The organism is Thioalbus denitrificans, from assembly GCF_003337735.1.
Taxonomy (GTDB): Bacteria; Pseudomonadota; Gammaproteobacteria; order DSM-26407; family DSM-26407; genus Thioalbus; species Thioalbus denitrificans.
On record NZ_QPJY01000008.1, the window covers coordinates 53,721 to 167,110 of the forward strand.

The window sequence follows — 113,390 nt, forward strand, 5'->3', positions numbered from 1 at the left end:
CCAGCGTTGCGGGTAACAGGCTCATGGAATGCCTCCGTTGTTCACTCCTCCGCGGGCACCGGACCGGTCACTTGGCCATCCGGCAATCCGTGGCCACACCTGTGGCCACCTTGGTTCTCCATCCGTTCCCTCTTGTCCATCAGCATTTCCTGAAGTGGCCACAGCTGTGGCCACTTGGCTGCTCCGCTCATGGGCGCGCCCCCCGCCGGGATTCCGCCTCCTGGAGCTGGGCCCGTAGCCGGCCGAGCTGGGTCTCCAGGCCCTTGCGTGCATTCGGGGTCCTTGAAGCCTCAATCAGCCGCTCCAGCGCCTGGATGTCGCCGCGCAGGTGGCTCAGCTCGAGGTCGCGTCCAGTGTTGGAAGCGCGCTCCGGGGCTCGGTTATGGGGGGGACTCCAGCTGGCGAGCGGGGGCCCGACGGGCACGAAGACGCCAGCCCTGACCCGCTCGCAGAGCTCGGCGGCGTACCGCCCGGGACTGCGGAGAGGATCGCTGGTGTCCAGCGCCTTGTGGGCGAGGGCGTCGAGGATGTCCTGGTGGTGTTCGGCGGGCAGCCTGGCCCGGAGGACGCGACCGACGACCCGGCGGGTGTTGTCGTCGAACTGCTCGGGCCACCTGAGATCATCGGGCGTCGAGGGGGGTGCAGATTTTGAACGGCCCCCCGCTGTAGTAGTTGTAGTTTTATTACTACCACTACTACTACAGGAACCAGGTCCAAAATTTGTACTTTCTTTGTTTTCAGTGAGTTGTATGCCGGGTCTAAAATTTGTACCTGGCTGTGCCTCACCGGGTTCAAATTTTGGACCTGGTAAAATTTGCACCGCCCTGTGGCCGTTCTGCCCGTTTACGGGGGGTGCGCTGTCAAAATTTGTACCCGGTTCCGTCACCGGGTCTAGATTTTGAACACCCCCTCTGCTGGCCACACTGTGAACGGAACGCCGGGGTGCCCCGCCTTCGCCTGAGCCCCTGGTGTCATTCCGCCCCTTACGGTCGCCGCGGGCGGCCGAGCCCCCCAGCGCCAGTCCGAAAAACCCGCCCGAGCGACGCTCCACCGTGGCCGCCGCCTCCATGCGCCGGGCCATGGCATCGGGTTGCTCGAGGGGGTCGCGCCCCTCGGCCACGTCCCGGTCGATCCCCTCCAGGGCCGACAGGGCGGCCCGCCGGACATGGGGATTCTGGTGTCCATGGGCGGACTCCTCGAGGAGCCTGATGTAGCCGTCGTCGAGGTAGGCGGCGTCGGCAAGGGGCGCCGGTTCGCTGTGGATGGCGTAGAGGTTGCCGCGGAAGCGACCGGAGGCATCACGGACCCGCTGGCACAGGCTGATCCAGCGGGTGATCCGCAGCAGCAGGAGATTGCGGATCACCGTCCCCCGGGAGTGGCCGAGCACCCGGCAGGTTTCCCGGACCGAGGGCATGGCGATGGCGCCGTTGGGTTTGCACCGCGCCTCCTGCATCAGGTAGAGGAAGTGCACCTTCGCCCCGTCGGTCAGGAAGGGGTCCCGGACCAGGATGGTGGGGTAGGCGTCATGCCAGGTGCCCAGGAAGAGCATCCCCTCCTGCTCGGCGCCGCCCGCGCTCGATGTGGACAGGGCCTCGGCCTGGGCCCGGATCAGGGCTTCCAGCGCCCGCGTGTGGGGTGAGACGACGACAGGCTGGCCGTTCATGCGAAGAGCCTCCCCTGGTCGCCGTCCCGCGCCGCGATGCAGACCGGGTTCAGCCACAGGCACTCGGTCCGGGGAACAGTGCCGCGGCGGCCGTTTGCGTGGGCCTGGGTTTCGTGCCGCTCCCAGCCATAGGGCAGCAGCAGGTCGTCGTAGAGCTCGCTGCGGTAACCGGAAAGGACCACCGCAGACCGTGTCTTGCGCAGCCGGGCCAGCAGCGTCACGTGCTCCGGCTCGGACATCTCGTGGCGGTAGTAGGAGCCGCCGTCGATGACCCGGGTCTCGTGCAGGTAGGGGGGATCGGCGTAGATGAGCGTCCCGGGGTTGCGCTGCTCGGTAATGAGGTCGATCGCCGGGCGCCGTTCTATCAACACCCCCTGCAGGCGCTTCGCCAGCGCCTGGATGCGCCCGGGGAAGTTCGCCCAGTCGCCCGCCGTGGTCTGGGAGCGCCCCGAACCGGTGTAGGCCCGGAACCCGGTCCGGCCCTTGGTCGCGCCGGCCGAGCCATAACCCGCCTGGGCCCGGAACACGGTGCGCCGGGCCCGCTCCAGGGCATCCAGCTCCGCACCGCCCGTTTCCAGGCACACCTCGAACTCGGCCCGGGCGTAGGGAGTCAACGCGCAGAGCTCGGCCAGCCGGCTGGCCTGCTCCGGGTCGCGGAGGACCCGGAACAGGTTCACCACCTCCCCGTCGAGATCGTTGTAGATCTCCGCCCGGCTCCGCGGCTTGCGCAGCAGGACCCCGGCCGAACCCCCATAGGGCTCGAGGTAGGTGTCATGGTCCGGGAAGAAGGAGACGATCCAGGGCGCCAGGCGCCACTTGGCGCCGTGGTAGCGCATGACCGGTGCATGAACGTCCGTGTCCATGGCTACGCCTCCAGCCGCGCGGGGCCGGCAGACTTCCGCCCGGTGCCGGTTGCAGCGGGAGGAAACTCCTCCAGCCAGCGCTGGGCGAGCCGCCAGATAATGCGCAGACTCGCCCCGGTCTCGTCCGCGATCTCGGTCCACTGGTCCGGCCGCGGCCACCCGGTCTCGCCGGCAACTCGCTTCCAGACCATCCAGATCCGGCTGGTCGTCTCTTCGTCCGGCTCCGGCGGGCGCCCCACGCCCCGTGGCGCCCGGATCGAGCGCCGGCAGGCCACGTACTCCTTCTGCCCCATCCCGAAGAGGGACTCCATCATCTCCGCCGGCGCGTTCCGGCGCACCAGCTCCAGCTTGGCCGCCTGGAGCTGCGACTCGCGGCGCACCTGGTCGAGCACCATCCAGAACGCCGCCCGGTCGAGCTGCACCCGCAGAATGTGCCCGTCGAGCTTGCGCTCCAGCAGCGTCAGCTCGCCGAGGGTGAGGTTGCGGAGCGCCTCCGCCTCGCGGTCGCCGATGTTCATGTCCCGCAACGCGGACCAGTCACCCTCGCGGGTGCAGGAGGTGGCGTAGCGCAGGACGGCGTTGGTCAGTTCGTATTCCTTGCGAGCCATGGCGCCTACCTCCACGGATTGCCGCTGGTGAGCCGGTGGACCGCCCGGTAGGTCTCCACCAGGTCGGTCCACAACGACCATTCCCGGTCGCCCCAGGCCTGGTACATGGCCGGTCCGATGTCGGGCCCGTCGAGCGGGGGCACGTCGGTGGCCAGCTGCTCGTCGAATCGGCCCCAGTACCACTGGCTCCACAGCGAGGGTCCCGAATCACCCCCCGCCGCCTGGATCGCCTCGCCGATGGGGCGCTCGCACCATTCCTCCGGCATGTGGGAGATCGCCCCGCCATGGGCGGCGAACTGCTCCGCCAGGGCGGCCAGGTGCCACCAGACCACCGCGGCGGTCCGCACCGCCTCGGGTGCCATGGGCTCCAGGACCTCTTGGGGAACCGGGCTCACCAGGTAGCCCAGGCCCGCGGGAATCGGGATCACCACATCCCCCATGCGGGTCAGGTGCGCCAGGCGGGTGGCGAGGGTCCAGCAGCGCGCCCGCAGGGATTTGAGGTCGGTGGGCAGATCCGGCGTGGACCGTCCCAGCGGGGTCTCGCTCTCCCGGGTCTGCGCCGCCCCGGCCGACTCGGCGGGCGGCACCACGGCGAGCCGCGGCGTCCGCTGGGCCGGCTCCCGCTCGGGGGCGTGCCCGCCCGCCGGCGCTGGATTCGGCGCCTCCGGTTCTGCGCGCGGGGAAGCGGTCGTCACCGGAGTCGACGCCGGTGCCGATGCCGGGGCAGCGCTCCCGGGGTCCTGGGCAAGGCTCCCCTGTTCAGGCTCCTCCGCACCCGCGGGCTCCGCCCCTTCCTCATCGGCCTGGCCATTGCCCGGCTGCTCCTCAAGCAGCTGCGCCACGGTGCGGCCGCTCAGCGCCGCGCCGAGCACCAGGCTCGCGCGCTGCACGTCGCAGTCCGCCGAGACGGAGAGCTCCGTCTCCAGGTCACGCCTAACCGGGTCCAGGTCGAGGGTCTCGCCGTCGTGGCGGGAGAGGACATCGATGAAAAGGGATTGCGCGGATTCGGCCTCGCCCAGTCCGAGAACGGCCCAGGCGGCGCAGAAGGCCCTGTCGAGGTTCCGGATCCGCTCGATCTGCGGCCGCCCCATGCCGGTCCGCAGGGCGGTGGGAATGGCCGGGTGCAGCGTGTCCACCGCATAGTCGAACCACATGAGGATGGTGCGGCCGACGCTGTAGCCGTACCGCTTCAGCCGCTCGGCGAGCTGGCGCGGTGTGAGGCGCTCACCCCCGCCCTCTTCTTCCAGCAGCTGACGCAGCTCACGGATCGCCAGGGCCCTGTCGATGAAGGTGAGATCCCCGCGGAGATCGTTCTCCTTCAGGTGCGCCACCAGGGTCTCCGTGTCGCCCGCCCAGGGCTGGAACAGGCAGTGGACCCGGAGGAAACGCTCATCCCCCGTCTCCTGCCACAGCTCCTGGACCGCCTTCAGGCGGGTGTTACCGCCCTCGGCCACCATGTAGTGCTCGGCGTCCGGCCGCCGGGTGATGTTCAGTGTCTGGGTCATGCCCGAGGCGCGGATGGAGTCCTTGATTGCCTCGAACATGCTGTTCGGGACCCGCCGCGGGTTTCGGTCATAGGTCCGGATCCGGTCCACCTCCAGGATCATCGGGGTGGGATTGATGGGGTCGGTGGACGGCATGACCTCTCCCTGGTCACGGCGGAAATGGGGCTGCTGCAACAGGTCGATGAGCTCCGCATCGCTCGGTCGTTGTTTCTTCATGTCAGGCCTCCTGCCTCGAGCGCTCGGTCACGGCATCCAGAGTGATGTCGAGATGGGGAAACAGCTCCTGGACCAGGATCACCATCGTCTCCAGCGCGCAGGCCGTGGCGCCGCGGCGCTGAGGCTCCCAGCGATGGACCGGCACCCGGGCCGTGGCGGCCTCCCGGTAGGCGACGGTGGTGGGAACGACGGTGTCCAGAATGGAGATGCCGCCGCGCGACTCGGCGAAGGTGGCCTTGCGCAGGCCATCCGCGACCCGGCGCGCGTCGATGGTCCGATCCATGCGGTAGACCAAACCATAGAGGTGCCCGACCGGAGCCCCGAGGTACTGCATGGGTCGCAGGCGCTCGAGCATGCCGAGGGTGCCTCGGGCAAACTCGCGGGCGGAGAGGATCTCCGGCGGGATGGGCGAGAGCAGGATGTCAGCCGCCAGCACGCCCGCGTCCTGGAGCGGACCCACCGCGCCCTGGGTGTCGATCAGGACAATGTCGTAGTCCTGCAGCTGCCGGAGCGCATGCCGCATCCGGACCCGGCCATCGGGCGTGTGGAGAATCCAGTTCTCCAGGCTGCCGTCGGGGTCATCCGACAGGACGATGTCCAGGTTCTGGATGCTGGTGCGGCTTATGGCGCCCGAGGCCGATCCGCAGGTCACGAGACGGTGCAGGCCCGCCTCGGCGCGGAACTCCAGTGGGTAATAAGAGCTCAGGGTTGGTTGGATATCCGCATCCACTATGAGGACGCGGATGCCGGAGTCGGCTAGGATACCGCCCAGATTGGCGGTTATGGTCGTCTTGCCTACACCACCCTTTGTGGAACAGATAGTTACTGCGATCATCACACCCTCCTCTTGTTGGAGGGTGTCTACTCTCGGTTACCTTGGATTTGGGCCCTGGAATTGGACTGTTAATCCGTGTGTCGTTGGTTCGAGTCCAACCGGGGGAGCCAGACAGAAAAGGGGTTGACGAGAAATCGCCAATCCCTTTTTTCTTTGCCGCCCGCGTGGCGGCACCCGCCCCGCCTGGTCCTCGCCTCCCCCCGCCGAGCCACCCCCTTCGCGCGCCATTGCGCCCCGCGCACGACCTGCCGGATCCGAAGCCCGCCCGCGGCGGTGCTGGCCATGAGAGACGGTGACGCACCCGCGGCGATTTCACGGGGACGCATTGCCCCACACGCCGGGCGACTGTCGGCACGGTTTCGTGACGGCATCGCCTCTTACCATCACTGACTATGTCGGCGATTTTCAACCTTTCCTTGCCTCCCGTTCCCGTACCGGGCGCAAATCCGGCATGCCGCGACCCCGCGACTGATTGAAATCCCGCAGCGGAATTCCTCGCTGCGCTCTTTTCCGGTGCCCGATGGTTATCGGCACCGCGCCGGTTTTACAAACCCCGTCCCGAGTTGTTAAGTTCGGAATCGAGGTGTTCGGAAGGACTCCGCACTCATGCATCTCCCGTCCTCTCCAGGCCAACGGCTCGATTCCAGGGAATTTCATGCATATCAACCAGCTCCAGAACCCCGCGCTCTTCCGCCAGCAGTGCTACATCGACGGCCGGTGGCGCGATGCCGACAACCGGGCCACCATCGAGGTGGTGAATCCGGCCGACCGGGCCGTACTCGGTTCCGTGCCCGACATGGGTGCCGCCGAGACGGATGCCGCCATCGCCGCGGCGAATTCGGCTTTCAGGAGCTGGAGAAACAGGACGGCCGCCGAGCGCGGCGCGATCCTGCATCGCTGGCATGAACTGATGCTGGAGAACCAGGACGACCTCGGCGCACTGATGACCCTGGAGCAGGGCAAGCCGCTCCCCGAGGCGAAGGGTGAGATCGCCTATGCCGCGGCCTTCCTGCAGTGGTTTTCCGAGGAGGCCAAGCGGGCCTACGGCGACACCATCCCGGCGGCCAGGCCCGGGCAGCACATTGTCGTCATCAAGCAGCCGGTGGGCGTGTCCGCGGCCATCACCCCCTGGAATTTCCCGGCCGCGATGATCACCCGCAAGGCCGGCGCGGCCCTGGCTGCGGGCTGCACCATGGTGGTGAAACCCGCCTCGGAGACCCCCTTCTCGGCCCTGGCGCTGGCAGAGCTGGGCGAGCGGGCCGGGCTTCCGGCCGGCGTGTTCAACGTCGTCACCGGCAACGCCCGGGAAATCGGCCAGGCCCTCAACAGCAGTTCCACGGTGCGCAAGATCAGTTTCACCGGTTCCACCGAGGTGGGCCGGATACTGATGCGTCAGAGCGCCGAGCACATCCAGAAGATCTCCCTCGAGCTCGGCGGCAATGCCCCCTTCATCGTCTTCGACGACGCCGACGTGGACCGGGCGGTGGAAGGCGCGATTGCCTCGAAATTCCGCAATACCGGCCAGACCTGCGTCTGCGTCAACCGGTTCATCGTCCAGGACGGCATCCACGATCGGTTCGTGGAGAAGCTGAAGGCGGAAATGGCGAAGCTGAAGGTCGGCGACGGGTTCGAGGAGGGAGTCAACCAGTCGGCCCTGATCAACGACGCCGCGGTCGGCAAGGTGCGGGAACACCTGGACAACGCCCTGGAGGGCGGGGCCACCGTCCTCGCCGGCGGCGTGCCCCACCCGCTCGGCCGCCAGTTCGTGACGCCCACGCTGGTGACCGGGGTGAAACCCGACATGAAGGTCTGCCGGGAGGAAACCTTCGGGCCCCTGGCGGCGATTATCCGGTTCGAGACCGAGGCGGAGGCGATCGAGATCGCCAACGACACGCCCTTCGGCCTGTCCGCCTATTTCTACAGCCGGGATATCCATCGCATCTGGCGCGTGGCGGAAGCGCTCGAGACGGGCATGGTCGGCATCAACGAGGGCATGATCTCCAACCCGGCCGCCCCCTTCGGCGGCGTCAAGGAGTCCGGCCTCGGCCGCGAGGGGTCCAAGTACGGCATGGACGAATACATGGAAGTGAAATACCTCTGCATGGGAAGCGAGTGAGGGACCGGATAACCATGCCTGGAAAAACCTGGAAAATCGCCGTCCTCCCCGGCGACGGCATCGGCGTGGAGGTCATCGATGCCACCCTGCCGCTGCTGGATGCCGTGGCGGAGCAGTCCGGCCTCCATCTCGTCCACGAGACCTTCCCGTGGCCAAGCTGCGCCTGGCACCGGGAGACCGGGCAGATGATGCCGGACGATGCGCTCGACCGGCTGCGTGGCTACGACGCGATGCTGCTGGGCGCGCTGGGGGATCCCGGCCCCCTGAGCGACCGCAGCCGCCATGTGTTGCCGGACGGGATCTCGCTCGCGCCGCTGCTGACCTTGCGCAAGGAGTTCGACCTCTGGGCCTGCGAACGCCCGGCGCGCTTCTATCCCGGCGCCCGCCGGTACCTGGCGGATCCACGCTCCCGGGATATGGACATGCTCGTCATCCGCGAAAACAGCGAAGGCGAATACGTCAACCAGGGCGGACGCCTGCACCGCGGAACCGCCCATGAAACCGCGACCCAGGTGGAGGTGTTCACCCGGGTTGCGACGGAGCGCCTGGTCCGGCACGCCTTCGAGTCGGCCGCCCGCCGCCTGGAGGAACGCCGCCGGGGACATCTCCCGGCCCGGTCGTTCAGCGATGATCGCGGCGGCGAGTCCGGGGCGCAGGTCTGCCTCGTCACCAAGCGCAATGCCCTGCCCCACTGGGGCGAGCTGTACACGGAAGTCTTCAATGAGATCGGACGCGACTATCCCGACATCGGCATGCATCACGAACTGGTGGATGCGGCCTGCATGAAATTCGTCCAGTCGCCCTGGCAGTTCGATGTCGTCGTTGCCAGCAACCTGCAGGGGGACATCCTCACCGACCTGGCGGCCGTGCTCTCCGGCGGCATGGGCGTGGCGCCCTCCTGCAACATCAAGCCCGACGACCGCGGCGTGCCGCCGTTGTTCGAACCGACCCACGGCAGCGCCCCGGACATCGCCGGCCAGGGCCGGGCCGATCCCCGCGCCATGTTCCTGACCGCGGCCATGATGCTGGAGTGGATGGGCGTTGAGGACGAAGCGGCGCAGGCCGCCGGCCTCGGCATCCGCCGGGCCGTGGAGAAGGATCTGTCAGAGCAGCACGAGGACCGCGGCACCGCGGAGATCACCGCCGCCGTGTTGGCCCGGCTTCAGCCTGAATAGTCCGGCTGTCACCGCCTGCCCCCCTGGTGCACGGCGGCAGGCCCGAGGGACCCGCATGCCGGAATGCGGCCACGGGCCGGCATCCGGTTCCCTGGCCGGCTCGACGTAACAGACACCCCAGACAACAGGATTTGCCCTATGAGTCATCTTTCACCCTTGTTGAAGCAGTCCAGCGGCATTCTCGCGGCACGCGGCGAGGGCGCCTGGCTGTATGATGCCGATGGTTCGAAATACCTGGACTTCACCGCCGGCATTGGCGTCACCAGCACCGGTCATTGCCACCCGAAGGTTGTCGCGGCGGCCCAGAAGCAGGTCGCAACCCTGATCCATGCCCAGTACACGACAGTGAGGCATCCGGGCATGCTGGCGTTGACCGATCGCCTCTACGAGCACCTGCCCGCTCCGCTCGACTCCATCGCATTCTCCAATTCCGGTTCCGAGGCGGTCGAAATGGCGGTGCGCCTCGCCCGGCACGCCACCGGGCGCAGCAACATCATCGCCTTCACCGGCGGCTTCCACGGCCGGACGATGGCGGCGGCCTCGCTGACCACCTCCATCAACAAGGTGCGGACCGGCTTTCACCCGATGATGGCGGGGGTGGTGCACTCCCCGTTTCCCCATGCCTACCGTTACGGCTGGGACGAGGAGGAGGCCACCCGCTTCTGCCTGAAGGAGCTGGACCACATCTTCCTGACCCAGTCCGCGCCGGAAGACACCGCCGCGATGATCATCGAGCCGGTGCAGGGCGAGTACGGCTACTACCCGGCCAACACAGCCTTCATGCAGGGCCTGCGCGAGCGCTGCGACCGGCACGGCATCCTGCTCATCACCGACGAGATCCAGGCCGGCTTCGGGCGCACGGGCCGGTTCTGGAGCCATGCCCACTTCGGCGTCACGCCGGACATCCTGATCACCGCCAAAGGACTGGCCAGCGGCTTCCCCCTCTCCGCCATCGCCGCGTCGACCGCGCTCATGTCCAAGGGCCTCCCGGGCTCCCAGGGCGGAACCTACGGCGCCAACGCCGTCGCCTGTGCCGCGGCGCTGGCCACCATCGACGTGATCGAAGGGGAGAATCTGGTCGAAAACGCGAAATCGACAGGCGCCCACCTGCGCCGGCGGCTGGAGGAGCTGAAGAGCGGGTTTGCGTTCATCGATGCGGTGCGCGGCATGGGCCTGATGCACGGCATGGAGATCGTGGACGCGGAGGGACAGCCGGACGGCGAGCTGGCCGGCAATCTGCTGAAGGCCGCCGAGCGGCACGGCCTGCTGTTGCTGCGCTGCGGCACCCACGGCCAGATCATCCGCTGGCTGCCGCCGCTCGTCATCACCGGCGGCGAGGTGGACGAGGCCATGACAAAGTTCTCCGCCGCGGCCGAATCACTGGCGTGAGCAGGCCGACCCGCATCGTCGTTCTGAACGCCCCGGGGGAAGGCGAGCTGCCCGGGCTCGAGGCGATCCGGGGCGAGGCGGATATCGTTCATGTCTCGGCCGAGGATGATTTGCGCGCCGCCCTCCCCCGGGCCGATATCGTGGTGGTCACGGATTTCCGCACGGCCGTGTTGCGGCGGGCCTGGCCCCGGAATCACCGCATCCAGTGGCTGCACGCCACCAGCGCCGGGGTCGACCGGCTGATGTTCCCCGAACTGGTGCGGAGTGACATCGTCGTCACCAATGCGCGCGGCGTGTTCGACCGCGGCATCGCCGAATACGTGCTGGGCGCCGTGCTGCTGTTCGCCAAGGACACGCTGACCAACATCCGCCTGCAGCGCGAGCATCTCTGGCGGCACCGGGAGACGGAGCTGCTCGACGGGCGCATGGCCCTGATTGTCGGCGCCGGCTCCATCGGCAGGGAGGTCGCGACGCTGCTGCGGGGGGTGGGCATGCGGGTAATCGCCACCGCATCCCGGGCCCGGGAGGATGCGGCTTTCGATGCGGTTCACGCCAGCAGGGATCTGCACCAACTGCTGCCCGATGCGGATTTCGTCGTCATCACCGCGCCGCTGACGGACCAGACCCGGGGGTTGTTCGATCACGCGGCGTTCGGGCACATGCACCCCGGGGCGCGCCTGATCAACGTCGGGCGCGGACCGATCGTCCGTACCGCCGACCTGGTGGAGGCCCTGCAGGGCGGCAAACTCGCCGGCGCCGCCCTCGATGTGTTCGAGGAGGAACCGCTGCCGGAGGACAGTCCGCTCTGGGACATGTCCAACGTGATGATTTCGGCGCACATGGCCGGCGATTTCAGCGGCTGGCAGAAGGCGCTGGGAGAGCAGTTCGTCGACAACTTCCGTCTCTGGCGGCAGCAGAAACCCTTGCGCAACATCGTCGACAAGACACGGGGCTATGCCTCGGCAAGCTAGTGTACTGCGTCACTCCAGGGCTGAACTGAACAGGGAACCGATATGAGCGAAGAAATTCTGCGCATGACAGCCATCGAGCTGCTGTCGCACTACAGGACCGGCGCGCTTTCCCCGGTGGATGCCGCCCGGGCGATGCTGGATCAGATCGAACGGCTGAACCCGGTCGTCAACGCCTACTGTCTCGTGGACCCGGAAACCACCCTGTCCCATGCCCGCGAGTCGGAGCAGCGCTACCTGAAGCATGAGCCCCTCGGCAAGGTGGACGGTGTGCCCGTGGCCGTCAAGGATGTCTTCCTCACTCCCATGTGGCCGACCTTGAAGGGATCGCGCATCGTCAGGCCCGAGAGCACCCTGAACAAGTCCTCGGCGGCCGTCTCCGCCCTGAGCCGCAACGGCTACGTCCCGCTCGGCAAGACCACCACGCCCGAGTTCGGCTGGAAGGGTGTCACGGACAGCCTCCTCTGCGGGCCGACCAACAACGCCTGGAACCCGGCCATGACCTCGGGCGGCTCCAGCGGCGGCAGCGCATCCGCCGTCGCCCTGGGCATGGGTCCGCTCGCACTGGGCACCGATGCCGGCGGCTCCATCAGAATCCCGGCCGGGTTCAGCGGCATTGTCGGATTCAAGCCCACCTTCGGCGAGGTGCCGCACTGGCCGGGCAGCCCCTTCGGCACCCTCGCCCACGCCGGGCCGATGACCTGGACCGTCGAGGACTGCGCCCTGATGATGGACGTGATGACCGAGCCCGATTCGAGGGACAGCTTCGCCGCGCCGCGGTCGAATTTCGGTTATCTCGCCGACCTCGACCGGGACATCAAGGGCCTGCGCATCGCCTTCAGCCCGGACCTGGGCTATGTCGACGTGGATGCCGAGATCCAGGAATCGGTCCGGAAGGCCGTTGCCGTGCTCGAGGCGCTCGGCGCCCATATCAGCCATGTGGACCCCGGTTTCAGCGATCCCCTCGCCGCCTTCGGGCACCTGTTCTACAGTGGCGCGGCCAACGCCCTGCGGGATCTCGGGCCCCGTCAGCGGGAGCAGATGGATCCCAGCCTGATCGAGGTCGCCGACAAGGCCGGCAAGCTCAAGATGCTCGATTACCTGGACGCCATGAACAAGCGCCTGGCGCTCAGCGAGCGCATGGCGGTCTTTCACGACAAGTACGATCTGCTCGTCACCCCGACCCTGCCCATCACCGCGTTCCAGACCAACCGGGAGGTCCCGCCCGACTGGCACAGCACCCGCTGGCCGAGCTGGACGCCCTTTACCTACCCCTTCAACATGACCGGTCAGCCGGCTCTCTCGGTTCCCTGCGGTTTCTCCAGCGCCGGCCTGCCCATCGGGCTGCAGATCATCGGCGGGCGTTTCGCCGACAAGCTCGTGCTGCAGGCGGGCCAGGCCTACCAGAAGGCGGCGCCGCTGACCGACCGGAGGCCGGCGCTGTTCGCGGCCGGGGGGGCCGCCGGATGACCGAGTCACTGGACCACGACTTCTACGAATCCGAGGATCCGATCTGGAATCCCGCCCTGCTGGCCATCCCCGTGCCGGGCATTCGCCGCATGGTGAACATGGCGGCGGAGATGGATGACGTGATCCACCTCTCCATCGGCCAGCCGGACATGCCGGCGCCGGACAATATCATCGAGGCCACGGTGGACGCGCTGCGGGCGGGCCAGACCGGCTACACCATGGACGCCGGCCTGCCCGAGCTGCTGGATGCGCTGGCCGATTACTACGGAAAGCGCTACAAGCGCTCACTCAGCCCGGAAAACGTCATCGTCACCACGGGCGCCACCGAGGCGATCTACCTGGCGCTGACAGCCACCTCCGCGCCCGGGCGTGAATTCATCGTCCCCGATCCGGCGTTCATGCTCTACGCGCCCCTGATTCGCATGAATGGCGGCGTGGTGCGGGCGATACCCACCCGGCCCGAGAACAATCACCAGCTGGATCCCCAGGAGGTGATCGACGCCATCCGGATGGACACCTACGCCATCGTCCTCAATTCGCCGAGCAATCCCACCGGTACGGTCTATCCGCGGGAGACCATCGAGGCGATTGTCGAGGAGGCGGCCTACCGGGGTGTCTATGTCATCAGCGACGAGGTCTATGACCACCTGCTCTATGACGGCAAGACCTATCCCAGCGTCTTGAACTGCTGCAGCGATCTCGACCACGTGATGGTGATCAGCAGCTTCTCCAAGACCTACAGCATGCCGGGCATGCGCATCGGCTGGCTGATTGCCAGCCAGGGCGCGATCAAGAAGCTGCGCCGCTACCACATGTTCACCACCACGGTCGCCAACACCCCATGTCAGTGGGCTGGCGTCGAGGCCCTGCGCGGCGATCACCGCTTCGTGGACGACATGGTGCAGGAATACACCCGCCGCAGAAATCGTCTGATCGAGCTGATCGATGAAACGCCCCACCTCACCGGCTACAAGCCGGATGGGGCCTTCTACGTGTTCCCGTCGCTGCCCGAAGGGGTCAATGGCGGCAATGTCGCCCTGCGCCTGTTGCGGGAGACCGGCGTGTGCACAATCCCCGGCGAGACCTTCGGAAACTCTTCAGCCAATGCATTGCGCATCAGCTATTCGACCTCGATGGACAACATCGAGCGCGCCTTCGAGCGTATGATTCCCTGGTTCAGCAAACAGGATTTCTCCTAGGCTGACGCGGAAACCGGCCACTCGGCCCGGCCCCCACGGGGAGCGGGTTTAACACCCTCGGCAGGGGGCCATAAGGCATGCCGACACGACCCGGGGCCCACAGCCCCTCCCCGCCCGGGTCTTCCGCGCCCGCCAAGGCGGCTCAACGGGACCAGTGCCACAGGCTGTCGAGCTTGGCCAGCGCCTCCCGCACACCCAGATTCCCCGCCGTCACCTGGTCCAGGATCTCCCGGACGTAGGGATCGCTCTGGGCGATGAAGCTGAGCATCCCCAGCGCCCGCTCGTAGACATCCTCGGTACGGCGCATCAGGGCGCGGGTGGCGTCGATGTAGGCCGGCGGCCTCTCTTCCAGGGTCGCCACCATGCAGGCCAGCATGCGGGCTGCGGAAGCCGCACTCGACTTCGGCTCGCCTTCAAAGTCGATTCCGTGCAGGAGCAGGTCCAGGACCGTACGCAGCACATCCGGCAGGTTCCGTCGCAGGGCATCCGGATCCTCCTTGTTGCTGTGTCGCAGATATGCGGCATCAATCAGTGTCTGCGCGTCCATCCCCACCTCCGATGATTCCCGATCATCCATGAAGCATAGCCTGCCCCCGGACAAGTGCCCCGGTTTGCGCACTTTCTATACATATTTGCTATGTTATTGAAAAGGCGACCGCCAGATCAGGCGGAGGATGCGTTATGAGAGTGGTGACATGTCACGAGTGTGGTTATCACTACCCCGACAACTCTCCCTGGGGCCCGTGTCCCCATTGCGGCTCCACGGTGAGGCGGGTCGAGGATGAAGCCTGGGCACGGGCGCCCGAACCGGATGTCCCGGCACCCGACCCGTCGGCGGTTACGCCCGTGCTGGACAAGCCCTCATGATTCAGTTCGACCAAACGCTGGATCTCAGCGGACTGAACTGTCCCATGCCATTGCTGCGCACCAAGGCGATGCTGGCGCAGATGGATTCCGGCCAGGTGCTGAATGTCATCGGCACCGATCCCGGCTCACCCCGGGAGTTCCTCATCTATGCCCGCCAGGCGGGACATGAAATCCTGGAACTGGTGGAGACGGACGGAAAGTTCCACTGCCTGATTCGCAAGGCATGAACATCCGGCCGCACGAGCCGGGGGGATGTTGGCGAGGGTCCGGGGCGATCACTCCTCGTCGCCCAACCGATCGCCATACTCGGCCCAGCGTTCGGGGACACCATCCTGAAAAGCCGCGAGCAGCATTCGACAATAGCGGATCCGGTAACGGTAGACGCTGCGCATTTCCGGACTGCACTCGGCCAGGCGTGCCTGCAGGCGCCGTAGCTCATCCAGCACATCCGCCTCGCTCTTGAGGTAGGTATGCATCCCTACACCGCCGCCCTGTGGCTCACTCGGCCGGGTATAGCGCCCAGTCACGGGGTTTCCCATCCTTCAGCGCCGCCAGCAGCTGGCGGCAGCAGGCCAGCAGGGGTCCGTAGACGCCCTCCATGTCGGGACTGTCCAGCAGGGCCTGGCTGAGGCGATCCATCTCGAGCCGGACCTCATGTTCCGAGGGAACACGGTCGAATCCCGGGAAATTGAAAAAACGCGAGGAGGTGTCCATAGGCGGCCTTGTTCTTATGTTTGAATTGTTGGATGACGGCTGCAGAACCAGACGACCACCCGGGCCGGGCTGGCAGTGGGCACTGCCAGCCCGGCCCGGGTGAGTCGCAGGCGCATCCTTGTGCCACCCCGGGCCTCCTGCCCGTGGGTCACCGCGATGAACCGCAGTGCTGTCCTTGATCGCAACAATAGCCAAGCCGCCCTATAACGTCATTAGGCGATCGAAGCTGTACCCTGTAGGAAATGGATTACACGCCGATGGCCGGCCAAGGGCGGCGCGCTCGCGTGAAAGGAGGCCTGCCATTCCTGCGCAAGCGCCCTTTGCACCTGACCGCCCGGTGATCCGCTCAAGGCGCCTCCCGGCGTGAGACACGGCACTGGTCTTTGCGTGGAGCCCATGAACTGGGATACTCGGCCCCTGGGCTGGATGAAATCTACCGAATCGGAAACCGTTCCGGGCAGCGGAGGATGGGCAGATGGGAAAGGAGTTGTTGGTCAAGGCGGTGCTTGCCTTTCTGGTGCTGATCTTCCTGGGCGACTGGATCGGCGACCTGGGCGAGAAGATCGCCGCCTCCATGGATGCCACCGCACGGACCGTCCCCATCTACCGGGACCTGGCCAAGGCGGTCGTGGCGGCGGTAATTCTCGCCTTCCCGGTGTGGCGCCGTGACCTGCGCCCGACCCTGCGCTCCCGGCTCAACCGTTCTCAGCCGTCGCCGAATGCAAAGCGCCGCTCGCGGAAGAGCGACAGGCAGGCGTCCCCCACCGACGAGTCGTAGCGCTCTCCCCGCCCGTCCGCAATCCCGCCCGGGACCACCCCACCCCGGGTGCCGCCCGGCGCGGCCGGCGGGAAGCCATCGCCACCACCGGTCAGGTCCCGGCCCGGTCGCGGTTGAACTTCCGCGCGGACAACCCCTGGCCCTGCAGCAGCACGTCGGTCATCTGCTGCGCGCTCAGGGGCCGGGCGAAGAAGTAACCCTGGGCGTAGTCGCAGCCGTAGCCGGCGAGCAGGTGAACCTGGTCCAGGTTCTCCACCCCCTCCGCCACCACCTTCAGGCCCAGGTTGTGTGCGAGGGTGACGATACCCTCCACGAGCGCCGCATCGTCATCGTCCAGGGCGATATCGTTGACGAAGCTCGCATCCACCTTCAGCAACTGGATCGGAAACCGCTTGAGGAAGCCCAGGGCGGAGTAGCCGGTGCCGAAATCGTCCAGCGCGATCTCCAGGCCCAGCTCATGGAGCCGGGTGAGAATCCCGGTGCTGCCCTCCACGTCGTCGATGAGGGTCCGCTCGGTCAGTTCCAGGCTGAGATCGGTCGGGGCGATGCCGCTGCTCGCGAGGATATCCTGGATGCGGTCCACCAGCTGCGGATCATAGAACTGGCGGGAGGAGATGTTCACCGCCAGGCGTTGCACGGTGATGCCCTCCCGGCGCCAGGCGGAGAGCTGGCGACAGGCCTCGGTCAGCACCCACTCGCCCAGCCGGCCGATGAGGCCACAGTCCTCGGCCACCGGGATGAAGCGTCCCGGCGGCACCTCGCCGAGCTGCGGATGGGTCCAGCGCACCAGCGCCTCCATGCCCACCGGTTCCCGGGTCTCCAGGTCCACGATGGGCTGGTAGGCGAGGCGGAACTCGTCGCGTTCCAGCGCCCGGCGCATGCCGTGCTCGAGCGCCATGTGCTCGAGGGCGCGGGCGTTCATGTCCGAGGTGAAGAACTGGTAGCTGTTCCGGCCCCGCTCCTTGGCCCGGTACATGGCGGTGTCCGCGTTGCGCAGCAGGCCCTCGCCATCCCGGGCATCGTCCGGGTAGACGCTGATGCCGATGCTGGCGCTGGTGAACAGGTCGTGGCCGGTCACCTGGAAGGGGCGGCCGAATATCTCCATCACCTTGGCGGCCACCTGGGCGACGTCCTCCGCCTGGGCGATGTTGTCGACGATGACCGCGAACTCGTCGCCGCCGAGCCGGGCGACGGTATCCTCCGCCCGCAGCGAGCGCGACAACCCCCGCGCCACCGCCGCAAGCAGCTGATCGCCCATGGCGTGGCCGAGCGTGTCGTTGACCGACTTGAAGCGGTCCAGGTCGAGGAACAGGACCGCCAGGCGGTGGCCCTCCCGGTTGGCATGGGCCAGGGCGTGCTCCAGCCGGTCCTGAAACAGCGTGCGGTTGGGAAGGCCGGTGATGGTGTCGAAATAGGCCAGGTGCCTGACCCGCTCCTCGGCGTCCCGCAGTTCGGTGAGATCCAGCAGGATGCAGGCGCACTGGCTCAGTGCGCCCGCATCATCGCGTACCGCGCTGACGGTCAGCCACTGGGGTGCGCGGGTACCGTCACCCCGCTGCACGCTGATTTCACCCTCCCATTGCCCCTTGCGCACGACCGCTTCGACGATCTCCCCGACGGGATCCTCTCTCCCGCCGATGGCGTCCACGAGGAACTCCCCGAACACCTTGTCGTTGAGCTGGGCGGGACTGCGGCCGACGAGCTGGGCGAAGGCGCCGTTCACCATCCGGATCACGCCCCGTTCGTCGATGATCACAATGCCCTCGCTGGTATTCGCGAAGACACTGGACGCCAGCCGCAACTGCTCCTCGGCCTGCTTGCGCTCGGTGATGTCCTGGGCCACCAGCACCAGCCCCCTCACCGTACCGTTCTCGTGCATCACCGAACCGGACAGGGAGACCGGAATCGGCCGTCCGCCGCGGCTCGTCAGCCAGGTCTCGAGGCCGTTGATGATCCCCTCGGAGAGCAGCCGCTGGGGGGGCACCTCCGGCGCCAGGTCGGTAACCTGCGAGCCGATGAGATCCTTCTCCGCCTGGCCGAGCAGCACGCACAGCGCCCGGTTCACCAGCGTCACCCGGCCCTCCGGCGTACTCACCAGCAGCGCGTTCTCCATGCTGCCGATGATGTTGTCCAGGTACTGCTTGGAGATGGTGGTGTGGGCCAGGTTCCGGCCCATCGCCTGGAAACTGCGCGCCAGGTCACCCAGCTCATCGTCCCGCCGGCTGTCCACCTCGATGTTGTAGTCGCCCTTGCCCACCCGGTCGGCCGATTGGGCCAGCTGCCGGATCGGACGCACGAGACGCCGCGTGACCCACAGGGCGAGCCCCCCGCCCACGGCCATGAGGACAAGGGAGATCAGCGCCGTCGCCACGATATCGCGATAGAAGCTCGCATCCGCGACCGCGTCGATGCGGGAACGGCTGGCGTCGATCCCGGCGCGGATTCCCTCCAGGGAGAGAACCAGCCGCACCGCGCCCAGCGGACGTTCGCCGAGGAGAATGGGGGCATCCACCTCCAGGGTTTCGGCCAGTCGGCGCAGACGCATCTCCCCGGCGCGGAGGTCGTCCAGGGGGGAGTCGACGGGCCTGGAAAAGCCGGGTATGCCCTGCCGGCCGTCATGGAGCATCTGCCCGTCGGTGTCGTAGATCAGGGCATGGGCCACGTCGGGCTGCCCGGTCACCGTGACGAGCGTCTCCTGGATGGTCGCCATGTCGTAGTTGTAGACGGAGTTGACCAGGTCATCGGCCAGGAAACCGGCCAGCAGCCGGCCACGCTGCTCGAGCTGGGCGTAGAGCGCCTTCTCCAGCGCTTCCGCGCTGGACTGGCTGGCACTGTGCATCGCCTGCCCGAGCAGCAGCAGGTGGGCGGTGGTGATCGCCGCCGCGACCCCGGCGATGAGGGCCAGGAACGGGATGGCGTAACGCCGGAACAGACCGCCCCTCATGGTTCACCCCCGCCGTCGTCATCGTCCAGCACGCCGTGATAGGCCCTGATCGCCCCGCGCATCTCCCCGTCGATGCGCTCGAAGCGGCTGGTGCGCTGGTAGGACCAGAGCACCGAACGGGCTTCGGGATCCTCCGCCGCCGCCAGCAGCAGTTCGATCAGCCGCGTCCGGACCCGCGGGTCCAGGCTGCTCCGGACCAGTTCGATGGCCCGGGGCAGCGGCTCGCTGACATGGAACACCCGCAGCTCCCGGCGCAACGCCTCCGGGGTGTGGTCGGGATTGTTCCAGTCCAGATCGTTGTAGGCGGCGGCATCCACGAGCCCCTTGTAGACCCAGGTGGCCAGGTTGATTTCACCTCCGGCCAGCGCATAGCCCACCTTGTCGGGCGGCGGCGCCACCCGCGGACCGGACAGGGGGACCGCCTCCAGGCCCTCGTCCCGGAGAATCATCAGGGGCTCGAAGAAGGCGGTGGTGGAGCCGGGGTCCTCGAGGCCGAGACGCCGTCCGCGCAGATCGGCAGGGGTACGGATGTCACTGTCCATGCGGGTGAAGAACAGGGTCCGGTACTCGGCAACGCCCTTTTTCCATTTTCTCAGAATCGACTCCGCCACCCCGGCCCGCTCGTAGAGCACCGCCGAGTAGAGGGTCTCCGTGACCCAGTCCACCCGCCCCTCGCGCAGGTACTGGATCATCTGCGCGTTGTCCCGCGCCATGAGGACTTCTCCACGGGTGATGCCGAGGTCCCCCATCCGCTCCGCCACGTAATCCACCATCGGTTTCAGGCGCAGGTAGTGCTTGCGGGGATTGCTGCTGACCTTGCCGATGACCAGGGTGTGTGTGCGCACCGCCGGCTCCGCGCCCGTGGGCGCGCCGGTGGCCGCCGCGGTGCCCCCGCAAAGGAGGGCGCCGGCGGCCAGGCAGAGCCCGGTAAGCAAGCCTCGCATCATCGCGGCGGGCGCCTCAGAAGTCGTACTGGGCGCGCAGCTGGAGAATCCGCGGGTCGTTGTCATTGCCGAAGGCGTCGGGCTCCGTGTCGACCCAGATATAGTTGGCCATCAGCCGCAACTGCGGATTGAGATACCAGTTCACGCCCAGGGTGAAGTTGCGGGCCACTCCCCCCTCGATATCCCCGTCCTCCAGGTCCAGCGCACTGTAGCGCAGACCGAACTCCCAGGCGCCGGGCCCGCCGCGGCCGAAGTTGCGCAGCGGCCGGATGCGGTCGAATTCGCCGTGGCGGGCGTCGTAGTTGCGCGACTCGCCGGTCAGGAACCAGCTGGCGTAGGCATAGTAGCCGTCGAAGAGCAGGTCCTGCTGGCCGTCGCCCCGGGTCACGCTGGCCTGCAGATACTCCCCCTGGAGGGAGAAGGCGCCGAGCACGGCCGCCGCCTCCAGCCCCAGGCGGGCGGCCGCGTCCACCGCCACCAGGTCGTCGTCGGTGTCCAGCAGCCAGGTGTCGGCCACGTGGGATTCCGGCCGGGAGCGCAGGCGCAGGCGGCTGTCCTCGTAATCGGGGTTGGCCCCGTAGGTCCGGTAGTTCGCCGCCAGACCCAGGTGCAGCGCGCGCCGGGCACCGGCGATGGGCGCATAGGTGGCCCGGAATCCGCCGCCCCAGCCCTCGTCGCCCACGTCGTTGTCGTCACCGTCGTCCAGCCCCTCGCCGAACAGGCCCAGGGCCAGGCTCCAGCTCTCTCCGTGGGTATCGTAGGCGACACCCACATTGCGCCCGGGCACCAGCGCGCCGGGCAGCGCCGGCTCCATGAAGGTGGTGTTCAGGGCGCTGGTCTGCTCCTCCAGGCCGAAGGGTTCCTTGATGGCGCCGACGCGGATCCGGCTCCGGTCGAAGCCGCTGTAGCCGAGCCAGGCATCACCCACATTCGTGTCGTCACCGGCGAAATCCACCTCCAGCTGGTACTCCCAGTCGCCGTAGAACCACCCCTCCAGGCCCAGTCGGACGCTGCGCAGCTCCGCCGCGCTGCCGAGCCGATCCTTCACCTCGCCCTTCTTCACGTTGGGCACCGCGTCCTGGACCAGGGCCGCGTCGGTCATCACCCGCCCCTTGAGCCGCATCCCGAACTGGCCGTCCATGGTCTGCACGCCCACCCCGCCTTCCGTGGTGAGCTGGATGTCGGGTGCCGTGGTGATGCCGGGTGAGGACGGAGCGGAAGGCGCGGCGGCCGGCTCCTCCTCATCCATCGCCAGCACCAGCTGCTGGTACTGTTCCTCGGTGAGGGTGCCGTTGTCGCGCAGGATGGTGAGGAGCTGGAGCATCTGCTGGTTGCCCGCCGTGGCGATACCCGGGAACAGCAGTGCCACCAGCAGGGCCAGTCCCGGCCATGGGCGGAGGGAGCGTCGTTTCATCACAGGCCTCGTCAATCAGGCGGGCGGCACGCCGTGATGGCTCTCCGGAGCGCACCGACCCGCGTTATAAATTCTTATTCCAGATACATTAGCGTTTCCCGCCATGAATTTCAGTGATCCAGATACCGTGTCTGGAACGAAATATCCAAGCATCCACAAGGGCTTCCCCCGCCCTGGCGCTGCGCGAGGCGGGCATGGCTGCTGCAGTGAGGAAGGGATTGAAGGTAGGCAGGAGGGGGGCATCAGCCCCATGGCCGGATCAGGCGGGAGAGTCCGGATGGGAGATTCGCCCTCCCTGCGCAGCCGCACCCGCCGCCGGGATACCGCCCGGGACGGCTGCAGCTGCGAGGAGATGTCTCAGTGGTGGGCGGGGATCCTCACCTCGCCATCGCGCAGCTTCTCCAACTGCCGGCGCGCCTCGAGCAGGCGCAGGCGGTAGATGGGACTCAGGCGCGTGGTATAGGCGAGGCGGTGTTCGAGATCGGCGATGAACGCCAGCAGCTCGTCCTCTCTGGGCAGGGTGGACTGCCCGGTTGCATATTCTTCCATGATAGTCCTCCATCGGGTTCAATCCGGCACTTCCCGGCCGGTCTTGTCGTCTGGTCGCGCATTGACAACCATAGCGCGCCAGCGTCGATATGGCGAGAATTATTTATTTATCATCATGAACTTATATGCTTTTTTTGTGACAAAACCATGACCGGGCCGATTGACCCTTTTCAATGCCGGGCACTTTCGGTGCTGTCATTCTCGGACAACGGCCAAGTACTGAAATGAAATCCATGAAACGTCTGAAAGACCTGCTCGACATCTGCCTGCCCCGGGTCAACGAGGTATTTCCCTGGGATCTCCTGGAGCTGCGGCAGCGCAACCCGCAACTGCTGCTGCTGGACGTGCGCGAGCCCTACGAATTCGCCGCCGCCCACATCCCCGGGTCGATCAATGTTCCGCGCGGCATCCTGGAAACCGCCTGCGAATACGGCTACGAGGACACCCACCCCGAGCTGGCCGCCTCCCGGGAGCGCGAGGTGGTGGTCATCTGCCGTTCGGGCAACCGCAGCGTGCTGGCCGCCTGGACCCTGCAGGTGCTCGGCTACCGCCGGGTGCATTCGCTGAAGACCGGGGTACGGGGCTGGAACGACTACGAACAGCCGCTGCAGGACGGCGGCGAAAGGGAACTGACCCAGGACGAGGCGGACGCGTTCTTCACCCCGCACCTGACCCCGGCGCAGCTGGGCCAGGGCTGGGTCACCCACCGCTGGCAGAGCTGAACGGGGGGCACCAGACCCCGCCGCGCAGACCCGCGGCCATTCACCCCCCCGCCGCCGACAGGATAGAATGAATTATTCCGTTCAGCTGCCAGGGGACACCCGCAACATGCCCTCCTTCGACGTGGTATCCGAAGTCAATCTCCACGAGCTCACCAACGCGGTGGACCAGACCAACCGCGAGGTGGGCAACCGCTTCGACTTCAAGGGCAGCAACGCCCGGGTGGAGCAGAGCGAGAACGTCCTCACCCTCACCGCCGAGTCGGAGTTCCAGGTGGACCAGATCCGCGACATCCTCATAACCCGCATGGCCAAGCGCGACATCGACACCGGCTGCCTCGACGTGGGCGAGACCAGCACCGTGGGCAGGGAGGCGCGGCAGGTGATCACCGCCCGCCAGGGCATCGACAAGGAGCTGGCCAAGAAGATCGTCAAGCGGGTCAAGGACAGCAAGCTCAAGGTCCAGGCCGCGGTCCAGGGCGAGCAGGTGCGCATCACCGGCAAGAAGCGCGACGACCTGCAGGCGGTCATGGCCGAAATCCGCCAGGCCGGCTACGACCTGCCCCTGCAGTTCACCAACTTCCGCGACTGAAGCCACCGACCCCGTGCAGGGCAGATGAAGGAAATTCAAACCGCAGATTGTCAGGATTGACGGGGTTAATGACCGGCGCACTTCGCCGGATGCGCTGCGCATACTTGGAAACACACCGCCTCCCATGTCCGACCTCCTCATCGAGCACGCCTTCACCTGCCCCCACTGCTGGGCCGCCATCTCCACCCTGGTGGATCTGAGCGTGCCGGAGCAGGAGTACGTGGAGGACTGCGAGGTGTGCTGCCGGCCCATTCGCATCCGCTGCAGCGCCGCCGGGGGCGAACTGCTCGGCTTCGAGGCCGAAGCGGACTGACTGGCGGCCGGCGGGGCTGGTAGAATCCGCCGCCATGATCAGCCTCAATGACCTGGCCCTGCAGCGGGGCCGCAAACTCCTGTTCGAAGGGGTCTCCCTGACCCTCCACCCCGGCTGGAAAGTGGGGGTGGTGGGCCGCAACGGCACCGGCAAGTCGAGCCTGTTCCAGCTCCTGCGCGGGGAGCTGCATCCCGACCAGGGCAGCGTGGCGGTTCCCGAGGAGACCCGTATCGCCTCGGTGGCGCAGGAGACCCCGGCGCTGGCGCGCAGCGCGCTGGACTACGCCATCGACGGCGACACCCGGCTGCGGGAGGTGGAGGCGGCGCTGGCGGCGGCCGAGACCGCCCATGACGGCGCCCGCATCGCCCACCTCCACGCCGAACTGGAGGCCCTGGACGGCTACACCGTGCGCGCCCGCGCCGGCCGGCTGCTCCACGGGCTCGGCTTCAGCGACGCCGACCTGGAGCGGCCGGTATCCGCCTTCTCCGGCGGCTGGCGCGTGCGCCTCAACCTGGCCCAGGCGCTCATGTGCCCCTCGGACCTGCTGCTGCTGGACGAGCCCACCAACCACCTGGACCTGGACGCGGTGCTGTGGCTCGAGCAGTGGCTGCGGGCCTATCCGGGCACCCTGCTGCTCATCTCCCACGACCGCGACTTCCTGGACAACGTGGTGGACCGGGTGGCCAACGTGGAGAACAACACCATCACCCTCTACCGCGGCGGCTACTCGGAGTTCGAGCGCCAGCGGGCCGAGCGCCTGGCCCAGCAGCAGGCCCTGCACGAGCGCCAGCAGCGGGAGGTGGCCCACATGCGCGCCTTCGTGGACCGCTTCCGCGCCAAGGCCACCAAGGCCCGCCAGGCCCAGAGTCGCCTCAAGGCGCTGGAGCGCATGGAGATCATCGAGGCGGCCCACGTGGACTCCCCGTTCCGCTTCGCCTTCCGCAAGCCCGAGCGGCTCCCCAACCCGCTGCTGGTGCTGGACCGGGCCGCCGCCGGCTACGCCGGCCACCGCGTTATCGACAATGTGCGCCTGACCCTGCTTCCGGGCCAGCGCCTGGGCCTGCTCGGCCACAACGGCGCCGGCAAGTCCACCCTGATCAAGCTGCTGGCCGGTGAAATTTCCACCCTGGGCGGCGAGCGCACCGGGAGCGACGGGCTCAAAATCGGCTACTTCGCCCAGCACCAGCTGGAGCAGCTCGACCCGGAGGCCTCCGCCCTGCTCCACCTGCAGCGCCTCGACGGCCGCGCCACCGAGCAGGATCTGCGCAATTTCCTCGGCGGATTCGCCTTCCAGAGCGACCAGGTGCTGGAGCCCTGCGGCCACTTCTCCGGCGGGGAGAAGGCACGCCTGGTCCTGGCGCTGCTGGTCTGGCAGAGTCCCAACCTGCTGCTGCTGGACGAGCCCACCAACCACCTGGACCTGGAGATGCGCGATGCGCTGAACCGGGCGCTGCAGGACTATGCCGGCGCGGTGGTGCTGGTTTCCCACGACCGCCACCTGCTGCGCACCACCACCGACGATCTCTACCTGGTGGCGGACGGCGCCGTGCGCCCCTTCGACGGCGACCTGGACGACTACCGCGACTGGCTGGCGCGGGAGGCGGGCGGCGCCGCGGAGGAGTCTGGGGCCCCGACCGGGGACCACACTGCGACCGCGCGCAAGGCCCAGCGCCGCGCCGCCGCCGAGCAGCGCGCCCGCCTCCAGCCGCTGACCCGGGAGCTGCAGAAGCTGGAGCAGGAGATGGAGCGCCGGCAGGCGGAACAGGCGCAGATCGAGGCGGCCCTGGCCGACCCGGCCCTGTACGACGCCGGGCGCAAGGAGGAGCTGAAGCAGTGGCTCCAGCGCCAGGCCGAAACCGCCACCCGCCTGGAACAGGCCGAGCACCGCTGGCTGGAGACCAGCGAACGGATCGAGGCCCTGCGGGCGGAGTTGGAGGGGTCCTGAAAGTCGTAATGGACAGGGTAAAAACAGAAAGGATTTATCCGCAGATTACGCAGATTACGCAGATTACGCAGATTACGCAGATTATTTTAAGAAACAGATCCGAAGAAAGCTTAGCCTTCGGCTGCGAAGGGGAAATGGGTTATTCACGCGAGTCGATTCATCAACTCAGCCTACCATCTCATTCACATTTTTCCGCTTTTTAAATAATCTGCGTAATCTGCGTAATCTGCGGATAAAACAGTTTCTTGTATCTGAATCCTGTAAATCCTGTCTATTAACAAACCTCAGACAATCTTCTGCAGGGCGTACTCCAGGATGCCCTCGGCGCCGGCGGCGGCCAGGCGGGGGACGAGGTCGCGGACCTGGTCCTTGTCGACGACGGTCTCCACCGCGGCCCAGTCGGGGTCGAACAGGGGATTGACGGTGGGGGCATGGAGGCTCGGCAGCAGGCCCATGAGCTCGTCGAGGCGCGCAGCGGGGACGTTCATCTTCAGCACCACCTTGTGGCGGGCCTTGAGGGCGGACTGCAGCAGCAGGGCGATCTGGTCGATCTTGGCCCGCTTCCAGGGGTCGGCCAGAGCCTCGCGATTAGCGATGAGGCGGGTGTGGGTATGGAGCAGATCGCAGACGATGCGCAGGCCGTGGGCGCGGATGGTGCTGCCGGTCTCGGTGATCTCCACCACCGCGTCCACCAGCCCCTCCACCGCCTTGGCCTCGGTGGCGCCCCAGGAGAACTCCACCTTCGCATCGATGCCGCGCTCGGCCAGGTAGCGGCGGGTGAAGCCCACCAGCTCGGTGGCGACGCGCCTGCCCTGCAGATCCGCCACCGAGCGGATGGGGGAGTCGTTGGGCACCACCAGCACCCAGCGGCAGGGCTGGTCCGAGCTCTTGGAGTATTCCAGCGAGCAGATCTCCTCCACCTCCGAACCGTGCTCCAGGATCCAGTCCAGCCCGGTGAGCCCGAGATCCAGGGTGCCGTTCTCCACGTAGGGCGCCATCTCCTGGGCCCGCACCAGGGCGCAGCGCAGTTCCGGGTCGTCCACCGTGGGGAAGTAGTTGCGCGAGCGCGGCGTGATATGCCAGCCCGCCTGCCGGAACAGCGCCAGCGTCGCCTCCTCCAGGCTGCCCTTCGGAATGCCGATCTTGAGCTGCTTCATTCCCCCTCCCCCGTTTTCCTTTTTATCCGCAGATTACGCAGATTACGCAGATTTCTGTTTGCAGGATAACGCTTTCGTTTTCCGGCCCGACCGCAGTGGCGACTCAGTATCCGACGACATGCCCAAACTCCATCCGGCCACGATCAGGACAAGGCCTGCATCCGAAATCCTGTGAATCCTGAAAAATCCTGTAAATCCTGTCTATCGAAAAATGCCGCCTACCCGGCCGTGCCCGCACCGGGGGTGTAGGCCTCGGTGTCCTCGCCGCCGAACAGCGCCAGCAGGGCGGGGATGAAGCGGCGCAGCTCCAGGGTCATGATGCTGAAGTCGGCGTCCATGCGGGCGGCCTCGTCCTCGGCCTCCACTTCGGCCGCGGTCTCCTGCACCAGGTCGAGGAAGCGCAGGCGCTTCACCGCCAGTTCCTCGGCCACCACGCAGCTGAGGCGATCCTCCCAGCTCACCGCCAGGCGCACGGCGCGCTTGCCGGCGCGCAGGTGGGCCTGGATCTCCTCGGCGGTCAGGTCCTGGCGCTTGCAGCGCACCACCCCGCCGTCGCTGTCCGGGTCGTGCAGCTCGCACTCGTCCTCCAGCTCGAAGCCGGCGGGGGCCGACTCGCCGGCCAGCCAGTGGGTCATCACCGCGTTGGGCGCATCCACCGTGGCGGGCAGCCGCGCCGGCAGGGTGCCCACCGACTCCCGCAGCAGGCTCACCAGCTCCTCGGCCCGCTTGGCGCTGCCGGCGTCCACCACCAGCCAGCCCGAGGGCGCGTCGAGGTAGGCGTAGTGGAGGGAGGAGCGCACGAAGGCCCGCGGCATCAGCTCCTGCACCACGTTGTCCTTGATGTCGAGGCGCTCCTTGCGGCGCACCTTGCGCCCTTCGCGCTCCTCGATCTCCAGGGCCCGCTCCTCCACCGCCTCGCGCACCACGGTGGAAGGCAGGAGGCGCTCCTCGCGCCGGGCGCAGAGCAGGATGCAGCCGTTGGCGGCGTGGACCAGGTCGCTGGCCTGGCGGCCCAGCGGCGGCACCCAGCCGAGGGTGGCCGGTTCCTGGCTGCCGCAGGGCCGGAAGGCCTGGCCGGCAAGTTTCTCGGAGAGCTGTTCGGGAGAGAGGGCGAAGGGGGTGGTAAGCCGGTAGAGCTGGAGATTCTTGAACCACATGGCGGGTGTGAAGGCTCCGTGCCTGGGGTGGATGGGAGGGCGGGATTATGGCCAATCCCGCCCCCTCTTGCCAGTGCACCGGCCCGCCCCGGGGAGCGATCCCGGCGTCATCCGCCTCAGGCGGGGCCGGGATCCCCGCACTCCCGCGCCACCAGCGCCCGGAACGCCTCCCGCAGGCGGCGGAAGACCGGCCCCGGGGCCGCCGGCAGGCGCCGGCCGTCCACTTCGGCCACGGGGATGAGCTCCGCGGCGGTACCGGTCAGGAAGCACTCCTCGGCGGTGTAGACGTCGTAGAGGGCCAGCGGCGCTTCGCGCACCCGCAGGCCCGCCTCCCGGCCCAGCGCCATGACCACGGCCCGGGTCACCCCCTCCAGGGCGCCGTCCTCCGGGCGCGGCGTCAGGAGCTGATCCCCGCGCACCAGGAACAGGTTGTCCGCCGAGCCTTCCGCCACCCGGCCGGCGGCATTCAGCAGCAGCGCCTCGTCGGCGCCGGCGTTGTTCGCCTCCAGCCGCGCCAGGATGTGGTTGAGGTAGTTGAGGGACTTGATGCGCGGATCGAGCCCGTCCAGGGGCAGTCGGCGGGTGGTGGCGGTGACCAGCCGCGCCCCGGTCTCCTGTACGCGCCCGTCCATCAGTGAAATCCGATCGGCCAGGATCAGCACGTTGGGCCTCTCGCAACGGGCGGGGTCCAGCCCCAGGGCACCCTCGCCGCGGGTCACCAGCAGGCGCAGGTAGCCGTCACCCAGCCCCGAGGCCGTCACCAGCTCCGCCACCGCGGCGGCGAGCTCTTCCCGGGTGTAGGGCAGCTCCAGGCACAGCGCCCGGGCCGAGGCCTCGAGCCGCTCCAGGTGCTCCGCGAGGCGGAATGGGCGCCCGTGGTAGAAGCGGATCCCCTCGAACACCCCGTCGCCATAGAGCAGGCCGTGGTCGTAGGCGGAGACGACCGCCGTCTCCGGGCCGCCCAGCGCCCCGTTGACCCAGCACAACCGTCTGCTTCCGGCGCTGCGGGATTCCGTCCGCAGCCACAGCTCCTGTTTCATCTCCGGCTTGCCTCGCTGTCACGATTTCCAGAAGGATTTGCGGCTCTCCTCCCAGGCGTCGGCCGGGTTGATGCCCACGTCCTTCAGGAGACGCTCATCGAGCCGGGCCAGGGCCCGGCGCTCCCGACTGCGCAACATCCACAGGGACACCAGTTCCACGCCCGCCCGGATCCAGGCCGCAAGCCGGCCCCACGGGGTGACGGCAGCGGCCGCACCGAATCCCGACTTCGTTCCGCCCTCCAGCAACCTGCTGACCAGTTCTCCGTTCATGTTCACCTCCGGTTTCCCCTGTCCGTTCCCGGCGTTTTCTTTACGGTGTCCAGCTTATGGGCGATACTGGAACCAGTACAGATTCAGTGAACAAGTTTATGAACCGTTACAGTTGAGCAACCCCCTGACTGTCATGGTCCGGGAACGTGGAAACTGTACCGGTCGGGAGACGGGCGATGTCCGAAACACTGTATGAGCAGGTGGCCACCTTCATCGAAAACCAGGTCCGTGACGGAGTCTACCGGCCCGGCGAGCGCCTGCCCTCGCTGCGCCGCCTGAGCCGCCAGCTCCGGGTGAGCATCGCCACGGCCCAGGAGGCCTATGCGCTGCTGGAGGACCGGGACCTGCTCGAGGCCCGCCCCCAGTCCGGCCACTACGTGCGCAGCGAACCGGCCCGGCCGCCGCAGCCGCCCGCCATCTCCGCTCCCCTTCCCCAGCCGACGGAGGTCCGGGTCAGCGACCTCGCCATGCAGGTCATCCAGGCCAATGATCGGCCCGGCATCGTCAACTTCGGCGCCGTGGTCCCAATGGTGGAGTTCCCCGCCATCGCCCAGCTGCACCGGACCATGGCGAGCATCGCCCGCCGCGGCGGCGCCAAGCTCTCGAGCTATGCCGCCCCGCCGGGGCTGCCGGAGCTGCGCCTGCAGATTGCCCGCCGCGCGGTCGACGCCGGCTGCCGGTTGAGCCCCGACGACATCGTCATCACCACCGGCTGCCAGGAGGCCCTGACCCTGAGCCTGCGCGCCGTGGCCGAGCGCGGGGATGTCATCGCCATCGAGTCGCCCACCTTCTACGCGACGCTGCAGACCATCGAGTCCCTGGGCATGCAGGCGCTGGAAATCCCCACCCACCCGGAGACGGGCATCAGCCTGGAGGCCCTCGAGCTGGCCCTGGAGTCCTGGCCGGTCAGGGCCGTCCTGCTCACCCCGAGCTTCAGCAACCCGCTCGGCTACCGGATGCCGGACCCGGCCCGCCAGCAGCTGATGGAGATGCTGCGCCGCCACGACCTGCCGCTCATCGAGGATGACATCTACGGCGACATCACCTTCGAGCCGCCCCGGCCACGGGCGGTGAAGTCCTGGGACCGGGATGGCCGCGTGCTGCTCTGCTCCTCCTTCTCCAAGACCCTGGAGCCGGGATTGCGGGTGGGGTGGGTGGCGCCCGGGCGCTACCTGGAGAAGCTCAAGCACCTCAAGCTGGTGGCGAGCATGGCCACCGCCAGCCTGCCGCAGATGGCCGTGGCCGAGTTTCTCGAGCACGGCGGCTTCGACCGCCACCTGCGCCTGGCCAATGCCGCCTACCGCCGTCGCCGCGACCGGGTGCTGACCCTCATCGGCCGGCACTTCCCGGCCGGCACCCGCGCCACCTGCCCGACCGGCGGCTTCGTGCTGTGGGTGGAGCTGCCCCGGCAGGTGGACGCCCTGCTGCTCTACCGCCAGGCGCTCGAGCACGGCATCAGCATCGCCCCCGGCCCGCTGTTCTCCGCCAAGCGCCGCTACCGGAACTTCATCCGCCTGAGCTACGCCAACGCCGAGGGCGACCGGGCGGAGGACGCCCTGCGCACCCTCGGCGAGCTGGCCTGCGCCCTGGCCGGGGAGGCCGGCCGTTGACCGATCCGGTTGGTCATGCCGGAGGGGGGTGTTAGACTGCCGCGCTCCCGGGTGCCCGGTTCGGCTCCGTCGACGCATTCCGCCGGCGGTCCGGGGCGCCCGCGACAATCCATTCAGCCAGATAGGTATTTTCGACATGAGCGACAGCTATCCGCAGGTGAAGCTGGAGACTTCCGAAGGCGAGATCGTGGTGGAGCTGTGGTCCGACGTCGCCCCGGGGCACGCCGAGAACTTCCTCAAGCTCAGCCGCGACGGCTTCTACGACGGCCTGACCTTCCACCGGATCCTGCCCGGCTTTGTGATCCAGGGCGGCTGCCCCATCGGCAACGGCACCGGCGGACCCGGCTGGAACGTGAAGGCCGAGTTCAACGACCGGCAGCATGAGAAGGGGGTGCTCTCCATGGCCCGTTCCATGGACCCCGACTCCGCCGGCTCCCAGTTCTTCGTCTGCCTCTCCCGCGACCACTGCCGGCACCTGGACGGGCAGTACACGGCCTTCGGCAAGGTGGTCTCCGGCATCGAGGCGGTCGACCGCATCGCCGCCACCGAGCTGGCCGACATGCGCAGCGGCCGCCCGGCCAACCCGCCGAAGATCCTCAAGGCCACCGTCCTCGGCGATTGATCCGGCGCTCCCGGCCGGGGCGCCGTCCCGGCCGGGAGCCGCTGTACCTGCCGCCGCCCCGCCACCGGCCTGATATGCCCGGTTCGCCAAAGCCGGCCCGCTACGGGTATAATTGGCGGTTTTACCGGGCTCCCCCTGCAGACCATGACACACCTCGCCGACGAGATTGCCAAACGGCGCACCTTCGCCATCATCTCCCACCCCGACGCGGGCAAGACCACCATCACCGAGAAGCTGCTCCTGTTCGGGGGCGCGCTGCAGATGGCCGGCACCGTCAAGGCCCGCAAGTCCGGCCGCCACGCGGCCTCGGACTGGATGGAGATGGAGAAGGAGCGCGGGATTTCCATCACCACCTCGGTGATGCAGTTCCCCTATGGCGGGCGCACGGTCAACCTGCTCGACACCCCGGGCCACGAGGATTTCTCCGAGGACACCTACCGCACCCTGACCGCGGTGGATGCGGCGCTCATGGTCATCGACGGCAGCAAGGGCGTGGAGCCGCGCACCATCAAGCTGATGGAGGTGTGCCGGCTGCGCACCACGCCCATCGTCAGCTTCATCAACAAGCTCGACCGCGACATCCGCGACCCCATCGAGCTGCTGGACGAGATCGAGGCGATCCTCAACATCAAGTGCGCCCCGGTGACCTGGCCCATCGGCATGGGCAAGCAGTTCAAGGGCATCTACCACCTGCACCAGGATCGCACCTATCTCTACCAGTCGGGCCAGGGCCACACCATCCAGGCCGTGCGCACCATCGACGGGCTCGACAACCCGGCGCTGGACGAGGCGGTGGGCAGCCTCGCCCAGGAACTGCGCGAGCAGCTGGAGCTGGTGCTGGGCGCTAGCCACGAATTCGACCTGGAGGCGTTCCGCGCCGGTGAGCTGACGCCGGTCTTCTGCGGCACCGCGCTCGGCAACTTCGGCGTGCGCGAGATGCTCGACGGCTTCGTGGAGTGGGCCCCCTCACCCCAGCCGCGGGAGACCACTTCGCGCACCATCGCACCGGCGGAGGAGACTTTCAGCGGCTTCGTGTTCAAGATCCAGGCGAACATGGATCCCAACCATCGGGATCGCATCGCCTTCCTGCGGGTCTGCTCGGGCCACTACGAGCGCGGCATGAAGATTCATCACGTGCGCATCGGCAAGGATGTGACCATCGCCAACGCGCTCACCTTCCTGGCGGGGGATCGCACCCACACCGAGGAGGCCTGGCCAGGCGACATCATCGGCCTGCACAACCACGGCACCATCCAGATCGGCGATACCTTCACCCAGGGCGAGTCCCTGCAGTTCACCGGCATCCCCAACTTCGCGCCGGAGCTGTTCCGGCTGGTGCGCCTGCGGGACCCGCTGAAGAGCAAGCAGCTGCAGAAGGGCCTGCAGCAGCTCTCCGAGGAGGGCGCCACCCAGCTGTTCATGCCGCTCAACAGCAACGACCTGATCCTGGGCGCGGTGGGCATCCTGCAGTTCGATGTGGTGGCCAGCCGGCTGAAGAGCGAATACAAGGTGGAGGCGGTGTACCAGAACGTGGAGGTCCACACCGCCCGCTGGATCCGCTGCACCGATGCGAAGATGCTCGAGGACTTCCGCAAGAAGGCCTACAACAACCTCGCCATGGACGGCGCCGGCAACCTCACCTACCTGGCGCCGACGCGGGTGAACCTGAGCCTCACCGAGGAGCGCTGGCCCGGGATCGAGTTCCTGGCCACCCGGGAACACTGATTCAGTAGCCGGTAGCCGGTAGCCGATTGCCGGTTGCCGGCTGCTGACAGCTGGAAACCGGCTACTGGCAACTCATAACGAGGGTTTCTTGGCCACGTTGTCGCGCAGGTAGACCGGCAACGCCCGCTCCGGCGCCACCGCGCGGCCGTTGCGCAGGCCGTGCACCCCCAGCCAGGCCACGTCGCGTGCGGCCGGGTAACGATCGGGCACCATGCCGTCCAGACGTTCGCGGCAGCAGTGGTGCAGAATGTCGCCGTAGGATCCCCAGCCGCTGCCCACGCCCAGCCAGACGCCGTCCCGCAGGGGCGGCACCGCCTCCGGTGCGCACACCCGCTCCTCTTCGGCCGTGACCATGATGCCGTCGCCCCGGGTCATGTAGGCGCCCCAGTAGACCTCGCCCATCCGGGCATCCAGGGCCACCGCCACGCGGGGGGCGCCCAGGTCCATCAGCGCGCCCTGGGCCAGGGCGGCGAGGGTCGAGACCGGCACCACCGGCAGGTCGGCCCCGAAGGCGATGCCCTGCGCCACCCCCGTGGCGATGCGCACCCCGGTGAAGCTGCCCGGTCCCCGGCCGAAGGCCAGGCCGTCCAGCTCCCCGACGGCAATGCCCGCATCGAGGAGGAGATCATCGACCATGGTGAGAATCAGCCGGGCGTGTTCCCGGGGGACGACCTGGAACCGCTCCTCCACCTCCCCGTCGACAAAGAGGGCGGCGGAACAGGCTTCGGTGGCGGTTTCGATGGCAAGCAGTTTCATTTGCGTGAGTGCGTGAGTGCGTGAGTGCGTGAGTGCGTGAGTGCGTGATCAGGATATATCGCCTTATCCCTTATCCATTTACCCTTGTCCCCTGTCCTCTCTTGTCACTCCACCGCGAAGAACCGCTCCACGTCCGCCACGTCGCGGGTGCGGGCCATGGGCGGGAGGCTGTCCAGGAAGGCGTGGCCGTAGCCGCGCCGCAGCAGCCGCGGGTCGCAGATCACCAGCACCCCGCGATCGCTCACATCGCGGATGAGCCGGCCGGTGCCCTGTTTGAGGGTGATCACCGCCGAGGGCACCTGGAACTCGATGAAGGGTTCGCGCCCCTCCTCGCGCAGGGTGTCGATGCGCGCCTTCACCACCGGGTCGTTGGGTGCGGCAAAGGGCAGCTTGTCGATGATGACGCAGGAGAGCGCCTCCCCGCGCACATCCACCCCCTCCCAGAAGCTGCTGGTGCCCAGGAGGACAGCGTTGCCCAGTTCCCGGAACCGGCGCAGCAGCTCACTGCGCGGGGCGGTGCCCTGCACCAGCAACGGGTAGTCCAGGCGTCCCTCGAGCAGATCCGCCGCCTCCCGCAGGGCGCGATGGCTGGTGAAGAGCAGGAACGCCCGGCCGCGGCTGGCCACGAGCACCGGCAGCGCGGCATCCACCACCGCCCGGGTATAGCCGGGGGTGTTGGGTTGGGGCAGACCCCGGGGGACGTACCAGAGCGCCTGGCTGGGGTAGTCGAAGGGGCTCGGCAGCTGGAGGGTCTCCGCATCCTCCAGCCCCAGGCGGGCGGAGAAATGCCGGAACGAATCGCCGACCGCCAGGGTGGCGGAGGTGAAGACCCAGGCGCATTTCTGCGCATCCATGTGGGCGCGCAGGGGGGCGGCCACGTTGAGGGGCGTCAGGTGCAGGGTGAAGCCCCGCCCGCGGGTCTCGAACCAGTGCACCTGCCCGGGCGGGGTGTCGCCGGTCAGCTGGTCGATGGCCTCGCCCAGCTCCCGGGTCCGGCGCTGGCAGCTCTCCAGCCCCTTGCCGCGCGCGGCGACGGGCTCCAGCACCGCGTTCAGTGCCGCCAGGCGGCTGCGCAGCTCGTCGAGGGCGGAACCGACCCCCGCGTCACGTTCCACCTCGCTCCAGGCCGCGCGCCGGTCTCCCGGCCCGAAGGCCAGGCGCAGATCCCGGGCCGCCTTCTCCAGCCCCTCCGCGGCCCGGGCGAGGGAAGCCATGTCCGGGGCCTCGCGCACCTGCTCGGTGAGGGCGTCCTGGGCCAGCTCCAGCAGCTGCCGGCCGCTCACCGCCAGGCCGAAGAAGGCCGAGGCCGCCTCGGGCAGCTGGTGGGCCTCGTCGAGGATGACGGCGTTGGCGCCGGGCAGCAGCTCGCCGAAGCCCTCGCCGCGCAGGGCCATGTCGGCGAAGAACAGGTGGTGGTTGATGACCAGCAGGTCCGCCTCCTGGGCCGACCGGCGCGCCCTGATCAGGAAGCAGTCCCCCACGTGGGCGCACTCCTGGCCGAGGCAGTTGTCGCCGGTGCTGGTCACGTAGGGCCAGACCGGGGAGTCCTCCGGGATGTCGCCGATCTCGGCGATGTCCCCGCTGCGGGTGGCGGCGGACCACTCCCGCACCCGCTGGAACCGGAACGCCATCTCGCGGCTGCGGAAGCGCCCGCTCTCGGCGTTGACCTCCAGGCGATGCCGGCACAGGTAGTTGGAGCGCCCTTTCAGCAGCGCGGTCCGGGCCGGTATCCCCAGGGTTTCCGCCACCAGCGGCAGGTCGCGGTGGTAGAGCTGATCCTGCAGGGCCTTGGTGCCGGTGGAGATGATGACCTTGCCCCCGGAACGCAGCGCCGGCACCAGGTAGGCGAAGGTCTTGCCGGTTCCGGTTCCCGCCTCCACGATGAGCCGGCCGCAATCGTCCAGGGTGCGCTCAACCGCCTCGGCCATGGCCAGCTGGGCGGAACGCGGGGCGTAGCCGTCGATCCGCTCGGCGAAGGGGCCGTCGGGACCGAGCAGTTCTGCGAGCGGGCGTCTCTCTTCCATGCAATCGTCGGCTGGTGAAACGGCATCGGTAGGCTCAGGAATGGCCGGGGGCACCGGCCGCGGGTCGCGCCGGACCTCGCTCAACCGCTCACGGCGCGTCCTGCTACGGAGGCCATTGTAGCGGCAATCCACCCGGCTGCCGAGAAACCCTCCCCCGCGGGGCTGTTTACCGGCCCGGTCTTTTCCGTATCCTGTGGCTTCAATGCCGTGCCGGTGCCTATGTCCCGCCCGGGACCGGAACCATGCCCTTCATACCCGGGGAACCCGATGGAGACCTTTCCGCTCGCCACCTCCACCCACAGCGACCCCCTCGCCGCCTGCCGGGAGTGCCTGGCGCAGCTGGGCCCGGAGCCGGGCAACCTCGGGTTCCTCTATGTCACCGACGCCCACGCCGCGCACCTCGAGGCGGTTCTGCACCGGGCGCGGCGCGACAGTCCGGTCACCCACTGGATCGGAACCGTGGGGCTCGGCATCTGCGCCAGCGGGCGGGAGTTCTACGAGGAGCCGGCCATGGTGATGATGGTGGCGCGGCTGCCGGAGGCCAGCTTCCGGGTGTTTCACGGCATCCGCAGCGGCTTCGACGAGTTCCTGGCCCGTGACGGCCGCTGGATGCATGACACCCCCGGCAGCTTCGCCCTGGTCCATGCCGACCCGGAGAACCCCGCCACGCCCCAGCTCATCACCCGGCTGGCCGACGAGCTGCCCGGCGGGTTCCTCGCCGGCGGCCTGAGCTCCTCCCGCGGCCCCCTCCCCCAGCTGGCCGACAACGTGGTGCAGGGCGGGCTCTCGGGAGTCATGTTCGGTCCGGAGGTGCAACTGCTCACCGCCCACACCCAGGGCTGCACCCCCATCGGGCCGAGGCGGGTGATCACCGAGGCGCAGCGCAACGTGGCCGTGACCATCGACGGCCGGCCGGCGCTGGAGGTGTTCCATGAGGATATCGGCGAGGTACTGGCCCGCGATCTCCGCCGCGCCGCCGGCTATATCTTCGCCGGGTTCCCGATCCACGGTTCCGACACCGGCGACTACCTGGTGCGCAACCTGGTGGGGGTGGACCCCGACCACCAGCTGCTGGCCATCGGCGACCTGCTCCACAGCGGCCAGGAGATCATGTTCTGCCGCCGGGACGGCAATACGGCCCGCGAGGACATGCTGCGCATGCTCGATGATCTGGAGCGGCGCCTCCCCCGCCCGCCGCGCGGCGCCGTCTACATCTCCTGCCTGGGGCGGGGGCGCCACCTGTTCGGCGAGGATTCCGCCGAGCTGAAGCTGGTCCGGGAGCGGCTGGGCGATTGTCCCCTGGCGGGCTTCTACGCCAACGGGGAGATTTTCCACAACCGGCTCTACGGCTACACGGGCGTGCTCACCCTGTTCCTGTAGGCCGGCCACGCCCCCGTTCCGGGACCGGCGGCCCCCGCGCCGGGCGGCCGTCATCCTTTGCCGCGCGTCTGATCCACGTCAAAGCCGAAGGCGGTGGCCGTCGAGTTATACTCCTGTCAGTTTCGGAGAATGATCCGGACCCTACTTGGGAGGGAACCATGCCCGGCTACACCACTGAAAACATCCGCAACATCGCCCTGCTGGGCCACAGCGGCAGCGGAAAAACCACCCTCGCCGAAGCCCTGCTGCACCGTTTCGGGGCCATTGAAGCCCCGGGGAACGTGAGCAAGGGCACCACCGTCTCCGACAGCTCGCCCCAGGAGAAGACGCTCGGCCACTCCATCGATTCGGCGGTCGCCAGCTTCGATTCCGGCGGCTACCACATCAACATCATCGACACGCCCGGCTTCCTCGACTTCCTCGGCCGGACCAAGAGCGTCCTGCCGGCCGTCGAGACCATCGCGGTGGTGGTGAACGCCCAGGTCGGCATCGAGCCCATGACCCGGCGGGTGATGAACTACGCCGCCGAGCGCAGGCTCTGCCGCATGATCATCGTGAACCAGATCGACGCCCCCGGCGTCGACCTGGCGGGCCTGATGGATCACCTGCGCGATTCATTCGGCGCCGAGTGCCTGCCCATCAACCTGCCCGCGCCCGGTCATGGCAGCGTGGTGGACTGTTTCTTCAATCCCGACGGCGAGAGCGCCTTCTCCTCCGTGGCCGAGGCCCACACCGCCATCATCGACCAGGTGGTGGAGGTGGACGAGGACCTCATGGCGCTCTACCTGGAACAGGGCCAGGATCTCTCCCCGGACCAGCTCCACGAGCCGTTCGAGAAGGCGCTACGGGAGGGGCACCTGGTTCCGGTCGCATTCGTATCGGCCACGACCGGCGCCGGGCTGGACGCCCTGCAGCAGCTGTTCGTGGAACTGATGCCCAACCCCCTGGAGGGCAATCCCCGTCCGTTCGTCAAGGGCTGGGACGAGGCGGCCGCGCCCTTCACCACCGTACCCGACCCCGACCGGCACGTGGTGGCCCACGTGTTCAAGGTCACCATGGACCCGTTCATGGGCAAGGTGGCGACCTTCCGCATCCACCAGGGCACCATCACCCCCAACAGCCAGATGTTCATCGGCGACGGGCGCAAGCCGTTCAAGGCGGGACACCTGTATCGCCCCTTCGGCAAGGAGCTGCGGGAGATGGAGCGCGGCATCCCCGGCGACATCTGCGCGGTGACGAAGGTGGACGACATCCACTTCGATGCGGTGCTGCATGACTCCCACGACGAGGATCTCATCCATCTCAAGCCGCTGGAGTTCCCGGAGCCCATGTACGGCCTGGCCATCGAGCCGACCCGGCGCGGCGACGAGCAGAAGCTCTCCGACGCCCTGCACAAGCTCTCGGAGGAGGATCCCTGCTTCCGGGTCGAGCACAACAGCGTCACCAACGAAACGGTGATCCGCGGCCTCGGCGAGCTGCACCTGCGCATCGCCCTGGAACGGATGCGGGATCGCTTCAACGTGGAGGTGGACACCCGCACGCCGCGCATCGCCTACCGCGAAACCATCACCGCCGCCTCCGAGGGCCACTACCGGCACAAGAAGCAGACCGGCGGCGCGGGACAGTTCGGCGAGGTCTTCCTGCGGGTCCGGCCGCTGGAGCGTGGCGAGGGTTTCCGCTTCGTCAATGCGGTGGTGGGCGGCGCCATCCCCACCAACCTGATCCCCGCCGTGGAAAAGGGCATCCGCCAGGCCCTGGAAACCGGCATCATCGCCGGCTACGCGCTGCACGACCTGGAAGTGACGGTCTACGACGGCAAGTACCACCCCGTCGACTCCAAGGAGGTGGCCTTCGTCACCGCCGGCAAGAAGGCCTTCCAGGAGGCGGTGAAGCAGGCCCGGCCGGTGGTGCTGGAGCCGATGGTGAACATCCACATCACCACGCCGGACTCGGCCATCGGCGCCATCGCCGGCGGGCTCTCCTCCAAGCGCGGGCGGGTCAACAGCACCGACACCATCAGCGACGGCCAGGCGGTCATCCACGGCATGGCCCCGCTGGCGGAGCTGGGCGATTACCAGACCGAGCTGAAATCGGTGACCGGTGGGCAGGGCAGCTACACCATGGAGCTGAGCCACTACGATCCCGTGCCCTTCGACATCCAGCAGCGGCTGATGGCCGAGTTCCAGCCGCAGGAGGATTGAACGGGACAGCCACGCGCCGCCGGGCACGAGCCCCGCGCCCGGCGGCCGAGGACGGGAAAAGCCGGGAAAGGCGGCGGGTTGAATGACCGCCAGGGCTTCCTATAATGGCCTGCGTCCCACACGCCGGCGGCTGACCTGCCGGCTCCCGCCAACCGGAGAGCGGAAGATCATGCCCTACTTCGTCTACAACGTGACCACCGACAAGAGATGCACCCTGGTGGAGACTTTCAGCGGCTACCGGGAGGCCCGGCAGCGGGCCCGCGATCTGCGCGCGCAGAAGCCCACCGATGCCGACTACGTGGTGAAGGTCATCTTCGCCAAGGACACCGAGGAGGCCGAGCGGCTGCTCACCACGGAGCGGGAGTACATCCCCATGGGCGACGACTGACGGCCGTGCCCCGGGGGAAAGCCGCGGTTTTCCCCGCAGCCAGCCGATCGCGTCCCGGCCGCACCGCGGGCGGGTGCGATCCCGCCCCACCGCACGCATCCTGCGGCGGGTCCGGCGCCACCGGCGCAGCCGTCCCAATTCCCTACCCTGATCGTGCCTATCCCGTCCGGTTCGTGCTAAGTTTCCCCGGCAGTGCGTCGTCTGCTGCCGGAGAACGCCACGCTTGCCCGTCACGACCGCCACAACCCCCCGTCGCGCGACAGCCCGAGGCTCCGGGCAAGGCTGGCTGGCACTGCTGTGGCTGCTGGCTCTCCTCCTGTCGGCGTGCTCCGACGAGGCGGACACCGGGCGTGCCATCGATCTCGTTCCCGGAGGCGATCTCGCCGCCATCCTGAAGCGCGGCGAACTGCGGGTCCTCCTGCCGCGCCACTACCTGGACCAGGTCCTGCCCGCGGACACGCCGCGCCCCGGACAGTCCTTCATCACCGAGTTCGCGATCGGGCTCGGGGTCGACATCCGCTGGGTCTACACCGAGACCCGCGACGACCTGATTCCGCAACTCCTGGCCGGGGCCGGCGATCTCATCGGCACCAGCCTGATCATCACCCCCGAGCGCAAGCGGAAGGTGGCGTTCACCGTGCCGCTGGGCGTGGTACGCGAACAGGTGGTGGTCCGGGGCGCTGATCGGGCGGACATCGCCGGCACCCCCGACCTGCACAACCGGACCGTCGCCCTGCACCCCGGCACCGCGGCCTGGCAGCGGCTTGAGCTGCTGCAGGAGGAGATACCCGGGCTCACCCTGGCCGCGCTTCCCGAAAGCCAGACCCTGGTGAAGACGCTCGACCAGGTGGCCGACGGCTTCTACGACGCCACCGTCATCCCCGCACGCCTGGGCCGGGAGGTGCTGCCCACCCGCCCGCAGCTCGCCGCCGCCTTTTTCCTCGGCGACGAGCGCCCCACGGCCTGGGCGGTACGTCCCGATGCCCCGGCGCTGCGCGAAGCCCTGGACCAGTTCATCTATGCCAACCGCCTGGCCGAACAGCCGGAGACCTACACCGAGGACCTGGACGGGCTGAAGAAGCGGGGGGTCCTGCGCGTACTGACGCGCAACAATCCCGCCACCTACTTCATCCTGCGCGGCGAACGTCTCGGGTTCGAATACGAGCTGGTCAGCGCATTCGCCAAGAGCCGCGGACTGCGGGTGGAAATGGTGATCCCACCCAGCCGCGAGGATCTCATCCCCTGGCTGCAGCAGGGCCGCGGCGATCTCATCGCCGCCTCGCTGACCATCACCGACGAGCGGCGGAACATCCCCGACATCGCCTTCTCCCGCCCCTACAACGAGGTGTCCGAAACCCTGGTGTCGCGGGCCGCGGAGCTGCCGCTGCGCTCTGTCGACGATCTCGCCGGCCGGGACGTGGTGGTGCGCCCCAGCAGCTCCTACTGGGAGACGATCAAGAGGATCCAGGAGCAGGGGGTGCCGGTGCGCCTGCGGCCCGCTCCGGAGGAGCAGGAGACGGAATGGATCATCGGCCAGGTGGCGGAGACGGTCTACGACCTGACCGTGGCCGACAGCGACATCCTCGACATCGAACTCACCTGGCGTGACGACGTGAAGGCCGACCTGGTCCTCGGCGAGCCGGTTCCCCACGGCTGGGTGGTGCACCGGCAGGCGCCGAAGCTCCTGGCCGCGGTCAACGACTTCATCGCCAGGACCTACCGCGGGCGGGACTACAACATCCTCTACCGGAAGTACTTCCGCGATCCCCACAAGGTGCGCCGCCACGTGGAGTTCCGCACGGCCCGCAGCGGGGTGCTGTCACCCTGGGACGATGTCATCCGCCAGCACGCCGAGGACTATGGCTTCGACTGGCGTCTCATCGTGGCGCAGATGTACCAGGAGAGCCGTTTCGACCCGGAAGCCGAGTCCTGGATGGGGGCGCAGGGATTGATGCAGCTGATGCCACGCACCGCGACCGAACTCGGCCACGACGAGCCCACCGATCCGGCCAGCTCCATTCGCGCCGGGGTCCGCTACCTGGCCCTGCTGCGCCAGCGCTTCGATCCGGGCATCCCCCTCGCCGAGCGGACCTGGCTGGCCCTGGCGGCCTACAACGCCGGCTACGGCCACGTGGCCGATGCCCGCCGCCTGGCCCGAAAGCTGGACCTGGACCCGGATCGCTGGAGCGGCAACGTGGAAAAGGCCATGGGCCTGCTCACCCTCGATCGCTACGCCCGCGAGGCCGAGCACGGCTACTGCCGCTGCAACCAGACGGTGCACTACGTGCGGGAGATCCGCAACCGCTACGACGCCTACGTGGAGGCCACCCGCAATCTGGCCGCGATCAGGGAGAGCAACGACGCCCGCGCCAACGGGAACGGGAACGGGAACGAGGATGATGGGCAGGACCGGCGCATGCTGCGCTCGGCCGCCGCGGCGGAGGATGGAGCGAAGGAGTCCGCGGCGGGACCCTAGGAGCCTGTCGGACTTGAGACTGATCTACTGCGCCGGCGGGACAGCGGCCCATATGGGGCCGATTTTTCGTTACATAGACCCACTATGCGCCTCAAAATCGGCCCCATCTGTCCTCGCTCTCCCACTCGGCTCGCTACGATCGCTCAAGTCCGACAGGCTCCTAGCAGCCCCGATATTTCATATGGCTCTCGCCAAGACGCGAAGAACGCCAGGAAAACAAGGGACTGACGGTTTCAGTACCGCAGCGGTCCTCGTCCAAGACGATGCTCGATGCTCCATTCATAAGGTCCTGATCATTTCGAACCTTGGCGCTCTTGGCGATCTTGGCGAGAAAAACCCGGGTCGGATCTCCGGCCTTCAGGCCGGGGTAGGGTCCGCATCAGGCCAGTTCGCGGTTGCTCGCCGCGCAGAAGGCGGCGCGCAGCCCGTCGTAGTCGGTGGTCACGGGGAACTGGGGAAACTCCTCGATGACGTTGGGGGGCGGGCAGAACAGGATTCCGGCCTCGGCGGCGCCCAGCATGGCGGTGTCGTTGTAGGAGTCGCCGGCCGCGATGACGCGGTAGTTCAACCCCTGGAAGGCCTCCACCGCCTGCCGTTTCTGGTCCGGCTGGCGCAGGACGTAGTCGCTCACCCGGCCCTCCCCGTCCACCTCCAGGCGGTGGCAGAGCAGTGTCGGCCAACCGAGCTGGCGCATCAGCGGCGCGGCGAACTCGTAGAAGGTGTCGGACAGTATCACCACCTGGAAATGCTCGCGCAGCCAGTCCAGGAACCCGCGCGCACCGGGCAGGGGACCCATCTCGTCGATCACCGCCTGGATGTCGGCCAGCTTCAGGCCGTGCTCATCGAGCAGGCGCAGCCGCTGGCGCATGAGCACATCGTAGTCGGGGATGTCCCGGGTGGTGGCGCGCAGGGCGTCGATACCGGTGCGCTCGGCGAAGTTGATCCAGATCTCGGGTACCAGGACCCCTTCCAGGTCGAGACATGCGATTTCCATGGGATTTCCTCGCCGGACACAGGGCGCCGGTTCTCGGTGTTTGACGGCCGGCAAACGTACCTTTTTTGCAGGGGCAAGGCAAGGGAGAGCAGCGGCACATTTTCCACCGCCGCGCAAGCTTCCCAGCCACCCCCGGAGACGGTTATGGTTGACCCCTTCCCAAACGCCCCCGGTCGCAGAACAGGAATCGAGAACCAGAGATGTCATCCCTGCCCAGCATCATCCGCAGACTGGCCGAGGAGCTCTCGGCCCGGGAAAACCAGGTCACCGCCGCCGTCGGTCTTCTGGACGAGGGCGCCACCGTGCCCTTCATCGCCCGCTACCGCAAGGAGGCCACCGGCGGGCTCGACGACATCCAGCTGCGCCTGCTGGAGGAACGGCTGGCCTACCTGCGCGAACTGGAGGACCGCCGTGCGGTCATCCTGAAAAGCGTGGAGGAGCAGGGCCACCTCACCGACGAGCTGCAGCGCTCGCTCCTGGAAGCCGACACCAAGACCCGCCTGGAGGACCTCTACCTCCCCTACCGGCCCAAGCGCCGCACCAAGGCCCAGATAGCCCGCGAGGCCGGCCTGGAGCCGCTGGCGCTGGCGCTGCTGGAGGACCCCTCGCTGGACCCGGAGCGCGCCGCGGCCGGCTACGTGGATGCGGAGAAGGGGGTCGCCGACACCAAGGCCGCCCTGGACGGGGCCCGCCAGATCCTGATGGAGCGCTTCGCCGAGAACGCCGACCTGCTGGGCACCCTGCGCGAATACCTGTGGGAGCGGGGCGAGGTGCGCTCCCGCGTGGCCGAGGGCAAGCGCGAGGAAGGCGCCAAGTTCGCCGATTACTTCGACGCCGCCGAACCGATCCGTACCCTGCCCTCCCACCGCGCCCTGGCGCTGTTCCGCGGCCGCAACGAGGGCGTGCTGCTGCTGGAGCTGGCGGTGGCGGAGAACCCCGACGGCACGCACCCCTGCGAGGCGCTGATCGCCTCCCACGCGGGGGTGAGCGATCGCGGCCGCCCCGCCGACGGCTGGCTGCGGGACACGGTGCGCTGGGCCTGGAAGGTGAAGATCTCCCTCAGCCTTGAGCTGGAGCTGATGGGACAGCTGCGCGAGCACGCCGAGGAAGAGGCCATCAAGGTCTTCGCCCGCAATCTCCACGACCTGCTGCTGGCCGCGCCGGCGGGCCCGCGCCCCACACTCGCCCTGGACCCGGGCCTGCGCACGGGGGTGAAGGTGGCGGTGGTGGACACCACCGGCAAGGTGGTGGCCACCGATACGGTCTACCCCCACGCGCCCAGGAACCAGTGGGACGCCACCATCAATACCCTGGCCCGCCACTGCGCGGCGCACGGGGTGGAACTGGTCTCCATCGGCAACGGTACCGCCTCGCGGGAAACCGACCGCCTGGTGCTCGACCTGATGCAACGCCACCCGGAGCTGCGCTTGCTGAAGCTGGTGGTGAGCGAGGCCGGCGCCTCGGTCTACTCCGCCTCGGAGCTGGCCTCCCGCGAGCTGCCCGGGCTCGACGTCTCCCTGCGCGGCGCCGTCTCCATCGGCCGTCGCCTGCAGGATCCCCTGGCGGAGCTGGTGAAGATCGACCCCAAGTCCATCGGCGTGGGCCAGTACCAGCACGACGTCAGCCAGGTGAAGCTGGCCCGGGCCCTGGACGCGGTGGTGGAGGACTGCGTGAACGCCGTCGGCGTGGACGTGAACACCGCGTCCCCCGCCCTGCTGGCGCGGGTCTCAGGCCTGTCCGCCGGACTGGCGGAGAATATCGTCGCCTTCCGCAACGAGCACGGCCCCTTCCCCGGCCGCGCCGCGCTGAAGCGGGTGCCGCGCCTGGGCGAGAAGACCTTCGAGCAGGCCGCGGGCTTCCTGCGCATCATGGGTGGAGAGGACCCTCTCGACGCCTCCGCCGTCCACCCCGAGGCCTATCCGGTGGTGCGCCGGATCCAGGAACAGACCGGGCGCGAAATCCGCGCCATCATCGGCGACTCGGCGTTTCTGCAGCAGCTCGATCCCCGCCGCTTCACCGACGAGCGCTTCGGCCTGCCCACCGTCACCGACATCCTGGGGGAGCTGGAGAAGCCGGGCCGCGACCCACGCCCCGAGTTCCGCACCGCCGCCTTCCGCGAGGGTGTGGAGGCGATGAAGGACCTGGAGGCGGGCATGGTGCTGGAGGGCGTGGTGACCAACGTCACCAACTTCGGCGCCTTCGTGGACGTGGGTGTCCACCAGGACGGGCTGGTGCACATCTCCAACCTGGCCAACCGCTTCGTCAAGGATCCCCACGAGGTGGTGAAGGCCGGCGACCTGGTGAAGGTCAAGGTGATGGAGGTGGACCTGAAGCGCAAGCGCATCGGCCTGACCATGCGCCTCGACGATGCGCCTGAGCGTAGCCGGCCGGAGCGGAGCGACAGTCCCGCCCGGGGCCGCGGCGGGAAGAAGCAGGACCGCGGCGGCGGCCGGCGGGAGGCGCCCCAGGCGCCGGCCGGAGCCATGGCCGGGGCATTCGCCGAAGCGTTCGCCAAGGCCGGCAAGTAGCCGCCGGACGGTGCGCCATGCCACTGACGCCGGGAGGCGGGCCCGGCATGGAATCGACATCCGGCGGGCGGCCACGGCTACGGCGAAACCGGACCCAAGAGGCTCGGTCGGGCGATCCGCGGATGGTGCGGCAACTCGAGCGGGAGGGCGCCCGGGAGCGGAGCGGGCGGGGACCGTCGTCGGCCGCTGATGGCAAGCCTGTTCGAGAACCGGCGGGGAGAGCTCCCCGCAACGCCGCCAGCGCCCCCGGGCCCTGGCTGATTGAACCCGCCGGCGTCACCTTCGCCCGCGGCCCCGCGGGAACGAAAAAACACCACCGCCCGTCTGCTGTAACCGGCGCGGGTTTGCGCTAAGGTTCACCTCCATGAGCAGCTCACCCGCCTACATCCTCGACGGCACCGCCGCCAACTTCGGCGACGCGGTCATCCGCAACTCCCACAAGGGACCGGTGGTGGTGAACTTCTGGTCCCCCGGCGCCGGCCCCTGCCTGCGCCTCTGGCCCGTGCTGGAGGAGCTGGCGCGCGCCTACCAGGGCCGCTTCCTGCTGGTGAACGTGAACGTGGACCGGGAGCAGCGGGTGGCGCGGGACGTGGGCGTGGGGAGTGTGCCGACGGTGAAGATATACCACCGCGGCGAGGTGGTGGAGACGGTGCACGGCTTCGATCATGCCAAGGCCTTCCGCCGCCTCATCGACCGCTATGTGCCGCGGGACTCCGACCAATTGCTGGTGGAGGCGCTGAAGCTCTACCAGGCCGGCGACAGCGCCGCCGCGTTCGAGCTCATGGACCGCGCCGCGGCCGCCGACCCGGACAATCCCCGCATTCCCCTCACCCATGCCAAGCTGCGCATCCGCGAGGGACAGTACGCCGAGGCCGAGGCGCGCCTGAACGCCCTGCCCCGCAGCGCCTGGGGCGGCGAGGCGAGCCAGCTGCTGGCCCACCTCGGCTTCCTCCTCGCCGCCCAGGACGCGCCGCCGCTGGAGACGCTGCTGGAGCGGGTGGCGGCCGAACCCGGGGACTGCGAGCACCGCTACCGCCTCGCCGCCGTCCGCCTGGCTGCCGATGACTACGACGCGGCGGTGGATCAGCTGCTGGAGATCCTGCGCCGCGACCGCACCTACCGCGACGGCGCCGTCGTCCGCGGCCTGTCCGCCATCTTCCGCCTGCTCGGCAACGACGATCCCCGCGTCAAGGCCTGGCGCGGCCGCATGCTCGACGGCCTGGAGTAGCCCGGACCCGCCGTGGTTCACACGGATGGGTTGTTTTGGTTATCCGCAGATTACGCGGATTACGCAGATGGTTTCTCTCCCGGTTGAGAAGCCCGTCGACAGTCCCCCGCCTTACTTTTTGCAAGGCCGTCGATCTTCAACCGCAGATTTACGCTTATTTTCGTTGATTAAAAAATGAGGGCATGGACTGATTCCATGGGTGGTGAGATGGCGTCCGTATCCGCTGTTCACGCCAACCGGAGAGGGAGCCCCTTGGTGAAATCAACGTCAATAAACGTAAATCTACGGTTTATATCCTGAATATTTCAGACGCCAGAAACGCAGGATTGTCGACGGGCCCCCGGTTTCCATAACCAATCTGCGTCATCCGCGTAATCTGCGGATAAAATCCCGGCAATCACCAGCCGCGGAGATAGGCCTCCGGGATGCGGTGGAACAGGACCGGCTGGCCGCCGGCGTCGCGCAGGAGGAGGAAGTCGTCGATGACGGCGTATTCGTAGCGCATGACGCGCCCGCCCGCGGGGCGCAGGTCGATGAAGCCGTTGGGCAGGTAGCTGATGGCGCCGCGCACCACGCCACCGCCGCTGGCGCCGAGCTGGAACCGGTCCGCCTGGATGTACAGCAGGCTGCCGTCGGCGCCGTACCAGGCGCCGTTGAGCTTGGGCATGTAGTTGGCCGCGCCGCCGGGACCGGCCCAGGGATTGCCCCCTCCGCCCCAGGGCCCGCCACCATAGCCGGGGAAACCTCCGGCTCCCGGTGCCCAGGGAGAGACGGACGACCAGGGACTGCTCCAGGGGTTGGAGAAGCCGGGAGCGCCACCCCAGGGGCTGCCGCCGTAACCGCCCACGGGATCGCGCATGCGGTCCATGAAGGTCACCATGGCTTCCATCATGGCCTCGAGCATCCAGGCGAAACTGCCGCCCATGTCGAAGTCCTGGGCCCGCGCGGCAGGGCTCAGGGAGAGGACGATGAGCAGGGCGGCGAGGGTTCGTTTCATGACCGGCCGGGAGCAGGAGGACTGGCCGGATCATAGCAGAGTGGCGGGGAGCGGATCCCCCGGGCCCGGCCCGGGCGTCAGCCGCCGGCTGGAATGATGCCGGACAGGATCGCGATGCCGTTCAGCAGCAGCACGCCGGCGCCGATCGTCAGAACCCAGAACATCCGCTTGAGATAGCGTTCCATCCGCCTCTTCCCCGGTGAAAAATCCCGTCGCGGGACGCTGGAAGTCCTGCAAGCAACGCACCACCCCCATGATTTCGATTCATCCGCCTGTTTTACCTGGTGTTTCAATTCCGCGAACCACGCCCCCGGCGCTGAACGCGCACCAGGAGGGGGCGGCCCCGCACCAGGAGGAGGCGGAAAACACCGTCTGCGCATGTACAGGACGCTGCGGCTGGGCTATAGGGAATGACAGAACGCCCCCGCACGGGGGAATGCGGAACGGAGTGCACCCCCATGACCCGTTTCCGGCTGCTGCTGGTGCTGGTGCAGCTCTTCCTCTCGGCCGGCCTGGCACCCTGGTTTGCCGAAGCCGCTGTCAGCCACTGCGCCGACTCGAGGGTCAGCGTAATCCACGCCGGGCCGCCCGTTGCCGAAGCGGTCTGTGCCGCGGTGGGGGATGCCCTGGGGTTCATGGCGGCGCACGGATTCGAGACCGACCTGGCGTTCCTCGTCGAGGTGGTCGAGGAACCGGGCGTGCCCCGGACATTTGGCTCCTACGACCGGCGCGGCATCCGCATCGAGGTGCTGAGTCCCGCCGCCTGCCGCCGCCGGGGCGGCGGGCGCCTGTTCGGCCTGGAGCTGGACCCGGCGCTCTACCGCAGCATCATCGTGCACGAGGTGGCGCACCTGGTGGCGCGGTTCAACGGGGAGGACGCCCTGCACGACGTGGCGGGCCAGGAGTACATCGCCTTCACCGTCCAGCTGGGGACGCTGCCGCCGCCGCTGCTCGAGCGCGTTCTCTCCCGCTTCGACCAGCCCCCCTTCGCCCGCGAGGCGGAGATCACCGCCCTGCTCCACGCCCTCGGCCCCGAAGTGTTCGCGGTCAAGGCGTGGCGTCACTTCCGGCAACCCGGCCATGGCGCCGCCTTCTACCGGCACCTGTTGACCCGCTCCCCCGGCCTGCGGCCGGTGCCGTAGTGTGCAGCTTCAGTCGGCGGCCAGGACGCCTTCCTCCTCGCTGGCGCCGGCATCCACGGGCCGCGCCCGCTCGCTGGCCAGCCGATCCAGGGCCCCGGCGTTGGCCCACTGCAGGATGCGGAAACCGCCCTCGGCGTCCTCCACCAGGGCCGTGCAGCTCTCCACCCAGTCGCCGCTGTTGAGATAGAGGACGCCATGACTGTCGTCGATGGCCGCCTTGTGGATGTGGCCGCAGACCAGTCCATCCACATTCCGGCGGGCGGCCTCGCGGGCCACCGCGTCCTCGAAGCTGCCGATGTAGTTGACCGCCTCCTTGACCGAGTGCTTGAGAAAGGCCGACAGCGACCAGTAGTCGAAACCGAGACGCCGGCGCAGGTGGTTGTACCAGCGGTTCGCCACCAGCAGCAGGTCGTAGGCCCAGCTGCCGATGTGGGCCAGCCAGCGGTTGTGCTTCACCACGCTGTCGAACTCGTCTCCGTGCAGCACCAGCAGCCGCCTGCCGTCCGCCGTCTCGTGCACCCAGTCGGCCGCCAGCCGCACACCGTTGAACTCCATGCCCACGTAGTCGCGGAGCAGCTCGTCGTGGTTGCCGGGCACGTACACGACGCTCGTCCCCTGCCTGGCCTTGTCCAGCACGCAACGCACGATGTCGTTGTTGATCTGCGGCCAGTACCAGCCACGCCTGAGTTTCCACAGGTCGATGATGTCCCCCACCAGGTAGAGATGGTCGGAATCGGTCTGGTTGAGAAAATCGAGCAGGAAGCGGGACTGTGCATCCCGTGCCCCGAGGTGGAGGTCGGAGATGAAGATGGCGCGGTATCTCTCTCGGTTCATGCCGGAGGCCTCATGGCGGCTGGTTCCCGGGCCCAATGTGCCGGACCGGCGTGAAACCAGGGTGAACGTTCCATGAAACTTTGAGGAAATCGCCACCGTCCGCGCCAGACCCGGTTTGTGTCGCATCCCGGCAATATCCGCTTCACCGCGCTGTAACAGCCGGCTCATAGAGTCCGTGTCCATCCAGACCGCGATCACACACGAGGTGGATGGCATGCAATGGCAGTCAGGCACTCCCGCGCCCCGCACCCGCTACAGCGCGCCCCGCCCCTTCTCCCTGGACGGGCTCATCGATCGGCACCTGCCCCATTCCCTCACCCGCCTGATCCAGCCGCCGCTGGAGCGGCTGCTGGCGTTGCAGAGGCTGGATCGCTGGTACGCGGAGCTGCCCTCCACCCGCAGCGACACGGAGTTCCTGGCCCGCGCCCTGGAGCGGTTCCAGGTGGACTACCGGGTCACCGGCGGGGGGCTGGACGCCGTGCCCCGCAGCGGCCCGCTGGTGGTGGTGGCCAACCACCCCTTCGGCGGCATCGAAGGCATGCTCCTGGCGCTGCTGCTGCGCGGCGTCCGGAAGGATGTCCGCATCATGGCCAACGGGCTGCTGCGGCGCATCCCCGAGCTGCGTGATCTGTTCCTCGGCGTGGATCCCTTCGGCGGCCCCGCCGCGCGGCAACGCAACCTGTCGCCCCTGCGGGAAGGGCTGAAGACCCTGCAGGCCGGCGGCTGCCTCGTGATCTTTCCGGCCGGGGAAGTCTCCCATGTGCACCTGCGCCGACGGGTCATCACTGATCCGGCATGGAGCGACCATGCCGCCAAGCTGGCCCGCCGCACCGGCGCGCCGGTGCTGCCTGTCTACTTCCACGGGGCCAACAGCTGGCTGTTCCAGGCCCTGGGGCTCGTGCATCCGCACCTGCGCACCGCCCTGCTGCCCCGCGAGCTGGTGAACAAGTGCCGCAAGACCATCACCATCAGCGTGGGCCAGCCCGTCGAGCCGGCGCGGCTGGCGGCCTTCGGCGACGACACGGCCTGTACCGCCCAGCTGCGGCTGCGCACCTACCTGCTCGGCGCAACGGCGGACCGGGACCGGCGGCGCCTGCATCCAGTGCGCGGCTCCGCCCCCGCACCGCTCGCCAGGCCGGTCGATCCGGCCCGCCTGGCCGGCGACGTCGCGGCCCTGCCGGCGGAGTGCCTGCTGTTGCGCAGCGGAGAGTTCCACGTCTATGCCGCCCTGGCCCACCAGATACCCAACCTGCTGCACGAGCTCGGGCGGCTGCGGGAGCTCACCTTCCGCGCCACCGGAGAGGGGACCGGCCGCCCCGAGGATCTCGATGTCCACGACCGCTACTACACCCACCTGTTCATCTGGAACGCGGCGGCGGGGGAAGTGGTGGGTGCCTACCGGCTGGGGTTCGCCGACACCATCCTGGCGCGGCATGGCCGGCAGGGGCTCTATTCCCACACGCTGTTCCGCTACCGCCGCACGCTGCTGGAGCGGATCAACCCGGCCATCGAGCTGGGCCGCTCCTTCGTCCGCGCCGAGTACCAGAAGAGCTACTCGGCGCTGATGCTGCTGTGGAAGGGCATCGGCGCGCTGATTGCCCGCAACCCCCGCTACACCACCCTGTTCGGGCCGGTCTCCATCAGCAACGCCTACCAGAGCGTCTCCCAGCGGCTGCTGGTGGACTTCCTCAGCGCCAACACCCTGCTGCCCGACCACGCCCGCCTGGTCCGCCCGCGCCGGCCCTTCCGCGCCGGCCGCGACAGCCTGACGGCCGCAGGATCCCAGGCACCGGGAGACCTGGAGGCGGTGGGCGAGCTGGTCGCGAGCCTGGAGCCGGATCGCAAGGGGGTGCCGGTCCTGCTGCGCCAGTACCTGAAGATGGGCGGCCAGCTGCTCGCCTTCAACGTGGACCCGGCCTTCAACGACGCCCTCGACGGACTCATCATGATGGATCTGCGCCGGGCCGATCCCAGGGTGCTGGCCCGCTACATGGGCCGGGAGGCGGCGGCGTCCTTCCTCGCCCACCACGGCCTCGGCCCGGACCGGACCGGCCGGGCGGCATGAACAACGATCGCATCTCCGACCTGGGCCGGGTGGCGCGGGCGCTGGGCTACTCGCTCGCCGGCTTCCGCACCACCTGGCGCCACGAGGCGGCCTTCCGCCAGGAAGTCGTCCTGTGCGCCCTGCTCGCCCCGCTCGGGCTCTGGCTCGGCGCCACCCCGCTGGAAAAGGCGCTGCTGGTGGGTTGCCTGGTGCTGGTGCTCATCGTGGAGCTGCTGAACACCGCCGTGGAGGCGGCCATCGACCGGGTGGGGCTGGATCGCCATCCCCTCTCGGCGCGGGCCAAGGACATCGGCTCGGCGGCGGTCCTGACCGCCCTGCTCAACGTGGCGCTGGTATGGGGACTGGTGCTGGGACTGCCGCTGTTGTGGGCGTGAGTGCGTGAGTGCGTGAATGCGTGAGTGCGTGAGTGCGTGAGTGCGTGATGCCGATCGTCCCATCACTCCCAACGCATCACCCGTCAGCGTGAATGCGTGGCTGCTTGTAGAGCCGAAAGCGCGGGTTGCGGCAACGCCCGCGCGGTGAAGGGTGGCTCAGCCCGAGACCTCGGGCAGGTACCGGGCGCGCCAGGCGGCCAGGAAGGCCAGCAGCGACAGGAGCAGCAGCAGGCCGACCGCCCCGATGCGATTGCCCGCCACGCCGATGGCGCCCGCCAGCAGCATGGCCACGCCGATGACGGTGTTGGAAACCGCCACCAGGGCGGCGCGGTTCTCCGCCGTGGCCATGTCCACCAGGTAGACCTTGCGCCCCAGCCGCACGCCGGAATGCAGCACGGTGAGCAGCAGGATGGCCGCCGCCCAGGGCCAGGGGGAGTCGATGCCCGGCAGCTCCAGCCAGCTGGCCGCCACCGTGACCAGGCCCAGCACCCCGGCGCCGCCGGCGGCCAGGGCCATCACCGTGCGGCTGGAGCGGTCCCCCATCCGGCCCCAGAACGGGGAGCTGATGCTGGCGCCCAGTCCGGCGGCCACCACCAGCCAGCCCAGCCCCTGCACCCCGCCGCCGGTGTGGGCCTGGGCGAGCAGGATGTAGTAGGGCGGCGCCAGCGCCACGCTGAGCAGGAGAATGCGGGTCCAGACGAAGCCGCGGAATCCCGCGTCCGTGCGCAGCAGGGCCAGGTGCTGCAGCGCCACTCCGAAGGCGTTGCCCCCGCCCTCCGTGGCGCCCGGCTCCTCGACGATGGCGGCGAAGGAGGCCAGCGCCAGCCCCCACAGCAGCGCCGCCCCCAGCAGCAGCGCCACGAACACGCCGCCGCCCGCCGCGGCAAGGTCGGTGGCCCCCAGCGCCAGGCCCACGAGCAGCACCGCCACCCCGCCCAGGCCCGCGCTGGTGCCCATCAGCGCACCGCGGCGGCTCTTGGAGACGGTCTTGCCGAGCACATCCTTGGCCGCCACCGAGCACAGTCCCCGCGCCAGGCTGAAGATCACCAGCAGCGCGAGCACCGCCCAGCCCGCCGCGGCCCCCTCGAGCGTCCCCGCCACGAACGCCATGCCCGCGAGCGCGAGGCCCGACAGGGCCCCGCCCAGCAGCCACACACCCCTGCGCCGGGGGCGGTGGCGCACCGCGGCGGCCACCGCCAGCTGCGGCAGCAGGACCCCGGCCTCGCGGATGGGCACCAGGAAGCCGGTCAGGGCCACGGGCGCCCCCAGCGCCCCCAGCATCCAGGGCAGCACCAGCTTGGCGGAAGTGATCTCGTCGGCCACCTTGTTGAGCAGGTTGGCCAGCAGGTAAGCGAAGAAGTTGCGCGGCTGGTGCCGGCAGGCCGCCTCCGGGATGTCCCGGCAGACCCGGGCGTCCTCGTCGCCGGTCACGTAGTCGTAGAGCCGATCCAGATCCGGTTTCAACGTCCCTCCTCCGCCGCCAGGGGGCGTCCCGCCGCCGGGTTGCGGACCAGGTGGCGGTCCACGAAGCCCAGCGGCAGCCGGCCCACCAGCCGCACCAGCAGAAACACCGCCACCAGGGCGAAGGCGAGCCGGGCCCAGAGAATGCCCGACAGGTGCCCGCCCAACAGCAGCATCAGCAGGGTGTCCTCGATGAGACTGTGGCACAGCCCCAGCAGGCTCATGGCGTAGAGCACGTCGAAGCGGCTCACGTGCCCGGCGCGGCTCTCGGCGATGAGCAGCCCGCCGCCGTAGGAGATGCCCAGGGTCATGCCCACCAGGGTCAGGGTCATGGCCTGTTCGCCGATGCCGAGCAGCCGCAGCAGCGGCCGCAGCAGGCGGTTGACGAGACGGATGACGCCGATGCGCTCGAGCACCCGCAGGGTCAAGAGCAGCCCCACCACCACCACGAAGATGAGGGCGAGCCCCTGCAGCTCGCCGAGCGCCCAGGCCACCCAGCCCGCCGCCGCGGGTTCCGGCCGCCACGGCAGGACGGCGGGCGCCTGCAGCCAGCCGCCGCGGGTATAGAGCAGGTTCATGACCATGCCGAACAGCAGCGCCCCGCCCACCCGCAGCAGGAGCATCGCCCGCAGCCGGGCGCCCGCCTGCTGCGCCACCCGCAGCTCCACCGGCAGGCTGTGGGCGATGAGCATCATCCCCGTGAGGACGGTCACCTGGGCCACGCTCAGCGGCGTGGTGTCGGCCAGGGCGGCGAACACCACGATGCCGCCGTAGAGATTGGTGGCCATGGCCGTGGCCCAGACCAGACCCATGCCGCCCGGCAGGCCCACCCAGGCCATCACCGGCTCCAGCAGCCGCGAGAGCAGGACCACGGCCCCCAGCTCCTCCAGCACCTTCACCGCCACGATCACCGGCACCATGATCCGGAACAGGGTCCAGCTGATGCGCACGGCATCGCGCAGGAGCCGATGGAGGAAGTCGGTCAGGGCGGACATGGGCGGGTTCGGATGCGGGGCTCGAGTTGTTATTATGACAGTCCTGATACCCGCCTGACACACAACCCGAGTCCGGACTCTCATCCCTCATGACGGCACACGACCCCGCCGCCCCGCCCGCGGGCCGCTGGCAGTTCTGGATCGACCGCGGCGGCACCTTCACCGACGTGGTGGCCCGCGACCCCGAGGGCCGGCTGCACACCCGCAAGCTGCTGTCCGAGAACCCGGAGCGCTACCGGGACGCGGCGCTCCAGGGAATCCGCGAGCTGCTGGGTGTGGCCGATGATGCGCCCATTCCGTCCGCGCGCATCGCGGCGGTGAAGATGGGCACCACGGTGGCCACCAACGCGCTGCTGGAGCGCAAGGGCGAGCCCACGGCGCTGGTGACCACCCGCGGCTTCCGCGATGCGCTCCGCATCGGCTACCAGAACCGCCCGGATCTCTTCGCCCTGGCCATCCGCCTGCCGGAGATGCTCTATCGGGAGGTGGTGGAGGTGGACGAGCGCGTGAGCGCCGAGGGCGAGATCCTGCTGGAGCTGGACGCCGGCGGCACCCGCGCGGCGCTGGAGGACCTCTTCGCCCGGGGTTTCCGCGCTCTCGCCATCGTCTTCATGCACGGCTACCGCTACCCCGCCCACGAGGCGGCGGTGGCGGGCATGGCGCGCGAAATCGGCTTTCCCCAGGTCTCGGTCAGCCACGAGGTGAGCCCGCTGATGAAGCTGGTGAGCCGCGGCGACACCACCGTGGTGGACGCCTACCTCTCCCCCATCCTGCGCCGCTACGTGGAGCGGGTGGCGGCCGAGCTGGGCGATGCCCGGCTGCTGTTCATGCAGTCCCACGGCGGGCTCACCGACGCCCACCGCTTCCAGGGCAAGGACGCCATCCTCTCCGGCCCCGCCGGCGGCGTGGTGGGGATGGCGCGCACCGCCGGGCTGGCCGGCCAGCGCCGGGTCATCGGCTTCGACATGGGCGGCACCTCCACCGATGTCAGCCACTACGACGGTGAGTACGAGCGCGCCTTCGAGACCGAGGTGGCGGGCGTGCGGCTGCGGGCGCCGATGATGCAGATCCATACCGTGGCCGCCGGCGGCGGCTCCATCCTCCACTTCGACGGCAGCCGCTTCCGGGTGGGACCCGACTCCGCCGGCGCCGCGCCCGGGCCCGCCTGCTACCGCCGCGGCGGCCCGCTCACGGTGACCGACTGCAACGTGATGCTGGGGCGCCTGCAGCCGGCCCACTTCCCGCGGGTCTTCGGTCCGGCGGCCGACCAGCCCCTGGACGGAGCGGTGGTGCGCGAGCGCTTCACCGCCCTGGCCGCGGAGATCGGCGCGGCCACCGGCGAGGCGCGCACCCCCGAGGAGGTGGCAGAGGGATTCCTGGCCATCGCCGTGGAGAACATGGCGCTGGCCATCAAGCAGATCTCCGTGGCCCGCGGCCACGACGTCAGCGGCTACCTGCTCAACTGCTTCGGCGGCGCCGGCGGCCAGCACGCCTGCCGGGTGGCCGACGCCCTGGGCATGAAGCGGGTGCTGCTGCACCCCTTCGCCGGGGTGCTCTCCGCCTACGGCATGGGGCTGGCGGACCTGCGGGTGCTGAAGGAGCAGGCGGTGGAGGCGGAGCTCACCCGGAACCTGCTGCCCGTGCTGGCGGCGGAGCTGGACCGGCTGGCCGCCGCCGCGGAGGCGGAGCTGGCCGGGCAGGGGGTGGCGCCGGAGGCGATCCGGGCGGTGCGCCGGCTGCACCTGCGCTACGCCGGCTCCGACAGCTCACTGCTGGTGGAGTTCGCCGACCTGCCCGCGATCCAGGCCGGGTTCGAGCGCGCCCACCGGCGCCAGTACGGCTTCGCGAGCCCCGAGAAGGCCGTCGTGGTGGAAGCGCTCCAGGTGGAGGCGGCCGGCGGCGGCGAGGCGGTCACCGGACCGGCGACTCCGGCCGCGGGCGGACGCGGGCCGGAGGCGCTGGCGCCCCTGGAAACGGTCGCCGCGGTCTTCGACGGCGAGACGCTGCAGACCCCGGTCCACGACCGCGGGCGGCTCCGGCCCGGGGACCGGCTGGCGGGCCCGGCCATCGTGGTGGAGCCCACCGCCACCACCGTGGTGGAGCCCGGCTGGGAGGGCGAGCTGACCCCCCGCGGCGACCTGCTGCTGACCCGGGTGGTGCCGCTGCCCGCGCGGGTGGCCATCGGCACCCGGGTGGACCCGGTGCTGCTGGAGATCTTCAACAACCTGTTCATGTCCATCGCCGAGCAGATGGGCGCGGTGCTGGAGAAGACCGCCCACTCGGTGAATATCAAGGAGCGGCGCGACTTCTCCTGCGCGCTCTTCGACGGTGCGGGCGAGCTCATCGCCAACGCCCCCCACGTGCCGGTGCACCTGGGTTCCATGAGCGAGAGCATCAAGAGCGTCATCCGCACCTTCGGCGGGCGCATGGGCCCGGGCGACGCCTACGTGCTCAACGCGCCCTACAACGGCGGCACCCACCTGCCCGATGTCACCGTGGTGCGGCCGGTATTCGGCGCCGCAGCGGGCGGCCCGCCGCTGTTCTACGTCGCCGCCCGCGGCCATCACGCCGACATCGGCGGCATCACCCCCGGCTCCATGCCGCCGGAGAGCCGCAGCGTGCTCGAGGAGGGCATCCTCATCGACCCGAGCCTGCTGGTCTCCCGCGGCCGCCTCCTCGAGGCGGAGATGCGGGAGTTGCTGGCCTCGGGCCCCTGGCCGGCCCGCAGCCCGGACCAGAATCTCGCCGACCTGAAGGCCCAGCTGGCCGCCTGCGAGAAGGGGGCGCAGGAGCTGGCGCGCATGGTCGGCCACTTCGGGCTCGAGGCGGTGCAGGCCTACATGGGCCACGTGCAGGACAATGCCGAGGAAAGCGTGCGCCGGGTGCTGGACGTGCTCCATGACGGCCGGTTCAGCTGCGCCATGGACGACGGCAGCACCATCCGGGTGGCGATCACCGTCGACCGCGCCGGGCGCACGGCGCGGGTGGATTTCACCGGCACCAGCCCCCAGCATCCGGGCAACTTCAACGCCCCGGTGGCGGTCACCAAGGCCGCGGTGCTCTACGTCTTCCGCTGCCTGGTGCAGGACGCCATCCCGCTCAATGCCGGCTGCCTGAAGCCGCTGGAGGTGCTGATCCCCGAGGCCTGCCTGCTCAACCCCGCCTACCCGGCGGCGGTGGTGGCGGGCAACGTGGAGACCTCCCAGTGCGTGGTGGACGCCCTGTTCGGGGCGCTGGGGGTGATGGCGGCCAGCCAGGGCACCATGAACAACCTCACCTTCGGCAACGCCAGCCACCAGTACTACGAGACCCTCTGCGGCGGGGCCGGCGCGGGGCCCGGTTTCGCCGGCGCCGCCGCTGTCCATACCCACATGACCAACTCCCGGCTCACCGACCCGGAGGTGCTGGAGTGGCGCTTCCCGGTGCTGCTGGACGCCTTCGCCCTGCGCGCGGGTTCCGGCGGCCGGGGGCGGCACCCGGGCGGCGACGGAGTGGTGCGGCGGCTGCGCTTCCGCGAGCCGATGACCGCCGCCCTCCTCACCGGCCGCCGGCGGGTGCCGCCCTACGGCCTGGCGGGCGGTGCCCCGGGCGCCTGCGGGCGCAACGCCGTGGAGCGTGCCGACGGCCGGCGGGAGGAGCTTCCCGGCTGCGTCCGGCTGGAGATGGAGCCCGGCGACACCCTGGTCATCGAAACGCCGGGCGGCGGCGGTTACGGCGCACCGGAGGCGAACCCGTGAGCCGCGACACCGGGACGCTGCTCGAAGCCTACGCCGAGCGTTTCATCAGCGCCTGGCTGGCCCGCCACGGCAGCCTGCCCGAGGCGGAGCACGATCCCGACTGGCCCTCTCCCTGCGAGCAGGGGGAGCCCGACTGGCACGGCTTCGTCTACTGGCGGCCGGTGGCCCAGTCCTCGGCACTGGACTGGAGCGGCCTGGAGACGGCCCTGGAAACCCCCGTCCACCCGGCGCTCAAGGCCTACTACGGCCGCTTCTGGTCCGGTCATCTCCCCGCCCGCCATGCCGAAGGGGGACTGGATCTCATCCAGCTCTGGAACCCCGCCGACTTCGAGCGCCTGGTGGAGAACCTGCTGGGACATGCCCTGGCCAGGCGCCGCGCCCGTCTCCCGCTGACCCTGTTCTTCGCCTGCACCGAGGACCCGGAACTGATCCTCAGCCTGCGCAACGACGACGGCAGCGTGGTGCTGGAGCGTCCCGCGCGCCCCTCCGGGCGCACCCTCGCCCCGGACCTGGCCACCTTCCTGGAGCAGCTGGAGCCGGACGTGGGCGCCGGGGATGCCGACCGGCACTGAACCAATCCCGCCCGCACCGGTCAAATCGTTGATTTGAAAATGTGTAACGGTCCTGACCCCAGGCCGTTGCATGGTGATAGTATTGGCAGTGTTGCGGTCGGCGCCCGCTCGCCGGGCGCCGACCGGAACCTGCCAGCGCGACGGCCGCTACCCTGCGGCCGCCCGTGCGATAGGAGCACCACCGTTTCCACCCGGCCGACGCCACCGGCGCCCGGCCGCCATGCCAGACGCCTGCCAGCCTATGCGGTACATGACCAACTTCATCTTCCGGGCGCTCCTGACCGCCCTGCTGCTGATCACCGCCACCCCGCCCCGGGCCTCGGTGGCGGCGGACGCCTATCTCGCTCCCACGCAGACCCAGCAGCAGGCGGCGGTCCTCATCACTCACCTGATGTCCAAGTACCACTACCGGCGAACACCGCTGGACGACCGGATCTCGGCGGCGATGCTGGATCGCTACCTGGAGAGCCTCGATCCCAACCGCAGCTACTTCCTGGCGGAGGACATCGCGGCGTTCGAGAAGTACCGCACCGAACTGGACGACAGCCTGCTGCGGGCCGACCTCTATCCGGCCTACATCATGTTCGAAATCTTCCGTGAACGGCTCAGGCAGCGCGTGGACCAGGCCTGCGCGCTGCTGCAGGAGGAGTTCGACTTCGATATGGAGGAGAGCTACCGCTTCGACCGCAGCGACGCCCCGTGGGCCCGCGACCGCGCGGAGCTCGATGCCCTCTGGCGCCAGCGGGTGAAGAACGACTTCCTCGGCCTGCGCCTGGCCGGCAAGGCCGACGCGGAGATCCGTGAAACCCTGCGCAAGCGCTACCGCCGGCTCGAGACCCGTACCGCCCAGATCAACGCCGGGGACGTCTTCCAGCGCTTCATGAACGCCTATACCGCGGCGGTGGAGCCCCATACCAGCTATTTCTCACCGCGCACCTCGGAGAATTTCCGCATCAACATGAGCCTGTCCCTGGAGGGCATCGGCGCGGTGCTGCAGAACGAGAACGAATACACCCTGGTCCGTCGCATCGTCCCCGGCGGACCGGCGGACAAGTGCGGACAGCTGCACCCGGGCGATCGCATCACCGGCGTGGGCCAGGGCGCCGCCGAGGAGATGGTGGACGTGGTGGGCTGGCGCCTGGACGACGTCGTGGACCTGATCCGCGGCCCCAAGAACACCCAGGTGCGCCTGCAGGTGCTGCCCAAGGATACCGGCCCCGACGGCCCGGCCCGCACCATCGGCCTGGTCCGCAACCGCATCGTCCTGGAGGAGCAGGCGGCGCAGAAATCGGTCATCGAGGTCAACACCGGCGCGGAGGCCCTGAAAGTGGGTGTCATCGACCTGCCCGCCTTCTATCTCGATTTCGAGGCCCGCGCCCGGGGCGACCAGGACTACCGCAGCACCAGCCGCGACGTGCGCCGACTGATCGGGGAGCTGCAGGCCGAAGGGGTGGACGGCATCATCATGGACCTGCGCGGCAACGGCGGGGGATCGCTGGTGGAGGCCACCGAGCTCACCGGGCTGTTCATACCCGAGGGGCCGGTGGTCCAGGTCCGCGACGCCGGCGGCCGGATCGAGGTGGAGAAGGATCCCGACCCCGGAGTGGCCTACTCGGGACCGCTGGCGGTACTGGTGGACGGCCACAGCGCCTCGGCCTCGGAGATCTTCGCCGGCGCCATCCAGGACTACCGGCGGGGGCTGGTCATCGGCGAGCCCACCTACGGCAAGGGCACGGTGCAGAGCATCATCGACCTGGATCGCATGATGGATCCTCCCGGCGAGGGACTCGGCCAGCTGAAGGTGACCGTGGCGCAGTTCTTCCGCGTCAGCGGCAGCAGCACCCAGCACCGGGGCGTCATGCCGGACATCCCCATGCCCGTCATCGCCGTGGACGATGACGAGCGGGAGAGCGGCAACGACAACGCCCTGCCCTGGGCGGAGGTCCGCCCGGTCCGCTACCACGCCGAGACGATCGGTCCGCAGCTCACCGAGGCCGTGCGACTGCGCCACCAGTCGCGCGTGGAGTCCAGCGAGGCGTTCCGCCTGCTGGCCGAGGCCCGGGACCGGCAGCGTGAGCTGGAAGCCGTCAAGACCGTCACCCTGAACGAGAAACACCGGCGCGCGGAGCAGGAAGCCCGCAAGCAGGAGCGCCTGGCCCGTGAGAACCGCCTGCGCGCCGTCGTCGGCCTCCCGCCCCGGGACTCCGAGCCGGAGGAGTGGACCGAGGAGAACGCGGTGGTGGAGGAGGAGAAGAAGGAGGATCCGCGCCTGGACGTGGTGCTGCAGGAATCCGCCCGGGTGCTCGCGGACCTGGTGGAACTGGCGCAGGTGCCGCCGTCCCGGGTGCGCACAGCCGGCAACGGCAAGGACATCCTGCCCGACTGACCGCGGGCGGACGTCCCCGGCGGCTGCCTGCGCAGCCGCCGGGCGCTCACTTCAGGCCGGCGTGCGCAACCGCCAGCCAGGCCCGCGTTTCCGGCAGGAAGTGGGCCAGCCCCTCCAGAACACCGGCGCTGTAGTTGCCGTTGAGTCCCAGAAAACCGCCCTCCGCGACATACAGACGCGCCTCCAGCCCCTGCGCCGCCAGGCTCCCGCGCGCCTCCGCCACCACATCCGGGAAGGCGTTGCGCACCAGCACCGACTGTACCCCGCTGGTGACCACCGGGAGATCGTTGCCGCTGTCCCCGGCAAAGACCAGCCGCCGTTCGGGAATACCGAGTCGCCGGTGCAGGAACCGCACCGCGTGCAGCTTGGTGGCCCCCGCCGGCAGCACGTCCACCAGTGCGGTGCGGCCCTCCTCGTCGATGCTCCAGATCAGGCTGGCGCGGATTCCGAGGGGTTCCAGTCGCTCGCGCATCTCCGCCAGGAGCAGGTCCCGATCCTCATCCTCCGGTGCGTAGTAGCTGAGCTTGAAGGTGTTCTGCTTCTCCGGCTCCTGCGGCGTCAGGGTCTCCAGTTCGGCCAGGCACTCCGCCAGCGCCTCCCGACCCAGGCCGCTCCAATCCGGCGCAATCTCCTCCGCCCAGGCCGCCGATGGCCGCCAGCTCTCTCCCTCCACGGTATAGAGGGTGGTTCCCACATCGCCGATGGCGAAATCGGGCGCCGGCAGGTCGTAGTCCCGGATCGCTTCCCGGAGCAGCCCCAGGTCGCGGCCGCTGACATAGGCGATGCGCACTTCCGGCCGCCGCGCCAGGGCCCGCAACAAAGGTCGGGCCAGGGGTGACTCGGGCTGGCTGCCGTTGGGAAGGAGGGTGCGATCCAGATCGCTGCACAACAGGAGAGGTTCGGACATGGCGCGACTCCGCGTCAGGGTTGCCGGGCGGACTCCCGCCCTCGCGAGTGGAACCGTCTCCCCGTATCCGCGCCCATCCCGCGGGTACCCGGTCCGGCTACGTTCCGCGGAACCGGCGCGGGGACAGGGGGTGGTGACCGGTGCCCAGTGTAGCAATGACAGGACACGAAATGTTTAACGCTTCGTTAAACCATAACCGGGCTCGGGTTTAACGAAGCGTTTCCGAAGCTCCGAAACAGGGCATTTTTTATATTGTATTTCAATATGTTATGTCATGGCATAGGCATTGCAGGTCTCAATCCAGACCCGCTGGAGAACCAAGGAGCCAACCATGACCGCAGCCGCCCTGAACCTGCCCGACTGGAGCCGTACCGGTCCGCTGACGCAAAACCGGCAGTGCCTGTTCGAGGCGCTGGTCCAGGCCCACGCCCGCGACCTGCATCGCTACGCCCTGTGGCTCTGCCACTGCCCCGACACCGCCCAGGACCTGGTGCAGGATACCCTCCTGCGCGCCTGGCGCGCCCTGGACAACCTGCGCGACATCGACTCCGCCCGTCCCTGGCTGCTCACCATCCTGCGCCGCGAAAACGCGCGCCGCTTCGAGCGGCCCTGCCTGGAAATCTCCGACCCGGACATCCAGGCCTCCGCTCCCAGCGTCGATTGCGATACCCGCATCGAGGCGCTGGTGCTGCGCAATGCCCTCGCCCGTCTGGCGCCGGAGTACCGGGAGCCGCTGCTGATGCAGGTTCTGGAGGGTTTGAGCTATGCCGAGATCGCCACGCGGATGGAATTGAGCGAGGCGGCCGTGACCACCCGCCTGCACCGGGCCCGGCGCAAGCTGCTCGAACTGCTCGGTGAAGCCTGAGCACCGGCGACGACATCCCCCGGAGGCGCACTCCCATGACCCGCAATCTCCTCATCGTCGAAGACAACCCCGCCCTGGGCGTGATGCTCGGCTGGCAGCTGGAGGCCCAGGGATGGATCGTCCGCATCGCCCACGACTGCCGCGAGGCACTGGCGGCCATGCAGCGCGGACCCTATCGCCTGGTGCTGTTCGACTACCATCTGCCCGACGGCAACGGTCTGGACCTGTTCCGGCGCCTGCGCGGGCTGCAGCCCGGGCTCGAGGGTGTGCTGATGACCGGCGACCGCAGTGTGGAGCCGGCCGTGGAGACCATGGACGCCGGCGTGCGGGGAGTCCTGCGCAAGCCGGTGTGGACCGCGCAACTCGCCGCGTTGATGACCCGCATCCTGGATGGCCGCTACACGCCGGACAACCCCGGCCGGACCAGCCCGGCGGGCCGGGCTTCCGGATGAAGGTTGCGGTATAACTAACCGCACGGCCCGTTGGAGCGACACATGCCCAAGAATCTGTCCAGAGCCCTGGTCCTGCTGGTGGTCGCGGCGCTCATTGCCGCCTTCCTGATCCTGGATCTCCAGCACTACCTGAGCCTGGACTACCTCAAGCAGCAGCAGGAGGCGTTCGAGGCGTTCCGCTCCCGGCACCCGGCGGCCAGCGTGGCCCTGTTCGCCGGCATCTACATCCTGGTCACGGCGCTCTCCCTTCCCGGCGCGGCGGTGATGACCCTCGCCGGCGCCGCCCTGCTCGGCTTCTGGACCGCCCTGGTGGTGGTCTCCATCGCCAGCACCATCGGCGCGACACTCGCCTTCATCGTGGCGCGCTTCCTGCTGCACGACGCGGTCCAGTCGCGCTTCGGCGACAAGCTGAAGGCCATCAACGAGGGGATCCGCCATGACGGCGCCTTCTATCTCTTCGGTCTGCGCCTGGTGCCCGTCTTTCCCTTCTTCGTCATCAACCTGGTGATGGGGCTGACCCCCATCCGCACCCGCACCTTCTACTGGGTCAGCCAGCTGGGGATGCTCCCGGGCACCATCGTCTACGTCAACGCCGGCACGGCGCTCGGCAGGGTGGAGTCGGCCGGCGACATCCTCTCGCCGGGCCTGCTGCTCTCCTTCACCCTCCTCGGCCTGTTCCCGCTCATCGCCAAGTGGCTGCTCGGGGCCTTCAAGCGCCGCCGCGCCCTGGCCGGCTGGCCCCGGCCGTCCCGCTTCGATTACAACCTGCTGGTCATCGGCGGCGGCTCGGCGGGCCTGGTGAGCGCCTATATCGCCGCGACGGTGAAGGCCCGGGTGGCGCTGGTGGAACGGCACCGCATGGGCGGCGACTGCCTCAACACCGGCTGCGTGCCCAGCAAGACCCTCATCCGCACCGCGCGCGTGCTCGACGAGATCCGCCGCGCTCCCGAGTTCGGGCTGCGCGAGACCCGGGCGGAATTCGACTTCGCCGAGGTGATGGAGCGGGTCCGGAGCAAGATACGCCAGGTGGCGCCCCACGACTCGGCGGAGCGCTACACGGCGCTGGGCGTGGAGTGCATCCGCGGCGATGCGCGCCTGACCGGACCCTGGAGCGTGGAGGTGGACGGCCGTCCCCTGACCGCCCGCCGGATCATCATCGCCACCGGCGCCCGCCCCGCCGTGCCGAACCTGCCGGGCCTGAGGGACACCGATTTCCTCACCTCCGACTCCGTCTGGGACCTGCGCGAACGCCCCCGGCGACTGGTGGTCCTGGGCGGCGGCCCCATCGGCTGCGAGCTGGCCCAGGCCTTCGCGCGGCTGGGGAGCCACGTGACCCTGGTGCAGCGCGGCCCGCGCCTGCTGCCGAAGGAGGATGCGGACGCCGCCGCAGCGGTGGCCGGACGCTTCGAGCGCGAGGGCGTCACCGTGCTCACCGGTCACGCCGCCCAGCGGGTGGACGCGGTGCGGAAAGTGCTCCTCTGCCGCCGGGGCGAGGCCGAGGTGGAGGTTCCCTTCGACCGCCTGCTGGTCGCCCTGGGGCGCACGCCCAACACCGCCGGGCTGGGGCTGGAGGCCCTGGGAGTGGAGTTGGCGCCGAACGGCGCCCTGCGCCCGGACGCCTTCATGCAGAGCAGCCTGCCCACCCTCTACTGCGCGGGCGACGTGGCCGGGCGCTGGCAGTTCACCCACACCGCCGCCCACCAGGCGTGGTACGCCGCGGTGAACGCCCTGTTCGGCGGACTCAAACGCTTCCGCCTGGACGACCGGGTGATTCCCTGGGCCACCTACACCGACCCGGAGGTGGGGCGCGTGGGGCTCAACGAGCAGGAGGCCCGCGAGCGGGGCATCCCGGTGGAGGTGACCACCTTCCACCTGGACGACCTGGATCGGGCCATCGTGGATTCGGAGGCGCAGGGCTTCGTGAAGGTGCTCACCAAGCCCGGTTCGGACCGTATTCTCGGCGCCACCATCGTCGGCGCCCATGCCGGCGAGCTGATTGCCGAGTTCGTGCTGGCCATGAAGCACAACCTGGGACTCGGCAAAATCCTCGGCACCATCCACGTCTACCCGACCCTGATGGAGGCCAACAAGTACGCCGCCGGCGCCTGGAAGCGGGCCCACGCCCCGGAGCGCGCCCTGCGCTGGCTGGAACGCTACCACCGCTGGCGCCGCGGCGGTTCCGCGGCGCAGGCGCCACCCCGGCCGGCTGGACCGGATCAGCGGCCGCGTTGAGCCGCTGGGGCCGCGCGGCCGCCGGCCCGCAGTGCCTCAGAAGTAGCGCAGATAGAGGTAGGCCGTGCTGATGAGGATGGAGAAGAGCATCAGCGGAAAGGCCATCAGCATGAAGGGCACGAAGCGGATGGGGTGCCCCGCCCGCTCGGCGAAGCCGGCCACCACCAGGTTCGCGCTCGCCCCCACCAGGGTGCCGTTGCCGCCGAGACAGGCGCCCAGCGCCAGGGACCACCACAGCGGCAGCAGCTCCTCGTGGCCGCCGAAGGTCGCCGCCATGGACTTGATGATCGGGATCATGGTGGCCACGAAGGGGATGTTGTCCACCACCGCCGAGGCCAGGGCGGAAACCCACAGGATCGCCATGGCGGTGGTCTGGGGCACCCCCCCGGTCAGCGCCACCACCTGCTCCGCCAGCAGCCTGAGCAGCCCGGTGGAGTCCACCGCGTGGACCACCACGAACAGCCCCATGAAAAAGAACAGGGTCACCCACTCCACCTGGGAGAAGGCGGAGTGGACCCGGTGGGTCTGCTCCTCGGCCTTCACGCCGATGTTGGTGACCAGCAGCAGCACCGCCGCCCCGAACATGGCGATGCTCGCAGGCTCCTGGCCGATGGAGTGGGACAGCACGAACCCGATGATCACCAGCGCCAGCACCGCCAGCGCCTGGCGCAGCAGCCGCGGGTCGGTGATGGCCTTGCCCTCGTCGAAGTCCATCACCCGCTGGCGGTTCGCCTCGGAGGTGTGCAGCCGGCGCCCCCAGATGAGGTAGATGGGTACCATCGACGCCACCAGGATGATGGGCACGACGGGCGCCAGGTTCCACAGGAAGTCGTTGAAGGTGAGCCGCACCGCCGAGCCGATCATGATGTTCGGCGGATCGCCGATGAGGGTGGCGGTGCCGCCGATGTTGGAGGCGAGAATCTCGCTGAACAGGAAGGGATAGGCCGGAACCTCCAGCTCCTCGGTGATGAGCAGGGTGACCGGGGCGATGAGCAGCACGGTGGTCACGTTGTCCAGCAGCGCGGACAGGATCGCGGTCACCACGGTCAGCATCACCAGGATGCCCCAGGGGCGGCCGTTCACCCGTTTCGCCGACCAGATGGCCAGGTACTGGAAGATCCCCGACTTGCTGGTGATGGCCACGATCACCATCATCCCCGTGAGCAGCCCGAGGGTGTTGAAGTCCACCCCGCGCAGTGCCGCCTCCTGGGTGAGGACGCCGCCGAAGATCATCAGGCCCGCCGCGGTCAGCGCCACGATGGCCCGGTTGATGCGCTCGGTCATGATCACCACGTAGGTGAGGAAGAACACCACCGCCGCGAACCACTGCGGGTCGAGACCGAAGACGACCGTCGTCGCCATGTCACTGCCGGGCGTCATCTTGTGTACTCCGTCTCTCTTGGAGGTACGTTCAGAGCCCCCCGAAAGCACCAGGACAAGGCGCAGTGCACAGGCAATGGTTGTTCCCTTGTCAAGCGCTGCAACGCCGTCATGGCGCTTTCGGGGGGCTCCCTGCGGGCGAGCCGCTGGCCGGCCATCTGCGGCGTTGCGCTTGCTTGAAAGGGGGCCTGCCATTCCTGCGCAAGCGCGCCTTGCATCTGACCGGCCAGCGACTCGCTGAATGGGCCTCCAAGAGTGGTGCAGTACACTAGCAGAGCCCTCCGGCCACCTTCCGCAATACCTCCCAGTAGGAGATCACACCCAGCAGCTGCCTGCTCCCGCGATCCACCACCGCGAGGCTGCTGCGGGTCTGGTAGAGTATCAGCAGGGTCTCCATCAGCAGCGTGTCCGGGTGCACCACCCGGACCGTGGTGTCCATGTACTTGCTGACCGGATCGGCGGCCACCGCCCGCAGCCGGGCGGACATCTGCTCCAGGGTGTCGGAGACGTAGGGCGCGCTCTCCAGCCCGTGCTCCAGGGTCACGGCCCGGGGCAGCGAGAGGCGCAGCAGGCAGCCGATGCCGAACGCCCCCAGGTGGCGCCCATCCTCGTCCACCACCTGCAGGTTGCGGTAGCGCCGCTGCATGATGTGGGATGCCGCCACCGCGACGGTATCCGTTTCCTTGAGCACCACCGGCTGGGTATTCATGACGGCGCTGGCCGTCATGGGTACGCTGTGGGCATTCATGGGACCCCTCCCGGGCAGGGGGCGGCAATCGCCCCGGCGATCGTGCACCGATTCACGCGCCCGCCGTTGCCGTCCCCGGCGTGCGGGCCTCCGCGCCTATGTGTATCACAGACGACCGCGCGCAGGCAGCCGCCGATGCATCGGGGCGGCCGCCTGCGTGCCGCCGGGAGGGAGGGGGAATTGCGTTGCGGAGCCGCCACCGGAATCGTGCGCGTGCGCTGCGCCGCCAGCGGCGGTGGCCGCAGAAGCCGGCGCGGGCTGATGACCGGGGATTGGGCGGCCTGGCGTGGAGTGTCGGGACCGCGGGAGAGGGCAACCGGCATCTTTCATCCCGGGAGCGGGACCCGATCGGTGTCAACCCACGGCCCGGGTTGGGGAAGCGGCGGGCCCCCGGCCCGCCGCTTCCCGGGCGGGCCTACTGCCGGGCCTTGACCTTGTCCACGTAGGCCAGGGCCTCCTTGTGGTCCGGCTTGAGCTCCAGCGTCTTGTTCCACAGGGTCAGGGCGCTGTCCATCAGCTCCCGCTCGTACAGGGACAGGGCCATCCGGTGGTAGCGATCGGCGAGCTGAGCGTTGACGTTGGCCAGCTGGGTCCTGGCGGCGGCATGGTCCGGCTGCTGGGCGAGCACCTGCTCGAAGGTGGCGGCGGCATCATCGAGCTTGCCGTCCTGCAGCTGGGCCAGGCCCTGCTGGTAGAGCTGCCCGGCCCGCGCCGCGCCGCTCAGCGCCATGTAGCGCTGCGCCACCTCGGCATTGGTCCGATCCAGGACCAGCGCCTTCTGCAGCAGCGCCTGGGCGCCCTGGACGTCACCGGAGGCGGCCAGGGCATCGGCCTGTTCGCTGTAGCAGCCCACCAGCCGCTCGCGGTCGGAGGCGGTCGGTGACTGCGCCATGCGCTGCTCGAGTTCCGGAATCCCGGCCGCGCAACCCTTGCCCGGCGTAGCGGCTGCGGCCGCTTTCGGAGCCGTCACCGCCGCCGGTGCCGCCGCCTTCTTCGCAGCCGCCGGCGCGGCCGGCGCCTTGCCGGGGATGCGGAGCGTCTGCCCGGCCATGAGCCGCCCCGGATTGTCGAGCTGGTTGTAGCGGGCCAGGATGACGAACTTGTAGCGGTCGCCGAGATGCCGCCTGGCGAGCCGGGACAGCGAGTCGCCCGGCTGAATCGTGTAGCTGAAGTGCTCGCTGCCCAGGTCCTGCTCGGGATCGGCATCCAGCTGCGCCAGCAGGCTGGCCGCCCCCCAGTGGCCGGGCTCCAGCGCCAGAACGGCCTCGAGATCGGGACGCGCAGCCTCGTACTGGCCGGCCTGGAGCTGCTTCAGGGCGCGGTCGAGATGCTGGGAGGCATCCAGGCCCGAGGTGTCGGCCGCGGTCGCCTGGGTGGCTTCCGCGGGGGCCTGCGCGGTCTTGTCGGCCGCGGGCTGGAGGACCGCGCAGGCGCTCAGCGAGAGAACGAACGTGGTGACGATGACTGGATTTCGAAGACGCATGATCCGGGTTCCCTGGTTGGGGCGCCGGTCAGGGCGGTTCGGCGGCCGATGTGGGGGCTTCCGGTTCTTCGGTCTGGATTGCCTCGCCCGCGCGCACACCCGGCCCGAGGACAGTGGACGCCCCCCGGTACGGCGCTGCGGGCCTGCTCACGCAGCCCCCTGGTACACCTCGCCCGCTGCGCACATTCCGGACTGGACATCCGCCGTTGCATCCGCGCCGAATTTCCGGAAGCCCCCAGCCTGCCAAATGCCGGGACCTGGCGCGTCAAATGTCAAAATATGTGACGGAGTTCACATTTAATCCCTTTTCCAGCCCAACAACAATTGATGTGGATCAACGTCTGCAATGCCCCCCCCCTTGCCCTCCGCCCCGCCGGCGCGGCCCCCCGCCTTTCTATACTCAGGGAGGAAAAACCGGGAGCCTGCCGCCAGGGGGGACACAGATGCGGGAACGGGAACGCTATCGGATAGAGCGGGACAGCCTCGGCGAGGTCCGGGTGCCGGAAGAGGCCCTCTACGGCGCGCAGACCCAGCGCGCCGTGGAGAACTTTCCCCTCGGCGATCGGGCCCTGCCGCCCCGCTTCATCCATGCCCTGGGGCTCATCAAGGCCGCCGCGGCACGGGCCAACGCCGCCCTCGGCCGGCTCGAACCGGAGCGGGCGGCGGCCATCGCGGAGGCGGCCGAGGCGGTGGCGCGGGGCGAGCACGATCACCACTTTCCCGTGAGCGTGTTCCAGACCGGATCCGGCACCAGCAGCAACATGAACGCCAACGAGGTGATTGCCAGCCTCGCCGGGCGGCGCCTGGGTGGCCCGGTGCACCCCAACGACGAGGTGAACCGGGGCCAGAGCAGCAACGACGTCATTCCCACCGCCATCCACCTCGGCGCGGCCCTCGCGCTCCGGCAGCTGCTGCTGCCGGCCCTGGCGGAGCTGGCGGCGGGCGTGGAGCGGCGCGCCGGGGAGCTGGCCGGGGTGGTGAAGACCGGGCGCACCCACCTGATGGACGCGCTGCCCCTCTCCCTGGGCCAGGAGCTTGGCGCCTGGGCCCAGCTGGTGCGTGCCGACATGGCGCGGTTCGAGGGCATCATGCCGCGGCTCCTGCTGATCGCCCAGGGCGGCACGGCCGTGGGCACCGGGCTCAACGCCCACCCCGGCTTCGCGCGGCAATTCGCCGGGGAGCTGGCCCGCGCCACCGGGCTGCCCTTCCAGCCCGCCGCCGACGCCTTTGCGGCCATCTCCAGCCAGGACACGGCCGTGGAGCTCAGCGGCCTGCTGCGGGTGGCCTCCACCACCCTGGGCAAGATCGCCGAGGACCTGCGCTGGATGAACAGCGGGCCGCTGGCCGGACTGGGGGAGATCCGGCTGCCGGCCCTGCAACCCGGCAGCAGCATCATGCCCGGCAAGGTGAACCCCGTGATCCCGGAGGCGGTGCTGATGGCCTGCATCCAGGTGGCGGGCCGCGACCACGCCGTGGCCCTGGCCGGCCGCTCGGGCAACTTCCAGCTCAACACCATGCTGCCGCTCATCGCCGACAACCTGCTGCGGAGCATCGAGCTGCTCGCCGGCGCCGCCCGCCTGCTGGCGGAGAAGGCCATCGCCGGCTTCACCGTCGACCGGGAGCGCCTGGAGGCGGCGCTGGCCCGCAACCCCATCCTGGTCACCGCCCTGAACGAGCGCCTCGGCTACGAACAGGGCGCCGCCATCGCCAGGCGCGCCTACGCGGAAAAACGCCCCGTCCTGGACGTGGCCGCCGAGATGACAGACATTCCCCGCGACGAGCTCGCCCGCCTGCTCGATCCCGGGGCGTTGACCGGGACGCGGGTTGAAAAGGAAAAGGATGAATAGACAGGATTTACAGGATCAACAGGATTCCCGGACGGGAGCTGCCAACCGAGGGCTGCTCGGGTAGTGCCGGTGGTCATTGACGCCCGCCGAAGGCCCGTGCGGGAAAAATGATGCCGCACGGACCAGATACCAGTTGCCGGTTCACCAAACAGCCTTAGTCAGACTAACCGGTCACGCCTGATCTCTCAGCGTCCCACCGCGGGCGGTTCGGGCTGGGGATTGAACCCCCTCAGCGATCCGGGCGAGGCTGGCTGCATGGGCGCCTGCTGCGCCGGCGCCATCCGGGTGGCCGGCGCCGCGGGTTGCATGGCGGGCTGGCGGAAGTCGGCGCCGGGCCGCATCCTTCCGTCATCGCCCGGATCTATCGCCTTCGTACCGATGGCGGGCCCACCCTTCCCGTCATCGCCCGGATCGATAGAGTGCTCGTCGAGCGGCTCCATCGATATGGGTCGCCCGACGTCGCCCGGCTGCATGAGGAGCGCATCGGCGCCGACGTCCCGGCCCTGGACCGGCTCGTCGTCTTCAGGGTCCTGGGCCTGGGTGACCTGGGGACCCAGCGTGAGCATCAGGCATGCTGCCAGGCAGAGGATTGGTCGCATTTTCGGGAACGTGTTCATGGCCCCCTCCTGTGGTTCCCGTTCTCAGGTCGAGTACGGTTTGCAAGGCTCTCTTTCAATGAGTGATCTATAGCCCCGATCCGGTGAATTTTCATTGATTTGGGGCAGTCCCGGATGGCCCTGTTCCGGACATGGCCGTGGCGCTCTTTCCGTTCGACCGCGACCCCGCCTTCGGGGACCAATCCTGCGCCTTCCCTGCCGGACGGCGATCGGTGCTTTTCCATATCGGCCGGTTCGTCTAACATCAAACCGAGTCTGGAAAAAGTCATCCGGGAAGTGTTCCTGTGACCACGCCATGGATCCGGCACGAGTTTCATGCCGGTCCCCATGCAACGCCGGCCTTCGTACGGATCCACGGTGGGGACCGGGACAACCGCATTCAGCGTCAACCCGCCGGGCACCCGAATCCGGCGGCGGGCGCCGGATCAGCCGGAGGAGACGGTATGGGGGGAGCGGCTGGAACACGGCGTGTCGCGGCGGTGGCCGCCGGCCTCGTGATGCTGGCGGGTGCCGCGTCGCCTGGCTTCGCGCAGCAGCGCATCAAGCTCGAGGATTTTCTCGCCTCACCGGCCGCCAGCGCCTTCAAGGCACAGGATTTCACGGCGGCGCTCGACGGTTTCCGGAACCTGTTGTCCACCTATCCCGACGACCCCCTGGTGCTGCGCTACATCGGCATCACGCTCGACCGGTTGAAGCGTTACGACGAAGCGGTCGCGGCCTTCGGCGAGGCCCTGCGCGTGGCGCCCGGGGATCCCGCCATCCTCTTCTTCCTCGGAGTCAGCGAGTACAACCGGGCTGGCTTCGGGGCCGCGGAAGAAGCCTTCGCCGCGGTTGCCGCCGAGGCGCCCGACACGGACTACGGCGCGCGCGCCCGCGAGTTTCTCGCCGCCCTCACGGCCAACACGGCCTCCCGGACCGCGCCGGCGGCGCGGAAGCCCTGGGACGCCTACGCGCAGTTCGGCCTGCAGTATGACGACAACGTGGGGGCGGCACCCGACGGCACCGACGACCGCGACAGCCTCGGCAGTTTCGAGTACCTGAGCTTCGGCTACAACCTGGTCAACGACGACGAATGGGTGCTGCGCGCGGAAGCCAGCGGCTACTTCTCGCAGCATTGGCAGCACGGTTTCGACAGCCAGGACGTCCAGTTCATCGAGGCTGCGGCATCCCTCGACCACGCGGCCGCGCTGGGCGGGGTTTCGGTGGTGCCGTCGCTGCGCTACGGCCTGACCGGCACCTACCTCGAAGGTGATGAACTCGTTATCGGGCACCGGCTCGCCGTTGCCGCCGACATCGGCTGGACCAGCAGCCTGAAAACGGACCTGTTCTATCGCGCCGCCATCGACGACTACGAGGACGAGGGCTTCCAGCCCGTGGTGACCTCGCGGGACGGTGTGACCCACGAAGCGGGTGTCACCCAGTACTTCCTGTTCGAGACCTTTGGCCGCGAATCCAGGCTCTCCCTGGGCTACCGGTACAAGCATCGCGATGCGGACGGTATGAACCATGACTCGCGCACCCACACGGTCAGCGCCGGCCTCTCGCTCGCGTTGCCGGAGGCATTCACCCTGGAGTTCTCCGGCTATGTGGGCCGGGACGAATATCCGGACTTCCAGGGCAACCAGGGCGAGCGCGAGACCGACATTCGTGGCGGCTCGATCGCGCTCTCGCGGCCGATCAGCGACCGGCTCAGTGCCAGCCTCTCCTACAGCCATCGAAGAGAGGATTCGAACTACACGATCCTGGATTACGACAGGAACATCGTGACCTTCGTCCTCGGATACAGCTTCTAGGGAATCACCCACATGACCGCCGCCAGCCCCACCCCGTCCGCCCTTCCCACCCGGTTCCTCCGGGTTCTCTGCTGCGGCCTCCTGCTGGCCTCGGCCTCCGTCGCGACCGCCGCGGAGGGTGACTCGCCGGATGCCGGACAGACAGCGGCGCCGGCCGAGCAGCAGCGCATCGACCGCGAGACCGGTGCCTTCGAATCGCCGCTCCTGATCCGCATGCGCGCCAGGGTTTCCCCCAACTGGCCCGGCCCCCGCGGCACGCCGCCGGCGACCGAGCGCAGGCACTGCCCGGTGATCCCGGGCCCGGCGGGGACTCCCGGAACGGTCCCGGATTTCTGCTGACGCTTCCAAAGCGGCCCGGGGGCGGGCGCGCCTACGCGGAACGGCGCCCCGTCCTCGTCGTCGCTGCCTGGATGACCGCTAGACGGAGAGAGAAGGAAAAGGATGAATAGACAGGATTTACGGGATGAACAGGATTAAGACTGTTTCATGCTGCTGGCAAGCGGCACGCCCTGTGCCACCACACCCGCGCAGCCATACAACGGTCTGAACCAACCAATCTGCGTAACCTGTGCAATCTGCGGATGAATATCCTCTTGTCCTTTTTTGCCCTTCAATCCTGTTAATCCTGTGAATCCTGTCGATTCCGGTTCTTTCCCGTCAGTGCCGGATGCCCACGCCGCGGTTGAGCAGGCGCAGGGCGAAGAGATAGAGCACCACGACGAAGGCGATGATGATGCCGAGCGCGGTGCCGATGGGGATGTCGGAGACGCCCACCAGTCCGTAGCGGAAGGCGTTGATCATGTAGAGGATGGGATTGGCCAGCGAGGCCTGCTGCCAGAACCCGGGCAGCATGTCGATGGAGTAGAAGACGCCGCCGAGATAGGTGAGCGGGGTCAGGATGAAGGTGGGGACGATGGAGATGGCGTCGAAGGTGCGGGCGTAGATGCCGTTGATGAACCCGCCGAGGGCGAACAGCGTGGCGGTGAGCAGCACGACCACCAGCATGACCCCGAAATGGTGGATCCGCAGCTCGGTGAAGAACATCGACACGCCGGTGACCACCACGCCCACCACCAGGCCGCGGGCCACCCCGCCGGCGATGAAACCGGTGAGGATGACGTAGTTGGGGGTCGGCGAGACGACCATCTCCTCGATGTGGCGGTGGAACTTGGAGCTGAAGAAGGAGGAGACCACGTTCGAGTAGGCGTTGTTGATCACCGACATCAGGATCAGCCCGGGCACGATGAAGTCGATATAGGGCTGCCCGCCCATCTCGCCGATGCGGCGGCCGATGAGGTTGCCGAAGATGATGAAGTAGAGCCCCATGGTCACCGCCGGCGGCACGACGGTCTGCGGCCAGATGCGGATGAAGCGCAGGAACTCCTTGAGAACGATGGTCTTGAAGGCGTGGTACTGCTGACGGAGATCCATAGGGGTCTACTCAGGCGTGTGATTGTGTCCCCGCTCGGGAGCGAAGGCGCTCATCGCTGGGCGGCGCTGTTCTCGAGCAGGCCCATGAACAGGGCCTCCAGGCGGTTGGTCTTGTTGCGCATGGAGGCGACGTGGATGCCCAGGCGATCCAGCGCCACGAACAGCGCGCTGAGCCCCTGGTGCTTGTCCACGTCCACTTCCAGGGTATAGGGGTCCGCCAGCCGGCTGGCGTAGCAGGGCAGATCGGGCGTCTCGTGCAGCGGGTTGGCGAGATCCAGCACGAAGGTCTCCATCTGCAGGGTGGCCAGCAGGGACTTCACCGAGGTGTTCTCGATGATGCGCCCGTGGTCGATGATGGCCACGTTCCGGCACAGGCTCTCGGCCTCCTCCAGGTAGTGGGTGGTCAGGATGATGGTGGTGCCCTGGCGGTTGATGTCGCGCAGGAACGCCCACATGGATCGGCGGATCTCGATGTCCACCCCGGCGGTGGGCTCGTCGAGGATCAGCAGCCGCGGACGGTGCACCAGCGCCCGGGCGATCATCAGCCGGCGCTTCATGCCGCCCGAGAGGTTGCGCGCCATCTCCCGGCGCTTCTCCCACAGCCCCAGGCGCTTGAGATACTCCTCGGCCCGCTCGAAGGCGGTCTCCCGATCGATGCCGTAATAGCCGGCCTGGTTGACCACGATCTCCACCACCGGTTCGAAGACGTTGAAGTTGAACTCCTGCGGCACCAGCCCGATGCAGCTCTTCACCGCGTTGAGGTCGCGGTCCAGGTCGTGGCCGAACACGCTCACCGTGCCCCCGGACTTGTTCACCAGGGAGGTGACGATGCCGATGGCCGTGGACTTGCCGGCGCCGTTGGGTCCGAGCAGGGCGAAGAAATCCCCCTCCTCCACCGCCAGGCTGATGCCGTGCAGGGCGGTGAAGCCGTTGGGGTAGGTCTTGGTCAGGTTGTCCAGAACGAGAGCCTGCATGGGATACCGTGACACTCCGAAAAACGTGCAAGGGTGCGATAGAGAAGGGCCGAGTTCAACCCCAGGAAGCCTGTGGGCTCGCTGCCGTCCGGGCGGCGGATTCACGGGATCGGACCCGGGTGGGGCCGGTTCCCGCCGGGGCGGGCCGGCAGGCACATCCTGCACCAGGCGCGGCGCGGCGGGACTTCCGGACCTCCCCCCGCTCCCGGCACGGCCCTGTCCCCGGTGATTACGGACCCGATGCAATCCGCGTTCGATTACCTGGAAATGCCCGTTAGTGTAGCGCGGCACGCCAGGAGGTATATTCAGAGTCCCCCGAAAACGCCAGGACAAGGCGCAGTACACTAGAATAGCAGCGTGCATTGGCTGCCGGACGGACGACGGTGAACGAGATTCTGCAGAACATCGCCGCGGCGCTGGGCCCCCGGGGGCTGGTGACCGCCGAGACGGACATGGCCCCCTACCTCGAGGAGAGCCGGGGACTCTACCACGGCCGGGCGCGCGCCGTGGTGCTGCCCGCCTCCACCGGGGAGGTGGCCGCGGTACTCGCGCTGTGCCATGAGCAGCGGGTCGGGGTGGTGCCCCAGGGCGGCAACACGGGCCGTTGCGGCGGCGCCGCCCCGGCTCCCGACGGCCGGGAGATCCTGCTCAACCTGAAGCGACTCAACCGTATCCGCACCGTCGATCCCCTCGACTACACCCTGACCGCCGATGCCGGCTGCATCCTCGCCGACGTGCAGGCGGCCGCGCGCGGGGCCGGTCGCTTCTTCCCCCTGAGCCTCGGCGCGGAGGGGAGCTGCCAACTGGGGGGCTGCCTGGCCACCAATGCCGGCGGCACCAACGTGCTGCGCTACGGCAACGCCCGCGAGCTCACCCTGGGGCTGGAGGTGGTGCTGCCGGACGGACGGGTGTGGAACGGCCTCAACGCCCTGCGTAAGAACAACACCGGCTACGACCTGCGGGATCTCTTCATCGGCGCGGAAGGCACCCTGGGGGTGATCACCGCGGCGGTGATGAAACTCTACCCCGAGCCGGCGGACATCCAGACCGCCTTCGTCGCCCTGCGCGATCTCGACGCCGCGCTGGAGCTGCTGGCGCTGGCGCGGGGCATGAGCGGTGACGCGGTGACCACCTTCGAGTTGATGTCCCGCCGGGCGCTGGAGTTCGCCGTCCGCCACGTGCCCGGCTGCCGCGACCCCTTCGACACCGCCCACGAGTGGTACGTGCTGCTGGTGCTGGCCGGCACCGAGCCGGACGCCGGCATGTCCGCCCGTCTCCAGCGGCTGCTGGAGAGCGCCTGGGAACGGGGGCTGGCGGCCGACGCCGCCCTGGCCGCCAGCGAGGGGCAGGCGCAGGATTTCCGCCGCCTGCGCGAGGGGGTGGTGGAAGCCCAGCCCCTGGAGGGGGGGTCCATCAAGCACGACGTGTCGGTGCCGGTGTCGCGGGTGCCGGAGCTCATCCGCCGGGCCGACGCGCGGGTAACGGAACTGGTGCCCGGCATCCGCCCCTGCGCCTTCGGCCACGTGGGTGACGGCAACATCCACTACAACCTCTCCCAGCCGGTGTCCATGGACCGGGAGGAGTTCCTGGCCCTGTGGGAGCGGCTCAACCACGAAGTGCACGACATCGTCGCCGCCCTGGGGGGGGCGTTCAGCGCCGAGCACGGGGTGGGCCGGCTCAAGGTGGGCGAGATGGCCCGCTACAAGAGCCCGGTGGAACTGGACCTGATGCAGCGGGTGAAACGGGCCATCGACCCGCGCGGAATCATGAATCCGGGCAAGGTGCTGCCGGAGTGAGACGGCCGCCGCCGAACCGGGATGCCGTCCCCGCCCTCAGCGGCGGATCAGCTCCACTGCCCAGGACGAGACCAGTTGGCCGGCCCGCAGCAGGGTGCCGCGGTTGAGATAGCGCCGCTCGTCCAGCCGCACCAGGCACTCGGTGCCGCTGTGGCGCCCGTCCGGTGAGCGGTACAGGGACAGGAGGGTGTCCTCCACCACCACGTACTTTCCCTCCACGCGGCCGACGGTGGGATTTTCCATGCGCCAGCGGGTGGAGCTGCCGCCGGGGCGCATGGGCACGATCTCGTAGCGGCTGGACACGGACTGGGAGGGCTGATCGCGCACCTGCATGACCGTGTTCACGATCCACAGCCCCGGTTCATGCTCGACGCGACTCTCGCCCTCCAGCGCCACCTCGGCGCCGCTGCCGCTGTGGTAGTTGCCCTCGGCGCTCCAGACCGCTTCCTCGAACAAGAACGTATGCTGCATCGGCTTCAACTCTCCTGGTGTTTCCTGAATCGGGACCGTGCGCCGTCATGCCTGCACGGAGCGGCATGGAGGACGGCATATTACCCGATTGCCCGGCCCTGCTCGATTCGGGAGCATGGGGGTCCCGCGGCGCACAGGCCGTGAGCCATTCCGGTGCAAGCCACGGCTGCATTGTGAACCATTGTGAACAATCGCCTCCGCGCGTCCATTGTCTTGCCCGCCTTTCATTACGATTTGCTTGCAGTGCGTGGCAAACGCGTAATAGTTTAGTGCCCAGCAGCACAACGGCCGCGCAATCGGCCACTTCCATATATAACAATTGCTGTTCGGATGCATGAGCAGGCCTGCCGCAACGTCGCCGTGGGATCGGGATTCCACGCGACCTTGACGGTCGACCATTCATTCAGTCCAGATCGGAGATTCAAACACATGAGCAAGCTGCGTTTTCTTGCCGCTGGTACGGCTCTCGCCCTGCTGGCCGCAGGCACCACCGCCCAGGCCGGCGCCACCCTGGATTCCGTCAAGCAGAAAGGTCACGTGCAGTGCGGGGTCAGCACCGGCATCCCCGGCTTCTCCTCCGCCGATGACAAGGGCAACTGGACCGGCATCGACGTGGATGTCTGCCGCGCCGTGGCCGCCGCCGTGCTCGGCGACGCCAATGCCGTGAAGTACACCCCGCTGACCGCCAAGGAGCGACTCACCGCCCTGCAGTCCGGCGAGATCGACATGCTCTCCCGCAACACCACCTGGACCGCCACCCGCGACACCTCGCTGGGCATCAACTTCACCGGCGTCAACTACTATGACGGCCAGGGCTTCCTGGTGAGCAAGAACCTCGGCGTGAAGAGCGCGCTGGAGCTCAACGGCGCCTCGGTCTGCATCCAGTCCGGCACCACCACCGAGCTGAACCTGTCCGACTATTTCCGCGCCAAGAAGATGGAGTTCCAGCCGGTGGTGTTCGACACCTCCGACCAGACCATCAAGGGCTTCGAGGCGGGCCGCTGCGACGTGCTCACCTCCGACCAGTCCCAGCTCTACGCCCTGCGCATCAAGCTGGCCGACCCCAACAGCGCCATGGTGCTGCCCGAGGTCATCTCCAAGGAGCCCCTCGGCCCGGTGGTCCGCCAGGGCGACGACCAGTGGTTCAACGTGGTGAAGTGGACCCTGTTCGCCCTGGTCAACGCCGAGGAGCTGGGCATCACCTCCGCCAACGTGGACGGGATGAGGACCGGCACCGATCCCAACGTCAAGCGCCTGCTCGGCACCGAGGGCGACATCGGCGTGGGCATGGGTCTGACCAACGACTGGGCCTACAACATCGTCAAGCAGGTGGGCAACTACGGCGAGATGTTCGAGCGCAACGTGGGCAAGGGCTCGCCGCTGGGCATCGAGCGCGGCCTGAACGCCCTGTGGACGAACGGCGGCCTGCAGTACGCGCCGCCCATCCGCTGACCTCGTCGACATGCAGCTGAAGCGGCGGCGCACCCCTTGCCGGGTGTGCCGCCCTTCCCCCTTTCCGGCAATCGCAGGAGCCTGACCCATGGCGGCAGACCCGCGCGAGGACGACCTTCCGTCGAAACCCCCGGTCTGGAACGATCCGCGCATCCGCGCGCTGGTGTTCCAGATCGTTATCGTGGTCGCGGTGTCGGCCTTCGGCTACTACCTGTTCGACAACACCCTGACCAACCTGCAAAAGCGTGGCATCACCACCGGCTTCGGATTCCTCGATTCCCAGGCCAGCTTCGGCATCATCCAGACCCTGGTGGAGTACAGCGAAACCTCCACCTACGGCCGTACCTTCATCGTCGGCCTGCTCAACACCCTGCTGGTGTCGGGGCTCGGCATCGCCCTGGCCACCCTGCTGGGATTCGTCATCGGCATCGCCCGGCTCTCCAGCAACTGGCTCATCGCCAAGCTGGCGGCCGCCTACGTCGAGCTGTTCCGCAACATTCCCCTGCTGCTGCAGATCTTCTTCTGGTACTTCGCGGTGCTGCGGGCCCTGCCTTCGCCGCGCCAGAGCTATGATCTCGGTGGCGCGGTATTCCTGAACCTGCGCGGGCTCTACCTGCCGCGCCCCCTGTTCGAGCCGGGCTTCGGGTACGTGTTCGCGGCCCTGGTCGCGGCCATCGCGGGGAGCATGTTCATCGCCCGCTGGGCCCGCCGGCGGCAGGAGGCCACCGGGCAGCAGTTCCACACCATCTACACCTCCATCGGCCTCATCCTGGGACTGCCCCTGCTGGCCTTCCTCGCCACGGGCGCGCCGCTGGCCTGGGAGCTGCCGGAGCTGCGCGGGTTCAACTTCCAGGGCGGGATCCCCGTCATTCCCGAGCTCTCGGCCCTGCTGGTGGCGCTGTCCATCTATACCGCCGCGTTCATCGCCGAAATCGTCCGCGCCGGCATTCTCGCCGTGAGCCAGGGCCAGACCGAAGCGGCCCATGCCCTCGGGCTGCGTCCCGGACTCACCCTGCGCCTGGTCATCATCCCCCAGGCCATGCGGGTCATCATCCCGCCGCTCACCAGCCAGTACCTGAACCTGACCAAGAACTCGTCGCTGGCCACGGCCATCGGCTACCCGGACCTGGTCTCGGTGTTCGCCGGCACGACCCTGAACCAGACCGGCCAGGCGGTGGAGGTCATCGCCATGACCATGGGGGTCTACCTCACCATCAGCCTGGTCATCTCCCTGCTGATGAACTGGTACAACAAGCGCAAGACACTGGTGGAGCGATAGATCATGCCCGCGACCCACGTCCCCCAACCCGACCTGCCGCCGCCCATCATCAGCGTGGGCGTGATCGGCTGGATGCGCCGCAACCTCTTCTCGTCGCTGCCGAATACGGCGCTCACCCTGTTCGCCCTCTACCTGCTCTGGCTGCTGCTGCCGCCGGCCATCCAGTGGGCGTTCATCGATGCCGACTGGTCCGGCACCGGCCGCGAGGACTGCACCGGCGGCGGCGCCTGCTGGGTCTTCGTCCAGGTGCGCTTCTACCAGTTCATGTACGGCTTCTACCCCGAGGCCGAATCCTGGCGGGTGAACCTCGCCTTCGGACTGCTGATCGTCCTGACGATCCCGCTGTTCATCCGCGCCTTCCGCTGGAAGGGGTGGCTCAGCGCCTTCCTGCTGCTGGGCTACCCGGTGATCGCCTACTACCTGTTCCTCGGCGGCAGCTTCGGGCTGGAGCTGGTGGAGACGGACCAGTGGGGCGGGCTGCTGCTGACCCTGGTCCTGGCCGGCGTGGGCATCGTCGCCGCCCTGCCCATCGGCGTAGTGCTGGCGCTGGGACGGCGCTCCCAGATGCCCATCGTCAAGGCGCTCTCCATCGCCTTCATCGAGTTCTGGCGCGGCGTGCCGCTCATCACCGTGCTGTTCATGTCCTCGGTGATGCTGCCCCTGTTCCTCCCCGAGGGGGTGAACTTCGACAAGCTCCTGCGGGCGCTGATCGGCATCATCATGTTCCAGTCCGCCTACATGGCGGAGGTGGTGCGCGGCGGGCTGCAGGCCATCCCCAAGGGACAGTACGAAGCGGCCGCGGCCCTGGGGCTGGGCTACTGGCGCACGATGGCCCTGGTCGTCCTGCCCCAGGCGCTGAAGCTGGTGATTCCCGGCATCGTCAACACCTTCATCGCCCTGTTCAAGGACACCACGCTGGTGCTCATCATCGGGCTGTTCGACCTGCTGGCCATCATCCAGCTGGCCCTGGCCGATCCCAAGTGGCTCGGCTTCTCGGTGGAGGGTTACGTCTTCACCGCCGCGGTGTTCTGGATCTTCTGCTTCAGCATGTCTCGCTACAGCCAGGCGCTCGAGCGCCGCCTGCATACGGGCCACGCCCGCTGATCGCCTGTGGAGGAATCACCCATGAACCAGGAAACGGCCCACGGCACCCCCGGCATGATGATCTCCGACGAGGTCATGATCGAGATGCGCCAGGTGCACAAGTGGTACGGCCAGTTCCACGTCCTCAAGGACATCAACCTGACCGTCAACAAGGGCGAGCGCATCGTCATCTGCGGCCCGTCGGGCTCCGGCAAGTCGACCCTCATCCGCTGCATCAACCGGCTGGAGGAGCACCAGACCGGCCAGATCGTCGTCGACGGCGTGGAGCTGACCGGGGACATCAAGCACATCGAGAAGATCCGCCGCGAGGTGGGCATGGTCTTCCAGCAGTTCAACCTCTTCCCCCACCTGACGGTGCTGGAGAACTGCGCCCTGGCGCCGCTGTGGGTGCGCAAGATGCCGCGCCGGGACGCCGAGCACATCGCCATGCAGTACCTGGAGCGGGTGAAGATCCCGGAGCAGGCCCTCAAGTACCCGGGCCAGCTCTCCGGCGGTCAGCAGCAGCGCGTGGCCATCGCCCGCAGCCTGTGCATGAACCCCAAGATCATGCTCTTCGACGAGCCCACCTCGGCGCTCGACCCGGAGATGATCAAGGAGGTGCTGGACGTCATGATCGAGCTGGCGGAGAGCGGCATGACGATGATCTGCGTCACCCACGAGATGGGTTTCGCCAAGACCGTCGCCAACCGGGTCATCTTCATGGACGGGGGCGAGATCATCGAACAGAACGCGCCCGAGGAGTTCTTCAACAATCCGCAGTCGGACCGCACCAAGCTGTTCCTGAGCCAGATCCTCGATCACTGAGGAGCGGCAGGCCCCGGCGCGGACTCAGCCTCCGCGCCGGGCGCGCAGGATGACGCTGGCGGACACGCCCGCGGACAGCGCGAAGCCGGCGACCATCATCACCCATCCCATGGGCGCAGCGCCGTAGACCAGTACCGCACCCAGGCCCACCAGCAGGGTGCCGATGGCGATGAGCACGTGATCGATGGTGGTGAACCCCGGTTTCTTCTCTTTCTGCATGGCTCCTCCTCGCTGTCGTTGTAGTCTGTGAGGGCGCACGGTTCGCCACCCCGACGACGGGGTGCGATACCCTGCCGCGAGTAGTGAATCATAACAGGCCGGATGGGAAAAACATGGATACCGGGGAGTGGCGAAGGACCTGGCGCCGACTGGTGGGGAACAACCGTTTCGACAGCCGCGAATGGGCCGGCGCCTTCGGCGACCTCGGCACCCTGATTCCCTTCGTGGTGGCCTACGTCACCCTGCTCGGGATGGACCCGGTGGGCATCCTGATCGGGTTCGGGATCGCCCTGGTGGCCAATGGATTGCTGCGCCGGACGCCGTTCCCGGTCCAGCCCATGAAGGCCATCGGGGCGGCCGCCACCGCCCAGGCCGCCGGCGGCGTGATCTTCACGCCGGGGGCGGTCTACGCCGCCGGCTTCGTCACCGGGCTGGTGTGGCTGCTGCTGGCCCTCACCGGCATCGCCGAACGCCTCGCCCGGCTCACGCCGCGGCCGGTGGTGGCCGGGATCGTGCTGGGGCTCGGACTGGGCTTCATGGGCCGGGGGATCGAGCTCATGCTCGACACCTGGTGGCTGGCGCTGGCGGCCCTGGCCGCCAGCCTGCCGCTGCTTGACAGCCGGCGCCTGCCGGCCATGTTCGCCCTGCTGCTGATCGGCGGCATCGCCGCCCTCCTGCTCGAACCGGGGCTCATGGGGCAATTGCTCGCCCTGCGCCCCGGGCTCCATCTGCCGAGCCCGGAGCTGGGGTCCATCACCCTCGACGACCTGGCCGTCGGCGCGCTGTTCCTCGCCCTGCCGCAGCTGCCGCTGACCCTGGGCAATGCCCTCATCGCCGTGACCGACGAGAACAACCGCCTGTTTCCCGACCGCCCCGTCCGACACCGCGGGGTGGCGCTGTCCACGGCGGCGATGAACCTGGCCGCCCCGCTGGTGGGCGGCGTGCCCATGTGCCACGGCGCGGGCGGCATGGCCGGCCACGTGCGCTTCGGCGCCCACACCGGGGGCGCCCCCATCATTCTCGGGAGCCTCCTGCTGCTGCTGGCGCTGTTTCTCGGCGACGCGGTGGTGTCCTTCATGGCCGCCTTTCCGGCGGCGGTCCTCGGCGTCATCCTGTTCCTCGCCGGCACCCAGCTGGCGCTGGGCGCCGGTCGCCTGGGCGAGGAACGGGGCCCCCGCTTCGTGGCCCTGGTCACCACCGCCCTCGCCCTGTGGAACGTGGGCGCGGCGTTCGTCGCCGGACTGGCCCTGCACGCCCTGATCGCCCGGGGTGTGATGAGGCCGTGAGGGGGATTCAACGCAATGGCGCCAAGAACATCAGGAAACAAATGTGTACGGCGAATCGGAGGGGGTAGACGTAGACCTTTATCCCTTCACCTTTACCCCTTATCCCTTCGTGTCTTCGCGTCTTTGCGCCTTTGCGTTGAAAACAATCTCACTCCTCCAGCAGCTCGCCGGCCACCCGGTGGAGGTAGAAGTAGCCCCGCAGGGCCATCAGGCCGGCGAGGAAGGGCCAGGGGCTCCAGACCGACAGCCCCAGGATGAGCAGCGTGATGCCGCCGAACAGGGCCATGGCGATCAGCCACTGCAGGAGGAGCAGGCCGATGCCCTCCAGGGGTTCGAGCCGGCGGGCCAGCCAGGAGGCGTCCGTGGCCAGGGCAGCCGGGGTGTGGTCGCGACGGGTCGGGTCGATCATGGGTTCGGGGTCCGTTTATCCGAGTGGATTACTAAATTATTAGACCCCATTGCCGATCCCCGTCAACCCGCACCCGCTTCCGGTCCATCCCCCCCTGCCCGGGATGCCACCGCCGTGGCGAAGCGGTAGCGTCCGTCCAGCACCAGCTCCAGCCGGTCGCCGGGAGCGAGGGGACCGACTCCGGCGGGCGTGCCCGTCAGGACCACATCGCCGGGCAGCAGGGTGAAATGGCGGCTGATGGTCGCCACCAGCTCGAACACCGGGCGCATCATCTGGCGGGTGGAGCCCCGCTGGCGCACCTCGCCGTTGATGCGCAGCTCCAGCGTGGCGGCGTCGGGCTCCAGCGCATCGGCGCCCACGAACGGCGAGATGGGGCAGCTGGCGTCAAAGGCCTTGGCCAGCTCCCAGGGCTGGCCGCGCTCCTTCAGGTACTGCTGCACGTCCCGGAGGGTCAGGTCCAGCGCGATGGCGTAGCCGGCCGCCGCCGCCCGCGCGGCCGCCACGTCGGCCGCGCTGAGGCGCGCGCCGATGAGGATCGCCAGCTCCACCTCGTGGTGGCAGGCCCCCTCCCCGGCCGGCAGCGCCAGGGGACGCTCCAGGGGCGCCAGGGCGGTGCTCGGCTTCATGAACAGCACCGGCCGCTCGGGGATCGGATTGCCCAGCTCCCGGATGTGGTCCAGATAGTTGCGGCCCACGCAGACCACCTTGCCCGCGGGCCAGGGGCACGCGCTGCCGTCGAGCCAGGTGTGGCGGTAGCCCTCGTCGTTGTCTGCCATGTCGCGTCTCCCGGTGATGGAATCAGCCGAAGCGGTTGGCCAGGATCAGCCCGCCCAGGACCAGCCCGCCGCCCACCAGCAGCGACAGGGTGACGGGTTCGTCGAGCAGCAGCCCCCCGGCGATCACGGCACTGACCGGTACAAAGTTGATGAACAGGCCGGCCCGGGCGGGGCCGATGGTGCGCACCCCCTGGTAGAACCAGACGAAGCCGAGCACGGTGCCGAAGAAGGCCAGGTAGAACAGCGCGCCCCAGCCCGTGGTGCTGAGGCGCGCCAGCGCCGCGCCCAGGCCCTCGTGCCAGGCCGGCAGCAGCAGCAGCGCGGTCCCGGCCATGCAGGAGTAGGAGACCGCCTCCAGGGCGCTCAGGCCCGACATGACCCGCTTGCCGAGCAGGGTGTAGGTGACCCAACTGGCGACGCAGCCGAGAATCGCGAGCTCGCCGTAGCCCACCTCGCCCTGCACCAGGGCGAGGGGATCGCCGCGGGAGATGACGGTCACCGCCCCGGCCACGGAGAGGACGATGCCGATCCCCTTGGCGAGGTTGAGCCGTTCGCCGAACAGGAGCGCCGAGAACAGGGCGATGAAGATGGGGTTGCCGGCGATGATCACCGCCGCCCGCCCCGCCTCCACCGTGCGCAGCCCGGTGAAGAACAGCACGTTGTAGGCGAACACCCCGGTGGCCCCCAGCAGCACCACCGCGCCCCACTGCCGCGGGCGCAGCCGGCCGAGGCCGTTGCCCTGCCGCAGCAGCAGCCCGGCGAGCAGCAGGCTGGCCAGCAGGAAGCGGACGAAGGCGGCGGAGAAGGGCCCGATCTCCGCGGACACCAGCCGCCCGGCGACGAAGGTTCCGCCCCAGAAGACCGCCGCCAGGGTCAGCAGGCCGTAGGTGGACCAGGGCCGGGCGGCGGGCGCGATGCCGGTGGCGCTCACGGGGTCTGCCTGCAGTGGCTCTCGCGGGTGAACAGCACCAGGACCAGGGACAGGGCGAGCCAGCCGAGCATCAGGGCGAAGCCGCCGCGGTAGGCCGCGAGGTCGTAGATCCGGACGCCCTCCCGCAGCTCGCCCCCCCAGGCCCGGTCGAGCATCCAGCCCACCCCCGGCTGCAGGAGCATGGGGCCCATCATCACCCCCATGTTGACCACCCCCGACACGGTCCCCGACAGCCGGGCGGGCACCGACTCCTTGGCGAAGGCGAAGCCGATGATCATGTTGCCGGAGAGAAAGCCCGCCACCACCAGCAGGCTGACCAGGCCCCACACCGGCAGTCCGGGCACCAGCAGCGCCACGGCCCAGGCCGCCAGCATCCCCGCGCAGCCGATGACATACAGCGGCTTGCGGTGCCCGAGGTGATCGGAGAGCCAGCCGAAGGCCGGGCCGCCGACCGCCCAGGCCACCAGCAGCGCCGAGCACACCGCTGCCGCCGTGGTCCGGTCGAGGGCGTAATGGGTGGTCAGGTAGGGCACGCCCCAGAGGCCGGCGAAGGCCAGCACGCTGCCCACGATGCCGCCCGGCACCAGGTAGAGCAGCCAGGTGTTGCGATAGCCCAGCACCTCGCGGATGCCCGCCAGCACACCGTTGCCCACGCGGGTGGCGGCATCGGCGGCGCGGGCGGTGGGAGCATGGCTGGCGAAGCCGCGCTCCGAGGGGTCGTCGCGCACCACCCACCAGATGCCGGCGGCCACCGCCAGGGTGACGGCGGCGGAGACCCCCATCACCGGCCGCCAGCCGAAGGCGTCCACCAGCAGCCGCAGCGGCACCCCGGCGAAAACCGCGCCGATGATGCCGCAGAACAGCGCCATGCCGGAGGCCAGGGCGAACTGGCGCGGCGGCAGCCAGTGGCCGGCGAGCTTGAGCATGCCCACGAAGGCCACCGCCACGGAGCCGCCCACCAGCAGGCGTCCGGCCCCGGCCCAGAACAGGTTCGGCGCCAGGGCGAAGACCAGCGTCCCCGCGCCCGCCACGATGGCGCCGAGGGTCAGCAGGCGGCGGGGACCCCAGTGGTCGGCCAGCAGCCCGGTGGGCACCTGCATGGCCACGTAGCTGTAGAAGTAGAACGCGGACAGGTTGCCGAGCGCCGCCGCGCCGAGGCCGAAGTCGGTCATCAGCTCGCCGGTGATGACCCCCGGCGCCACCCTCTGGTAGAAGCCGATCAGGTAGAGCGCGGCACCCAGACCCCAGACGGTCCAGGCGAGTCGCAGCGGCGGCGGATGGGCAGTTGACATGTGGGCTCCAGCCGGTTGCAGGGGGGCGGTCGATGCCGGAAATATTGACAGGGCAACTATAACCGCACCGCGCTTGCCCGACTACTGCAGTGCGTCACTCCGGCGCCGGGCGCATGTGCTTATGCACAACGGGTTTTATGACATCGCGCCGGAACGGGCAAATAGAGGGAACTCATGAGAAAGTATCGACAACAGTAGCGTAACTACTTGATTTTTCGTATTCGGGCTTGACGGTTAAATTTTGAACATTCTGTTACCCGGTACGCGCTGGCGTGGGCTGCGGTCCGGTTTCCATAAATCATCCACAAAGTTATCCACAGATTCTGTGGACAACTTTTCCGGCGGGAACCGCCCATGAGGGCCTGCTCCCCCGCAGGTGCGCCATGCCGGTTCGCGGCTGGAGGCCGCTGCCATGGGAGGACGGGGGGCAGCGGGGCCGGGCCGCTCGCCGCCGGAGTCCGTTCCCTACGGAACCGGGACTGTGGCGGCGGCGCCGGCGAGGCGGCCGCACAGCCGCTCCGCCCGGCGCCGGTGTTCGGGCGTGCCTCCCTGCAGTTCCAGCAGCCGGCGCGTCCAGCGCAGCGCCGCCGTGAAATCCCGGGCCACGTGCTCGTGATACTTGGCCAGCCGCTCCACGGCCTCGGGGTGGCCGGCCTCGGCGAGGGGCTGCCAGATGGCCAGCGCCTCCCGCCACTGCCCGCGGCGGCGATGGATCCGGGCCAGCAGCAGGAGTCCCTCCGCGTCCAGCGTCGCCCGCGCCTGCCCCAGCAGCGCGAGGGCCGCCGACTCCCGCCCCCCGGCGAGATGGGCGCGGGCCACGGCGAGCGGACTGCCGCCCCACTCCCCCGGCGCCCTCCAGGCCCGCTCCAGGACCGGCAGCAGGCCCGCCAGGGAGAGCAGGTCCCAGCGGTTGTGGCGCGCCACGTCGGGCAGCCGCCGCCAATCGCCCCGCCGGACCCAGTCGAACCAGGCGGCCGGGGCCTCGGACCCGGGCAGGTCGCCCACCCGCTCGAACCCGAGCAGGCGGCGCTCCGCGGTCGCCAGGCGGCAGTCGGGCCAGCGGTCCGCGAACAGCCGGCGGACCGGGTGCAGCAGGTCCAGGTGGGGCAGCCCGCTCCAGGGATCCGGGCGCCGGGTGAGGCGGCAGCGGGCGCTGAGCAGGGGGATATCGAAGGCCTTGCCGTTGTAGCTCACCAGGCTCGCGGTGCCCTTCAGCTCCCCCTCCGCGGCCTCGACGAAGGCCCTCTCGCCGTGGAAGCCGGTCAGCAGCAACTGGGTCAGGCGGAGCGTCCCGGCCTCGATCCGCAGCAGGCCGAGCAGGAACACCAGGGTGCCGGTGCCCCCGGCCAGGCCCGTGGTCTCGGTGTCCACCAGGGTCAGCGGCGCACCCCCGTATCCCGCCGCGGGGCCCTCGTCCGCCGGCCGCCAGCGGATGGTCTCGGACAGGGCCAGGCGGCCGTGCAACGCGGCCGGCGCGACGGTCTCGACCAGGCGGATGACCCCCGGCGCGATGCACTCGCCGCCGCAGCGCCCGGCGAGCTCGGCGTCGCCGGGCCGGGCACTATCCCGCACGCCGGTCTCCCGGCGCGCCGGCCCCAGGCGCGCCAGCCGCTCCGCCAGCGGGAGCGGGGACGGGGCGGCCGCCCCGCCCTGCCGGCGCAGCCGGTCGAGGCGGTTCCTAACGGACATCCGCCGGCACCGTGCTCACGCCGGCGCCGCCGCCAGCAGGTCCAGCAGCCGCAGCGCCGCCTGCCGCGGCGAGAAGCCGCGCACCTGGTCGGAGGCCAGGATCGGCCCCACGCAGGCGGGACAGCCGTGGCGGCAGTCGCAGCCCCGCACCAGGGCGCGGGCCCCCTCCACCACCTCCCGGCGGCGGTCGTAGAGCGGCGCGGAAAGGCCGATGCCGCCCGGGTAGTTGTCGTAGAGGAACACCGCCGGCTGGAAGCGGCGGTCCGGCGCCTGCAGGTCCACCGCCTCGCCGCTCAGGGTGCGCGCGCCGCCCCGGCCCTGGGCGTCCACGGCGGCGAACCAGGTGCCCTGGCCGTCGCCCACCGCGCGCCCCAGATCGTGGAGCTCGGCCATGCTCTGCAGGGCGGCCACGTGGTGCAGCGCGTAGGCCGCGCCGAGGAAGCCGTCCAGCGCCTGCTCGCGGCTCGGGAAGGCCGCCTCCAGGGCACCGGCGTCGAGCTGCCACCACACTGCGGTGGTGTGCAGCTCCTGGTCGGGGAGGTTGATGGGGCCGTAGCCCACGTTCTCGTGGGTGTAGTAGCGGATCTTCTTGTAGCCGGCCATGCGCCGCACCAGGTGCGCCTCGCCGTGGGCGCAGGCGGAGCCCCCCGCGCCGCTGCCGGCGAACCGGTCCAGGACCTTGAGCCGGGTGTAGTCGATGGAGTCGGTGTAGTAGTCGGCGCGGGTGCGGGTCACGAACGCCTTGCGCCCCTCCCAGTCGAGGCGCTCCACCTGCCAGGGCCGGGCCTGCACCAGGTAGATGGCGCCCTCGTAGAGGGTCATGGGGGCGCTGGAGAAGTCCACCTCGGCGATGACCTCCTGGCCGCCCCCGGTGGTGTCGATGACGGTGAAGTTCCCCTCCGCCACCGAGCGCAGGGAGACGGCGTTGGCGGGGTAGCTGTCGGCCATCCAGTGCCAGCTTCCCCCCTCGCGGTGCAGCACCCCCTCCTCCTCCAGGTAGGCGAGCAGCTCCCCGGGCGGCCCGGCGCCGAAGCGCTCGCCCTCGCCGAAGGGCAGCTCGAAGGCGGCGCAGCGCACGTGGTCGAGCAGGATCAGGAGCTGGTCGGGGTCGATGCGGGCGTGCTCCGGGTCGGCGCCGAGGAAGAACTCCGGGTTGCGGATCACGTACTGGTCCAGGGGATCGCTGCCCGCCACCAGGACGCCGAGGCTGGCGCGGTTGCGCCGCCCGGCCCGGCCGAGCCGCTGCCAGGTGCCGGCGACGGTGCCGGGGTAGCCGTTGAGCAGGCAGACGTCGAGGCTGCCGATGTCCACCCCCAGCTCCAGCGCCGAGGTGGAGACCACGCAATCCACCCCGCCGGCGCGCAGGCGACGCTCGGTGTCGCGGCGGGCGGTGGGCAGGTAGCCGCCCCGGTAGGCGCGCACCCGCGGCGGCCGGCGCGGGTCGGCGTCGAAGGTGTCCTTGAGGTACTTGGTGATCACCTCCACGGTCAGGCGCGAGCGGGCGAAGACGATGGTCTTCAGGCCCGCCTCCACCGTCTGCCGGGCCAGGCGCGTGGTCTGGGAGGTGCTGGAGGCGCGGATGCCGAGATCCGGGTTCACCACCGGCGGGTTCCAGAACAGCAGGTGGCGGGCGCCCTGGGGCGCGCCGCTCTCGGTCACCGCCGCCACCCGCGCGCCCACGAGCCCCGTGGCCAGCTCGCCGGGGTTGGCGATGGTGGCGGAGCTGGCGATGAACACCGGGTCCACGCCGTAGAAGCGGCACACCCGGCGCAGCCGCCGCAGCACGTTGGCCACGTGGGAGCCGAACACGCCGCGGTAGGTGTGCAGCTCGTCGATGACCACGAAGCGCAGGTTCTCGAAGAACTGGGCCCACTTGGTGTGGTGGGGCAGGATGCCCTGGTGGAGCATGTCCGGGTTGGTGACCACGATGTCGCCGCGGGTGCGCACCGCCTTGCGGGCGTCGCCCGGGGTGTCGCCGTCGAAGGTGAAGGCGCGGATGCCGAGCGCGCCCGCGGCGTTCAGCTCGTTGAGCTCGGCCACCTGGTCCTGGGACAGGGCCTTGGTGGGAAACAGGTAGAGCGCCTTGGCCCGCGCCTCCAGGGCCGCCTGCAGGACCGGCAGGTTGTAGCACAGGGTCTTGCCCGAGGCGGTGGGGGTCACCACCACCGTGTGGCGCCCGGCGCGCACGTGGCCCCAGCTCTCCGCCTGGTGGCTGTAGAGCCGCTCGATGCCCCGCGCCGCCAGCGCCCGGGCCAGGCGCGGGTCGAGCTCCGGGGGCAGCGGCGCGTGGCGGGCCGGGCGGGCGGGAATCACCAGCTCCCCGGTAATCCGGCCGGCGCCCTCCCGCTTCAGAACAGCGGCGAGCTGGCCGGCATCGAGGCGCGGGCGGGCGGGCGGTTCCGCCGGGGACGGGAGCTCATCGGCAGGGGCGGACATGGGCGCGTTCTCCTTCGGTTCTCCGTTGGAGAATATAGAACGGAGAGAGAACGGGCAAGGGAAATGATTTACAGCGGTCAGCGGTCAGGCCGCCTTGACACAGGGCGGGGCACGGCCGGCCGGATTCCCCCGGCACGGGTGAAAACAAATCGCCCCGAGGGCGGGCCTCCCACAGGCCCCGGCCAATGGCCGTGAAATCCTCCCCGGGGCAGCGCTCCGCCGCGATCTCCCCGCGCCCTCGAGGGAGGCGCCGGAGGACAGGATCAGCAGCGGCCCCATCCGCCGCCCGACCGCAGGCGGCTGAAAACATTCGCGCCGTTCCCCGGTCTCATGGGTTAATCGACTATTGCAGGGCGCCTCGTGGGCAGTGTGCGCGTGGGGCCCCCTGCCCGGACAAGACCGAGGACACGATCATGAAGCGACGGAAATTCCTGTACACGCTGGCGGGCACGTCGCTGCTGGCCCTACTGCCGGGCGCCGGACGCGCGGCGCGGATGGGTGATGCGACCCACGGGATTCCGCTCGAGGAGATCCGGAACAACTGGCGCGCGCTGCTCGCCGAGGGTGCCGAGGTAGCCACCTCCACCGCCCCGCTGAAGCGCACCGAGGCGGAGTGGAAGGAGATCCTGCCGCCCGAGCGCTACGGGATCCTGCGCGAGGAGGGAACCGAACGGGCCGGCTCGAGCCCGCTCGACCGCGAGAAGCGCCCCGGCCTCTTCGTCTGCGCCGGCTGCGGCCTGCCGCTGTTCAGCTCGCAGATGAAGTACGACAGCGGGACCGGCTGGCCGAGCTTCTTCACCCACATCCCGGATCACGTCGGCACCAAGCGCGACTGGCGCATGATCATCCCGCGCACCGAGTACCACTGCATCCGCTGCGGCGGGCACCAGGGCCACGTGTTCGACGACGGCCCGCAGCCCACCGGCCAGCGCTGGTGCAACAACGGCCTGGCGCTGCGCTTCATTCCCGCCTGAGGGGCCGGACCCTTTCCCGACACGGCGACACCATGGCGCCGGGCGGTTGGGCGGTGCGGGGACACGCGGCCGGAGATTATGCCGGTTGCGGACAATCGCACTGGACCTCGATGTCCGCGTCGATGCGGACGCGGTAGGTCCAGCGCGTTTCGTTCGCGGCGCAATCGCCCCGCTCACCGGTATCGCGGATGTTGTAGGGCTGCTCCCGGCGCGACAGGTTGTCGACCCGCGCACCCTGTTGCGAACAGGGGCCCACCGGGCAGGGAAGCTCGTCGCAGGCGAGTTGCGCCGCGGCGGCACGGCCCGCGGCGCGGCGCGCGTCACGGCTCACCTGCGCGTCGGAGATGGCGGCGCGCGCCCCGGCGGCGTCACGGGCGCAGACACTGCCGTCGATGGCGGCGTTACGCCAGCGGGCGGAATACTTCGTGTCGGTGCAGATGGAATGTTCACTGATGGGCTTCCCGGTCTTTTCCATGGCTGGGCCTCCTGCTGGCAGTGCGTTGTCAATTCCCCCCGCGTACGGCAAGGACGAGCAGGGCAATCAACACGACGGCCGCCGCCACGCCCAGCACGATCCGCCACACCGGCGGTCTTCGCGGCCCGAGCTCGCGGCGGTAGTGCTTTTCCAGCAGGGCGATGTCCCCGGCCGTGAGGTGACGCCGCTCGTTTTCCATCCATTTCAGGATGGGGAGCTGGTGGCGCCGCTCCTGGGCCCCGGCGCCGGAGGCCATCACCTGCCCGCGGTCGCCGTTGGCGCCCGCCTTGCCGCGGTGGCCGAGACCCAGCATGTGCCCGAACTCGTGCTTGGCCGCCGTGTAGAAGTCGATGCGGTCGTCGGCCGGTCCGCCGCGCCGTGCCTGCAGCTTGCGATAGGGCGGCAGGGTGTCCGACTCCACCGCCTCGAACTCCTCGTCGCGATCCGGCGTCGGGTCGACGAACCAGCCCTTGAAATCGGAGATGGACGCGTAGGGCTCGGTGTTGAAGTAGATTTCACCCCGCGGATAGCGCGCCGTATCGCGGCCGGGTGTGAAAGGCGTCAGCGGGTTGCCGCGTACCGGTTCCAGTGACCCGCCGCCAGCACGATCGGCATACGCCGGCGTACCGGTGAGGTCGATGCCATGGGTGGCCTTGCCGGTCGCCGTATCACGCACCCGGTAGTCCCGGAAAAAGCGGGAATCCTCCCAGCGCAGGGTGACATCGCAGCGCTGGCCGGCGGCGGCCTCGGTGACGCGGTCCGTCCCGGTACGTCCGTTGCGCCGGGCAAATGCCTTCAGGGCCTCGTTCCACTCGCCGATGGCGTGCCGGGCCGCACCCTTCTCGGCGGCCGACCAGGCGCGACGGGGATGATCGCCGCCCGTGGGCGGGTCGACGAAGCAGTAGCGGATCGGGGCGGTGTCGCCCTCCGCCCAGCTCCAGCGCTGAAGGTCCGTGCGCCACGTCGCCAAGCCATGGCCTCCCTTTCCGGTGCACCCGATACGATCAGACCTTGCGCTGCCCGGCGCCCTCGCCTTCGAACCAATCCGGATCGAGATGCTCTTCGACCTCCTTGCGCCCGGCGCACGGGTTGTTGCCGATATCGCCGATCCAGACAAAGCCGTTCTTCACGTGGTCCACCGTGCGCTGCTTCCACACGACGTCCGTGCGACCGCTTTCCGTCCAGGTCAGGTGGCTGCGGCTGATCTCCTCGCCGCGGCAGCGTGCATTGACATACCGCTCGCCGAGATGCCTTCCGTAATGGGCCTCGCCCACGTGCTGCTGGTCGCCCACCCCCGGACCCTGGATCCCGCCGGGCGGGGTTCCCACGACGGCTCCGAACAGGATCTTCACCTGGTGCCGATGTCCGTCGCACTTGTCGCACTCCTCGAGGACCAGGTCCGGCGGCGGGGTGCAGGCGACATTCGACCAGGTCGTCATCTCGATGCGGATATGGGGTTCGTCGGCCGGCGTGCCGGGCGGGATGATGCGGGTCTCGTCGCCCTCCTCGCGCATGCCGTCCCTGGGCGCATCGCCATCCTGGTAGCGCTGCTCGAAGGTCTGCGACTCCTGCCGGTCGGTCCACTTCCAGTGAGAATCAGCCATGGCTGCCGCCTCCCGTTCCGGATTTCAGGCCTGCTCTGTCCCGATGCAGAGAAGCATAGCGCATTACTGGGATATTCGAGGGACTGAAGGCGGGGCGGCTGCTCCGCGTCATCCCGGTCCCCGCCGGTTATGCTGCAGTCCCCGGGATGTTCCTGGGCTATAGTGATCCCAACATCGCCCGTCCTTCGGGGATCGACCATGTCCCTGCACACCGGAACCGCCCTCGCCCTGGGTCTCTGTCTCCTCATCGGCACCACGCCGGCGGCGGAGCCGGAGGACAATCCCTGGAGCCGGGTGGACGCACCCCGGGGCGGCGCCCCCGAGGTGGTCGGCGGCTACGCGGCCGGCTGCCTGGCCGGCGCCGAGGCGCTGCCGACCGACGGCGCCGGCTACCGGGTGATGCGCACCTACCGCCACCGCTACTTCGGCCACCCCGAGCTCATCCGCTTCGTGCGCACCCTCGCCGGGGAGGCGCAGCGCCGGGGCCTCGGCCCGGTGCTGGTGGGCGACCTGGCCCAACCCCGCGGCGGGCCCATGCCCTCCGGCCACGCCAGCCACCAGAGCGGCCTGGACGTGGACATCTGGCTGCGCCCGGCCCCCGCCGGGACGGAGAACCGGGCCGGGGACGGGCTGGAGATGCGCTCCGTGGTGCTGCTCGACGAGGGGCGGCTCGACCCGCGCTACTGGACCGCCCGCGAGCGGGATCTCCTCCGGCTGGCGGCCACCCGGCCGGGAGTGGAGCGCATCTTCGTCAACCCGGTCATCAAGCGGAGCCTGTGCGCCGTCGAGACGGACCGGGGCTGGCTGCGCCGGCTGCGTCCCTGGTGGGGCCATGACGCCCATTTCCACGTGCGCCTCGCCTGCCCGCCCGACAGCCCGCGCTGCCGGGCACAGGCGCCTCCGCCGCCCGGGGACGGCTGCGACGAGGACCTGGACGGCTGGGTCCGCACCCTCCAGCGGGCCGCCGCCAATCCTCCCGAGGCGCGCCCGGAGCGACCCCCGCCGGCCCTGCCCGAGGCCTGCGCCGCGGTGCTGGCCGGTCCGACCGCCCCGCCGCCGCTCGCCGCCCGCGGGGCGGATTGACGCCACCCGCCCGTTGCCCCCCCCTCCGCAGGAGCGGCTTCCAGCCACGGACCCGCACGGCGCCCGCATCGCCCCATCGCGCCGGGATGGCGCTCCTGCGAATGGGGGAAAACGGCCCACCCTTCCCCGTGCGATACTTGGGTTCGACAGACCCCAGGAGATGACCCATGGATTTCGTGCTCGACCCCGTCGAGGTGCGCGTGCTCGGCGCCCTGGTGGAAAAGGCCCTCACCACCCCCGACTACTACCCCCTCTCCCTGAGCGGCCTGACCGGCGCCTGCAACCAGAAGTCCAACCGCGAGCCGGTCATGGACCTGGACGAGGCCACCGTGCTGGAGGCGTTGAATGGCCTGATGAAGAAGCACCTGGTGGTGGAACGGGGCGGCTCCGGCAGCCGGGTGCAGAAGTACGCCCACCGGCTCTCCGACACCCTCACCCGGACCTACGACTTCTCCCGCGAGGAGCTCGCGCTTCTCTCCGTCCTCATGCTGCGCCAGGCCCAGACCCTGGGCGAGCTGCGCACCCGCACCACGCGCCTGGCCGCCTTCGACAGCCTGGAGGCGGTGGAGCGGACCCTGCAGGGCCTCGCCGACCGCACGGACGGCCCCTACGTGCAGGAGCTGCCCCGCCAGCCCGGACAGCGGGAGCGGCGCTTCATGCACCTGCTCGCCGGCAGTGAATTCGCCGCCGCGGCCGCCCCGGCCGTCATCGCCGTGGAGAAGGAGTCGCTCGAGGCCCGGGTGGCGGCGCTGGAGGAGACCGTCGCGGCACTGCAGCGGGAGCTGGCCGGACTGCGGGGTGGATTCGGCGCGGCGGACTGAGGCGGCGGCAGCCGGCCCGCGGCCGGCCGGGAGCCGTGCGGCGGGAGGCCGGCGACTCGCGGCGCGGGCGTTCTCAGAGCTCCAGGGACAGCCCCTTGGGATGGAACGCCTCGTAGCCGCGGGCTTCCTGGTCTTCCGAATCAGACCATTTTTCCGTTGTTTGCGTCAGATAGTTGAAGTGCAGACGAGGTTTCCCGCGGCCGTTATGGCTGCTCAGCAACAACTCCACGGCGCGCCCATGGGGGTGCCGGAACACGGCGCCGCTGGTGGACACCAGGTAGTGTTTGCAGCTGAGCCGATCGAGCAGCGCGGCGCTCAGGTTGGCGACGCTGCCGTGATGGGGAATCTTGAAGCCGGTCACCGACAGCCTGGCATCCGCCCGCGGCAGCAGCCGGGCCACGGAGGCCTCCAGCACCGCGGGCCAGGCGTCGCCGGCCAGCACCATGCGCACCCGGGGATCGTCCCCGGGGTAGTCGAGCAGCACGGCGATGCTGCTGCCGTTGGCCCTGCTGGCATCGCCGCCGAAGGGCGCGTCCGCGCCCGCCTCCCCGCCGCCACCGCCCAGGGTATCGGCGCTGTCGCCGGCCAGATCGGCGTCATTGGGTGCCGGCAGCTCGAAGCGGCCGGCCATGGGCTCATCCTCCACGCCGAGCACGTCGCCCAGCGGGCGCAGATTGCGGCTCTCCTCGAGCTTGCGGCGCAGCGCCCGGGCATCGCCCGAGCTGATTCCGGCCTGGCGCAACTCATCGGCCCAGTGGTCCTTCAGATCGAGCAGCCGGTCGACGTCGGGGGACAGCAGGGTCAGCCGGCAATCGCCCGGCAGGTCGCAGGACGGCAGTGTGCCGGCGCCGCGATCGATGACGGCGATGCGGTCCGGCAGGCCGACGTTCCAGACCGGCCGGCCGGCGGCCGCCTCGTAGTCGGCGATCAGCACCCCCAGCATCTCGCCCTGCAATGCGCCGAGCGGCTGCCCGGCGGAGTCCGGCACCTGGTTGAGCTGGTCGCGGCCGTTGAACCAGATGCGGTCGAAGCGGCAACCCAGGGCCGGCGCATCCTGCAACAGCCGCACGATGCCCTCGATATGATCGGCGTCGATGTGGGTGATCACCAGCAGGTCGAAGTGCCGCCGGTCGGCCGGCAGGTGCAGGATGCGCTCGCGCAGCGCCGGGTAGGTGTGCGCCGGACCGCCGTCGACCAGGATGCGGTGCACGTGGTCGCCGGCGCCATACTCGATCCAGAGGCAATCGCCGTGGGCTGCGGGCAGCATCTCGATACGGAACATCAGCACGACTCCCTGAGTGTTTGCAGTAATGAATTCACCGCGCTTCGCGGGGCGACCCCCACTCCCCCGCTCCCGGCGGGCCTCCCGATCGGCCCCTCAGGGGCCGTTGCCCGGCGCCGGCCCGGGCGCGGGGCGCGGGGTCAGCCGCCATTCCGCGTCCCCCAGCGCCACCAGGCAGAGCGCCATCAGGTAGCCCCTGGCCAGCATCCGGCGGCGCACCCGGCGCATGATGGCGCCGAAATCGACCGTCTCGTCCGCCACCGCCAGCAGCTGCGCCACCAGCTCCCGGGCCACCGGCGCCGCGTGGCGGCCGAGCACCTGGGCCAGGGTGCCGACGACGATGGAGGAGTGCAGCTGCTGGAAGCTCCGCGCCAGCTGCACGTAGCCCACCTCGGTCCGGGCGCCGGTGCGGCAGCCGAGCAGCAGCACGATGGGGCCCGGCTCCATCCCCCGCGGGTTGACGTAGTAGGCGTCCAGCTGGCCGCGGCTCAGGTGGCCCCTGGCGGGCGGCAGCTGCGCGTCGCCGATCTCGAGGAAGTCCAGCCCCGCCTCGGCATCGTGGTGCGGGAGCATCACCAGCAGCGGGCGGTAACGGGCCTCCAGGGCGTCCAGCCACTGGTCCCAGTCGTCCGCGAGGCCGGGCGCCGCGAACTGCGCCCGCAGCGCCTCCAGGGTCGACTGGCGCTCCTCCGCCGGCACGTAGTGGCTGCTGGCGAACGCCACATCGTCGATGACGGGCAGCCGGCGGCGCGCCGCCGTGGGCGCCGAGGGGTGCGCCGCGCTCCCGGCCTCCGCGCCCGCCGCCGGGTCGCGGCGCTCGATGATCTTCTGCAGCGACCAGAAGCCGAGCGGGCAGATGGTCGGCATCCAGCGCAGCTGTCGCGGGCTGGGCGCCGTCCGGCTGCAGGCGGGGCATGCGGGGGCGTCGGACTGCAGTGCCTCCAGCCAGCCGTCGCAGAGGGTGGCGTCGTCGGCGGGGTAGCCGCGATCGTAGACGAACTCCAGCGGCACGTAGCCGCCGGGCTCCAGGTTCAGCAGCTGGATGCGCTCGCCGGGGTCCCGGCAGGGACCGGCGCGCAGCTGCTTGTGGATGGCGCTGCCGTGGCGGGCCATGTCCCGCAGCAGCCGGAGCACCTCCGGGTCGGCGGCATCCAGCAGGGCCCCGTCCGCCCCGGCGCCCTGCGCGGCGCGGCGGCGCACCAGCGATTTCTGGGTGGTGAACAGGTCCTGGTTGAGCCACTCCAGCGCGGCCTCGGTGCCCTCCAGATCGCAGCGGCCGGCCCCCGTGCCGCCGAACATCCACAGGGTGGCCGTCGGCCCCGGCCGGGCGTCCGGTGGCGCGGCATCCTCGCGCCCGGCGACAGCGCAGGTGTCGTAGGGAATGCGGTCGGGCAGCTCGATCACCTCCCGCAGGCTGGCCTGGACCCGCACCCGCACCTCGTCGCCGGGCTGCTCCGGCTCGCCGGGCGCCCGGACCCCGGCGCTCACCTGCACCACCTCGAAGGCCCGGCCGCGGTAGCGGAACAGGACCAGCGCGCTGACCTGGCGTTCGCCTTCGGGGACGTGGATTCTCAGGTCGCAGTCGGCGGTGCGCGCCGTGCGCTCCTCGGGCAGCCGCAGCGGCTGGCGGTCGTGCTGGTCGCCCCAGCAGAGCTCCACCTCCAGGGGCAGGCCGCCGGCCGGGATGGCCACGTGGGGGATATGCCGGTCGGCCACCGCCGCCCGCTCCCGCTCCGGCAGACCGATCCAGCAGCGGATCACGGTCTCGGCCCCGGCCACGAAGGTGTTCCGGCGCCGCCCCTCGTGGCGGAGCTGGGCATGGACGCGGCGCCGGTCCTCGGGCCCCGGCACCGGCGGCCCGGTATCGTCCGGCCCCGGGCCCGCGGCGGTCGGCGCGGTCGGCGCGGCCGGCGCGGCCGCGGCGGGTGCGGCGGGTGCGGCGGTGGTGTGGACGTCCAGCTCGTCGGCGGCGCCCGTGGCCGGTTCATCGGCCGTCAGCGGCGCCTCTTCGTCGCCCGGGCGGCCGGGCGCGGACGGCGCCCTGGCCGCGGCCAGGGGCCGGTCGTCGATGAGCGGCCCGCGGCCGATGGCCGGCGCCCCGGCGGATCCCGCGCCGGCGCCGCGATAAGGCGACCCGCCGCGGCCCGCAAGGTGGTCGCCGGCGCGGCCCAGCAGCCCCAGGATGCGCAGCCGCTCCGCGACGGGACGGGGCTCCTCCAGCAGCCCGGCCAGCTCGCGAACCGCCTGCCCGGCACCCCCGCGGGCGATGACCCAGGCCAGCTGGTCGTCGTCCAGGAGCGGCTGGTCCGCGCCGAGCTGCTGCCGCGCGAGCGCCGCCGCCGGCCAGTCATCGCTGCGCGGCAGGCAGCTGACCACGTCCACCACCTGGTTGCCGGGAGGCGGTTCGATGATCGCCCCGGCATGGCCGGCGCGGGCGGACCCGGCGCGCCGGTTGCCGGCGGCCACCAGCCCGGTCACCAGGCCGGCGACCCGTTCGGCGGGCAGCCCGCACAGCAGCTCCCGCTCCTCCGCCGACAGCCCGCCCGCGAACAGCCGCTCCGGCAACTGGCCGGCGAGCGCCACGGCCGCCTCCGCCGAAGCGTCTCCGGGCGACACCCCGATGTCGGGCGGGAGAGTCAGCGCCGGGGCCTCGCCCTCGGCATCGGCGATGCCGGTGGCGGCCCAGGCGGTCAGCCGGACCAGCCGCGCCCGGTCGGACTCGCCGGGCTCCGCCAGCATCGCCAGCAGGTGATCGCCCAGCGCCCCCGGAACCGGCCGGATGGCCGCGATGGCATCGTAGGCGGTCCACGGGCTGCCATGGAACAGCTCCGGCTCCGGCGCCCGCCCCACCAGGAACTCATCCAGCGGCCCGTAGTCACCCAGCCGGGCGCGCACCAGCGCGTGCCAGAAGCGGGTGGTGGCGGAGGCGTCCGGCAGCGGCGCCGGGACCTGGTCGGCTTCGTTCAGCACCTCTTCCACCGGCATGGCGGCGAGCAGGGCGAACGCCTCCTCGTCGCCGGCCCCGGCCCGCGCCAGCAGGGTGCCTATCTGGGACGGATCGCCGACCGCCGCCAGCGCGCGGACCAGGGTGTCGTGGTCCGCATCGCCCGGGTCCCCGGCCAGCCGGCGCAGGTGCTCGCGCACCGACCGCAGCGGCACCCGGACCGCCAGGGCCAGCGCCGCGCCCCGCAACCGGGCCGGCCCGTCGCCGATGAGCTGTCCCAGCAGGCCGGCGACATGCCGCCAGGCGCCCTCCGCGAGGGGGAAGCGGCATGCGGCGTCCAGCGCCGCCAGGCGCACCGCGGGGTCGTCGGCCCCCTCAGCGAGGGCGAGCAGCGGGGAGATGACACGGGTTTCGACCGGCTCGGTCATGGGCGCTTCCTCCGTGAACAGCGCGGGCGGCGGACCCGGTCAGGCGGACAGCAGCGCCGGCGTGTAGGTCTGCAGCCGATGCCCGAGCAGCGCCCCGCCGTGCCGGGCGAGCACCTTCATCTCCGCGTCGCCGAGGCGCTTCAGGTTGGTCCGGATGGCCGACGCGAAGGCCGCATCGCCGTCCAGCGCCTGGCCCTCCTCGCTGTCGATGGAGAACCACACCGGCTTGGCGCCGCCGCTGCTGGCGTTGAGCTCCAGGCGCTGGAACTGCAGCCCGCGCACCTGCTCCATGAGGATGTCGATGGACGCCTTCAGGACCACGGCGCCGGATTCGGTCGGATTCTCGTCCACCGCGAAGGGCTTGCCGGCGTCGCTGACGATCAGGTAGTCCAGCGCGTTGCGGCGCCGGAACAGCGGGTTCACTCCCAGGTTGTCGTACACGCCGCCGTCGGTCAGGGTGACGTAATCGACTCCGGCGCCCGGATAGTCGGCGTGGTCGACGCGCAGCGGCGGAAACACCGGCGGAAAGGCCGACGAGGCGGCCACCGCCCTGCTGACCGGGAATTCCGGCGCCGGCACCGCGCCCAGCTCCCACTCCCCCATCTCCGCCGGCCCGCCTCCGCCGGTGACGAAGAAGAACATGTTGCCGGTGGCCAGGTTGGTGGCGTTGAGATACAGGCGCGGCCCGCCCTGCAGGGACCCCAGTTTGCGGCCGCCGAACAGGTCGCGGTCGTAGGTGGCGCCGAGCTTGTCCAGCCGGGTGTGAAACGGGTCGAGCACGCCGCCGATTACCGACGACACCGCGATGGAGGTCGTGCGCAGGTAGCTGTCCAGCGCGTCGAGCGCCCCGTCGTCGCCCCAGCGGCTGGCCAGGAAGGCGCCGGCGATGCTGCCGCCGCTGACGCAGCTGATCACGTCCAGCTTCCACAGCAGGCCCAGTTCCCTGAGCCTGCGGAACACCCCCAGGTGAAAGGCCGCGGCGCGAAAGCCGCCGCCCGAGAGCGCAAGCCCGACCCGCTTTTCGGCACCGTCGATCCTGACCGTCATGTCGCCTCCCTGTTCCCACGTTGTGTGCCGGCTCCGCCGGTGCGGCCGCGCGGGGCGGACAACGTGCTGCCGCGGCCCTAGCAGCCTGTCGGACTTGAGGCTGCTAGGCGAAGTATGGACCGTGATCGGCCCTGTTGCCCGCTCCCCGGTGTCTGCGGCGCGCTTGCCGCGATCGGGGTTTGCGTCGCTGGGCCGACAGTCGCGTGCCCGCCGGCAGCGCCGGCACAATCACCTCATCCGGATACCTGCTTCAGGCGGTCCCCACCGGTCCGTGCCGCAAGCGCGGGAGTCGCGCCATTGTCACCGCCCCCATCGGATCCCGCTGGCCCGGCTGACGGACCCGCCTGCAGACCGGCGTCAGCCTTCGCCGGCGTCCCCCCGGCCGGCTCGGGGAATGACCCCGGTCACGGCGCCTTCCCGGGTGAACAGGGTTTTCCGGTTGAGCCAGGTCACCAGGACGGCGACGGCCGCGAACAGCGCCGAGTCGTAGGGCTGCGCGTCGGGCCAGATCGGGTTGTTGAGCTGAAAATGGAACAGGGCGGGGAGAAGAATGCTGCCGCGGGACTGGTTGAACAGGGGAGTGAGTATCACGCTGACGGCCACCGAGCCGGCAAAGAACGGGGCGAACGACCAGGCGCCCTGGGGTGTGCCGCTCAGCAGGAACGCGGGGAGGTGCCAGAAGCCCCAGACGACGCCGAGAACCAGCCCGGCCCAGATGGGCGCCAGCCGCCGCTGCAGCAGGGGAAGGGCCAGGCCCCGCCAGCCGAGCTCCTCCACCGGCCCCTTGATGGCGGTGAGCGCCAGCGCCGTCAGCAGCGCCGGCAGCGAGTGGAAGGGAAACGGCTCCGTGAAGAAATCGCCCTTCAGCGCGGCGCCGCCGAAAAACACCAGGGGGATGCCGAGAACCAGGAACCCGTACCAGGCCGGGGCGCAGCGCCAGAGCAGCAGCCGGCCCAGGTAGCGGCGCAGGCCCCCGGCGCCGTCGCCGCGGGCGATGACGGCGGCCGCGGCGATGGCGGGCGCGTAGACGGCGAGGAAGAAGAGCGGATGCCGCCCGGTCAGCTCGCCGAACAGCGCGGTCATGGGCTCGGGCAGGAGGATGAACAGGGCGAGGATTCCCCACGCCAGGCCGAAGGTGATGAGCAGGAACGGGAGAAGCGCGCCGAACGCCACCGGGTCGCGCCCCGCACCTGACGAGTCCGTGGTCATCGGGGTCCTCCGCGGGTGGAGTAGAGAGGCTCGCGACGGCTGGGGGTTGGTTGTCAGCCGGACCCGGTGCGCCGTCGCTTCATACCGATTCTCCCCGTTCCGGGAAACATCGTCCAGCGTCCGCGCGGATGCGCCTGCGCCGGAGTTCAGCGGAACGGACCGGCCTCTCCGCCGCCCCGGCCTGCCCGCCATTCCGCGATGTCTGCTCCATGAAGACCGTCATCAGCCGGGAGCCCACGCCCCTGCCGTGATACCCGGCAGCACGAACATGCGCTCCATCTCGCAGATGCCCTCGCCCAGGTGACCTGCCCCCTTATCATCACTGTGAAAACCGGTCATGTGGCGAGATGATATTCGCGTCCCACCTGTGCCACCTGAACGGTATAGGACTGGTACCACCGCTCGCGTCCTGCCTGTTGGGCCAGGAGATGCTCGGGATGGTCCTTCCAGGCGCGAATGTTCTCCTCACTCGGCCAGTACGAAAGCGAGACTTCATTGACGCCTTCGGTTACGGAATGGAATTCGATGCAGCCGAACTGATCGATGGCCAACTCACGCATTCGCTTCGCCACCGCCGAGTACTCGGCATCCAGCTTGCGTACCGTGGCCCGGAATATCACGACGTACACGCCGTTGCCTCCTGTAAAAAATACTTGTTGAAAAAATGTCTACCTGAATAAGGTCGCTAATAATGCCGGCCGGATGAGCATCAGATCCCTATTCATTCACAAGCACCCGATCGCCGTGCGCCATCGGCACAGACACAACGATGAATTCAAGATCTTCCGGGCCGTCGTTTGCCAGCCTATGCGCCAGGCCCACCGGAACGTGCAGCCCCTGGCCGGAAACCAACCGCGTAACATCACCATCGACCTCCAGGCTGGCGACTCCAGAGAGCACATAGAAGAACTGCCGGGCCTGCTGATGATAGTGCCTGACCTCGGCACCGCCGGCTGGTACGCGCTCCTGGATGATGCTGAGCTCCGGCGATTTGACCAGATGCCAGCCATCGCACTTCCCGCCCCAGGTATAGTGCTCCGCGTTATCCCTGCTGATTGCGCTGTCTGTCATATTGGGCTCCTATTCTCGCCCGACCAATGCTCCGCGCAACCGGGCGGCAATCGTGCACAGTGGCATTGCCAACCCGAATTGATGCGGCGATCATGGATTTCCATGATCCAGCTTCCTTGCGATATAGACACCGTAACTGTAATGCGCCTTGTACTTCTCATAGAGCTCGATTTCCCGGTTTTCCGCATCAACGATTGCACGCGCTTCCTCGCTATTTCCGTTTCGGTCGAGAAAATCCTCGAAGCGCGCCTGCATCGGCCGATAATAATTATCCAGCCAGCAATGCTCGGGCAACACAAAATACCCTAGCGGAGAATAGCCGCTCTTCTCCAGGACACCTATCTTTGAAGAAGGCATATCGATTTCCGGATATTCGCCCTCCCAATATTTCTGCAGCTCCGAAGGACGGGAGGCTGTAATCCAGGTTATTTCCGAAACGATCAGCATACCGCCAGGCTTCAGGTACCGGTACCAGTCTGTCACGCCCTTTTCAAAGCCGATATTGTATATCGCGCCTTCAGACCAGATGACATCGAATTCCCCGTTTTCAAACGGCAGCTTGTCCATTGAACAGCAAAGGGGGGTTATTTTCCCGGAGAGCCCCTGGCTTTCAGCCCTGCGTTCCAGTACTTCGAGAAACTCCTGAAGGAAATCCACCGCTGTGATCCGGGCGTTCAACAGACGGGCGAGCAGCAGGGTGGAAGCCCCCGTGCCGCAGCCTATATCGGCAATTTTCAAAGGCGTAGTGCGGTCTATCCCAGCCAGGCTGAGAGCTTTCTCGGTCTCTTCATCCCCGCCCGGTCCCTGCCGGTCGGCATTCTTATGAAGGTCGATCAGGAGTTGATACGCTTCCACTGTTCAATCCTTTTCTGCTTGTAGCTGTAAGGCCCAAGCTCAGCCGCGTTTGACGCAACGGGCGCTTTGCGGAAACAGAGCGGCTGGCTGGTCAATCGGGTCCGGTTGACCGCAGGATCAGGCCAAGGCGGTAATTCAGTGCACAAACTACCCGTCTTCGCGCTTCACCGCAGCATCAGTGCGAACACACCCCAGCCCATGTATTCACGCGTGTAAGCGGCGTAGCGTTCGGGTTCCGAGTTCAGTCTGGCTCGAACATCATTCGCCAACTCGTCGTCGGGATTGGCTTCAAGCCATCGGCGCATGGTGAGCCATTTGGCCGCCTCGTATCTGTCCCAGCCGTCTTGGTCAGCCAGAACCATTTCAACCACGTCATAGCCAAGGTGGCCGAAAGACGCGATAAGTTCTGGAAGCATGAGAAAGTCAGAAACTGAGTTGGCAAAACACCCCTTGGCAACATCTTCCGTCGGCGGTAACTGCCGCCAATAGGGCTCGCCGATGAGGATAATCCCACCAGGACGCAGGCTACGCGCCAGAAGCTCGATAGTGCCGGCGACTCCCCCGGCGATCCAAGTGGCCCCGACACAGGTTGCCACACCGACCTTCTCGTCAGTGACATAGCCCGCAGCATCGCCATGAATGAACCTGACTTGATCAACGACACCGAGTTCTACAGCACGGAGTTTCGCTTGTTCGGTGAACAACTGGCTCATGTCGATGCCGGTGCCGATGATGCCGTGATCCCGTGCCCAGGTGCACAACATCTCCCCCGAACCGCTGCCGAGGTCGAGAACCCGAGTCCCCGATTCCAGACGCAGCGCCGAGCCGAGAATGGCTAGGTTTTCGGGTGTGAACGGGTTGTGGATGCGGTGAGCGCTTTCAGTGATGTTGAATATTCGTGGAATGTCCATCCTGAAACAGTTCCTTGCGGTGGGGAATGGATTTGGTCAGGACCTTACGCCAGCCACTCTTCATTACACACATTTCCGGGCACCAAGTGCGCCCCGGATTTCCAATGCGTGAAACGACTGCTGCAGACACACACGAACTGCAACTGTGAGTTTGCACTATTTACTGCAGTTCCCTTTAATGGCCATTTGAAGTTTTGAGACATCCGCCTTGCCCTGTTCCTCATCAACGAGTTCAAGACCCGCGCCGCCGACGAACACACCGAGTTTTATATATTGGCGGACAAAGTAGTTCCTGCCACTTTCGGTCCTGACCAGCAGATCATTCGGCGAAAATTCCGATTCGGTTGAAACCTTGTGCTCCATGCCGCCCTTGACCTCCTCATGGAAAAACGTATTCGGGGCGGTTTCACCAATGCATCGCCCATCGACCCACACGTCCTTCTTCAAGGCGGAACCGAAGATGCCGGATCGGTAAATGTACAGTGCCGCGTTGCCGTCTGATGGAGGAACAAACGATTTTGCCTTGTCAGACATTTCGGCGTTTTCCATAGGAACCGTGGCACAGCCAACGGACAATAGTGACGCACAAATGACCAGGACCAGTTTCTTATTCACGGAATACCCCTCTCTGGGTTGAAAGTTCTGCGTAATGCTATGTTTTTTCGATTTTTTTCTTTCTGAAATCTAACAAACGACATGTCAAGTGCTTGTTACGGAACCACAGCATGAACAATACTCATGGCCGACTTGTTGTCGTGGGCATTCCAGGTGAACACATATGAATCCTCACTGAAGTTGACGCTGTAGGAAATACCGTTTCTCACCAGTTCCGCCGCAAGCGTCGGGGCGATATCGGGTTTTACGCTCACTCCTTTTTTGGAATTATCCACCGTCCCCCATACGGCCTCCCGTATTTCTTTGACCTTGTCCCTGTAAGACACGGGATAGTAAATTTGATTTTCATTCACTATTTTGTACGGGACGTTCTCTGAAACAAACATTTCCACCATTTTTTGTCTGTCATACCCCCTGTTTACCTGCATCATTTCTTCAGGTTCCGCCATGCATGAAACGGAAGCAAGCAACATAAACACGACCATTAGTATCTTCATGTTCCCACCTCTCCAACATACACCTTTCCGTGCACCAAGTGCGCCCCGTTTTCAATACGTGAAGCGACTGCTGAAGAACCATATATCCGGGTAAAGATATAAGGGGCGGCGACAAATATAAATCTTTATTATTATCAGTTGTCACCGACCACTTTTTTGCTTTTTTTAGTTGAATTGTTTGGTTTCGCTTTCATTGGAGGCTCGCGGCGGCCTTCTCAAACTGCTCAGCAAGAGCCGTTTGATTCATGGCTCTAAGGCGTTTCCCATATTCCTGAAGCGTGAGAGCGGTGTAGGAAAGTTCGCGGCCGGCAAACTGAGGAGCTATGGGCAGAGCGCGCTTGAGGTAAACAGCACCAGCCTCCCATTTGTCTTGTCCAGCCAGACTGACGGATAGCTCCACCAAGCGACGTCCAATTTTTGGATCTGTGGGGGCTGACAACTTCTCCTCAATTGTCAACGACTCAGTGAAAAGCTTCTCTGCTTCTTCGTATTTTGCTAATTGGCGCTTGATTCGCCCGAGATTGTAGAGCCGTTGGCTCTTCAATTCTGGCCCCAGGTTACCCATATCTACGTTGACGAGAGCCCGGTAACACGCCTCCTCCGCAACCTCTAGCCGACCATTACTCTCCGCCACGGTACAGGTCTGAGCGTAGTCGTCCGAGGTAACTCGGTTCAGCGGATTCGCGCAGCCTGATACGAGCAAAATACTCGCGACCACTGCAACTCTAAAGTACATGACACTGCTCCTTAAGAAACCCTACGCCCACAGGAGCCACGGCTTGTCCTGGAGCGGAGCAAAGCGCAGCGGTAGGGTAAGCCGTCGGACTCGATGTGGTTGTTAGAGTTCATGATTGAGGTGAGCTCTGCCTTCGAATACGGAAAATGTAGATTCCCAATCCGATGGCGTACGTGGCGACGAGAAGCAGGGCTCCCGCCGATGCTCGTGTCATAGCCTGCATTCCACGTTCGGATCCCTTCGTCAGTACTTTCCTAACCTGCGGATCGTTTAGTTGCAGAAATTCAGCGCGTCGATCGTTCTTTAGTTTCTCGAGTTGCCGGTTGGTCCAATCAAGTTCGGCCTGTTGTGCTTGCATAAGCGCGATCGCTATCGTTAAACCGGAAAGCACAAGAAAACACAGGACGGCTATGGTGATCTTGGTTGACTCGGTCATGTTTGGCGACTCTAACGCCGTGTTATACGGCTAGTATCCATGTGCCCACAGATCTTTCTCTTGCATGTCTTTCGTGCCTCCGTCCGGAAACGCGAAAAAGCCTCGCACCCTGACTTGAGACCAGCCAAAAAAGCGCATTCTGCGTGCCTCGACAATAACCCCGACGCTACCGTCTTCCTCTTTCTTGGCCCAGCAGGAAACGAACATCTTCACTCCATCGTTCTCGATGGGCCCGCCCTCATCCTGACCCACCAGCGCCATAAGCTCTGTGAATGGCCTGCGCCTCAGTTTCTCAATAGCGGCATCGAGACGTGAACCCGCGGCCTTCCACAACTCTTTCTTCGAGAGGCTCATTAAGCCGTACTTAGAAGTCATCACCCCGCTTCACGAAGCCGAGTTAGCAACCCGCTTAACCCTTTTGAACCGAACAATAACAACACGCCCAGCAGAAGACGGAACGAAAGCTCAAATACTTGTGCCTGTGTGTCGAATGACGCCCGAGCATGACTGTCCATTTGTTTTATTTGATTGATCTTGTATAGAACTCCGCCAATTTCCGGGAGTGAACTTAACAAAATCAGTATCCCTACAGATGCGAAGGCGACCGACTGGACCTGGAACAGAGTAATTGCGCCACCTTTGCCCTTAGTGCCTGATGCTGGAAGAAGGAAACGAACAATGCGCGCAGCACCGAACCAAAAAATAAAAGCAACCAATGCATACAATGCTAGCGGCACCAAACCGAAATAAACAATCCCAGCCATTTCGGAAGAAGACTCCACCACATTCGCCTTCCAGGCAGTCCAAGACGTTACAACAGACGAAACAGAATAGAGAGCCTTTACTGCCCAGTAGAGAGCCAGCAGCCTGCATCCGATAAATGCAAAATCTTCTTTGTCCATTTTTGACTTTTAACGACCTAGTTAGCCCGACGATAATCACTGGGATTACTCTTCTGCTTTTCTGAGTGCAGATAGAAATGACTCCGGGAAAGGTTTTGCACCCAACTCTTGCGCTCGCTGCACTTTAACCCGGGCCTCCGAATATCTTTTTTGCTCGTACAAGGAAAAAGCCCAACGACGCCACGAATTTGGATATGACGCATCAAGATTGATACTTTCTTCGAACTTCTTATTCGCCCTTTCGAAAAAGCTTGGCACTTGCGCTCCTTTCTCGGTATAGATAGTGCCCAAATCGGCCAGTAATGCGGCTTTTTGAAAATCATCATCAATGAGCGATTCGGCTTTTTCTAGGAAGCGAATTGCCTCTTCAAGATTTCCCTTTTCCATTGACACTCGAGCAAAACCCCAATATGGCTGATAGTTTTCCGGGTTAAGCAGCCAGGATTGGTTGTAACGACGCATTGCATAATCAAAGTTACCTTCATTCATGAAACGCTCGCCTTGAGCCCACCAAACTTTGCTGGCTTCTTCTCTGGAACCAAGCCCTTCTACAACACTTGCAATGAAATTTTTGTCAGCCTGCTGAAGTTCAGCCGGACGAGGAATATCAGGTTGCCCGTACATGGGAATATTATCAATTCTGACGCCGCCACTGGACACGCAACCAGTAATTATTCCCAGAAGGACAAATAGCAAGAGAACGTTTACATATTTCATCGATGGTTCCAAATCCTTTTTGAGCTAACGATTTAGCTCGGACGAGGAGGCCCGCCAGGGCCGACGGCGCCTGGGGCTTCTTGTTAAATGCCATTTACCACCTTGCTTTAAATTCACAACTTTTTAAAGCCTCGCTCATAGATATATTAGACTGCGGACCAACAACACACACATAAGTTGCATACTCTTGCACTTCACCATCTACCAATGGAGATGTTCCAAACCAACCATAACCTGTTTTATTACCTGACCAATGCAGTGAGGCTAAATTAATATCGATTAATTGCGATGGTATGTATGATCCAGAACCTTTTACAACATCCGCTTTGGCCACCTGCTGGTCGGAGCTTTGCCAATATCCCCATTCAGCATCTAGTCTTTCCGGATCCATTGTTTGTTCAAGTACCCTGACATAACCATATTGATATCCCATATCAGAGGGCAGCTTAACTCGCACAAATATTATGCTTCCATCAGCAACAGGCTCTGGATAATTTGTAGATATACTACAACCAACCATTCCCATCAGAATAACTAGCGCCTGAAATTTTATAACCCATTTCTTCATTGGCATTTGACGATCAGCTCCGCGTCGGCATCATTGAATTGTTATGCCATATCTGTTTCACTATTCAGTATCTTGACGCCAATAACGGATCACCAAGTAAAAACACTAGAGTGAAAAACCTATTAGCGCCCCGCCAATCCAATACTTTATTTCTCCCGGCGCGCCACGAAGGCGGCCTATCTTTCCCGTCGCAAGTACGAACGCACCCCACGTCAGACTAAAAATACCGGCAAGGATGGCTGGCAAGATACGTTTCATGATCCATATCCATCTGACGTGAGTTCGCGCGATGCTCCGCACATGCATAACGCCCGGCTCACGCGCCGGTTTGGAGCCGCGAAGCGGCGGAAAAGCGATCGCCGTGCAGCCGTTTGTTAGCTTTAGCCTGCATTAACTCGGCCCACCCATACCAAAACCTGGATTAGAGGTCGTGCCGGGGTCTGGACTAAAATCCGGATCATGATTCATACGCTCACAATAGTTCGCCAGTCCTTCGCAATAAGTTATCTCACCATCACTACTGACCGCTACAACTGTTGAATAATTTAGACTCCGTCCGCCCGATCCTTCTTCCGCCTTTCCAAATTTGAAATACAAAAACCTTGACAAATAACTATTGAATTGATTTTGAGCCACACCGCAGCCAAGGGCCATTTTGGGATCAACTGTTTGGTGCCGAAAATAAGAAAATGCTTTCAGTTCAATTGGCTGATCGTCACCTTTTTCACCAAAAACAAGCAGGTGGTGGCCATCTTCATGGGCGAGCGCAGCTTTGGCGCTTTCGAACGAATCTACAGAGGGTTCAGCAAATTTCTTAACCTCATCATCAATGGCCTGTGCATCCCGCTTAAACTCGATCAGCACCCACCTATCATTTTGTTGAGCCACCAAATCAGCAGCCGCCTCATGGTTCCCATCTAAGGGAGCCATCAGAGCGTCTCTTTTCATACAGGTAACGACAAACAGGTACTCAACGGTTTTTTCCCACCACATCGAAACTCGTACTCCTCACTTTTCTAAGCTAACGCCGTAAACTCTTAATTACACACATTTCCGGGCAGCTACTGCGTCCCGGATTTCCAATGCCTGAAGCGACTGCTGCAGAACCATGTATCCGCGCCATACCGTTTCAACACCCGGCTCGCCGTCTCCCTTGCGGGCCAGGAATCCGCCCAGCTGCGCAAGCATGCGGGTCAGTTGCCTGACCGTCGGCGGCTTACTCGGTGGCTTGCGCCGCTTCTGCAACAGGTAAACAGTCTCCCATTCCGTGTCGCTGAACACCTCGGTACAGGGCGCCTCCGGCCGCTCCCGGCTGGCGCGGGTGATGTGGTGAATCCGCCAGGCAACAATCAGGTAGACCGCCAGCGCACGCTCTACCCGCTCGGGCGTCTCCAGGCGCAGGTCCTCCACCCGGCAGCCCTGCTTCAGAACCCGGAAGAAGATCTCAATCTCCCAACGGCTCCGGTACCAACCGAGGAGGGTTTTCGCCGTCTCGATATCCTTCACCGGGATGCTGGTCAGCAGCATCCACTCTATCGGCTCCTCCCCCTTCGGCGGGTCGCTCTCCAGGGCGTAGAGCACCTCCACATCGACCGGCGGGAGATTCCCCCCGGGGCGTCGCGCCTTGTTGAAGCATG

At 68.1% G+C, this 113,390-nt stretch carries 102 protein-coding genes (2 of these 102 cut by a window edge); 42 read left to right on the forward strand and 60 right to left on the reverse strand.

Going from position 1 to position 113,390, the window contains the following annotated elements; genetic code table 11:
* The 6 genes from DFQ59_RS14605 to DFQ59_RS14630 all read right to left on the reverse strand — a co-directional run.
* Positions 1 to 25, reverse strand: partial view of a BRO-N domain-containing protein gene (locus tag DFQ59_RS14605; protein ID WP_114280457.1) — the 5' end (the start) only. The gene continues 719 nt to the left of window position 1, outside the view; 25 of the gene's 744 nt are visible here — the first part of the coding sequence; its start codon is at positions 23 to 25; its stop codon lies beyond the left edge, outside the window.
* A 162-nt stretch (positions 26 to 187) separates the two neighbouring features.
* Positions 188 to 1,663 carry a hypothetical protein gene (locus DFQ59_RS14610; RefSeq protein ID WP_114280458.1) on the reverse strand — a complete coding sequence of 492 codons (1,476 nt, stop codon included), beginning with the start codon at positions 1,661 to 1,663 and terminating at the stop codon, positions 188 to 190.
* Positions 1,660 to 2,526, reverse strand: a complete 867-nt coding sequence (locus DFQ59_RS14615; protein ID WP_114280459.1) for a DNA adenine methylase — start codon at positions 2,524 to 2,526, stop codon at positions 1,660 to 1,662. Before DFQ59_RS14615 ends, DFQ59_RS14610 begins: the two co-directional genes overlap by 4 nt.
* A gap of 2 nt (positions 2,527 to 2,528) precedes the next feature.
* The gene (locus tag DFQ59_RS14620) at positions 2,529 to 3,134 is read right to left on the reverse strand and encodes an STY4526/YPO1902 family pathogenicity island replication protein (RefSeq protein WP_170142176.1); all 606 of its coding nucleotides are present in this window, start codon (positions 3,132 to 3,134) and stop codon (positions 2,529 to 2,531) included.
* 5 nt (positions 3,135 to 3,139) lie between these two features.
* Entirely contained in the window at positions 3,140 to 4,855 is a 1,716-nt protein-coding gene (locus DFQ59_RS14625; RefSeq protein WP_114280461.1) for a ParB family protein, read from the reverse strand.
* 1 nt (position 4,856) lies between these two features.
* The gene (locus DFQ59_RS14630) at positions 4,857 to 5,690 is read right to left on the reverse strand and encodes a ParA family protein (RefSeq protein ID WP_245937288.1); all 834 of its coding nucleotides are present in this window, start codon (positions 5,688 to 5,690) and stop codon (positions 4,857 to 4,859) included.
* Positions 5,691 to 6,345: 655 nt separating this feature from the next.
* Here DFQ59_RS14630 and DFQ59_RS14635 point away from each other — a divergent pair.
* The 6 genes from DFQ59_RS14635 to DFQ59_RS14660 all read left to right on the forward strand — a co-directional run bounded on the left by DFQ59_RS14635 (position 6,346) and on the right by DFQ59_RS14660 (position 14,007).
* Entirely contained in the window at positions 6,346 to 7,806 is a 1,461-nt protein-coding gene (locus tag DFQ59_RS14635; protein ID WP_114280463.1) for an NAD-dependent succinate-semialdehyde dehydrogenase, read from the forward strand.
* Positions 7,807 to 7,820: 14 nt separating this feature from the next.
* Entirely contained in the window at positions 7,821 to 8,981 is a 1,161-nt protein-coding gene (locus DFQ59_RS14640; RefSeq protein ID WP_114280464.1) for an isocitrate/isopropylmalate dehydrogenase family protein, read from the forward strand.
* A gap of 138 nt (positions 8,982 to 9,119) precedes the next feature.
* Positions 9,120 to 10,370 carry an aspartate aminotransferase family protein gene (locus DFQ59_RS14645; protein WP_114280465.1) on the forward strand — a complete coding sequence of 417 codons (1,251 nt, stop codon included), beginning with the start codon at positions 9,120 to 9,122 and terminating at the stop codon, positions 10,368 to 10,370.
* Positions 10,367 to 11,341: a D-2-hydroxyacid dehydrogenase gene (locus tag DFQ59_RS14650; RefSeq protein ID WP_114280466.1), complete on the forward strand. Its 975-nt coding sequence runs from the start codon at positions 10,367 to 10,369 to the stop codon at positions 11,339 to 11,341. Before DFQ59_RS14645 ends, DFQ59_RS14650 begins: the two co-directional genes overlap by 4 nt.
* Positions 11,342 to 11,383: 42 nt before the next feature.
* Entirely contained in the window at positions 11,384 to 12,808 is a 1,425-nt protein-coding gene (locus DFQ59_RS14655) for an amidase (RefSeq protein WP_114280467.1), read from the forward strand.
* A complete protein-coding gene (locus DFQ59_RS14660) occupies positions 12,805 to 14,007 on the forward strand; it encodes a pyridoxal phosphate-dependent aminotransferase (protein ID WP_114280468.1) in 1,203 nt (400 codons plus the stop codon). Before DFQ59_RS14655 ends, DFQ59_RS14660 begins: the two co-directional genes overlap by 4 nt.
* Before the next feature lie 142 nt (positions 14,008 to 14,149).
* Here the strand turns inward: DFQ59_RS14660 and DFQ59_RS14665 are convergent, their stop codons facing one another.
* Entirely contained in the window at positions 14,150 to 14,554 is a 405-nt protein-coding gene (locus DFQ59_RS14665) for a hypothetical protein (RefSeq protein ID WP_114280469.1), read from the reverse strand.
* 316 nt (positions 14,555 to 14,870) lie between these two features.
* On the opposite strand from DFQ59_RS14665, the gene DFQ59_RS14670 reads away from it, so the two are divergent.
* Positions 14,871 to 15,101, forward strand: a complete 231-nt coding sequence (locus DFQ59_RS14670) for a sulfurtransferase TusA family protein (protein ID WP_114280470.1) — start codon at positions 14,871 to 14,873, stop codon at positions 15,099 to 15,101.
* A gap of 48 nt (positions 15,102 to 15,149) precedes the next feature.
* Here DFQ59_RS14670 and DFQ59_RS14675 read toward each other — a convergent pair whose 3' ends face one another.
* Both DFQ59_RS14675 and DFQ59_RS19905 read right to left on the reverse strand, forming a co-directional pair.
* Entirely contained in the window at positions 15,150 to 15,350 is a 201-nt protein-coding gene (locus DFQ59_RS14675) for a hypothetical protein (protein ID WP_114280471.1), read from the reverse strand.
* 22 nt (positions 15,351 to 15,372) lie between these two features.
* Complete coding sequence (locus tag DFQ59_RS19905) at positions 15,373 to 15,513, reverse strand: hypothetical protein (RefSeq protein ID WP_170142177.1); 141 nt, start codon at positions 15,511 to 15,513, stop codon at positions 15,373 to 15,375.
* Positions 15,514 to 16,063: 550 nt separating this feature from the next.
* Here DFQ59_RS19905 and DFQ59_RS14685 point away from each other — a divergent pair.
* Complete coding sequence (locus tag DFQ59_RS14685; protein ID WP_114280473.1) at positions 16,064 to 16,366, forward strand: hypothetical protein; 303 nt, start codon at positions 16,064 to 16,066, stop codon at positions 16,364 to 16,366.
* A 91-nt stretch (positions 16,367 to 16,457) separates the two neighbouring features.
* On the opposite strand, the gene DFQ59_RS14690 is transcribed toward DFQ59_RS14685, so the two are convergent.
* From DFQ59_RS14690 to DFQ59_RS14705, 4 genes are all read right to left on the reverse strand, one after another.
* The gene (locus DFQ59_RS14690; RefSeq protein WP_114280474.1) at positions 16,458 to 19,310 is read right to left on the reverse strand and encodes an EAL domain-containing protein; all 2,853 of its coding nucleotides are present in this window, start codon (positions 19,308 to 19,310) and stop codon (positions 16,458 to 16,460) included.
* Complete coding sequence (locus DFQ59_RS14695) at positions 19,307 to 20,155, reverse strand: phosphate/phosphite/phosphonate ABC transporter substrate-binding protein (RefSeq protein WP_211314955.1); 849 nt, start codon at positions 20,153 to 20,155, stop codon at positions 19,307 to 19,309. Before DFQ59_RS14695 ends, DFQ59_RS14690 begins: the two co-directional genes overlap by 4 nt.
* Before the next feature lie 115 nt (positions 20,156 to 20,270).
* The gene (locus tag DFQ59_RS14700; RefSeq protein WP_114280476.1) at positions 20,271 to 21,668 is read right to left on the reverse strand and encodes an OprO/OprP family phosphate-selective porin; all 1,398 of its coding nucleotides are present in this window, start codon (positions 21,666 to 21,668) and stop codon (positions 20,271 to 20,273) included.
* 357 nt (positions 21,669 to 22,025) lie between these two features.
* Positions 22,026 to 22,217, reverse strand: a complete 192-nt coding sequence (locus DFQ59_RS14705) for a hypothetical protein (RefSeq protein WP_114280477.1) — start codon at positions 22,215 to 22,217, stop codon at positions 22,026 to 22,028.
* Positions 22,218 to 22,450: 233 nt separating this feature from the next.
* On the opposite strand from DFQ59_RS14705, the gene DFQ59_RS14710 reads away from it, so the two are divergent.
* The 4 genes from DFQ59_RS14710 (at position 22,451) to DFQ59_RS14725 (ending at position 25,786) form a co-directional block, all read left to right on the forward strand.
* Positions 22,451 to 22,939, forward strand: coding sequence for a rhodanese-like domain-containing protein (locus DFQ59_RS14710; protein ID WP_114280478.1), 489 nt, complete (start codon positions 22,451 to 22,453; stop codon positions 22,937 to 22,939).
* 106 nt (positions 22,940 to 23,045) lie between these two features.
* A complete protein-coding gene (locus DFQ59_RS14715; RefSeq protein WP_114280551.1) occupies positions 23,046 to 23,528 on the forward strand; it encodes a YajQ family cyclic di-GMP-binding protein in 483 nt (160 codons plus the stop codon).
* Between the two features lie 124 nt (positions 23,529 to 23,652).
* The gene (locus DFQ59_RS14720) at positions 23,653 to 23,841 is read left to right on the forward strand and encodes a CPXCG motif-containing cysteine-rich protein (RefSeq protein WP_114280479.1); all 189 of its coding nucleotides are present in this window, start codon (positions 23,653 to 23,655) and stop codon (positions 23,839 to 23,841) included.
* A 34-nt stretch (positions 23,842 to 23,875) separates the two neighbouring features.
* Complete coding sequence (locus DFQ59_RS14725) at positions 23,876 to 25,786, forward strand: ATP-binding cassette domain-containing protein (RefSeq protein WP_114280480.1); 1,911 nt, start codon at positions 23,876 to 23,878, stop codon at positions 25,784 to 25,786.
* 284 nt (positions 25,787 to 26,070) lie between these two features.
* Here DFQ59_RS14725 and hisG read toward each other — a convergent pair whose 3' ends face one another.
* The 4 genes from hisG to DFQ59_RS20085 all read right to left on the reverse strand — a co-directional run bounded on the left by hisG (position 26,071) and on the right by DFQ59_RS20085 (position 29,410).
* Positions 26,071 to 26,943 (reverse strand): ATP phosphoribosyltransferase, encoded by an 873-nt coding sequence (gene hisG / locus DFQ59_RS14730; RefSeq protein WP_114280481.1) that lies wholly within the window; start codon positions 26,941 to 26,943, stop codon positions 26,071 to 26,073.
* Positions 26,944 to 27,161: 218 nt separating this feature from the next.
* The gene (gene rdgC / locus DFQ59_RS14735; RefSeq protein ID WP_114280482.1) at positions 27,162 to 28,100 is read right to left on the reverse strand and encodes a recombination-associated protein RdgC; all 939 of its coding nucleotides are present in this window, start codon (positions 28,098 to 28,100) and stop codon (positions 27,162 to 27,164) included.
* A 116-nt stretch (positions 28,101 to 28,216) separates the two neighbouring features.
* Positions 28,217 to 29,140, reverse strand: coding sequence for a branched-chain-amino-acid transaminase (ilvE, locus tag DFQ59_RS14740; protein ID WP_114280483.1), 924 nt, complete (start codon positions 29,138 to 29,140; stop codon positions 28,217 to 28,219).
* A gap of 18 nt (positions 29,141 to 29,158) precedes the next feature.
* Entirely contained in the window at positions 29,159 to 29,410 is a 252-nt protein-coding gene (locus DFQ59_RS20085; protein WP_211314956.1) for a DUF1127 domain-containing protein, read from the reverse strand.
* A gap of 176 nt (positions 29,411 to 29,586) precedes the next feature.
* On the opposite strand from DFQ59_RS20085, the gene DFQ59_RS14750 reads away from it, so the two are divergent.
* The 3 genes from DFQ59_RS14750 to prfC all read left to right on the forward strand — a co-directional run bounded on the left by DFQ59_RS14750 (position 29,587) and on the right by prfC (position 33,367).
* The gene (locus DFQ59_RS14750; RefSeq protein WP_114280484.1) at positions 29,587 to 31,020 is read left to right on the forward strand and encodes an aminotransferase-like domain-containing protein; all 1,434 of its coding nucleotides are present in this window, start codon (positions 29,587 to 29,589) and stop codon (positions 31,018 to 31,020) included.
* 136 nt (positions 31,021 to 31,156) lie between these two features.
* The gene (locus tag DFQ59_RS14755; RefSeq protein ID WP_114280485.1) at positions 31,157 to 31,642 is read left to right on the forward strand and encodes a peptidylprolyl isomerase; all 486 of its coding nucleotides are present in this window, start codon (positions 31,157 to 31,159) and stop codon (positions 31,640 to 31,642) included.
* 144 nt (positions 31,643 to 31,786) lie between these two features.
* Positions 31,787 to 33,367, forward strand: coding sequence for a peptide chain release factor 3 (gene prfC, locus DFQ59_RS14760; protein ID WP_114280486.1), 1,581 nt, complete (start codon positions 31,787 to 31,789; stop codon positions 33,365 to 33,367).
* Between the two features lie 72 nt (positions 33,368 to 33,439).
* On the opposite strand, the gene tsaB is transcribed toward prfC, so the two are convergent.
* Positions 33,440 to 34,123, reverse strand: a complete 684-nt coding sequence (gene tsaB / locus DFQ59_RS14765) for a tRNA (adenosine(37)-N6)-threonylcarbamoyltransferase complex dimerization subunit type 1 TsaB (protein ID WP_114280487.1) — start codon at positions 34,121 to 34,123, stop codon at positions 33,440 to 33,442.
* A 104-nt stretch (positions 34,124 to 34,227) separates the two neighbouring features.
* On the reverse strand, positions 34,228 to 36,147 hold the full coding sequence (gene yoaA, locus DFQ59_RS14770) for a DNA repair helicase YoaA (RefSeq protein WP_114280488.1): 1,920 nt from the start codon (positions 36,145 to 36,147) through the stop codon (positions 34,228 to 34,230).
* Between the two features lie 267 nt (positions 36,148 to 36,414).
* Here yoaA and DFQ59_RS14775 point away from each other — a divergent pair, with 267 nt between their 5' ends.
* From DFQ59_RS14775 to DFQ59_RS14790, 4 genes are all read left to right on the forward strand, one after another.
* On the forward strand, positions 36,415 to 37,527 hold the full coding sequence (locus DFQ59_RS14775) for an FIST signal transduction protein (protein ID WP_114280489.1): 1,113 nt from the start codon (positions 36,415 to 36,417) through the stop codon (positions 37,525 to 37,527).
* 158 nt (positions 37,528 to 37,685) lie between these two features.
* Complete coding sequence (fusA, locus tag DFQ59_RS14780; RefSeq protein ID WP_114280490.1) at positions 37,686 to 39,728, forward strand: elongation factor G; 2,043 nt, start codon at positions 37,686 to 37,688, stop codon at positions 39,726 to 39,728.
* Positions 39,729 to 39,897: 169 nt separating this feature from the next.
* Entirely contained in the window at positions 39,898 to 40,116 is a 219-nt protein-coding gene (locus DFQ59_RS14785) for a hypothetical protein (RefSeq protein WP_114280491.1), read from the forward strand.
* A gap of 223 nt (positions 40,117 to 40,339) precedes the next feature.
* The gene (locus tag DFQ59_RS14790) at positions 40,340 to 42,592 is read left to right on the forward strand and encodes an MltF family protein (RefSeq protein WP_114280492.1); all 2,253 of its coding nucleotides are present in this window, start codon (positions 40,340 to 40,342) and stop codon (positions 42,590 to 42,592) included.
* A 379-nt stretch (positions 42,593 to 42,971) separates the two neighbouring features.
* Here DFQ59_RS14790 and thrH read toward each other — a convergent pair whose 3' ends face one another.
* Complete coding sequence (gene thrH, locus DFQ59_RS14795) at positions 42,972 to 43,586, reverse strand: bifunctional phosphoserine phosphatase/homoserine phosphotransferase ThrH (RefSeq protein ID WP_114280493.1); 615 nt, start codon at positions 43,584 to 43,586, stop codon at positions 42,972 to 42,974.
* A gap of 209 nt (positions 43,587 to 43,795) precedes the next feature.
* Here thrH and DFQ59_RS14800 point away from each other — a divergent pair, with 209 nt between their 5' ends.
* Both DFQ59_RS14800 and DFQ59_RS14805 read left to right on the forward strand, forming a co-directional pair.
* Entirely contained in the window at positions 43,796 to 46,114 is a 2,319-nt protein-coding gene (locus DFQ59_RS14800; protein ID WP_425451045.1) for a Tex family protein, read from the forward strand.
* 364 nt (positions 46,115 to 46,478) lie between these two features.
* Positions 46,479 to 47,342 (forward strand): tetratricopeptide repeat protein, encoded by an 864-nt coding sequence (locus DFQ59_RS14805; RefSeq protein WP_114280495.1) that lies wholly within the window; start codon positions 46,479 to 46,481, stop codon positions 47,340 to 47,342.
* 397 nt (positions 47,343 to 47,739) lie between these two features.
* Here the strand turns inward: DFQ59_RS14805 and DFQ59_RS14810 are convergent, their stop codons facing one another.
* Entirely contained in the window at positions 47,740 to 48,339 is a 600-nt protein-coding gene (locus DFQ59_RS14810; RefSeq protein WP_114280496.1) for a hypothetical protein, read from the reverse strand.
* Positions 48,340 to 48,797: 458 nt separating this feature from the next.
* On the opposite strand from DFQ59_RS14810, the gene DFQ59_RS14815 reads away from it, so the two are divergent.
* A complete protein-coding gene (locus DFQ59_RS14815) occupies positions 48,798 to 49,481 on the forward strand; it encodes a DUF6639 family protein (protein WP_114280497.1) in 684 nt (227 codons plus the stop codon).
* Positions 49,482 to 49,490: 9 nt separating this feature from the next.
* Here DFQ59_RS14815 and DFQ59_RS14820 read toward each other — a convergent pair whose 3' ends face one another.
* The gene (locus DFQ59_RS14820) at positions 49,491 to 50,315 is read right to left on the reverse strand and encodes a UDP-2,3-diacylglucosamine diphosphatase (protein WP_114280498.1); all 825 of its coding nucleotides are present in this window, start codon (positions 50,313 to 50,315) and stop codon (positions 49,491 to 49,493) included.
* A 214-nt stretch (positions 50,316 to 50,529) separates the two neighbouring features.
* On the opposite strand from DFQ59_RS14820, the gene DFQ59_RS14825 reads away from it, so the two are divergent.
* Entirely contained in the window at positions 50,530 to 52,380 is a 1,851-nt protein-coding gene (locus DFQ59_RS14825) for a bifunctional lysophospholipid acyltransferase family protein/GNAT family N-acetyltransferase (protein ID WP_147275262.1), read from the forward strand.
* Positions 52,377 to 52,754: a diacylglycerol kinase gene (locus DFQ59_RS14830; protein ID WP_114280500.1), complete on the forward strand. Its 378-nt coding sequence runs from the start codon at positions 52,377 to 52,379 to the stop codon at positions 52,752 to 52,754. The genes DFQ59_RS14825 and DFQ59_RS14830 overlap by 4 nt, the downstream gene beginning before the upstream one ends.
* A 156-nt stretch (positions 52,755 to 52,910) precedes the next feature.
* On the opposite strand, the gene DFQ59_RS14835 is transcribed toward DFQ59_RS14830, so the two are convergent.
* Both DFQ59_RS14835 and DFQ59_RS14840 read right to left on the reverse strand, forming a co-directional pair.
* Positions 52,911 to 54,218 (reverse strand): MFS transporter, encoded by a 1,308-nt coding sequence (locus DFQ59_RS14835; protein WP_114280501.1) that lies wholly within the window; start codon positions 54,216 to 54,218, stop codon positions 52,911 to 52,913.
* Entirely contained in the window at positions 54,215 to 55,210 is a 996-nt protein-coding gene (locus DFQ59_RS14840) for a nucleoside recognition domain-containing protein (RefSeq protein WP_114280502.1), read from the reverse strand. Before DFQ59_RS14840 ends, DFQ59_RS14835 begins: the two co-directional genes overlap by 4 nt.
* A gap of 89 nt (positions 55,211 to 55,299) precedes the next feature.
* Here DFQ59_RS14840 and DFQ59_RS14845 point away from each other — a divergent pair, with 89 nt between their 5' ends.
* The 3 genes from DFQ59_RS14845 to DFQ59_RS14855 all read left to right on the forward strand — a co-directional run bounded on the left by DFQ59_RS14845 (position 55,300) and on the right by DFQ59_RS14855 (position 61,905).
* Positions 55,300 to 58,947, forward strand: coding sequence for a hydantoinase B/oxoprolinase family protein (locus DFQ59_RS14845; RefSeq protein WP_114280503.1), 3,648 nt, complete (start codon positions 55,300 to 55,302; stop codon positions 58,945 to 58,947).
* Positions 58,944 to 59,519, forward strand: a complete 576-nt coding sequence (gene syd / locus DFQ59_RS19910) for a SecY-interacting protein (protein ID WP_170142178.1) — start codon at positions 58,944 to 58,946, stop codon at positions 59,517 to 59,519. The genes DFQ59_RS14845 and syd overlap by 4 nt, the downstream gene beginning before the upstream one ends.
* A 250-nt stretch (positions 59,520 to 59,769) precedes the next feature.
* Complete coding sequence (locus DFQ59_RS14855; protein WP_114280553.1) at positions 59,770 to 61,905, forward strand: carboxy terminal-processing peptidase; 2,136 nt, start codon at positions 59,770 to 59,772, stop codon at positions 61,903 to 61,905.
* Positions 61,906 to 61,951: 46 nt separating this feature from the next.
* Here DFQ59_RS14855 and DFQ59_RS14860 read toward each other — a convergent pair whose 3' ends face one another.
* Positions 61,952 to 62,812, reverse strand: coding sequence for an HAD-IIB family hydrolase (locus DFQ59_RS14860; RefSeq protein WP_114280505.1), 861 nt, complete (start codon positions 62,810 to 62,812; stop codon positions 61,952 to 61,954).
* A 331-nt stretch (positions 62,813 to 63,143) separates the two neighbouring features.
* Between DFQ59_RS14860 and DFQ59_RS14865 the strand changes: the two genes are divergently transcribed.
* Genes DFQ59_RS14865 through DFQ59_RS14875 form a run of 3 tightly spaced genes read left to right on the forward strand, consistent with a single transcriptional unit; the run spans position 63,144 to position 66,361 of the window.
* A complete protein-coding gene (locus DFQ59_RS14865; protein ID WP_114280506.1) occupies positions 63,144 to 63,677 on the forward strand; it encodes a sigma-70 family RNA polymerase sigma factor in 534 nt (177 codons plus the stop codon).
* 35 nt (positions 63,678 to 63,712) lie between these two features.
* Positions 63,713 to 64,129: a response regulator transcription factor gene (locus DFQ59_RS14870; RefSeq protein ID WP_114280507.1), complete on the forward strand. Its 417-nt coding sequence runs from the start codon at positions 63,713 to 63,715 to the stop codon at positions 64,127 to 64,129.
* A gap of 42 nt (positions 64,130 to 64,171) precedes the next feature.
* The gene (locus DFQ59_RS14875; protein ID WP_114280508.1) at positions 64,172 to 66,361 is read left to right on the forward strand and encodes an FAD-dependent oxidoreductase; all 2,190 of its coding nucleotides are present in this window, start codon (positions 64,172 to 64,174) and stop codon (positions 66,359 to 66,361) included.
* Between the two features lie 36 nt (positions 66,362 to 66,397).
* On the opposite strand, the gene DFQ59_RS14880 is transcribed toward DFQ59_RS14875, so the two are convergent.
* The 3 genes from DFQ59_RS14880 to DFQ59_RS14890 form a co-directional block, all read right to left on the reverse strand.
* Positions 66,398 to 67,741, reverse strand: a complete 1,344-nt coding sequence (locus tag DFQ59_RS14880; protein ID WP_211314957.1) for an ArsB/NhaD family transporter — start codon at positions 67,739 to 67,741, stop codon at positions 66,398 to 66,400.
* 268 nt (positions 67,742 to 68,009) lie between these two features.
* Entirely contained in the window at positions 68,010 to 68,489 is a 480-nt protein-coding gene (locus tag DFQ59_RS14885) for a CBS domain-containing protein (RefSeq protein ID WP_114280509.1), read from the reverse strand.
* Between the two features lie 415 nt (positions 68,490 to 68,904).
* Positions 68,905 to 69,972, reverse strand: coding sequence for a LysM peptidoglycan-binding domain-containing protein (locus DFQ59_RS14890; RefSeq protein WP_114280510.1), 1,068 nt, complete (start codon positions 69,970 to 69,972; stop codon positions 68,905 to 68,907).
* 443 nt (positions 69,973 to 70,415) lie between these two features.
* Here DFQ59_RS14890 and DFQ59_RS14895 point away from each other — a divergent pair, with 443 nt between their 5' ends.
* Positions 70,416 to 71,819: a class II fumarate hydratase gene (locus tag DFQ59_RS14895; protein ID WP_114280511.1), complete on the forward strand. Its 1,404-nt coding sequence runs from the start codon at positions 70,416 to 70,418 to the stop codon at positions 71,817 to 71,819.
* A gap of 185 nt (positions 71,820 to 72,004) precedes the next feature.
* Here the strand turns inward: DFQ59_RS14895 and DFQ59_RS14900 are convergent, their stop codons facing one another.
* Positions 72,005 to 72,418 carry a hypothetical protein gene (locus DFQ59_RS14900; protein WP_147275263.1) on the reverse strand — a complete coding sequence of 138 codons (414 nt, stop codon included), beginning with the start codon at positions 72,416 to 72,418 and terminating at the stop codon, positions 72,005 to 72,007.
* A 461-nt stretch (positions 72,419 to 72,879) separates the two neighbouring features.
* Between DFQ59_RS14900 and DFQ59_RS14905 the strand changes: the two genes are divergently transcribed.
* On the forward strand, positions 72,880 to 74,229 hold the full coding sequence (locus tag DFQ59_RS14905) for a tetratricopeptide repeat protein (protein ID WP_114280513.1): 1,350 nt from the start codon (positions 72,880 to 72,882) through the stop codon (positions 74,227 to 74,229).
* 12 nt (positions 74,230 to 74,241) lie between these two features.
* A complete protein-coding gene (locus DFQ59_RS14910) occupies positions 74,242 to 74,568 on the forward strand; it encodes a hypothetical protein (RefSeq protein ID WP_114280514.1) in 327 nt (108 codons plus the stop codon).
* 318 nt (positions 74,569 to 74,886) lie between these two features.
* Here the strand turns inward: DFQ59_RS14910 and DFQ59_RS14915 are convergent, their stop codons facing one another.
* Both DFQ59_RS14915 and DFQ59_RS14920 read right to left on the reverse strand, forming a co-directional pair.
* Positions 74,887 to 75,660 (reverse strand): ABC transporter permease, encoded by a 774-nt coding sequence (locus DFQ59_RS14915; RefSeq protein ID WP_114280515.1) that lies wholly within the window; start codon positions 75,658 to 75,660, stop codon positions 74,887 to 74,889.
* 50 nt (positions 75,661 to 75,710) lie between these two features.
* On the reverse strand, positions 75,711 to 76,634 hold the full coding sequence (locus DFQ59_RS14920) for an ABC transporter ATP-binding protein (RefSeq protein ID WP_114280516.1): 924 nt from the start codon (positions 76,632 to 76,634) through the stop codon (positions 75,711 to 75,713).
* 383 nt (positions 76,635 to 77,017) lie between these two features.
* Between DFQ59_RS14920 and DFQ59_RS14925 the strand changes: the two genes are divergently transcribed.
* A complete protein-coding gene (locus DFQ59_RS14925) occupies positions 77,018 to 78,430 on the forward strand; it encodes an FAD-binding oxidoreductase (RefSeq protein WP_245937289.1) in 1,413 nt (470 codons plus the stop codon).
* 36 nt (positions 78,431 to 78,466) lie between these two features.
* On the opposite strand, the gene DFQ59_RS14930 is transcribed toward DFQ59_RS14925, so the two are convergent.
* Positions 78,467 to 78,901, reverse strand: a complete 435-nt coding sequence (locus tag DFQ59_RS14930) for a hypothetical protein (RefSeq protein WP_114280517.1) — start codon at positions 78,899 to 78,901, stop codon at positions 78,467 to 78,469.
* Between the two features lie 429 nt (positions 78,902 to 79,330).
* Between DFQ59_RS14930 and DFQ59_RS14935 the strand changes: the two genes are divergently transcribed.
* The 4 genes from DFQ59_RS14935 (at position 79,331) to DFQ59_RS14950 (ending at position 83,540) form a co-directional block, all read left to right on the forward strand.
* On the forward strand, positions 79,331 to 80,353 hold the full coding sequence (locus DFQ59_RS14935; protein ID WP_114280518.1) for an amino acid ABC transporter substrate-binding protein: 1,023 nt from the start codon (positions 79,331 to 79,333) through the stop codon (positions 80,351 to 80,353).
* 88 nt (positions 80,354 to 80,441) lie between these two features.
* Positions 80,442 to 81,632, forward strand: a complete 1,191-nt coding sequence (locus tag DFQ59_RS14940) for an amino acid ABC transporter permease (protein ID WP_114280519.1) — start codon at positions 80,442 to 80,444, stop codon at positions 81,630 to 81,632.
* Positions 81,633 to 81,635: 3 nt separating this feature from the next.
* On the forward strand, positions 81,636 to 82,736 hold the full coding sequence (locus tag DFQ59_RS14945) for an amino acid ABC transporter permease (RefSeq protein ID WP_114280520.1): 1,101 nt from the start codon (positions 81,636 to 81,638) through the stop codon (positions 82,734 to 82,736).
* 21 nt (positions 82,737 to 82,757) lie between these two features.
* On the forward strand, positions 82,758 to 83,540 hold the full coding sequence (locus tag DFQ59_RS14950) for an amino acid ABC transporter ATP-binding protein (RefSeq protein ID WP_114280521.1): 783 nt from the start codon (positions 82,758 to 82,760) through the stop codon (positions 83,538 to 83,540).
* 24 nt (positions 83,541 to 83,564) lie between these two features.
* On the opposite strand, the gene DFQ59_RS14955 is transcribed toward DFQ59_RS14950, so the two are convergent.
* A complete protein-coding gene (locus DFQ59_RS14955; RefSeq protein ID WP_114280522.1) occupies positions 83,565 to 83,759 on the reverse strand; it encodes a hypothetical protein in 195 nt (64 codons plus the stop codon).
* A 113-nt stretch (positions 83,760 to 83,872) separates the two neighbouring features.
* Between DFQ59_RS14955 and DFQ59_RS14960 the strand changes: the two genes are divergently transcribed.
* Entirely contained in the window at positions 83,873 to 85,045 is a 1,173-nt protein-coding gene (locus DFQ59_RS14960) for a putative sulfate/molybdate transporter (protein ID WP_114280523.1), read from the forward strand.
* A 148-nt stretch (positions 85,046 to 85,193) separates the two neighbouring features.
* On the opposite strand, the gene DFQ59_RS14965 is transcribed toward DFQ59_RS14960, so the two are convergent.
* The 6 genes from DFQ59_RS14965 to DFQ59_RS14990 all read right to left on the reverse strand — a co-directional run bounded on the left by DFQ59_RS14965 (position 85,194) and on the right by DFQ59_RS14990 (position 92,578).
* Positions 85,194 to 85,454, reverse strand: coding sequence for a hypothetical protein (locus DFQ59_RS14965; RefSeq protein WP_114280524.1), 261 nt, complete (start codon positions 85,452 to 85,454; stop codon positions 85,194 to 85,196).
* Positions 85,455 to 85,516: 62 nt separating this feature from the next.
* Positions 85,517 to 86,230, reverse strand: a complete 714-nt coding sequence (locus DFQ59_RS14970) for a fumarylacetoacetate hydrolase family protein (protein WP_114280525.1) — start codon at positions 86,228 to 86,230, stop codon at positions 85,517 to 85,519.
* Between the two features lie 22 nt (positions 86,231 to 86,252).
* The gene (locus tag DFQ59_RS14975) at positions 86,253 to 87,161 is read right to left on the reverse strand and encodes a DMT family transporter (protein WP_211314958.1); all 909 of its coding nucleotides are present in this window, start codon (positions 87,159 to 87,161) and stop codon (positions 86,253 to 86,255) included.
* Complete coding sequence (locus tag DFQ59_RS14980) at positions 87,158 to 88,453, reverse strand: MFS transporter (protein WP_114280526.1); 1,296 nt, start codon at positions 88,451 to 88,453, stop codon at positions 87,158 to 87,160. Before DFQ59_RS14980 ends, DFQ59_RS14975 begins: the two co-directional genes overlap by 4 nt.
* Positions 88,454 to 88,918: 465 nt before the next feature.
* A complete protein-coding gene (locus DFQ59_RS14985) occupies positions 88,919 to 90,142 on the reverse strand; it encodes a ribonuclease H-like domain-containing protein (RefSeq protein ID WP_114280527.1) in 1,224 nt (407 codons plus the stop codon).
* A gap of 15 nt (positions 90,143 to 90,157) precedes the next feature.
* Complete coding sequence (locus DFQ59_RS14990) at positions 90,158 to 92,578, reverse strand: DEAD/DEAH box helicase (protein WP_114280528.1); 2,421 nt, start codon at positions 92,576 to 92,578, stop codon at positions 90,158 to 90,160.
* Between the two features lie 413 nt (positions 92,579 to 92,991).
* Between DFQ59_RS14990 and msrB the strand changes: the two genes are divergently transcribed.
* The gene (gene msrB / locus DFQ59_RS14995) at positions 92,992 to 93,552 is read left to right on the forward strand and encodes a peptide-methionine (R)-S-oxide reductase MsrB (protein WP_114280529.1); all 561 of its coding nucleotides are present in this window, start codon (positions 92,992 to 92,994) and stop codon (positions 93,550 to 93,552) included.
* A gap of 76 nt (positions 93,553 to 93,628) precedes the next feature.
* Here msrB and DFQ59_RS15000 read toward each other — a convergent pair whose 3' ends face one another.
* Genes DFQ59_RS15000 through DFQ59_RS15010 form a run of 3 tightly spaced genes read right to left on the reverse strand, consistent with a single transcriptional unit; the run spans position 93,629 to position 95,631 of the window.
* Entirely contained in the window at positions 93,629 to 94,027 is a 399-nt protein-coding gene (locus DFQ59_RS15000; RefSeq protein ID WP_114280530.1) for a hypothetical protein, read from the reverse strand.
* 28 nt (positions 94,028 to 94,055) lie between these two features.
* Entirely contained in the window at positions 94,056 to 94,997 is a 942-nt protein-coding gene (locus DFQ59_RS15005) for a M10 family metallopeptidase domain-containing protein (RefSeq protein WP_114280531.1), read from the reverse strand.
* A gap of 34 nt (positions 94,998 to 95,031) precedes the next feature.
* Positions 95,032 to 95,631, reverse strand: a complete 600-nt coding sequence (locus tag DFQ59_RS15010) for a hypothetical protein (RefSeq protein ID WP_114280532.1) — start codon at positions 95,629 to 95,631, stop codon at positions 95,032 to 95,034.
* A 198-nt stretch (positions 95,632 to 95,829) separates the two neighbouring features.
* On the opposite strand from DFQ59_RS15010, the gene mepA reads away from it, so the two are divergent.
* Together mepA and DFQ59_RS15020 are read left to right on the forward strand one after the other, a co-directional pair.
* A complete protein-coding gene (mepA, locus tag DFQ59_RS15015) occupies positions 95,830 to 96,714 on the forward strand; it encodes a penicillin-insensitive murein endopeptidase (protein ID WP_114280533.1) in 885 nt (294 codons plus the stop codon).
* A gap of 167 nt (positions 96,715 to 96,881) precedes the next feature.
* Positions 96,882 to 97,535 carry a YceH family protein gene (locus tag DFQ59_RS15020; RefSeq protein ID WP_114280534.1) on the forward strand — a complete coding sequence of 218 codons (654 nt, stop codon included), beginning with the start codon at positions 96,882 to 96,884 and terminating at the stop codon, positions 97,533 to 97,535.
* Between the two features lie 73 nt (positions 97,536 to 97,608).
* On the opposite strand, the gene DFQ59_RS15025 is transcribed toward DFQ59_RS15020, so the two are convergent.
* The 18 genes from DFQ59_RS15025 to DFQ59_RS15090 all read right to left on the reverse strand — a co-directional run.
* Positions 97,609 to 98,817: a ComEC/Rec2 family competence protein gene (locus DFQ59_RS15025; RefSeq protein WP_114280535.1), complete on the reverse strand. Its 1,209-nt coding sequence runs from the start codon at positions 98,815 to 98,817 to the stop codon at positions 97,609 to 97,611.
* 96 nt (positions 98,818 to 98,913) lie between these two features.
* Positions 98,914 to 102,189: a hypothetical protein gene (locus tag DFQ59_RS19920; RefSeq protein WP_170142180.1), complete on the reverse strand. Its 3,276-nt coding sequence runs from the start codon at positions 102,187 to 102,189 to the stop codon at positions 98,914 to 98,916.
* 39 nt (positions 102,190 to 102,228) lie between these two features.
* The gene (locus DFQ59_RS15035) at positions 102,229 to 103,236 is read right to left on the reverse strand and encodes a patatin-like phospholipase family protein (RefSeq protein ID WP_114280536.1); all 1,008 of its coding nucleotides are present in this window, start codon (positions 103,234 to 103,236) and stop codon (positions 102,229 to 102,231) included.
* 357 nt (positions 103,237 to 103,593) lie between these two features.
* Positions 103,594 to 104,445, reverse strand: coding sequence for a CPBP family intramembrane glutamic endopeptidase (locus DFQ59_RS15040; RefSeq protein WP_114280537.1), 852 nt, complete (start codon positions 104,443 to 104,445; stop codon positions 103,594 to 103,596).
* Between the two features lie 335 nt (positions 104,446 to 104,780).
* Positions 104,781 to 105,074, reverse strand: coding sequence for an antibiotic biosynthesis monooxygenase family protein (locus tag DFQ59_RS15045; protein WP_114280538.1), 294 nt, complete (start codon positions 105,072 to 105,074; stop codon positions 104,781 to 104,783).
* A gap of 88 nt (positions 105,075 to 105,162) precedes the next feature.
* On the reverse strand, positions 105,163 to 105,516 hold the full coding sequence (locus DFQ59_RS15050; protein ID WP_114280539.1) for a cupin domain-containing protein: 354 nt from the start codon (positions 105,514 to 105,516) through the stop codon (positions 105,163 to 105,165).
* A 90-nt stretch (positions 105,517 to 105,606) separates the two neighbouring features.
* The gene (locus DFQ59_RS15055; RefSeq protein WP_114280540.1) at positions 105,607 to 106,371 is read right to left on the reverse strand and encodes a class I SAM-dependent methyltransferase; all 765 of its coding nucleotides are present in this window, start codon (positions 106,369 to 106,371) and stop codon (positions 105,607 to 105,609) included.
* A gap of 164 nt (positions 106,372 to 106,535) precedes the next feature.
* Positions 106,536 to 107,282, reverse strand: a complete 747-nt coding sequence (locus DFQ59_RS15060; protein WP_114280541.1) for an SAM-dependent methyltransferase — start codon at positions 107,280 to 107,282, stop codon at positions 106,536 to 106,538.
* A gap of 156 nt (positions 107,283 to 107,438) precedes the next feature.
* On the reverse strand, positions 107,439 to 107,897 hold the full coding sequence (locus DFQ59_RS15065; RefSeq protein WP_211314959.1) for a DUF2846 domain-containing protein: 459 nt from the start codon (positions 107,895 to 107,897) through the stop codon (positions 107,439 to 107,441).
* 95 nt (positions 107,898 to 107,992) lie between these two features.
* Positions 107,993 to 108,394, reverse strand: coding sequence for a hypothetical protein (locus DFQ59_RS19600; RefSeq protein WP_147275264.1), 402 nt, complete (start codon positions 108,392 to 108,394; stop codon positions 107,993 to 107,995).
* Between the two features lie 190 nt (positions 108,395 to 108,584).
* The gene (locus DFQ59_RS15070; RefSeq protein ID WP_114280543.1) at positions 108,585 to 109,130 is read right to left on the reverse strand and encodes a tetratricopeptide repeat protein; all 546 of its coding nucleotides are present in this window, start codon (positions 109,128 to 109,130) and stop codon (positions 108,585 to 108,587) included.
* A 109-nt stretch (positions 109,131 to 109,239) separates the two neighbouring features.
* A complete protein-coding gene (locus DFQ59_RS19605; protein WP_147275265.1) occupies positions 109,240 to 109,566 on the reverse strand; it encodes a hypothetical protein in 327 nt (108 codons plus the stop codon).
* Positions 109,567 to 109,596: 30 nt separating this feature from the next.
* On the reverse strand, positions 109,597 to 109,941 hold the full coding sequence (locus DFQ59_RS15075; RefSeq protein ID WP_114280544.1) for a hypothetical protein: 345 nt from the start codon (positions 109,939 to 109,941) through the stop codon (positions 109,597 to 109,599).
* The gene (locus DFQ59_RS19610; RefSeq protein WP_147275266.1) at positions 109,941 to 110,468 is read right to left on the reverse strand and encodes a hypothetical protein; all 528 of its coding nucleotides are present in this window, start codon (positions 110,466 to 110,468) and stop codon (positions 109,941 to 109,943) included. Before DFQ59_RS19610 ends, DFQ59_RS15075 begins: the two co-directional genes overlap by 1 nt.
* 45 nt (positions 110,469 to 110,513) lie before the next feature.
* Positions 110,514 to 111,185, reverse strand: coding sequence for a tetratricopeptide repeat protein (locus tag DFQ59_RS15080; RefSeq protein ID WP_114280545.1), 672 nt, complete (start codon positions 111,183 to 111,185; stop codon positions 110,514 to 110,516).
* Between the two features lie 94 nt (positions 111,186 to 111,279).
* Complete coding sequence (locus DFQ59_RS19615) at positions 111,280 to 111,759, reverse strand: hypothetical protein (RefSeq protein ID WP_147275267.1); 480 nt, start codon at positions 111,757 to 111,759, stop codon at positions 111,280 to 111,282.
* 384 nt (positions 111,760 to 112,143) lie between these two features.
* On the reverse strand, positions 112,144 to 112,746 hold the full coding sequence (locus DFQ59_RS19620; protein ID WP_147275268.1) for a hypothetical protein: 603 nt from the start codon (positions 112,744 to 112,746) through the stop codon (positions 112,144 to 112,146).
* Positions 112,747 to 112,794: 48 nt separating this feature from the next.
* Positions 112,795 to 113,390 carry the final stretch of an IS4 family transposase gene (locus tag DFQ59_RS15090; RefSeq protein ID WP_114280547.1) on the reverse strand. 778 nt of this gene lie beyond the right edge of the window, so the window shows 596 of its 1,374 coding nt (coding positions 779–1,374); the start codon falls outside the window, past its right edge; its stop codon occupies positions 112,795 to 112,797.

Coding starts and splice junctions, on each gene's coding strand:
- DFQ59_RS14865 (WP_114280506.1), top strand. CDS start 63,144: ATGACCGCAGCCGCCCTGAACCTGCCCGACTGGAGCCGTACCGGTCCG.
- DFQ59_RS14945 (WP_114280520.1), top strand. CDS start 81,636: ATGCCCGCGACCCACGTCCCCCAACCCGACCTGCCGCCGCCCATCATC.
- thrH (WP_114280493.1), bottom strand. CDS start 43,586: ATGGAAATCGCATGTCTCGACCTGGAAGGGGTCCTGGTACCCGAGATC.
- fusA (WP_114280490.1), top strand. CDS start 37,686: ATGCCCGGCTACACCACTGAAAACATCCGCAACATCGCCCTGCTGGGC.
- DFQ59_RS14880 (WP_211314957.1), bottom strand. CDS start 67,741: ATGACGCCCGGCAGTGACATGGCGACGACGGTCGTCTTCGGTCTCGAC.
- DFQ59_RS15040 (WP_114280537.1), bottom strand. CDS start 104,445: ATGACCACGGACTCGTCAGGTGCGGGGCGCGACCCGGTGGCGTTCGGC.
- DFQ59_RS15070 (WP_114280543.1), bottom strand. CDS start 109,130: ATGTACTTTAGAGTTGCAGTGGTCGCGAGTATTTTGCTCGTATCAGGC.
- DFQ59_RS14965 (WP_114280524.1), bottom strand. CDS start 85,454: ATGATCGACCCGACCCGTCGCGACCACACCCCGGCTGCCCTGGCCACG.
- DFQ59_RS14815 (WP_114280497.1), top strand. CDS start 48,798: ATGACCCGTTTCCGGCTGCTGCTGGTGCTGGTGCAGCTCTTCCTCTCG.
- DFQ59_RS15080 (WP_114280545.1), bottom strand. CDS start 111,185: ATGAAATATGTAAACGTTCTCTTGCTATTTGTCCTTCTGGGAATAATT.
- DFQ59_RS15050 (WP_114280539.1), bottom strand. CDS start 105,516: ATGACAGACAGCGCAATCAGCAGGGATAACGCGGAGCACTATACCTGG.
- DFQ59_RS14755 (WP_114280485.1), top strand. CDS start 31,157: ATGAGCGACAGCTATCCGCAGGTGAAGCTGGAGACTTCCGAAGGCGAG.
- DFQ59_RS14980 (WP_114280526.1), bottom strand. CDS start 88,453: ATGTCAACTGCCCATCCGCCGCCGCTGCGACTCGCCTGGACCGTCTGG.
- DFQ59_RS14750 (WP_114280484.1), top strand. CDS start 29,587: ATGTCCGAAACACTGTATGAGCAGGTGGCCACCTTCATCGAAAACCAG.
- DFQ59_RS19920 (WP_170142180.1), bottom strand. CDS start 102,189: ATGACCGAGCCGGTCGAAACCCGTGTCATCTCCCCGCTGCTCGCCCTC.
- DFQ59_RS14875 (WP_114280508.1), top strand. CDS start 64,172: ATGCCCAAGAATCTGTCCAGAGCCCTGGTCCTGCTGGTGGTCGCGGCG.
- DFQ59_RS14905 (WP_114280513.1), top strand. CDS start 72,880: ATGGGGGGAGCGGCTGGAACACGGCGTGTCGCGGCGGTGGCCGCCGGC.
- DFQ59_RS14820 (WP_114280498.1), bottom strand. CDS start 50,315: ATGAACCGAGAGAGATACCGCGCCATCTTCATCTCCGACCTCCACCTC.
- DFQ59_RS14885 (WP_114280509.1), bottom strand. CDS start 68,489: ATGAATGCCCACAGCGTACCCATGACGGCCAGCGCCGTCATGAATACC.
- DFQ59_RS14825 (WP_147275262.1), top strand. CDS start 50,530: ATGCAATGGCAGTCAGGCACTCCCGCGCCCCGCACCCGCTACAGCGCG.
- DFQ59_RS14690 (WP_114280474.1), bottom strand. CDS start 19,310: ATGAGGGGCGGTCTGTTCCGGCGTTACGCCATCCCGTTCCTGGCCCTC.
- DFQ59_RS14810 (WP_114280496.1), bottom strand. CDS start 48,339: ATGAAACGAACCCTCGCCGCCCTGCTCATCGTCCTCTCCCTGAGCCCT.
- DFQ59_RS19605 (WP_147275265.1), bottom strand. CDS start 109,566: ATGACCGAGTCAACCAAGATCACCATAGCCGTCCTGTGTTTTCTTGTG.
- DFQ59_RS14920 (WP_114280516.1), bottom strand. CDS start 76,634: ATGCAGGCTCTCGTTCTGGACAACCTGACCAAGACCTACCCCAACGGC.
- DFQ59_RS14715 (WP_114280551.1), top strand. CDS start 23,046: ATGCCCTCCTTCGACGTGGTATCCGAAGTCAATCTCCACGAGCTCACC.
- DFQ59_RS14890 (WP_114280510.1), bottom strand. CDS start 69,972: ATGCGTCTTCGAAATCCAGTCATCGTCACCACGTTCGTTCTCTCGCTG.
- DFQ59_RS14685 (WP_114280473.1), top strand. CDS start 16,064: ATGGGAAAGGAGTTGTTGGTCAAGGCGGTGCTTGCCTTTCTGGTGCTG.
- DFQ59_RS14955 (WP_114280522.1), bottom strand. CDS start 83,759: ATGCAGAAAGAGAAGAAACCGGGGTTCACCACCATCGATCACGTGCTC.
- DFQ59_RS15000 (WP_114280530.1), bottom strand. CDS start 94,027: ATGGAAAAGACCGGGAAGCCCATCAGTGAACATTCCATCTGCACCGAC.
- DFQ59_RS14645 (WP_114280465.1), top strand. CDS start 9,120: ATGAGTCATCTTTCACCCTTGTTGAAGCAGTCCAGCGGCATTCTCGCG.
- prfC (WP_114280486.1), top strand. CDS start 31,787: ATGACACACCTCGCCGACGAGATTGCCAAACGGCGCACCTTCGCCATC.
- DFQ59_RS14610 (WP_114280458.1), bottom strand. CDS start 1,663: ATGAACGGCCAGCCTGTCGTCGTCTCACCCCACACGCGGGCGCTGGAA.
- DFQ59_RS14655 (WP_114280467.1), top strand. CDS start 11,384: ATGAGCGAAGAAATTCTGCGCATGACAGCCATCGAGCTGCTGTCGCAC.
- DFQ59_RS14845 (WP_114280503.1), top strand. CDS start 55,300: ATGACGGCACACGACCCCGCCGCCCCGCCCGCGGGCCGCTGGCAGTTC.
- DFQ59_RS14630 (WP_245937288.1), bottom strand. CDS start 5,690: ATGATCGCAGTAACTATCTGTTCCACAAAGGGTGGTGTAGGCAAGACG.
- DFQ59_RS19610 (WP_147275266.1), bottom strand. CDS start 110,468: ATGGACAAAGAAGATTTTGCATTTATCGGATGCAGGCTGCTGGCTCTC.
- hisG (WP_114280481.1), bottom strand. CDS start 26,943: ATGAAGCAGCTCAAGATCGGCATTCCGAAGGGCAGCCTGGAGGAGGCG.
- DFQ59_RS14840 (WP_114280502.1), bottom strand. CDS start 55,210: ATGTCCGCCCTGACCGACTTCCTCCATCGGCTCCTGCGCGATGCCGTG.
- DFQ59_RS14785 (WP_114280491.1), top strand. CDS start 39,898: ATGCCCTACTTCGTCTACAACGTGACCACCGACAAGAGATGCACCCTG.
- DFQ59_RS14775 (WP_114280489.1), top strand. CDS start 36,415: ATGGAGACCTTTCCGCTCGCCACCTCCACCCACAGCGACCCCCTCGCC.
- DFQ59_RS14930 (WP_114280517.1), bottom strand. CDS start 78,901: ATGCAGCATACGTTCTTGTTCGAGGAAGCGGTCTGGAGCGCCGAGGGC.
- DFQ59_RS14640 (WP_114280464.1), top strand. CDS start 7,821: ATGCCTGGAAAAACCTGGAAAATCGCCGTCCTCCCCGGCGACGGCATC.
- rdgC (WP_114280482.1), bottom strand. CDS start 28,100: ATGTGGTTCAAGAATCTCCAGCTCTACCGGCTTACCACCCCCTTCGCC.
- yoaA (WP_114280488.1), bottom strand. CDS start 36,147: ATGGAAGAGAGACGCCCGCTCGCAGAACTGCTCGGTCCCGACGGCCCC.
- DFQ59_RS14665 (WP_114280469.1), bottom strand. CDS start 14,554: ATGGACGCGCAGACACTGATTGATGCCGCATATCTGCGACACAGCAAC.
- DFQ59_RS14710 (WP_114280478.1), top strand. CDS start 22,451: ATGAAACGTCTGAAAGACCTGCTCGACATCTGCCTGCCCCGGGTCAAC.
- ilvE (WP_114280483.1), bottom strand. CDS start 29,140: ATGAAACAGGAGCTGTGGCTGCGGACGGAATCCCGCAGCGCCGGAAGC.
- DFQ59_RS15035 (WP_114280536.1), bottom strand. CDS start 103,236: ATGACGGTCAGGATCGACGGTGCCGAAAAGCGGGTCGGGCTTGCGCTC.
- DFQ59_RS14940 (WP_114280519.1), top strand. CDS start 80,442: ATGGCGGCAGACCCGCGCGAGGACGACCTTCCGTCGAAACCCCCGGTC.
- DFQ59_RS15010 (WP_114280532.1), bottom strand. CDS start 95,631: ATGGCTGATTCTCACTGGAAGTGGACCGACCGGCAGGAGTCGCAGACC.
- DFQ59_RS14620 (WP_170142176.1), bottom strand. CDS start 3,134: ATGGCTCGCAAGGAATACGAACTGACCAACGCCGTCCTGCGCTACGCC.
- DFQ59_RS14705 (WP_114280477.1), bottom strand. CDS start 22,217: ATGGAAGAATATGCAACCGGGCAGTCCACCCTGCCCAGAGAGGACGAG.
- mepA (WP_114280533.1), top strand. CDS start 95,830: ATGTCCCTGCACACCGGAACCGCCCTCGCCCTGGGTCTCTGTCTCCTC.
- DFQ59_RS14870 (WP_114280507.1), top strand. CDS start 63,713: ATGACCCGCAATCTCCTCATCGTCGAAGACAACCCCGCCCTGGGCGTG.
- DFQ59_RS14990 (WP_114280528.1), bottom strand. CDS start 92,578: ATGTCCGCCCCTGCCGATGAGCTCCCGTCCCCGGCGGAACCGCCCGCC.
- DFQ59_RS14635 (WP_114280463.1), top strand. CDS start 6,346: ATGCATATCAACCAGCTCCAGAACCCCGCGCTCTTCCGCCAGCAGTGC.
- DFQ59_RS15060 (WP_114280541.1), bottom strand. CDS start 107,282: ATGGACATTCCACGAATATTCAACATCACTGAAAGCGCTCACCGCATC.
- DFQ59_RS14625 (WP_114280461.1), bottom strand. CDS start 4,855: ATGAAGAAACAACGACCGAGCGATGCGGAGCTCATCGACCTGTTGCAG.
- DFQ59_RS14720 (WP_114280479.1), top strand. CDS start 23,653: ATGTCCGACCTCCTCATCGAGCACGCCTTCACCTGCCCCCACTGCTGG.
- DFQ59_RS15075 (WP_114280544.1), bottom strand. CDS start 109,941: ATGACTTCTAAGTACGGCTTAATGAGCCTCTCGAAGAAAGAGTTGTGG.
- DFQ59_RS14670 (WP_114280470.1), top strand. CDS start 14,871: ATGATTCAGTTCGACCAAACGCTGGATCTCAGCGGACTGAACTGTCCC.
- DFQ59_RS14950 (WP_114280521.1), top strand. CDS start 82,758: ATGAACCAGGAAACGGCCCACGGCACCCCCGGCATGATGATCTCCGAC.
- DFQ59_RS14860 (WP_114280505.1), bottom strand. CDS start 62,812: ATGTCCGAACCTCTCCTGTTGTGCAGCGATCTGGATCGCACCCTCCTT.
- DFQ59_RS14910 (WP_114280514.1), top strand. CDS start 74,242: ATGACCGCCGCCAGCCCCACCCCGTCCGCCCTTCCCACCCGGTTCCTC.
- msrB (WP_114280529.1), top strand. CDS start 92,992: ATGAAGCGACGGAAATTCCTGTACACGCTGGCGGGCACGTCGCTGCTG.
- DFQ59_RS14855 (WP_114280553.1), top strand. CDS start 59,770: ATGACCAACTTCATCTTCCGGGCGCTCCTGACCGCCCTGCTGCTGATC.
- DFQ59_RS14725 (WP_114280480.1), top strand. CDS start 23,876: ATGATCAGCCTCAATGACCTGGCCCTGCAGCGGGGCCGCAAACTCCTG.
- DFQ59_RS15025 (WP_114280535.1), bottom strand. CDS start 98,817: ATGTTCCGTATCGAGATGCTGCCCGCAGCCCACGGCGATTGCCTCTGG.
- DFQ59_RS19600 (WP_147275264.1), bottom strand. CDS start 108,394: ATGAAGATACTAATGGTCGTGTTTATGTTGCTTGCTTCCGTTTCATGC.
- DFQ59_RS19615 (WP_147275267.1), bottom strand. CDS start 111,759: ATGCCAATGAAGAAATGGGTTATAAAATTTCAGGCGCTAGTTATTCTG.
- DFQ59_RS14935 (WP_114280518.1), top strand. CDS start 79,331: ATGAGCAAGCTGCGTTTTCTTGCCGCTGGTACGGCTCTCGCCCTGCTG.
- DFQ59_RS14960 (WP_114280523.1), top strand. CDS start 83,873: ATGGATACCGGGGAGTGGCGAAGGACCTGGCGCCGACTGGTGGGGAAC.
- tsaB (WP_114280487.1), bottom strand. CDS start 34,123: ATGAAACTGCTTGCCATCGAAACCGCCACCGAAGCCTGTTCCGCCGCC.
- DFQ59_RS14895 (WP_114280511.1), top strand. CDS start 70,416: ATGCGGGAACGGGAACGCTATCGGATAGAGCGGGACAGCCTCGGCGAG.
- DFQ59_RS14915 (WP_114280515.1), bottom strand. CDS start 75,660: ATGGATCTCCGTCAGCAGTACCACGCCTTCAAGACCATCGTTCTCAAG.
- DFQ59_RS19905 (WP_170142177.1), bottom strand. CDS start 15,513: ATGGATCGCCTCAGCCAGGCCCTGCTGGACAGTCCCGACATGGAGGGC.
- DFQ59_RS20085 (WP_211314956.1), bottom strand. CDS start 29,410: ATGAACGGAGAACTGGTCAGCAGGTTGCTGGAGGGCGGAACGAAGTCG.
- DFQ59_RS14830 (WP_114280500.1), top strand. CDS start 52,377: ATGAACAACGATCGCATCTCCGACCTGGGCCGGGTGGCGCGGGCGCTG.
- DFQ59_RS14985 (WP_114280527.1), bottom strand. CDS start 90,142: ATGTCCGTTAGGAACCGCCTCGACCGGCTGCGCCGGCAGGGCGGGGCG.
- DFQ59_RS14675 (WP_114280471.1), bottom strand. CDS start 15,350: ATGCATACCTACCTCAAGAGCGAGGCGGATGTGCTGGATGAGCTACGG.
- DFQ59_RS14660 (WP_114280468.1), top strand. CDS start 12,805: ATGACCGAGTCACTGGACCACGACTTCTACGAATCCGAGGATCCGATC.
- DFQ59_RS14805 (WP_114280495.1), top strand. CDS start 46,479: ATGAGCAGCTCACCCGCCTACATCCTCGACGGCACCGCCGCCAACTTC.
- DFQ59_RS14970 (WP_114280525.1), bottom strand. CDS start 86,230: ATGGCAGACAACGACGAGGGCTACCGCCACACCTGGCTCGACGGCAGC.
- DFQ59_RS15020 (WP_114280534.1), top strand. CDS start 96,882: ATGGATTTCGTGCTCGACCCCGTCGAGGTGCGCGTGCTCGGCGCCCTG.
- DFQ59_RS14700 (WP_114280476.1), bottom strand. CDS start 21,668: ATGAAACGACGCTCCCTCCGCCCATGGCCGGGACTGGCCCTGCTGGTG.
- DFQ59_RS19620 (WP_147275268.1), bottom strand. CDS start 112,746: ATGTGGTGGGAAAAAACCGTTGAGTACCTGTTTGTCGTTACCTGTATG.
- DFQ59_RS14615 (WP_114280459.1), bottom strand. CDS start 2,526: ATGGACACGGACGTTCATGCACCGGTCATGCGCTACCACGGCGCCAAG.
- DFQ59_RS14900 (WP_147275263.1), bottom strand. CDS start 72,418: ATGCGACCAATCCTCTGCCTGGCAGCATGCCTGATGCTCACGCTGGGT.